Annotated in this window: 78 protein-coding genes; 26 read left to right on the forward strand and 52 right to left on the reverse strand. The window is 68.6% G+C overall.

From position 1 onward, the window contains the following. On the forward strand, positions 1–1,057 hold a 1,057-nt coding region (locus VFX14_20295), incomplete at its 5' end, for a right-handed parallel beta-helix repeat-containing protein (protein ID HEU5192036.1). A gap of 26 nt (positions 1,058–1,083) precedes the next feature. On the opposite strand, the gene prsR is transcribed toward VFX14_20295, so the two are convergent. From prsR to VFX14_20510, 43 genes are all read right to left on the reverse strand, one after another. Beyond that, positions 1,084–2,445: a PEP-CTERM-box response regulator transcription factor gene (prsR, locus tag VFX14_20300; protein HEU5192037.1), complete on the reverse strand. Its 1,362-nt coding sequence runs from the start codon at positions 2,443–2,445 to the stop codon at positions 1,084–1,086. A 26-nt stretch (positions 2,446–2,471) separates the two neighbouring features. Next, positions 2,472–3,116, reverse strand: coding sequence for an EpsI family protein (locus VFX14_20305; GenBank protein HEU5192038.1), 645 nt, complete (start codon positions 3,114–3,116; stop codon positions 2,472–2,474). Beyond that, positions 3,113–3,979: an exosortase gene (gene xrt / locus VFX14_20310; GenBank protein HEU5192039.1), complete on the reverse strand. Its 867-nt coding sequence runs from the start codon at positions 3,977–3,979 to the stop codon at positions 3,113–3,115. Before xrt ends, VFX14_20305 begins: the two co-directional genes overlap by 4 nt. After that, complete coding sequence (gene prsK, locus VFX14_20315; protein ID HEU5192040.1) at positions 3,976–6,078, reverse strand: XrtA/PEP-CTERM system histidine kinase PrsK; 2,103 nt, start codon at positions 6,076–6,078, stop codon at positions 3,976–3,978. Before prsK ends, xrt begins: the two co-directional genes overlap by 4 nt. Continuing rightward, positions 6,078–7,439, reverse strand: a complete 1,362-nt coding sequence (locus VFX14_20320) for a phenylacetate--CoA ligase family protein (protein HEU5192041.1) — start codon at positions 7,437–7,439, stop codon at positions 6,078–6,080. Before VFX14_20320 ends, prsK begins: the two co-directional genes overlap by 1 nt. Next, positions 7,439–8,665 (reverse strand): glycosyltransferase, encoded by a 1,227-nt coding sequence (locus VFX14_20325; GenBank protein HEU5192042.1) that lies wholly within the window; start codon positions 8,663–8,665, stop codon positions 7,439–7,441. Before VFX14_20325 ends, VFX14_20320 begins: the two co-directional genes overlap by 1 nt. Before the next feature lies 1 nt (position 8,666). Then, on the reverse strand, positions 8,667–9,875 hold the full coding sequence (locus VFX14_20330; protein HEU5192043.1) for a TIGR04063 family PEP-CTERM/XrtA system glycosyltransferase: 1,209 nt from the start codon (positions 9,873–9,875) through the stop codon (positions 8,667–8,669). After that, positions 9,872–11,734 carry an asparagine synthase-related protein gene (locus VFX14_20335; protein HEU5192044.1) on the reverse strand — a complete coding sequence of 621 codons (1,863 nt, stop codon included), beginning with the start codon at positions 11,732–11,734 and terminating at the stop codon, positions 9,872–9,874. Before VFX14_20335 ends, VFX14_20330 begins: the two co-directional genes overlap by 4 nt. A gap of 6 nt (positions 11,735–11,740) precedes the next feature. Beyond that, complete coding sequence (locus VFX14_20340; GenBank protein ID HEU5192045.1) at positions 11,741–12,511, reverse strand: class I SAM-dependent methyltransferase; 771 nt, start codon at positions 12,509–12,511, stop codon at positions 11,741–11,743. After that, a complete protein-coding gene (gene asnB, locus VFX14_20345) occupies positions 12,508–14,409 on the reverse strand; it encodes an asparagine synthase (glutamine-hydrolyzing) (GenBank protein HEU5192046.1) in 1,902 nt (633 codons plus the stop codon). The genes VFX14_20340 and asnB (VFX14_20345) overlap by 4 nt, the downstream gene beginning before the upstream one ends. A gap of 1 nt (position 14,410) precedes the next feature. Next, entirely contained in the window at positions 14,411–16,585 is a 2,175-nt protein-coding gene (locus VFX14_20350) for a glycosyltransferase (GenBank protein ID HEU5192047.1), read from the reverse strand. Further along, on the reverse strand, positions 16,582–17,838 hold the full coding sequence (locus tag VFX14_20355; GenBank protein ID HEU5192048.1) for a hypothetical protein: 1,257 nt from the start codon (positions 17,836–17,838) through the stop codon (positions 16,582–16,584). Before VFX14_20355 ends, VFX14_20350 begins: the two co-directional genes overlap by 4 nt. Further along, a complete protein-coding gene (gene asnB / locus VFX14_20360) occupies positions 17,835–19,709 on the reverse strand; it encodes an asparagine synthase (glutamine-hydrolyzing) (protein ID HEU5192049.1) in 1,875 nt (624 codons plus the stop codon). The genes VFX14_20355 and asnB (VFX14_20360) overlap by 4 nt, the downstream gene beginning before the upstream one ends. A gap of 2 nt (positions 19,710–19,711) precedes the next feature. Continuing rightward, the gene (locus VFX14_20365) at positions 19,712–21,142 is read right to left on the reverse strand and encodes a putative O-glycosylation ligase, exosortase A system-associated (GenBank protein ID HEU5192050.1); all 1,431 of its coding nucleotides are present in this window, start codon (positions 21,140–21,142) and stop codon (positions 19,712–19,714) included. Positions 21,143–21,217: 75 nt separating this feature from the next. Next, complete coding sequence (locus VFX14_20370; GenBank protein ID HEU5192051.1) at positions 21,218–21,706, reverse strand: hypothetical protein; 489 nt, start codon at positions 21,704–21,706, stop codon at positions 21,218–21,220. Then, the gene (locus VFX14_20375; GenBank protein ID HEU5192052.1) at positions 21,699–22,940 is read right to left on the reverse strand and encodes a glycosyltransferase; all 1,242 of its coding nucleotides are present in this window, start codon (positions 22,938–22,940) and stop codon (positions 21,699–21,701) included. Before VFX14_20375 ends, VFX14_20370 begins: the two co-directional genes overlap by 8 nt. Beyond that, positions 22,937–24,139 carry a glycosyltransferase gene (locus tag VFX14_20380; GenBank protein HEU5192053.1) on the reverse strand — a complete coding sequence of 401 codons (1,203 nt, stop codon included), beginning with the start codon at positions 24,137–24,139 and terminating at the stop codon, positions 22,937–22,939. The genes VFX14_20375 and VFX14_20380 overlap by 4 nt, the downstream gene beginning before the upstream one ends. Continuing rightward, the gene (locus VFX14_20385) at positions 24,136–26,043 is read right to left on the reverse strand and encodes an asparagine synthase-related protein (GenBank protein HEU5192054.1); all 1,908 of its coding nucleotides are present in this window, start codon (positions 26,041–26,043) and stop codon (positions 24,136–24,138) included. Before VFX14_20385 ends, VFX14_20380 begins: the two co-directional genes overlap by 4 nt. After that, positions 26,043–27,062 carry a glycosyltransferase gene (locus VFX14_20390; GenBank protein HEU5192055.1) on the reverse strand — a complete coding sequence of 340 codons (1,020 nt, stop codon included), beginning with the start codon at positions 27,060–27,062 and terminating at the stop codon, positions 26,043–26,045. The genes VFX14_20385 and VFX14_20390 overlap by 1 nt, the downstream gene beginning before the upstream one ends. A gap of 23 nt (positions 27,063–27,085) precedes the next feature. Further along, positions 27,086–28,321, reverse strand: coding sequence for an ABC transporter ATP-binding protein (locus VFX14_20395; protein ID HEU5192056.1), 1,236 nt, complete (start codon positions 28,319–28,321; stop codon positions 27,086–27,088). Positions 28,322–28,329: 8 nt separating this feature from the next. After that, positions 28,330–29,115, reverse strand: coding sequence for an ABC transporter permease (locus VFX14_20400; protein HEU5192057.1), 786 nt, complete (start codon positions 29,113–29,115; stop codon positions 28,330–28,332). Next, positions 29,112–30,104 carry a glycosyltransferase family 2 protein gene (locus VFX14_20405; protein ID HEU5192058.1) on the reverse strand — a complete coding sequence of 331 codons (993 nt, stop codon included), beginning with the start codon at positions 30,102–30,104 and terminating at the stop codon, positions 29,112–29,114. Before VFX14_20405 ends, VFX14_20400 begins: the two co-directional genes overlap by 4 nt. A gap of 11 nt (positions 30,105–30,115) precedes the next feature. Beyond that, positions 30,116–31,084, reverse strand: a complete 969-nt coding sequence (locus VFX14_20410; GenBank protein ID HEU5192059.1) for a glycosyltransferase family A protein — start codon at positions 31,082–31,084, stop codon at positions 30,116–30,118. Next, the gene (locus tag VFX14_20415; GenBank protein HEU5192060.1) at positions 31,081–32,010 is read right to left on the reverse strand and encodes a glycosyltransferase; all 930 of its coding nucleotides are present in this window, start codon (positions 32,008–32,010) and stop codon (positions 31,081–31,083) included. Before VFX14_20415 ends, VFX14_20410 begins: the two co-directional genes overlap by 4 nt. After that, positions 32,007–33,845, reverse strand: coding sequence for a glutamine--fructose-6-phosphate transaminase (isomerizing) (gene glmS, locus VFX14_20420; GenBank protein HEU5192061.1), 1,839 nt, complete (start codon positions 33,843–33,845; stop codon positions 32,007–32,009). The genes VFX14_20415 and glmS overlap by 4 nt, the downstream gene beginning before the upstream one ends. 21 nt (positions 33,846–33,866) lie before the next feature. Next, a complete protein-coding gene (locus VFX14_20425; GenBank protein HEU5192062.1) occupies positions 33,867–34,880 on the reverse strand; it encodes a polysaccharide deacetylase family protein in 1,014 nt (337 codons plus the stop codon). Further along, entirely contained in the window at positions 34,877–36,724 is a 1,848-nt protein-coding gene (locus VFX14_20430) for an asparagine synthase-related protein (GenBank protein HEU5192063.1), read from the reverse strand. Before VFX14_20430 ends, VFX14_20425 begins: the two co-directional genes overlap by 4 nt. Then, positions 36,721–37,821 carry a GNAT family N-acetyltransferase gene (locus tag VFX14_20435; protein ID HEU5192064.1) on the reverse strand — a complete coding sequence of 367 codons (1,101 nt, stop codon included), beginning with the start codon at positions 37,819–37,821 and terminating at the stop codon, positions 36,721–36,723. Before VFX14_20435 ends, VFX14_20430 begins: the two co-directional genes overlap by 4 nt. Continuing rightward, a complete protein-coding gene (locus VFX14_20440; GenBank protein HEU5192065.1) occupies positions 37,818–39,056 on the reverse strand; it encodes a TIGR03087 family PEP-CTERM/XrtA system glycosyltransferase in 1,239 nt (412 codons plus the stop codon). Before VFX14_20440 ends, VFX14_20435 begins: the two co-directional genes overlap by 4 nt. A gap of 3 nt (positions 39,057–39,059) precedes the next feature. Then, positions 39,060–40,292 carry a glycosyltransferase gene (locus tag VFX14_20445; GenBank protein ID HEU5192066.1) on the reverse strand — a complete coding sequence of 411 codons (1,233 nt, stop codon included), beginning with the start codon at positions 40,290–40,292 and terminating at the stop codon, positions 39,060–39,062. 98 nt (positions 40,293–40,390) lie between these two features. Next, positions 40,391–41,413: a FemAB family XrtA/PEP-CTERM system-associated protein gene (locus tag VFX14_20450; GenBank protein HEU5192067.1), complete on the reverse strand. Its 1,023-nt coding sequence runs from the start codon at positions 41,411–41,413 to the stop codon at positions 40,391–40,393. A gap of 23 nt (positions 41,414–41,436) precedes the next feature. Then, the gene (gene wecB, locus VFX14_20455) at positions 41,437–42,528 is read right to left on the reverse strand and encodes a UDP-N-acetylglucosamine 2-epimerase (non-hydrolyzing) (protein ID HEU5192068.1); all 1,092 of its coding nucleotides are present in this window, start codon (positions 42,526–42,528) and stop codon (positions 41,437–41,439) included. Continuing rightward, positions 42,525–43,382 (reverse strand): XrtA system polysaccharide deacetylase, encoded by an 858-nt coding sequence (locus VFX14_20460; protein ID HEU5192069.1) that lies wholly within the window; start codon positions 43,380–43,382, stop codon positions 42,525–42,527. Before VFX14_20460 ends, wecB begins: the two co-directional genes overlap by 4 nt. After that, positions 43,360–44,376, reverse strand: coding sequence for an NAD-dependent epimerase/dehydratase family protein (locus tag VFX14_20465; protein HEU5192070.1), 1,017 nt, complete (start codon positions 44,374–44,376; stop codon positions 43,360–43,362). Before VFX14_20465 ends, VFX14_20460 begins: the two co-directional genes overlap by 23 nt. A gap of 9 nt (positions 44,377–44,385) precedes the next feature. Next, complete coding sequence (locus VFX14_20470; GenBank protein ID HEU5192071.1) at positions 44,386–45,702, reverse strand: nucleotide sugar dehydrogenase; 1,317 nt, start codon at positions 45,700–45,702, stop codon at positions 44,386–44,388. 13 nt (positions 45,703–45,715) lie between these two features. After that, the gene (locus VFX14_20475; protein HEU5192072.1) at positions 45,716–45,964 is read right to left on the reverse strand and encodes a hypothetical protein; all 249 of its coding nucleotides are present in this window, start codon (positions 45,962–45,964) and stop codon (positions 45,716–45,718) included. A 3-nt stretch (positions 45,965–45,967) separates the two neighbouring features. Continuing rightward, the gene (locus VFX14_20480) at positions 45,968–47,950 is read right to left on the reverse strand and encodes a hypothetical protein (protein ID HEU5192073.1); all 1,983 of its coding nucleotides are present in this window, start codon (positions 47,948–47,950) and stop codon (positions 45,968–45,970) included. A gap of 45 nt (positions 47,951–47,995) precedes the next feature. Further along, positions 47,996–49,366, reverse strand: a complete 1,371-nt coding sequence (locus VFX14_20485) for a TIGR03013 family XrtA/PEP-CTERM system glycosyltransferase (GenBank protein HEU5192074.1) — start codon at positions 49,364–49,366, stop codon at positions 47,996–47,998. Between the two features lie 259 nt (positions 49,367–49,625). Then, entirely contained in the window at positions 49,626–50,933 is a 1,308-nt protein-coding gene (locus VFX14_20490; GenBank protein ID HEU5192075.1) for a hypothetical protein, read from the reverse strand. Between the two features lie 259 nt (positions 50,934–51,192). After that, positions 51,193–52,032, reverse strand: coding sequence for a polysaccharide biosynthesis/export family protein (locus VFX14_20495; protein HEU5192076.1), 840 nt, complete (start codon positions 52,030–52,032; stop codon positions 51,193–51,195). A gap of 4 nt (positions 52,033–52,036) precedes the next feature. After that, positions 52,037–53,431, reverse strand: a complete 1,395-nt coding sequence (locus VFX14_20500; protein ID HEU5192077.1) for a sigma-54 dependent transcriptional regulator — start codon at positions 53,429–53,431, stop codon at positions 52,037–52,039. A 7-nt stretch (positions 53,432–53,438) separates the two neighbouring features. Continuing rightward, entirely contained in the window at positions 53,439–53,930 is a 492-nt protein-coding gene (locus VFX14_20505) for a GGDEF domain-containing protein (protein ID HEU5192078.1), read from the reverse strand. 306 nt (positions 53,931–54,236) lie between these two features. After that, positions 54,237–55,694: a sigma-54 dependent transcriptional regulator gene (locus VFX14_20510; protein HEU5192079.1), complete on the reverse strand. Its 1,458-nt coding sequence runs from the start codon at positions 55,692–55,694 to the stop codon at positions 54,237–54,239. A 58-nt stretch (positions 55,695–55,752) separates the two neighbouring features. Between VFX14_20510 and VFX14_20515 the strand changes: the two genes are divergently transcribed. From VFX14_20515 to VFX14_20535, 5 genes are all read left to right on the forward strand, one after another. Then, positions 55,753–56,109 carry a response regulator gene (locus tag VFX14_20515; protein HEU5192080.1) on the forward strand — a complete coding sequence of 119 codons (357 nt, stop codon included), beginning with the start codon at positions 55,753–55,755 and terminating at the stop codon, positions 56,107–56,109. A gap of 129 nt (positions 56,110–56,238) precedes the next feature. Further along, on the forward strand, positions 56,239–57,615 hold the full coding sequence (locus VFX14_20520; GenBank protein ID HEU5192081.1) for an MmgE/PrpD family protein: 1,377 nt from the start codon (positions 56,239–56,241) through the stop codon (positions 57,613–57,615). Positions 57,616–57,655: 40 nt separating this feature from the next. Next, the gene (locus VFX14_20525; protein HEU5192082.1) at positions 57,656–58,024 is read left to right on the forward strand and encodes a hypothetical protein; all 369 of its coding nucleotides are present in this window, start codon (positions 57,656–57,658) and stop codon (positions 58,022–58,024) included. A gap of 13 nt (positions 58,025–58,037) precedes the next feature. Beyond that, positions 58,038–58,607, forward strand: a complete 570-nt coding sequence (locus VFX14_20530) for a PHP domain-containing protein (GenBank protein HEU5192083.1) — start codon at positions 58,038–58,040, stop codon at positions 58,605–58,607. Positions 58,608–58,632: 25 nt separating this feature from the next. Next, positions 58,633–59,460 carry an MqnA/MqnD/SBP family protein gene (locus VFX14_20535; GenBank protein HEU5192084.1) on the forward strand — a complete coding sequence of 276 codons (828 nt, stop codon included), beginning with the start codon at positions 58,633–58,635 and terminating at the stop codon, positions 59,458–59,460. 73 nt (positions 59,461–59,533) lie between these two features. On the opposite strand, the gene mqnC is transcribed toward VFX14_20535, so the two are convergent. The 5 genes from mqnC to VFX14_20560 all read right to left on the reverse strand — a co-directional run bounded on the left by mqnC (position 59,534) and on the right by VFX14_20560 (position 65,032). Then, a complete protein-coding gene (gene mqnC, locus VFX14_20540; GenBank protein HEU5192085.1) occupies positions 59,534–60,619 on the reverse strand; it encodes a cyclic dehypoxanthinyl futalosine synthase in 1,086 nt (361 codons plus the stop codon). Then, positions 60,610–61,713 (reverse strand): aminofutalosine synthase MqnE, encoded by a 1,104-nt coding sequence (gene mqnE, locus VFX14_20545; protein HEU5192086.1) that lies wholly within the window; start codon positions 61,711–61,713, stop codon positions 60,610–60,612. Before mqnE ends, mqnC begins: the two co-directional genes overlap by 10 nt. 26 nt (positions 61,714–61,739) lie before the next feature. Then, positions 61,740–62,576 carry a carbohydrate ABC transporter permease gene (locus tag VFX14_20550; protein HEU5192087.1) on the reverse strand — a complete coding sequence of 279 codons (837 nt, stop codon included), beginning with the start codon at positions 62,574–62,576 and terminating at the stop codon, positions 61,740–61,742. Between the two features lie 26 nt (positions 62,577–62,602). Further along, entirely contained in the window at positions 62,603–63,544 is a 942-nt protein-coding gene (locus VFX14_20555; GenBank protein HEU5192088.1) for a sugar ABC transporter permease, read from the reverse strand. Positions 63,545–63,619: 75 nt separating this feature from the next. After that, positions 63,620–65,032, reverse strand: a complete 1,413-nt coding sequence (locus VFX14_20560; GenBank protein ID HEU5192089.1) for an extracellular solute-binding protein — start codon at positions 65,030–65,032, stop codon at positions 63,620–63,622. A 149-nt stretch (positions 65,033–65,181) separates the two neighbouring features. Between VFX14_20560 and VFX14_20565 the strand changes: the two genes are divergently transcribed. Genes VFX14_20565 through ilvD form a run of 5 tightly spaced genes read left to right on the forward strand, consistent with a single transcriptional unit; the run spans position 65,182 to position 69,639 of the window. Beyond that, a complete protein-coding gene (locus VFX14_20565) occupies positions 65,182–65,634 on the forward strand; it encodes a MaoC/PaaZ C-terminal domain-containing protein (GenBank protein ID HEU5192090.1) in 453 nt (150 codons plus the stop codon). Beyond that, on the forward strand, positions 65,627–66,073 hold the full coding sequence (locus VFX14_20570; GenBank protein ID HEU5192091.1) for a hypothetical protein: 447 nt from the start codon (positions 65,627–65,629) through the stop codon (positions 66,071–66,073). The genes VFX14_20565 and VFX14_20570 overlap by 8 nt, the downstream gene beginning before the upstream one ends. Further along, positions 66,070–67,218, forward strand: a complete 1,149-nt coding sequence (locus VFX14_20575) for a glycosyltransferase (GenBank protein ID HEU5192092.1) — start codon at positions 66,070–66,072, stop codon at positions 67,216–67,218. Before VFX14_20570 ends, VFX14_20575 begins: the two co-directional genes overlap by 4 nt. A gap of 26 nt (positions 67,219–67,244) precedes the next feature. Beyond that, on the forward strand, positions 67,245–67,892 hold the full coding sequence (locus VFX14_20580; protein HEU5192093.1) for a polysaccharide deacetylase family protein: 648 nt from the start codon (positions 67,245–67,247) through the stop codon (positions 67,890–67,892). 46 nt (positions 67,893–67,938) lie between these two features. Beyond that, complete coding sequence (gene ilvD, locus VFX14_20585) at positions 67,939–69,639, forward strand: dihydroxy-acid dehydratase (GenBank protein HEU5192094.1); 1,701 nt, start codon at positions 67,939–67,941, stop codon at positions 69,637–69,639. A 14-nt stretch (positions 69,640–69,653) separates the two neighbouring features. On the opposite strand, the gene VFX14_20590 is transcribed toward ilvD, so the two are convergent. The 3 genes from VFX14_20590 to VFX14_20600 all read right to left on the reverse strand — a co-directional run bounded on the left by VFX14_20590 (position 69,654) and on the right by VFX14_20600 (position 74,566). After that, positions 69,654–70,694, reverse strand: coding sequence for a cupin-like domain-containing protein (locus VFX14_20590; GenBank protein HEU5192095.1), 1,041 nt, complete (start codon positions 70,692–70,694; stop codon positions 69,654–69,656). Between the two features lie 66 nt (positions 70,695–70,760). After that, positions 70,761–72,797 carry a hydantoinase/oxoprolinase family protein gene (locus VFX14_20595; protein HEU5192096.1) on the reverse strand — a complete coding sequence of 679 codons (2,037 nt, stop codon included), beginning with the start codon at positions 72,795–72,797 and terminating at the stop codon, positions 70,761–70,763. After that, entirely contained in the window at positions 72,797–74,566 is a 1,770-nt protein-coding gene (locus VFX14_20600) for a hydantoinase B/oxoprolinase family protein (GenBank protein ID HEU5192097.1), read from the reverse strand. The genes VFX14_20595 and VFX14_20600 overlap by 1 nt, the downstream gene beginning before the upstream one ends. 107 nt (positions 74,567–74,673) lie before the next feature. Between VFX14_20600 and VFX14_20605 the strand changes: the two genes are divergently transcribed. The 3 genes from VFX14_20605 to VFX14_20615 are packed head-to-tail and all read left to right on the forward strand — an operon-like array spanning position 74,674 to position 77,837. Next, positions 74,674–76,089, forward strand: coding sequence for a twin-arginine translocation signal domain-containing protein (locus tag VFX14_20605; protein HEU5192098.1), 1,416 nt, complete (start codon positions 74,674–74,676; stop codon positions 76,087–76,089). 15 nt (positions 76,090–76,104) lie between these two features. Next, on the forward strand, positions 76,105–76,995 hold the full coding sequence (locus tag VFX14_20610) for a sugar ABC transporter permease (protein HEU5192099.1): 891 nt from the start codon (positions 76,105–76,107) through the stop codon (positions 76,993–76,995). Further along, positions 76,992–77,837, forward strand: coding sequence for a carbohydrate ABC transporter permease (locus tag VFX14_20615; protein HEU5192100.1), 846 nt, complete (start codon positions 76,992–76,994; stop codon positions 77,835–77,837). Before VFX14_20610 ends, VFX14_20615 begins: the two co-directional genes overlap by 4 nt. Positions 77,838–77,841: 4 nt before the next feature. Here VFX14_20615 and VFX14_20620 read toward each other — a convergent pair whose 3' ends face one another. Next, positions 77,842–80,172: a xanthine dehydrogenase family protein molybdopterin-binding subunit gene (locus VFX14_20620; GenBank protein HEU5192101.1), complete on the reverse strand. Its 2,331-nt coding sequence runs from the start codon at positions 80,170–80,172 to the stop codon at positions 77,842–77,844. 43 nt (positions 80,173–80,215) lie between these two features. Here VFX14_20620 and metH point away from each other — a divergent pair, with 43 nt between their 5' ends. The 12 genes from metH to VFX14_20680 all read left to right on the forward strand — a co-directional run. Beyond that, complete coding sequence (gene metH, locus VFX14_20625) at positions 80,216–83,689, forward strand: methionine synthase (GenBank protein ID HEU5192102.1); 3,474 nt, start codon at positions 80,216–80,218, stop codon at positions 83,687–83,689. Then, positions 83,689–84,336 carry a methyltransferase domain-containing protein gene (locus tag VFX14_20630; protein ID HEU5192103.1) on the forward strand — a complete coding sequence of 216 codons (648 nt, stop codon included), beginning with the start codon at positions 83,689–83,691 and terminating at the stop codon, positions 84,334–84,336. The genes metH and VFX14_20630 overlap by 1 nt, the downstream gene beginning before the upstream one ends. Beyond that, positions 84,333–85,271, forward strand: coding sequence for a tRNA epoxyqueuosine(34) reductase QueG (gene queG, locus VFX14_20635; protein ID HEU5192104.1), 939 nt, complete (start codon positions 84,333–84,335; stop codon positions 85,269–85,271). Before VFX14_20630 ends, queG begins: the two co-directional genes overlap by 4 nt. Continuing rightward, positions 85,268–85,849, forward strand: coding sequence for a TIGR00730 family Rossman fold protein (locus tag VFX14_20640; protein HEU5192105.1), 582 nt, complete (start codon positions 85,268–85,270; stop codon positions 85,847–85,849). Before queG ends, VFX14_20640 begins: the two co-directional genes overlap by 4 nt. Positions 85,850–85,892: 43 nt before the next feature. After that, positions 85,893–86,441 carry a peptide deformylase gene (def, locus tag VFX14_20645; protein ID HEU5192106.1) on the forward strand — a complete coding sequence of 183 codons (549 nt, stop codon included), beginning with the start codon at positions 85,893–85,895 and terminating at the stop codon, positions 86,439–86,441. Positions 86,442–86,447: 6 nt separating this feature from the next. After that, positions 86,448–86,804 (forward strand): hypothetical protein, encoded by a 357-nt coding sequence (locus VFX14_20650; protein HEU5192107.1) that lies wholly within the window; start codon positions 86,448–86,450, stop codon positions 86,802–86,804. Next, entirely contained in the window at positions 86,801–87,460 is a 660-nt protein-coding gene (locus tag VFX14_20655) for a ferritin-like domain-containing protein (GenBank protein HEU5192108.1), read from the forward strand. The genes VFX14_20650 and VFX14_20655 overlap by 4 nt, the downstream gene beginning before the upstream one ends. After that, positions 87,460–88,293 (forward strand): tetratricopeptide repeat protein, encoded by an 834-nt coding sequence (locus VFX14_20660; protein HEU5192109.1) that lies wholly within the window; start codon positions 87,460–87,462, stop codon positions 88,291–88,293. Before VFX14_20655 ends, VFX14_20660 begins: the two co-directional genes overlap by 1 nt. A gap of 5 nt (positions 88,294–88,298) precedes the next feature. Further along, positions 88,299–89,027 (forward strand): aspartate/glutamate racemase family protein, encoded by a 729-nt coding sequence (locus VFX14_20665; GenBank protein HEU5192110.1) that lies wholly within the window; start codon positions 88,299–88,301, stop codon positions 89,025–89,027. Between the two features lie 44 nt (positions 89,028–89,071). Beyond that, on the forward strand, positions 89,072–90,097 hold the full coding sequence (locus tag VFX14_20670; GenBank protein HEU5192111.1) for a TAXI family TRAP transporter solute-binding subunit: 1,026 nt from the start codon (positions 89,072–89,074) through the stop codon (positions 90,095–90,097). 153 nt (positions 90,098–90,250) lie between these two features. Next, entirely contained in the window at positions 90,251–90,508 is a 258-nt protein-coding gene (locus VFX14_20675) for a hypothetical protein (GenBank protein ID HEU5192112.1), read from the forward strand. A 129-nt stretch (positions 90,509–90,637) separates the two neighbouring features. Continuing rightward, positions 90,638–91,927: TRAP transporter fused permease subunit (locus VFX14_20680; GenBank protein HEU5192113.1), on the forward strand; the 1,290-nt coding region annotated here is incomplete at its 3' end.

Consider the following 91,927-nt stretch of genomic DNA (forward strand, 5'->3'; position numbering starts at 1 on the left):
CATTCGATCCGGCGGCGAGCCGGGACTCCCCGTCGTGATCCGCGCCAAGGATCCCCTGCAGCCGCCCCGCATCGTCTACGGCGGCAATACGGCCAACGTGATCGACCTGCGGGCGGATCACGTGACCATCCGAGGGCTCGCCATCGGGCCCACCCAGCGGGAGGTCGACGGGATCAGGATATTCGCCCGGAGAGGAATCACGATCGAGGACTGCCAGTTCAGCGGGCTGGGCGGGATTGCCGTCGTCGCCGACCACAATTCCAGTCAGGGGCTCACCGTCCGCCGAAACGACATTCGCAACTCGGAGTCGACGGCGATGTATTTCGGCTGCCACGATGGCTTTACCTGCGTGGCGACCGACCTCACCATCGAGGGAAACTACGTTTATACCGTGCGGGCGCCCGACCCCGAGATCGGCTACGGCATCCAGGTGAAGCTCAACTCGAGCGGCGTCATCCGAGGCAACATGGTCCTCGATACCAAGGGGCCGGGGATCATGGTGTACGGCGCGTCGGACACCAGCCGCGGCTCATTGATTGAGGGCAACGTGGTGATGGGATCCGTTCGGTCTTCGGGTATCGTTGCCGGCGGCGGGCCGGCGGTGATCCGCAACAATGTCTCGGTTGGGAACGCGATGGCCGGCGTGAGCATCGAGGACTACGCTCGACGTGGGATGCTACGCGCCGTGGTGGTCGCGCACAACACTCTTTATCGAAACGAGCAGGGGGCGGTCACGGTCGCTCGAAGCGGACACATCGACGTCACCGTGATGAACAACGCCGTCCATAGCCGCCCGGGGAGTCCCATCTTGCCCGAGCCTCAACCTGGTCTCCGCATGACCGGGAACATCGACTGTCGAGCCGTCGTCTGCTTCCTGAATCCTGAGGCCGACGACTTCTCGCCGCTCCCCGGGGGACCTTTGATTGGGGCGGGGACCGTTCTGGCGACGTCTTGGACGCCCGCCCGGGATCTCTTCGGCGCCCCACGGCCCGTCCCACCCAGCACCGGTGCCATCGAAGGGCTCCACGGCTCCATCCGACTCGCACCCAGGCCCTGAACTCCGAGGGGACGCAAGGAATCCGTCTAGCGAAAATCCTTGGCGTTGATCCCGTGCTTGTCGAGCAGCCCGTGCAGGGTGGGCCGGCTGACCCTCAACTCGCGCGCGGCTTGGCTCACGTTGCCACGGTGTCGGCTGAGTACCTCCACGAGCGTCTGGCGCTCCACGCGCTCGCGCGTGTCGCGGAGCGAGCCGGTCTGGGCGGGCTCCGCTGGCATCAGGTCAAGATCCGACGGTACGATCACACGGCCCCGACTCATGATGACGGCACGACTCACTCGATTCTCCATCTCGCGCACATTACCGGGCCAGCCATGTGCCATTATGGCCTGGATCGCGTCCGGGCCAAATCGCACCCGGCGGCGATGCTCTTGCCCTGCGCGCTCGAGGAAGCGGTTCGCGATGAGCAGGACATCCTCACCGCGCTCGCGAAGGGGCGGCAGATCAATGGTCACCACGGAGAGGCGATAGTAGAGGTCCTCCCGGAAGAGACCCTGCTGCAGGTGGCTCTTGAGGTTCCGGTTGGTCGCCGCGATCACCCGAAGGTCCACTGCGATGGGCTGCCGTCCGCCCAACCGTTCGATCGTCCGCTCCTGGAGGAATCGAAGGATTTTCACCTGGAGATGTACCGGGAGCTCCCCAATCTCATCGAGGAACAGCGTGCCCCGATTGGCGAGCTCGAACTTGCCCTGGCGCTGAACGTGCGCGCCGGTATAGGCGCCTCGCTCGTGGCCAAATAGCTCTGACTCCAGAAGGGTCTCGGGAATCGCCCCGCAGTTGATGGCGACGAAGGGGCCATCCTTTCGCGCGCTCCGGCTGTGGATGGCGCGGGCAATCAACTCCTTGCCGGTGCCGCTCTCCCCCTCGATGAGGACGGTGGCGTCCGTCTTCGCCACGCGCAGAACCACGGCGAAGATCTCTCGCATTCGCGGAGTGCTCCCGATGAGCTCCTCGAAGCGGATCGTGCTCTCGCGGGCCTGCGCGGCTGCTTCTCCCTCGCGGCCCAGGTCAGCCAGATAGGCGGCGCGGCGCAGCACCACCTTGTATTCGTCGAGGTCGATGGGCTTCAGATAGTAGTCAAAGGCGCCCAGCTGCACAGCGCGGAGCGCGTTCTCCCGGTCGTTATTGCCGGTCACGACCACCACCTTGGTGGTGGAAGACGCGCGGAGGATCTCGTCGAGGGTCTTCAAGCCTTCCTCGGCTCCGTCGGCATCCGGCGGCAGGCCGAGGTCCAGGCTCACCACCTGCGGTTGCACCTCGTGGAAGAGGGCCACGGCCTGCGCGCGATCTTCCGCAAACCAAAGGGTGTAGTCGTCACGGAGGGCGTACTTCACTTGGGTACGGATGCTCTCGTCGTCGTCCACGACCAGAAGCTTCGGTTTGGTCATGCGCGTGGTCTCCCTCGTGCCCGCCGCTAGCGGGGCAGACTCCCGAGCAGGGTCGGGTAGAACACCCGAAGGAATTCGGCTTGGCGGGCGAGCACGGCCTGATCCTCCTCGCCGGCCTGGACAGGAGAGGCTATCCGGATCAACGCCCCCTCAGACCTGCCTCGCACCAGTCGATTGTACAAGAGGCGGGCCCGATACCCATGATCGCTGGCGACGGCCACGCCGCCGATCTCGTACCAGTACAGAAGGGCATATCGCTGGCCGCCCGTCTCGATGAGCACGAGATTTGCCCGAAGGCCCGCGCCGGCCGCGGCGCCCAAGGGTAGCGTGACCTCACGCTCGGAGATCTGGGACCACCCTCCCCCGGGGAAGACGAATTCCCGGGCGGCGGCACGCCGAGACTCGTCCTGAGAGGGGAAGTACTCCACGAGCACCCACTCGGTCTCCGTGCCCCGGGTGTAGCCGCGCGCCAACCGGAGTGGCGCCCGCCCGTCGGATCGCAAGACGCTTTCCGGCGCCTCGTGCGTTTCCGCCCATCCGACGGGCACGGGAAGGGCGTCGAGTCGACCCCGCAGCGGAGTCTCCGCGGCACCGTTGGGCATCCCGACCGCGATCCCGGTGGCCACCAGCAACGCCAGGGCACTCAACGAAAAGACCGTCTCCCGCCTCATGCCGAGCGCCCTCGGACGGCGCGCACCAGGATCGAGTCCAGGATCATCAGCAGAAAGAATGTGAAGAGAAAATTCACCGTGCCGTTGAACATATGGTAGCTGGTATGGAGCGTCCAAAGCCCGATCCAGTAGGCCGCCGCCGCCGTGCTGGTGATTCGCACGATGTTGGCGCCGATCGCCAGGGGCAGCGTGGCCACGATCAAGGTCAGACGGAGCCAGGTGGGCCGCTGAGCCACCGCCGCATACGCGACGCCCAGCGACAGGAGAGCGGCGATGGCTGGGATGCTGCTACAGGCGTCGGCAACCTCCAAGTTCACGTTCGGCAGATGCAGCAGGACGCCGTCGTGATAGACGGGAATGCCCATCAGTCGCAGGAGCGCGGCGGTGGCATCGGCATCGAAGAGGCGAGATCGATACGTCACCTGCTTAACCGTGCCCCACGGAAGCGGGATCATGAAAAGCAGGTACACGATACCGGGCCAGGTCTGACCGGTGATGCGACCGCCGGCGAGGAGGAGCGAAAGCCCCAGCAGCAGAGGGACGAGGGCGATCCTCGCCATGAAGGGCTCGTTCGCGCGCATGCCCAGCGTGAACACCAGCAGCCCGGCAATCAGCACCGGAAAACCCCATGCCGTCGGCGTCAGGGGAAGCGCGCGAATCCGCTCCCGCCGAGCCCAGATGAGATAGCCGGCAATGAACGGAATGGCGAACCCGTGAGAAAGGTTTGGGAACTTGGTCCACTCGTAGACGAGGGTGGGCACGAGAGGCACATAGAGGGCCAGTGCCGCGACCCACGGAGGCAGAAACCATATCCACGTGGCTCGATCGCGTAGCGCAGGGGCCGCGGTGGTCGCAGTCGTCATGGCTTGGCTTCACCCGCGCCATGCCGCGCGAGGGGCAGGCGCAGGCGGAACACGCTGCCCATACCTTCGCGGCTCGTGACCTCGATTCTCCCTCCATGGGCCTCCACGATGCCCTTGGCCTGATAGAGGCCGATGCCCCAGCCCCCACTCTTCGTGGACTTGAACGGCGCAAATAGCGACTTCTGGATGAACTCCGCCGACATGCCACACCCGGTGTCCGCCACTTCGCATACCACCGCCCCGGCCTCTTCGTAGCTTCGCACGGTCACCGTACCGCTGCCCTTCATGGACTCCACCGCGTTGGTCACGAGGTTTTGGATAACCTTGAGCAGCGCCTCGGCGTCGCCGGGTACGGTCGAGATCGCGCCGAACTCCTTCACGAGGCTCACGCGCCCGCCATCGAGCGGCCGCGTCGCCTCCAGGGCGAGCGCCGAGAGATCCACGGGGTCGGTACGCAAGCGCCCCGCTTCGGGCGCCGCGGTGAGGCGGGCGAGGAGCATCTTCTGGCGGTCCACCGTCCGGGAGAGGGTCTTGAGCGCGTCCTTCTGGAACTCGGGATCATCGAAGTGCTGCAGCGCGTTCTGGCTGAGCATCGAGAGCGCCGCCACCGCGTTCTTGAGGTCGTGGATCACGAACGAGGTGAGCCGATGGAACGCTTCGAACTCGCGCGCCTGGGCCAGCGTCTCGGACAGGCGCGCGGTGGTGATGGCGCCGGCGGCCTGCTCGCCCACCGTCATGAAGAACTCGAGGTCCTCCGCGGTGAAGGGATTGGCCGCGCGCTCCGGCCCCACCAGCATGAGCCCGACGAGGTGGTCTGACCAGCGTAGAGGCACCGCCACCGCCCCTTCTCCGAGCAGAGACCCCGGGGGCTCCTCTCGAAGCGCCCCTGACAGCAGCACCGGTTGCGTTTCGCCAGCGAGCCGGGCCGGGAGCGGCGCGCTGGGCTCGAGCACGGTAGGAATCCCCCCCAGCTCTACCTCGCCGGCGAGATGGAAGCGTCCGCCGTGGGCCTCCGCGAGGTACAGCGCGCCGCGTGCGGAGCCGGCGGCCTCGGTAACTCCGCTGATGAGCTCCGGCCCCAGCTCGTCGAGGGAGATTCGCGAGCCGAGGCGCTCGGTGAAGCGGAGCCACTGCTCCCGGTAGTCGTACTTCGTCCGATAGAAATGTCGCGCGATGAAGCGCTTGAGCCGCCAGCGCACGTTCTCGGACAGGAGCACCGAGCCCAGCGCCAGCGCAGAGACGAAGATCAGGACCGAGCTCCACAGGAGCTCTTCGGGAATGCCCAGGTAGTTCAAGAGCCAGCCGAGCGCCCCCACGACGAGCAGATAGCCGCCCAGCGCCACCACCACGAGCGAGCGATAGACGAGGTCGCGGGACACCGTGACCTCGGAGCGGAGGAACCGGGTCCGGATGAGCGAGGCACCGACCGCCAGATTCCCGAGCACCAGCGTAGCGGCGGCCGTGGTGAGGTACACCCCCAGCAGCACGTGGAACAGGAGCATCTGGCTGAGGAGGAAGAAGCGGACGAGGAAGACCCCGCCGAGGCCGACCACGAGGTACTTCATGCGCCAACGATCCTCGTGGCGTGATCCCCGGAGATAGGTGTCGAGCGCGCCGAGGAGCGCGACGGTGACGATGAGCTGAACAATGGTGGAAATCTGGCCGACCCGATCAAGCTGCGCGGCGTAGAAGGGAGCCGGGATATCCGGGAGCCTGAAGGCCGGCTGGGTCGCCACCGCCAACGCGACCCCCCCGAGCGCCAAACCCCCCGCGCCATGGCCGAGCCTCAGCGGCGTCGACCACCGCGCCGCGACAGGCGCGAAGAGGCTCACCACGAACACGCCCCACGGCACCAGGAGCCCCAGCGACGCGACCTGATGGGCGCGGAGCCAGAAGAGGCGATCCTCGACCTGCTCGGTCACTGTGACGAGGGCGAAGGCGGCGCCCGCCTCCGCCGCGAAGCCGACCATGCCGAGTACGAAGCTCCACTTCGTCACGGGGCGCGAGGCGCCGAAGGCCGCGCCCAGAGCCAGCAGCAGCGCGGAGAGCGCCGCCGCGGCCAGGGTCACGCCGTGGACGGAGGAGCCGAAGGTATCCATCAGGCGGCGCCCGCCAGCGCGCTCACGTGCGCGTCCGCCACGCGGGAGATCACGTAGCGATGCTTCCCCGACGGGCTCGCGACAGAGTCCGCCACCTCGACCTCGATGCGTGCGCTGCCCTCGAAGAGCCCGCCGATGCGGGCGGCGATGGCGACGCGTGCGGCAGCGGGCAGCTCCCCCGCCGGCACGACGCGCACCCGGACGTAATCAAGCGCCTCCTGCACCACCTGGAACTCGCGCACGCCGGGCGCGTCGCGCAGCACGTAGATCACGGCAAGCGCGTGCATCAGCTTCCCCGAGGGCGTCACGAGGAAATCGGTGCGGCGCCCCTCCACGCGCGCAAGCCGCGGGAGCCCTCGGCCGCACGCGCACGGTGTGGGCTCCAGCGCGCCGATGTCGCCGGTGCGGTAGCGGATGATCGGCAGCGCGTACGATTCCAGGTTGGTGAGCACAAGCTCGCCGGAGGTCTCGCCGGGCGCCGCGGGCAGCACCTCGACGTGCATGCCCTCGGCGGCGATGTGGAGGCCGCCGGCGGGGCATTCCAGCGCCACGAGTCCGCCGTCACGGCAACCATACTCGACGGCCACGGGACTGTGGAACGCTGCGGCGATGGCCGCGCGCTGGAAATCGTAGAGGGGCTCGGCAGTGGTGAAGACGGCGCGCGGCGCGTCGGCCGGGGGCAGGCCGCCGGTGCGATCGAGGTATCCCGCGAGCAGGGCGAGGGCGCTCGCGTAGCCGTAGAGCTTCCCGGGGCGATAGGCCCGCACCACGGCGGCGTAGCGGGCCAGGGCGGGCTCGCCCAGGTCGAACGCCGAGAGCAGTCGCGAATTCAAGAACCAGTCGCGCAGGGACCGGAGGCGGTCTTGCCGGCCCAGCTCGATGGGCGAGCCCCAGAGCGCGACCTCGCGGGTTCCCATGTCGGCGCCAAACCAGCGGTGGGCGCGCAGACGCGCGGCGTCGGTGAACGCCGAGCGCTCGCGGTCAACGAACACGGTCACGGGCGCCCCGGTGGAGCCGCCGGTGCTCAGCCGCTGGACACCGCGCAGAGGCGTCCGCGGCTGAAGGTCGACCAAGCGCTCGCGGAGAATGTCCTTGGTCAGGGCAGGCACACGCGCGAAGTCGTCGAACGACTGGACGCGCGCGGGGTCGATCCCATGCGCATCGAGCAGACGACCGTAGTAGGGCACTTCACGATGAGCCCAGGTCAGATGCCGGCGGAGGCGCTCGAGCTGCAGCGCACGCAAGGCGTCCGGCGTGAGCCACTGCGTGCGCTCGAGCTCGGCGAGCTTGGCATGCGTGGGCTTCCCCTTCAGGCGCTCGTGCAGCGGGAAGACCACACGGTTGACCAGGACCGGGTGCATCAGCGACGCGCCTCCGCCTCCGGCTCCGAAAGGCCCGTCAGCGCCCCCTCGGGACCGAGCACCCGCCGGAACTCGTCGAGGACTCCACGCACCGCGCTGTCCCAGGAATGGGCCTGGGCGTGGGCAACGAGGAGATGTGGGTCCCACCGCCGCTCCAGGCCCTCCCCGATCGCCGCGGCCAGCGCGCGATCGTCCTGCGCGGGCACGAGGATGCCCAGGCCCTCGTGGCTCACGATCTCGGCGTTGCCGCCGACGCGGGTGCTCACCACCGGTGTCCCACAGGCGAGCGACTCCAGCAGCACGTTCGCCCAGCCCTCCGAGCGGGTAGCGAGACAGAAGAGGTCGGCGGCAGCCAGCCACGCTGCGATCTCGTCGTGGGGCCGCTCGCCCACCAGGCGCACGCGGTCCGACACGCCGAGGCGCGCCGCCGTGCCTTCGATGAGCGGGCGCGCCGAGTCGCCGGCCCGGTCGCCGCCCACGATCACGTAGAGGAGATCCGGGAAGCGCTTCGCGAGCGTGGGAAGCTGGGCGACCACGCGATGGTGGCCCTTACCTTCGTTGAGCCCGCCCACCGAGAGGATGATGGTGCGGTCCAGCGGCAGGCCGAGCGCCCGCCGTGCGTCCGCGGGCTCGCGCGGGACGAACACTTCGGCGTCCACGCCGTTGGGGATCACACGGATATGCTCGGCGGGGACACCGAGTCCGGCCGCGACCTCCTTCAGCGACTGGCTCACCGCGAGGACGCGCGCCGCGCGGCGCATCGCCCAGCGAAGCTGGGGGCGGTGGAGGGGATAGTGGCGCAGTCGCACGATGCTCCCGCGCAGTGTGATCACCACCGGCACGCGGAGGAGCCCGCCCAGCAGCGCGGCGGCGACGCCGTCCGGATAGGCGAAGTGCGCGTCGATGAGGTCGAATGGGAAGCGCCTTCGGAGCCGCAGCAGGAAGGGAAGGAGGCACGCCGCGTAGAGCATGCCGTCGCTCCACTTGGCGTAACGCGGCACGCAGAGGACGCGGGGGTGATAGACGCGGAAGCCCTCCTGTCCCTCGGTGGAAGGCACGCCCGCCCAGTGCGGGCGAATCCAGCTGTTGCCGGGGAACCATGGCACCGGGGCCACGACGGACACGTCGCAGTGCCTGGCAACCCGGCGCATCCGCTCCGCGACGAACACCCCGAAGGCGGGCTGCTGAATGTTCGGGAACACCGTGCTCAGCGTGAGGACGCGCATGTCAGTGGGCCCCCGCGAGGGCAGCGCCGGTCAAGCTGCCGTAGAGGTCCACGTAGCGCTGGATGATGTGCGGCCAACGCCGCTCCTGGATCATCGCCTCGCGCGCGCGGTCGCCGATGCGGGCACGGGCGCCGGCATCGCGGGCCAGGCGCGTGAGCGCATCTACCAGGGCCTCGCGCGACTCCGCGGGGACCAGCACCCCGGTGACGTCATGCTCGATCAACTCGGAGAGCCCCCCCAGGTCGCTAGCCACGACCGGGCGCGCCATCGCCATTGCCTCGAGGGGTTTGAGCGGCGTGACGAGCTCGGTGAGGCGCATGCGGCGACGCGGGCACACGAACACGTCGGTAATCGAGTAGAAGTCGCGCACCTCGGAGAACGGCACCTGACCGGCGAAGATCACCGCGTCCCCCAAGGGGGCGGCGGCCGCCCGCAGCGCAGCGTCTTCCTCGCCCCCGCCCACGAGGAGGAGGCGCGCGCCGGGGACCCGCTCGCGGACCGCGGGCAGCGCGCCGAGCAAAAAGCGCAGGCCTTCGTAGTGGTAGAACGACCCGATGAAGCCCAGGACCGGGCCGCCGTTGAGCCCCAGTCGTTCGGCCAGCGCATGCGATCGCTCCACCGGCCGGAACCACTCGGTGTCCACGCCGTTGGGCGCAACCCGGATCCGCTCGGCAGCGACCCCGCGTTCGATCAGCTCCTGCCGCATCGCCTGCGCGATCGTGACCACCGCGTCGGCGCGCTTGAACATGAACGTCTCGAGGGCGCGAGTGACCCGGTAGCGCAGGGAACCCTCGCGCGTGGTCCCATGGTCCACGGCCGCGTCTTCCCAGAAAGCGCGGGCTTCGTAGACCACGGGGATGCCAAGCCGCCGACTCACCCACAGCGCGGGAAGACCGTTCAGCACCGGCGAGTGCGCATGAATCACCCGCACGCGCTCGATGCGGGCGACGTCGCGCACGCGCCGGGCGAGACGCCACATGAGGCCGATCTCACGCGCGAGCGGGACCCACCCGTTCCGGCGGCCCGGCGTGCGGTAGTGCGGGATCCCGTCGCGCTCCTCGCGAAGAGCGGGCGCCGGCCCGTGCTTGGGCGAGGTTACGACAACGGGCCGCAGCCCGGCCGCCTTCTGGAACACCACGATGTTGCGGCTGCGCGTGCTGTACCCGCTCATGACGGGCAGAGAGTGGTCCAAGACGTGCAGGACAGTCATGCCGAGCACCTCAGCGGTGACACGAGCTGCGCGACCGCACCGACGTGGAATAGGTCGCCGGATCCCTTCGCCTCCCCCGAACCGATCGGTTCGATCGCCGCCTGAAGCTTGGCCGGCCCAGATAGACCGAGATCCGCCAGAAGCCCGATCGCGCGACCCCGGAGGGCCGCACTCTCCCGTAGCCAGGCGTTCCACTCATCGTAGCGCTCTTCGATGACCGCCCGGGTCTTGAGGGGAAAGCGGATACCGTATGAACGAAAGCTCTTGGCCCAGCGATGCGCCAGCGGGGAGCGCCGCAGCGGCAGGAGGGACTCCGCATACGGTATGGCTGCGTAGGCGGGAAAGTGCTTCCGGAACAGCCGGACGTAGAGTTGCCGGAACGCGGTGTAGCGCGGCGCGATCGTCCAGGTCGCCCGCAAGAGCGCATTGTCGCAGAAGAGGGGGTAGGCCACCCGTACGAACCGTCGGCATAGAACGCCCTGGTTGATCGTACTGTGCAGGGCCTTCTGCATGAGCTTGAAATCCCGGACGGCGACCGCGACCGATCCGTCAGGAGGCGCCATCTCACGGAGAACCGTCCAGATGTCTTGCAGAATGGTCGGCCGCTGTGCGGTCAAGAGACGGACGACATCGCCATCCGCGTGGCGCGCAAGCCAATCCGCAGCCCCCCGGTCCACGAGGCTCTCGTACAGTTCCTCCACAAGAGCCTCGAAGCCCACCTCCCGGACTCGCCGATCACCCAAGCGGTTCGCCAGCTGCATCCAGCGCTCGGGCCGGGAGAGGAACCGCCCGACATCATAGAAGCTCCCTCCGAGCAGCACATCGCCGGCGTACCCGTCGAGAGCTGTGTCAAGGCCATCCTGGCCAATGCGCCGAGCGGCCAGGTATCGCGAGGGGAACGCCGGCGGGCCACTCAGACGGAGCATCTCGTCGATCGAGGCCGACACCTGGCTACCCGGAAGGGGAACGTGGGTGAAGGACGCCCCTCGCACCGACGCAACTTGCCGCGCCAACATCACGTCGGCGAACTCGCGGGGGCCATAGCTATAACAGGGCAGACGCGCGGCATCGGGCCAGGCGGCCAGTATCAGACGCGAATCCATCCCGCCGCTCAGGAGGAGGGCGTTCCCATCTGATAGTCCGGCGACGCGGCGACAGGCCGTCCGCGTCAGCTCAGCGATCTGGTCGATGTCGGGACGGCGATCGGCGGGCCCCAGACGAATCGGGCTCAGATCCGTCGCCGTGACGGAGAGCCGGGCACTCGGGTCATCCCACTCGAGGGTGCACGCTGGAGGCAGCCGCCGCATCGCCTTCGAGTAGTAGCGGTCGCCTACGGTGTGCCCCAAATATACCAGCTCGGCGATCGCGGTGAGATCCGGCTCTCCGGTGACCAGGCCACACGCTGTGGCAAGGTACGGGGCGGTGGCCACCACACATCCGCCTGGCACGGGCGCGTAATAGAGCGGTATGGAGCCGACGCGATCGTTGGCCACGGTAAAGACGGTTCGGTCGAGATCGAGGGTCGCCACGTTGAACGAGCCCGCCTCGAGCATCGCGAGCGCCCGGTCGAGCCCGACGGACTCGATCAGTCGCACCAGCTCTCCCCGCTGTACGGCGGACGCACCGGGTCTGTCCGTCACGACGTATCCGTCCAGGGCGCACCCGAGTCGACCGCCGCGGCTCCACTCGATCACGGCCGCCCCTTCGGGTCTCCGTGGAGACAGGAGCGCGAGGCTGACGGCCCGGCCGTCGGTGTAGAAGTCGACCTCGGCGGGGGCCACCTGCTCGATTGCCGCGAGCATGCGCTCCCGCGTCAGCTCGAGCGCGGCGGACCCAAACCCGGCGAAGAGACCGTACATGTTCCGCTACTCGCGTCCCGGCGCCATGGAGCGCCGCGCGACGAAGAGGAACGAGTGTGCGGCGGCATTCCCGAGCGGGGGAACCGTGTCCAGAATCGCTCGCACGGGTCGCGCCTCCAGCAGGTCCTCCATCCAGGGCGTCTGGCGCGGAGGCAGCCGAAGGGCGGGCTGGCAAACGAAGCTGAGGCCCGCTGCGGCCAGCCAGCCTCGCACGTCGCGCGGCGGATACGAGCGGACGCTGGTGGGCCAACCGCTCAGACGCGCCACCATTCGCCGCGCAATCGCGACAGCGCCGCGCCCGTTGAGCGCCTCCACCACCAGCACCCCCCCGGGGCGCAGTACGCGGGTCATCTCGGCGATGGCGCGCGCGGGGTCGGAGAGAGCCTGCAGCACGCCGATCGATACCACGAGGTCGAACATCGTCGACGAGAACGGAAGCCCGTAGGCCTCGCCCGCGAGATAGGTACCCTTGCGGCCAGGGTCGGCGGCCATGGCCCGCTGGAGGCTCGGCACCGAGTAATCGAGCCCCACCGTGCGATAACCAAGCCCCGCGAGGAGACGCACGTAGGTCCCGCCACCGCAGCCCAACTCGAGGGCCCGTGCGCGTTCGGGCAGGCCAAGTCGCGGCACCAAGGCGGCGAACGTCGCCACGCGCCGCCGCAGGCCCGCGTCGGACCAGCCCGAGATGCGCGGCTCGTCGTCGAAGGCCGTCGCGAAGCGCTCGAATCGCGCCCGCCATTGGGCCTCGAACCGTCCGTCGTCAGAGGGCGTCCTCATGGCGTGGACAACCCATCGATGAAGGTGCGATGCCACAGTTCCAGCATGAGAAGCGCCCAGAGTGAGGACGCGTGATTGCCCACACCGCGCTGATGGCGATCCCACAGGGCACGCACCTGCTCACCCCGTACATATCCCCGCCCCAGCGCTCTAGATGACAGGAGGAGATCCTGGGCCATCTCCCGCAGCTCGCCCCGCAGCCAGCCGGCCAGCGGAATCTCGAAGCCCTGTTTGGGCCGGTGCACGGCGGAGGCGGGTACCCGCTGGTCAAGGTGCCGCTTGAGCAGATACTTGGAGACACGCCCTCGGTACTTCCACTCCGACGACAGCGACGCCGCGAACTCCACCACCTTGTGATCGAGCAGCGGAGCGCGCACCTCGAGCGACGAGGCCATACTCATCCGGTCCACCTTGACCAGGATGTCGTTGACAAGCCATGTCTTGAAATCTACGTAGAGGAGCTGGCTGAGCGGGTCGAGATGCCACACCCGCTCGAAGTGCCTTGCGAAGCCGGTGAACGAGTCGTGGCCGCCCAATGCCCGCTGGAACTCCGGATGGAGCAGCGCGGCCTTGTCGGCTGGCCGCAGCAGGGAGAGGTCCGAGAAGTACGCGCGCTCGAAGCTGGTGCCGAGATTCTGGAGGAAATACCTGGCCCGCAGCGGCCGCGGCAGCCAGTCCGCCTTGGGATAGATGCGGCCGAGGGGCCCCAGCACGCCGGCACGCGCCCAGGCGGGCAGGAGACGGCGCAGCCGTGACTCCCAGCGATTGAGCCCGTAGCGGCGTTGATACCCTGCGAAGATCTCGTCGCCGCCGTCACCGGACAGCGCCACCGTGACCCGTTCGCGGGCCGCCTTGGCGACGTAGTACGTCGGCAGGGCCGACGAGTCTGCGAAAGGCTCGTCGAGGTGCCAGGCCAGGCGCGGGAGGATCTCCGCGGCCCGCGCCTCCACCAGCACCTCGTGGTGCTCGGTGCGGAGGGCCTCCGCCACCGCGCGGGCATGCGGCAGCTCGTTCCAGCGTTTTTCGGTGAAGCCGACGGCGGTGGTCCGCACCGGCTGGTCCGAGAGACGAGCCATCGCCTCCACCACCGCGGTGGAGTCCACACCGCCGGACAGGAAGGCACCCAGGGGAACATCGCTGATGAGCCGTACCCGCACCGCGTCCGTGAACACCGAGGCGAACTCTTCCAGGGCCTGCGACTCCGTCCGCTCACGATGCCCGTCACACGGCACGTCCCAGTACTCCGTGAGACGAATCTGGCCTCGCTCCCACACCAAGTAGTGGGCGGGCGGGATCTGCTGAACGCCCTGGAGAATCGTGGCGGGAGCGGGGACGCACCCGAACGAAAGATAGTCGTCAAGCGCCTCGGCGTTGATGCTGCGCTTGAGCCCGCCGTCCTGTAGGAGCCCCTTCAGCTCAGACGAGAAGGCCAGGTGCTCCGCGTCGTGCGTGTAATAGAGCGGCTTCTTGCCCGCCCGGTCCCGGGCCAAGAGAAGGCGACGATTCCGATCGTCCCAGAGGGCGATGGTGAACATACCACGGAGGCGCGCCACCCACGCCGGGCCGTACTCCTCGTACCCATGCACGATGGCCTCGGTGTCCGATTTCGTGGCGAACCGGTGCCCCTTGCTGACGAGCTCGTCTCGGAGCTCCTGGAAATTGTAGATCTCGCCGTTGAACACCACCGCAACCGTGCCATCCTCGTTGAACATGGGCTGGTCGCCGGTGGAGAGGTCGATGATCGACAGGCGCCGATGGCCCAGGCCCGCGCCCCGGCCGAAGTAGAACCCATCGGAGTCGGGCCCTCGGTGCACCATGGTGGTGGTCATCCGGCGCAGGAGCTCCTGCGACACGGGATGGCCCGGATCCGTGTGAACGATGCCGGCGATCCCGCACATGTCAGCGGTCTCCCCGCCCGGCGGCGTGCAGCGGCGTGAAGCGGCCCGCCAGCTCCGCGTCGAAGACATACCGGTCGAAGCCGCCTGCACGGCGCAGGTAGCCCGCGTCCAGGCGATTCAGGGCGAGAAGATCCGCGCCCGTTGCGTTGTCGCCCAGCTCGGTGGTGACGGCGGCGAGGACGCCGGCGTCGCGCAGGAGCGCCTGGATGGGCTCCGTGACTCGCCCGCGGGGATAGGCGAAAAGGCGTGCGGGCCGTCCCAGCTCGGAGGCCAGACGGTCGAGGCTCTCCACGATCTCACGGCGCGCGTCCGTGAGGGAGAGCTCGTCGAGGAACGCGTGCGAGACCGTGTGCGAGCCGAGCTCGACTCCGGCGCGCTGCATCTCCCGCGCCTGATCCCAGGTGAGCAGATCGTCCCCGCCGAGCGCCACACCCGGAGCCGCCGCGAGAAGTGAGGCCACCGTTCCCTCGCGCTCGGCCCGCCCGAGCGCGTTCAGGCTCCGCACGATGCCGCGAGCCACCAGACCCGCGGACGCACCCGCGCGCAAGGACGCGAGCTGGGCGGTGAGCCACTCCGGCAAGCGGTGCGCAGGGGCGGAGGTGGACTCGCTCAGGCGCGCTACCGCGTGAGCGACGGCGTCCCACCAAAAGGGGGCACGCCGGTCGAGGGCACCAGTCACCACGAAGACCGTCGCGGACACGTCGTGCTTCTTGAGGATCGGGAACGCGTGCCGATAATTATCCCCGTAGCCGTCGTCGAACGTCACCGCCACCGCGCGAGCGGGGAGCTCGCCTCGCGCGAGACGCTCCGCCGCCTCCGCCAGAGGGAGCGGGGTGTAGTGGCGCGCCAGGTGCGCCATCTGCGCGTCGAACTCGTCTCGCGGCATCGCCATGGGCGGTAGCGCGTAGTCTTGCGCGGCGCGCACGGGCAGGACGCGGTGGTACGTGAGCACGACGAGCCGCTGCGACCCCGCCCCAACGCGTCGCCCGACCACGCGGGCCACGGCGGACTTCGCGCGTTCGCGGCCGCGGAGGGTCGTCCGCAACCTCCGGCGGCCGATCAGATCCTCGTAGCAGTCCTCGTAGGCTGTCACCATGCGACCCATGGCGTGCTCTGATTCCACGAGGGCTCGGCCCGCCGCACCCTGCGCCTTCGCGAGGCTCGGGTCGGCGAGCAGGTCCACGAGCCGGCCAGCCAGCGCCGACGGGTCCCGCGGCGGCACCAGATAGCCGCTGATGCCGTCGCGTACCAGCTCGGGATTGCCGCCCACGTCGGTCGCCACCACCGGCCGGGAGGCAGCCATAGCCTCGAGGATGGTGTTCGACATGCCCTCGAACACCGAGCTGTTGACATAGACGTCCGAGAGAGCCAGGAGGTCATTGATGTCCTGACGGACGCCCGGGAAGAGGACCATCGGCCCCACGCCGAGCGACACCGCCAGGGCTTCCAGCTCCCTCTGGTTGCCGCCGCCCCGCTCCCCGCCCACGATGACCAGCCGCGCCTCCGGGCGCGCCGCGCGCACGCGCGCGAAGGCCCGGATGAGGGTGGGATAGTCCTTCACCGGTCGCAGTCCCCCGACGCTCATTATCACCCGATGCTCGGGCGCCAGGCCGAGCGTCTCGCGGAGGGCCTCCACCGGGCCCGGACGCGCGAAGCCGTCGAGATCCACGCCGTTGGCGATGACGGACACGCGCTCGGCGGGCACGTCCCATACTGTCACGAGCTCGCGTCCGAGATCGCCGGACACTGCGATCAGACGCGACACGTGCCGGGCCAGCCACCGGCTGAGCCGGATCTGGCGCGCGGACGGCGGCTCCGCCTCCCGCCCGTGGAGCCCGTGCACACGGAGCGGCACGCGCGCGAGCGCGGCGGCGGCCACCGTATAGAAGAATGTCTGCCAGTTGTGTGAGTGGACAATATCCACACGCTCCCGCCGGAAGCAGGCAGCCAGGCGCGGGACGAGGCCAAGGTTGCGCCCGGCCGCCTTTCGCAGTTCGCGGACGGGGACGCGGGGGTCGAGCACGGGGCGTGTCTCGTCCCGTTGGAAGGCGAGGCAGCAGATCGAGGGCGCGAAGCGGGCGGCGTCGAGCCGATTCACCTGCTTGATCACCCCATGCTCCATACCCGAGAGGGAGAGCACGTTGACCACGTGCATGACGCGGATCGGGGTCCTCACGCGACGCGCACCGAGCCCGAGCGCGGCCGGGCGCCCTCACCAGGGTGCCGACGCAGCTCGCCGAGCACGGTCCGCGCCATCCCGAGCATCACGGCTAGCGTCATGGCGGGATCGCGCCAGGAGAAGAAGTCTAGAGCCAGGCGATGGGTGCCACGCAGCACCCTCGCGTAGGACGCGAGGAACGCCCAGGCCGAGTACTGCCCACGCGCGATGGTGGCGGCCGCCGAGCTCAGGTCTCCGGGATACCGGAAGGGCTCGAAATAGAGGGTGCGCCGCGGGCGGGGTGGCTCAACGGGCAACCCTTCGAGATCGGCGTAGTAGTGCCATGCGAGGTCAAAGTTCGCCTTGGCCAGGACGGTCGAGAACCCGGGAAGCCGCGGATTGATCTCCGTGAGGTAGAAGCGTCCGTCGGCGGGGGAGCGCATCCAGTCTAGGTGCGCGAACCCCTGCCAGCCGAGGTGCGTCAGCAGCCGCTCGGCGAGCGCCTCGAGTGGAGGGTTGGACACCACCTCCCCAGCGTACATGCGGCTGCCGAAGGTGCCGTCCCGGTTCATGTTCGTGCGGACCTTGCGCAAGGAGAGAAAGCCCACCGGCCGCCCATCACGCCGGTAGAGCGTCTCGACGCACCAGATGTCGTCCACGGCGCAATCGATCCACGCCTGCAATAGGATGCGCGGCCGCCGGGCCTGATTCTCGGGGCGGGCCGCTAGCTCCCGCATACGAGTCACCGCGCTCGGAAGATCGTCGGGCCCCGCGACCCGCACGTATGCGCCGCCCGCCAGCGTCGTGGCTTTCACCACGAGGGGATACCCGACCGCGACGGCCACCCTATGCGGATCGGCCGACTCCTCGAGGAGCCGGGTGACGGGAGTCGGTATCCCCAACTCCGTGACAACCTGCGAGCATGTCAACTTGTCGAAGCCGCGCTCCAGTGTGTCGGGCGGCGAGATGCCAAGCCGGTAGCCGGCGGCCGCCAGCGTGTCCCGATTCCCGGCCAGCACACGGGCGGACACGTCGTCCGACGGGAAGAGCACGCCGCGCTCGGGAAGATTCAGCAGCGTCGTCATGATCCCCTCCGCGTCCCCGAGGGGCACCTCCGGGACGCGGCGCGTCACGTAGCGCGAGTGGAAAGTCGGGCAATCCGGCTCGCGGCTGAGCGCCACCAGCGGCACGCCGCGCCGACCCAGCGGCGTCACGATTCCCTCGATCGCGCGGATGTCGGCGTCGAGGAGGATAGCCGGAGTCAGGCTCATGTCGCGTCAAGCCACCGACGCGCCCACTCCTCCAGACACAGGAGGGCCCAGATCTGGGACGCGTGATCCCGAGTCGCGGTGCTGTGCTCGTCGAGCAGCCGCGCGATCTCGGTCGGCTCCAGCCAGCCGCGCTGCCGGGCGCTCGCGCTCAACAGGACATCGCGCGCATACCCCTGAAGTTCGCCTCGGAACCAGGACTCCAGAGGCACGCCGAAGCCCATCTTGGCGCGTCCGAGCAATTCGGGCGGGAGGTCGGGGGCCACCGTGTCGCGCAGGATGCGCTTGCCAACGCCGTCTCGCAGCTTGAAGCGTGTGGGCATGGTCGCCACGAACTCCATGAGGCGATGATCCAGGAGCGGGACCCGCGCCTCGAGCGAGACCAGCATACTGGTGCGGTCCACCTTGGTGAGGATGTCCTCGGGCAGATAGGTGCGCACGTCGAGATACTGGAGCGTGGAGACGTAGTCGGGCGGGTGCCCTTCGGCGGCCACTTCCCGAAACCACGCCATGCGGGAATCCGTGCCCAGCCGCGCACGCGTCTCGGTGGTGAGGAGACGGCCCACGGACCGGGTCCGGTGGGCGGTCATCATCCGAAAGTAGCGGTCCACCGGCGACTCGCCGCGAAGCTCGGCATAGCGCTGACCCCAGGCCCCCGTCGGGAGCAGGCGACCCGCCGCACGGAACACCGAGCGTGCGAGGAGACCGGGCATACGATCCAGCCGCTCGTGAAGGGCCTGGGCGCTGGCGTAGCGCCGGTACCCCGCAAAGTTCTCGTCGCCGCCGTCGCCGGACAGCGCCACGGTGACGTGCTCCCGTGTGATCTTGGCCACGTAGTAGGTCGGCAGCGCGGAGGAGTCCGCGAACGGCTCGTCGAACTGCCAGGCGAGCTGAGGCAGGATGTCGAGCGCCTCCGGCTTCACTACGAACTCGTAGTGATCGGTGCCGTAGCGCTGGGCCATCAGCCTCGCCCACTTGAGCTCGTCGTAGTCGCTCTCCCCGAAGCCGATGGAGAACGTGCGCAGCGGGGCCGCGCCTCCGCGCGCCATCATCGCCACCACCGTGCTCGAGTCGAGGCCGCCGGAGAGGAAAGCCCCGAGGGGGACGTCACTCACCAGGTGGCTCTGGACCGCGTCCTGGAGCTGCACGCGCAGCTCGGCTCCCCAGTCGGCCTCGCTGCGTCGCTCGTCGGGGACGAAGCGCAGATCCCAGTACCGCTCGACCCGCGGCTCGCCACCGTCGACGTCGAGCACGAGGACCGACGCGGGCGGGAGTTTACGAATCGCCCGGAAGATGGTGCGGGGACTCGGCACATAGTGAAACGCCAGATAGTCCCCGAAGGCTTCCCAGTCGAGGTCGCGGGGCACGGTGGGATCCTGGAGCAGGCTCTTCAGCTCGGATGCGAAGAGGAGCCGGCGCCCATCCCACGTGTAGACCATGGGCTTGATCCCGACGCGGTCACGGGCGAGCACCAGCCGGCGCCGGTGCCCGTCCCACAGCGCGAACGCGAACATCCCGCGCAGGTGCCCAACGCAATCGACGCCGTAGGCCTCATAGGCGCGCAGCAACACCTCGGTGTCCGACGTCGTGACAAACGTGTGGCCCAGGCCCTCCAGCTCGCGCCGCAGGTCGCGGAAGTTGTAGATCTCGCCGTTGAAGACCACGGCGATCTGCTCGTCGGCGTTGAACATCGGCTGGTCGCCCGTAGTGAGGTCGATGATGGCGAGCCGTCGGTGGCCCAGCCCCACGGGCCCGCGCACATAGACCCCCTGGCCGTCCGGCCCGCGGTGCGCGAGCACGCCGGTCATGGAGGCGAGGAGCGCCTCGTCGACGGGGGCACCGTCCGCGCGAAGGAGTCCCGCGATGCCGCACATGGTCAGGCCCTCGGCGGGGCAGGCCGCGGCCGCGAGAGCGGTAGCGCGCGCGACGGGGCGGAAGCGGGTGCAGGTAGCGCGGGGCCCCGAGGAGGTACCCGCACGGGGCCCCGAGGCGGCACGCGGCCCGGTACGACCACGGGCGCCGCCGGCGCCGCGTGCTCCTGAGCCAGCGCCTCCGCCACGAGGACCTTCAAGAGCGCGGTGATGGCGATGAGGTGGAAGAATAGGTCGAAGTACGACATGCTCAGGAACGCGCCCACGATCAGAAAGCCGAGAAGGCTGACCTCGATCATCTGCGCCATGTCGTGGTGCAGCTTGAGGGCGGGCCTCCGGCGGGTCTGGGACATGATGCGGCGAAGGGCGACGAGGCTGCTGACGATCACGCCCATGTAGAGAGCGAAGCCGAGGAATCCGTGCTCGGCCATGACCTGGAAGTAGATGCTGTGGGCGTCCTGCACGGTATTCCACTTCTCGTCCGGGGAGTAGGTGAGGTACACCGCCGGTGAGAACGGACGAAACCCTGCCCCGAAGATCGGATAGTCCTTGGCAAGGCGGTACGACACGAGCCAGGAGTTCAGCCGCATGTTGGCCGATTTGTCCCGCTCGTACGTCTGCACGGTGCCCATGCGGAGGAGCCACTGGTCCGGGAACACGGACTCGGCGATCGCCTGGCCGAACAGCGCGGCGACGATCGCAAGGGGTATGATGAGCAGCCGCATCTTGCTCTTGAGGAACATGAGGGGCATGATCACCGCCAGCCCGAGCACGGCGCCCCGGGAATACGTGAAGAGCACGGCGACAACGCTGAAGCCCATCACCACCCGTAGCCCCGTGCGTGCCCAGTAGCGGGGCTCATGGCGGCTCAGGAGCAGCAGGAGCGGGATCACCATGACGAGGGCCATGCCGATCTCGGTGTTGCCCGCGATGAAGCTCTCGGGCGGCCCGAGCACCTTGTTGGCCCCGCCCGTCCCGATGGCCCAGATGCCGCCCTTGAGACCGAAGAAGCCGATCGACAATGCGATCACGTAGAGGAGTATTCGGACGCGCTCCACGTCGCGGAAGAGCGTCATAGTCACAAACGTGATGAGCAAGATCTTGGAGACTTTATCGAGTTGATCCCAGGCGTCCGTCGGCTGGAGCGCGCCGAATGTCGAGAGCACGAAGATCGCCCACAGGGTGACGAGGAGGTAGACCGAAAGGGTACGGGGTAGGGGCCGGCGCTCCTTGCCCGCGAGCAGCACCAGCCCAGACAGGGTGGCGAGCGCGACCATCAAGGCCCAGGGCTGACTGTACGCAAAGTCCCAGGTGAGGCGATGGGGATTCATGTAGCCGATCCATGACCACACGAGCACGCCAATCCAGGGACGAAGGAAGCAAAATGGCAGCGAGCCCAAAATCGCCGCCGCAACGATGACATCCCGGTAGCTCACGCTGTTCCCCTAGCCTGGTCCATTCCTGTTAAGTGCCCATCAAAACTAGCAAACGCCGTGCCATGGATTGCCGCCTCAGGGCCACATGAGAAGCACCTGCTCGAGCCAGGCGATGACCTCATTCATCTGTCGAATCGAGGTGCTAAGGTATCCGGCGCGGAGGTTGCCCATCGGGGGCATGTGGTCGACGGGGCCGCGGGAGCGGTTCCAGGCGGCATTGGTCTTCTCGTACGCAAGGAGGAGTACAGGGTCCGCGAGCTTTTTGCGGCCCTTGAGGCCGAAGAGCCCATCCCGCGCGGCGCGAATGGCCACGTAGGCATTGCTGGCCGTCAGATGCGCCTCCGTCAGATCATCGGCGGGACCGGCTGCCTCGAATGCAGCGAGTGCTTTCTTCTCGAGCTCCAAGCCCATCTGGATCTGGCTCACGATGACCTTGGGGTCGGAGCTGACCTTGTTGTAGTACTCGGGCAGGGTGGTCTTCTGCGCTTCGCCAGGCGTCGACGCGAAGAAAAGCGCGGCGAGGGCGAGCGGCAGGGTCAGCGCGATCCAGTGACCTCTAGCCATGTTGGTCCCCTTTCGCGACAGCGGCCGACGGACTCGGCTCCTGCGCGGGCACGCCGGCGGCGGCCAGGACGCTGTCGTAGATCGATTGCACCATCTGCGCATGCTCGTCGGCCGAGAAGCGCCGCGTGGCCTCCCGCCGGGCCGCCTCCACGATGTCGGCGGCGAGCCGCGTGTCGTCGAGAAGTCGGTCGATGATCTCGGCCATGGCCGCGTCGTCGCGGGGAGGGACCAGGAACCCCGTGCGGCCGGACTCGATGATCTCGCGGGGCCCCCCGGCGTCGGTCGCGACGACCGGACGTCCTACCAGCATAGCCTCGACGATGACGCGGCCGAAGGGCTCAGGGTAAATGCTCGCGTGGACGACGACGTCGAGCTGCCGGAGCGCGTTCGGGACGTCCTGCACGAAACCGGTAAAGACGACACGGTCCGCAATGCCGAGCGATCGGGCCAGCGAGCGAAGCTCCTCGGCGTACGCTTCGCCACCGTGGGGCGCATCGCCGATGACCACGGCGCGGGCCGTCGGTCGTCGCTCGAGCACGCGGCGCGCTGCGCGGAGAAATACCGTCTGCCCCTTCCACTCCTGGAGCTGTCCGACGATACCGAAGTGGGGGACGCCGTCCGGCTTCTCAGGAAGCTCGTCGCCGGCGGGGCCGCCGAAATCACCGAGGTCCACCGGCGGGTAGATCACGCTCACCCGATCCGGCATGATGCCGAGCGCAAGGAGATCCTCGCGGGTCGCCTCGGAGTTGGCGACGTACCGTGAAGCCAGGGGTGCGAGGCGACGGACGAGCGCCGAGTGCCACTCCTTGCCGCGCTGATAAGCCACGAGCGGCAGCCCCAGCAGCCAGCAAATCAGCACCGTCGCGACGTCGAAGCCGTTGTTGTGATGGACGAGCCGTATTCCGCGGTGGCGGAAGACGCGCCGCAGTGCGAGCGCGTAGGGCAGCGTCACCCACGCGAGGTCGGCTAGCGCGGCCAGCCGCCGGAGCAGCCGCCCGCGGCCCGCCCACGCACCGTCCTTGATGCCTTTCCGGGGCACGATGCGGACGATGGGAATCGCGGGATCGAGTCGAGCGCGGAGATACGCCTCCTGCTCGGGCCGCGCCACGATCACGTGCGGGGCGAAGCGCTCGCGGTCGATTCGCTTGACGAGCGTGCAAAGACTCATCGTGGAGCCGGCGAGGCCGATGCTCGCCTCGACGAGGGCGAGTGGAACGGGTCGCGCAGCGGTCATGGCCCTCCTCGCAGAATCTCGGCCAGGCGTGGCTTCAGGCGCTCGACGTCGTGCTGCTGCTCGACGTGCGCGCGTCCCTCACGCCCCATGGCCGGCCATTCGGCCGCGCGGTCGAGCATCCCCTGAAGGGCCGCGGCAAGAGCGGCGACGTCGCCGGGCTGGACGAGAACGGCGGAGCGCCCTTCCCGCACCATCTCGGGCACCCCGCCAACCCGAGTGGCGACGACGGGGAGGCCCGTGGCCTGGGCCTCGAGCAGCACGTAACCCGCCTGCTCCATCAGACTGGGCAAGAGGAAGAGATCGGACTCGTCGAGCCAGTGCATCACCTCGGGCGTGGTCCGAGCGCCGAGCAACTCCACGGTATCGCCCACCTTCAGCTCGCGAATCAGCTCGGCGAGCCGCCCCGACAGGGGCCCATCGCCGATGATTCGGTACTCCACCCGCAAGTGCGGGTTCCGCCCCTGCAGACCGGCCACCGCGCGGATTCCGTGCTCGAGCCCCTTCTTCTCGACGAGGCGCGCCACCGTGACGATGCGCAGCCGCTCGGGATCGAAGCGGCGCTCGCGGAATGGGATATCACCCACCCCGATCACGTGCCGGTACGTGACAATCTTGGCGTCGTCGAAGCCATAGCGGCGGAGGGTTGCGCGGCCGTAGCAGTCCGTCTGCACGATGAACGCGTCCGCACGATTCCGCAGGAGGGCGAGGACGGCCACCCCAAGCTCGTCACCTAGGTCGTAATCGTCGCCGCCGAACCGGTTCACGAAGCGCGTGCCCGGAAAGAGATCCTTGAGCACGATGAAGTCCATCCCGTTACCGCCCCAGAAGCAGTAAATGACATCATAGCGCCGGTCGAGGAACGGGGCGGCGAACAGCACATTGTTGAGCACCGCGTAGGCGCTGCCGTACCGCGCCAGGTTGAGACAACGGAGCATGGCACCGGGATGCCGCGGAAAGGCGGCGGCGAAGACCCGGAGCGCGCGCCCGAGCCGCGCGAGCCGGCCCGCGGGCAGGTCGTAGTAGCGCGTACGCGCGAGGAACCCGTACCGGTGCACGTCGGGCTGCACCGATGCCTCGCGGGGATTGCGCCGTGCGTAGATGTCGATCTCGTGGCCAAGATCGGCCAACCCCGTCAACTGGCGGAGGATGAACGTTTCCGACAGCTTAGGAAACCCGCCGAGGATGACCGCGATCTTCACGCCGACGCTGCTTCCGGGGCGAAGCGGGGGTGGCGGCCGGAGAGGGTGTCGCGTAGCCAGGTCGACAACGTGGCCACCACCAGCAGCGGCCAGGTGGCGTTGACTCGGCGAGCGAGATGGTCGGCGAGCAGCCCCTGAAGATACGGCGCGTCAAAGAGGTCGCCCGGTACCGCGGCGTCGTCCGCGAAGGTTTCGGCGAGCCGCGTGCTGAGCGCGGGGCGTCGCCGGATCAACTCGCCCATGTTAGGCCAGGAGCCCTGCGTGTAGGCAGGGTCGGGCGGCGGGGACTCCCGCCGCAGTCCGAGACGACGCAACGCCCCCTCGGCGCGCTGGCCCAGGTACTCCACGAGGTAGTGGGTGCCGGGGGCGAACCCGGTATTCGCGTCCGGAATCCGGGCGAGCCGGGCATCCAGCCGCCCGAGCGCCCCTTTGTAGACCCGCGCGTCCAGGCGGAGCCGAGGCGGGATGCGAAGGTGCTGGTCGAGGATCTCGTTGTCGAGGGCCACCGTACAGTCACGATAGAAGTGGCGGATGCTGAGCACGTTGAGGAACGCGCCGAAGCGGGTCGCCATCATGTTCATGCGGAGGTACTCGCAGCGCTGAGCCGGGGTGGGGGCATGGTCGCGCGCTCGCTCGAGGAGCCCTCCCACGACGGCGCGCACGTCGTCGTCGAAGGCCTGTCGGCTACCCGCGGGCACGAGCCGGCGAGTGGCGGGGTGGCCCCACAGGCTGTTGCCCGTCGTCTGGAGGGCGATCTCCGTCAGCGCGTCGCGAGAGATCGCCGGGTCGATCTCGAGCAGAGCGTGGCGGTTGAGGGACCAGCCGCCCAGACGCAGGCGACGGGCGGGCAGCGTTTCACCCTTGAGGAGGAGGTCGAAGCCGTAGCCGCTCAGGAGCTCGGTGACATGCACGGGCAGCGCACCGCGCAGTGCCGCGAAGTGGGCGTTGTCGAATCGGTAGGCGCCGTCGCCCAGCGCGGTGCCCAGGTCCAGCAGATGCTCGTAGAAGTCCGGAGACCGGCGCACAAAGAGCTGGGGCAGTCCCCGCTCGCGGGCGATCGTCCGCGCCACGCCCAGCTCGGCGTTCTCCCAGTCGCCGAGTGTAACGGCCAGGTTGGGCCGCGCCACCGCGACGATCGCGCGCGAGTCCAGGCCGCCGCTGAGCAGCACCGCGGTGCCGCGTCCACCGTCGGTGCCCCGGCGAATCGCGCCACGCAGCGCGTCGGCCAGCGCTTCGACATGCTCCGCCTCGGACACGCCCGCGTCCTCCTGATAGCGGAGCTCCCAGTAGCGGCGCACGGACACCTGGCCGTCGTCGCAGCAGAGCGCCGCGGCGGGCGGCAGCGTCCGCACGCCCTCGAGGAAGGTGCCCTCCGTCAGGATCGTCTGGAAGACCAGGAACTGGCGGATCGACGAGACATCGAGGCGCGGCGACGCACCGCTCAGCTCTGCCACTGCGCGGACCTGGCTGCCGAACGCCACACGGCCTCCCCCCGCCCGATAGAAGAGGGGATGGGAGGCGCAGCGGTCATTCACGACGAGCAGACGATGCTCCCGCCCGTCGTGCACGATCGCGTTGAATCGACCGTTGAGCCGGGCGAAGGCGGCCAGGCCCTCACGCTCGTGGAGCGCAAGCGCGGCCTCGGCGGAAGCCGCGGCGCCCGTGTCGGGCGCAGGCAAGAGCCGGCCATGGAGCAAGAGGACGGTGGCACGCGCGGGGTGCAAGGTGGGCGCGGGAGGCGGATCGAAGGGGAGGTGCACGCGGGCCACGCAGAGCGGGCCTTCGCACCAGAGGTCGACCCGACCGTCGCCCGAGTAGTCGAGACCGCGGGCGGCCGACAGCACCGCCGCACGATCTTCCGCGCTCACCGGGCCAGACACGAACAAGCCGACGAGGCCCGCCATCAGGCCTTCTCCCCCCGCGAGTTCTCGGCCGCGGACTTCGGGTCCGGCTGGCGGCGGCGCCAGCCCGCCCTGAGCTCACCCCAGAACTGACCGAGCGCACTGTGCAGCGCCAGCTCGCGGGCGAAGGCGTCGCGCCGACGCAGGCCGGCCGCGCAGAGCCACGCGCCGAAGTTCCACGCTACCCGTCGATAGGTGTACCAGCGCACGCGCAGCAGAGCCCGCCGCGCGGGCGGCGCCACGCGGAGCCCCTCGCCCTCGGCGTCCTCGAAGCGTAGGCGCCGGAAATGGCGTCGGGTCATGCGTTCCGCGGGAATGCGATGCCAGACCGTCAAGCGCGGGTCGTAGAAGACTCGGAGCCCGCGCGCGACCGCCCGGCGTACGAGGTCGGTGTCCTCGCCGCCGTAGAGCTTGTCCTTGATACGCCCGAACCGCGTATCGAAGCCCCCGAGCTCGAGGAAGGCATGCCGAGCGATGGCGGCATTCGCGGTCCAGATCGGGGGATAACTCATGTCGCAGCGGATGCGCGCTGGCTCGCCGTGGGCGAGGATTCCGAGGTGCGTGTGGCGATACTGTCGCTCCTCGAGCCACCGCGTGACCCAGGGAGGGACCGGCGCCGCCCAGCGGGGCATCACCCGGCCGCCCAAGACGTCGGCCTCGTGCTCCTGGAAGAGGTCGACCAGCGTCTGGATCCAGTCCTCGGGGGGCACCACGTCGTCGTCGGTGAAGGCGACAAGCCGTCCACGGGCATGGTCGACGCCGGTGTTGCGCCCGAACGCCACCCCCTGCCGGCCCTCGAAGAGATACCGGACACGCGTCGACGTCCCCGCCGACGCCTTCGCCACCACCGCGGGCGTGCGGTCGCTGGAATTGTTGTCCACGACGATGACCTCCCATCGCGTGGTCTCGGCCACCCGCTGAGCGGCGAGCGCCTCGAGGCAGGTCGCGAGCAGGGAAGCCCGGTTGTACGTGCTGATCACCACACTCACGTCCATGGCGTCGATGTCGTCGCCTGCGGTCACGTCCCCCTCCGGTGAACCGCCACTCACGAGGGTCGACTCCCGTTCGACTCCCAGTGATGGGGGTAGACCACGTGGCCGCTCACCTCCCGGGTGGCGAGGCTGGGCCCGTCCACGCTGAACGACATCGCGTGCGACCGAAAATCGTAGAAGCGCTGGATCCGCTCGTCGAGGACGGACACCGTGACCTTGTACATGCCGCGCGTGAAAATCACCGGGTCGAGAACGAGGCGAACCACGCCGGTGCGATGCGTGAGGTCGAGCTTCACCCCGCCCAGTCGAGAGGTCAGGCCGCCGAGTGCATGCCCGTTGACGTTCTCGAAGGTGATCCCAATCACGGGATCGCTCACCGGAGCCATCACCTCGTACTCCACGTCGATGGTGGCTCGGGCGCCGTAGACGAGTGGCTCCCCCGGATCGCTCCGGTGGTTCCGTACCACGATCGCGCCGATACGGATCGGCGCGGTGGCATCGAGAGTCGGGGTTCCCCCGGTGCCAGCTCTCTGAGGCTGCACCGCCTGCAGGTACTGTTCGACGATGGCCTCGGGCTCACCCTGCGCCCGCACCGTGCCCCGGTCCATCCAGATGACGCGGTCGCAGTGCTGGACGATGTTGGTCATGTTGTGGCTGACCAGGATGATCGTCTTGTCCTGCTCGCGTAGCTCCGCGAGCTTGTTCAGGCATTTCGCCTGGAAGGCGGCGTCACCCACCGCGAGCACCTCGTCCACGAGCAGGATGTCCGGGTTGATATGCGCGGCCACGGCAAAGCCCAGCCGCACCGCCATGCCCGACGAGTAGTACTTGATCGGAGTGTCGATGAAGCGCTCGATCTCCGCGAAGGAGACGATACGCTCGAACTTCTCCTCGACCTCTGCCCGGGTCATTCCCATGATGGCGCCGTTGAGGAACACGTTCTCCCGACCCGTGAGATCGAAGTGGAATCCCGCGCCGACCTCGATGAGCGCACCGATCTTGCCCACCGCGGAGAATCCTCCCTTCGTGGGCACCGTCACCCGCGACAAGATCTTCAGCGTCGTGCTCTTGCCCGCTCCATTCGATCCAATGAGGCCCACCGATTCGCCCCGTCGGATCTGGAAGTTCACGTCTCGCAGAGCCCAGAAGAAGTCGGGCGACGTTTCTTCTGTATGACGCACGCGGCGGCGGACCCGGCCGATGGCCTCGCCAAGCGATAGAAAGTGCCAGCCCCGGCGGAGCCGATAGCGCTTGGAGACCTGGTCGAATCCGAGGACGATGTCACTCACGTCGGCTCCTAGATCACGTCCGCGAACGTGCGCTCGGCGTGCTTGAATGAGGTGTAGGTCACACCGAGGAGCGCGAGGACGAAGATGAGCACCATCCCGAGCCGCGCCAGGTCCGGGGTCCGACCGTAGAGGATCGCGCCCCGATAGCCATCGATGATGGTCGCCATGGGATTGAGCATGTACAGCTCCTGGAGGTTCTCCGGCACGACCGCCAGCGGGTAGGCCACCGGGGTCGCGAACATCCAGAGCTGGAGTCCCAGGGTGAGGGCGTGTCCGATGTCCCGGAAGTAGACGTGCACCGCGGAGGTGAGGCAGATCAGGGCGAAGGTGAACAGGACCTGCACTCCGAGAAGGACCGGCACCCACAGCAGCGTCCATGTCACCGTCGCCTTGTAGATGACCATGAGCGCGCCCAGCATGACGCAGGCGATGGCGAGGTCGAGACTCGCCGAGAGCATGACGGCGAGGAGCAGCGTCTCCCGGGGAAAGTAGATCTTGCGGACGAGGTTCGAGTTGGCCGTCATCGACAGGGAGCCCTGCGAGACGGTCGTCGAGAAGTAGGACCAGAAGATCAGCGCACTGTAGGAGAAGAGGGGATATGGCGTGCCGCCTGTGGGAATGCGCGCGACCCGATCGAAAACCAGCGTGAAGATCACCATGAGCGACAGCGGCTGGAGCACCGCCCACGCCGCGCCCAGGGCGGTCTGTTTGTAGCGCGCCCGGATGTCCCGCCGGGCGAAGCTCAAGATCAAGTAGGAGTACTGCGCGAGCTCCCGCAGGGGATTCGGCGTCATTTGGTCTCCAGGGTGAATCCCGGGTCGCCCGGTCGCCTGACGCCTCGGAAGCGGCGCGCGACCGTCGACACGAGGCGCTCAGGCAGGAGAAGGGCGGCGAGATAGGGCAGCACACGGTGCGCCCGGCGGCTTGCGGCGAGAAGGCGAAGCTGGTACCGGAGCGCCCACGCCAAGCGGCCGCGACGGCCTAGGTAGTACGCGTCGCGTGCGAAGTCGTTGGCATCGCCGGCCATGCGCGCCTCGAGCGCGGGGCGCATCGTCGGCGGCGCGATGCGCGCGTGCTTCCGCATGACCCCAAAGGTGTCCAGCGCCCAGGCGAACTGCCGCGAATGGTACGGCCCGGAGAGGCTCCCTTCCAGCAGCCGGTACCCTACGAGGTCGCCGCGCATGAAGGCCGCCGGATAGCGCGCGGCGATGCGCAGGGCCAGTTCCACATCCGCCACCATCTTGATTCGCTCATCCCATGCCCCCACTGCCCGGTACACCGACGCGGGAATCATCATCTGCGAGGGCGTGTTGAAACAGTGCCTCCGGATGAGGGCCCGGTAGGGTTCGAGGAGTATCGCAGGCTCGGACGTCGCCGCAAGCCGCCTGCCGATATCGCCCCAGATGAGGCCGGGGATCGTCGGCATGCCCTCGCCGAACATGTGCCCGTTGGCGACGATCATGCCGGCCTCCGGGAAGCGCCTGGCGACCTCCACCTGGCGGGCGATCTTGTCGGGATGCCACAGGTCGTCGCCATCCAGGTGGGCCACATATTCGCCGCGCGCCTCAGTGATTCCGGAGTTGCGGGCGGCGGAGGCGCCGCCGTTCGCGCGCGCGATCAGGCGGACGCGGTCACCGAAGGCCATGCAGCGCCGCCGTGTGTCATCGGTTGAGCCATCGTCGACCACGATGGTCTCCAGGTTCGGATAGCCTTGGCCGAGCACCGTTTCTATCGCGGGGGCCACGAAAGAGGCCTGATTGTGAAAGGTCACGACGACGCTCACGAGTGGATCCATCAGCGCGCCCCGGGGACCGGATCGGCCGGATCGCGCGCCGGGCTGAGCGGCGGGACCAGGGCGCGCGGATCGAAATTGCGTGGCAAGGTCCAGAACTCATATGCGAGCCCCAGATCGTACGCGAGGCGCCGGGCGATGGCGAAATCGAGGCCCCGACCGAACCGAAGCGTTGACAAGGCGACCTTGCCCGCGCCGCGGAGCAGGGTACCGTAGAGGTAGCGGGGCACCCCCGCGACCGTCGGCACCCCCCTAGGGCGGCCGGTCATCCGGGCGTTACTCCGGCCGACCCAGAAGGTCCAGCGCAGGGAGAATCGCCGCGACAGCCGCTCCTGGTGGACAGGGTTCTGCACCACGGCCTGAGCGACGTACCAGAGGCGCTCGCCCCCCAACCAGAGCCGGCGAACGAATTCGGTGTCCTCCGCGCGTTGCACCGCGCTCCCGGGCCCGAGATCCTCTCGGAAGAGGCCGTAGCGTTCGAAGGCTCGCCGACGGAACGCGAAGTTCACGCCGAGCGGCGGAGTCTGAAAGGGCTTGATCTCGAAGTCGGCGTCCCCGTGCTCGTAGTTCACGATACCGTGCCCGACCGGCGGGGAGTCCCCGAGGGCGGGCGCACGTCCCGCGAAACCGATGGCCTCGGGATGCTCGGCGGCGGCGCGCTGGAATGCGCGGAGCCATTGGGGCTGGACCACGGCGTCGTCGTCCGTGAAGGCCAGGAGCTCGCCGCGCGCCGCCAGCAGGCCGAGGTTCAGCGCCCGCGACTTGCCGCGGCGCGGCTCGCAGATAGGCCGGAGGGGTAGCCTCCCTTGGTCAGCCACGCGCCCGAGCAGGGTCGGCGTGGCATCGGACGAGCCGTTATCGATCACGATCAGCTCCCAGCCTCCCTCTGGCGCTTGCACGGCCTCGAGTGAGCGCAGCTGCGCCTCGAGCTCGGGCCCGCGGTTTCGGGTGGCAATGAGAACGGAGATCATCGGCCCGCGCTCCGCTTCGGGTAGCGCCGCCGGTACCACCCCATGAACAGCCCCAGCTCCCAAAAGAAGTCGATCTGGCGCCGCAGCGAGCGCGGCGCCATTGCGAACTGGAGACCGTGGTGCGCGAGCCGCGGATACATCCAGCGCGGCAGGCCGAACAGCCGCCGGCCCGTCGGCTCGGGGAGGAACGCCACTCGGCCCTGCGCGTATCCGTAGATCCAGCGCCAGAAGTACGACTGGCGCATGCGCTCGCGGGGCACGTAGTGACGCACGAAGATGGCGGGGTCATAGAAGACGACGCCGCCGGCCTCCAGGACACGCCGGATGAAGTCACTCTCGTCGCCGCTGAACAATCGCTCGGAGGTTCGCCCCACGTCCACGCTGAACGCGCCGACCCGATCCACCGTCGAGCGACGGAAGATCATGTTCCCGCCCCAGATCTTGGGACGGTCCCTGAACGGCAGGCTCAGCCGCTTCGATGTCTCTACCGCCATCAAGCCGAGGTAGTCGTAGAACTCGTGGTTGTCGAGGAGCCATGGCGGTGGCGGCACCTCCCAGCGGGGAAGGATGCGTCCCCCCACCATATCGGCCTTCTCGCGGTCAAGCGTGACCAGGGCCGTGGCCAACCACCCCTCGTCGGGCTCGATATCGTCGTCGATGCACGCGAACACCTCGCCCTTGGCCGCGCCGAGCGCCGCGTTGCGCGCGTAGTTCGCGCCCGGCCGGGTCTCGAGGACCTGGCGTACGCCTCGCGGGGCGGTCTGGGCGTGCCGGCGCACCACCTCGGGCGTGTCGTCGGTGCAGTTGTTGTTGGCGACGACGATCTCCCATTCCAGCCCGGACGGAAGGCGTTGCCGACCCAGCGCGGTCAGCGCGCGATCAAGAAGCCCGGCCCGCTGATGGGTGGGGATGAGAACGCTGATCATTCCACCGTGACGCTCTTGGCCAGGTTGCGGGGCTGATCGACGTCGAGCCCTCGCAGCGCGGCCACGTGGTAGGCGAGGAGTTGCAGCGGCACCGCGGAGACCATGGGAGCGATCAGATCGGGCGCGGCCGGCATCGTCACGGTTGCGGCTGCGATGCGGCCCACCTCGTGGTCGCCGGGATGGCAGATCGCGATCACGCGGCCGTCGCGGGCGCGCACCTCCTGGAGATTGCCCATCATCCGCTCGTACGTGGCGTCACGGGGCACCAGGGCCACCACCGGCATGTTCTCATCGATGAGGGCAATCGGCCCGTGCTTCATTTCACCGGCGGCGTAGCCCTCGGCGTGGATGTAGGAGATCTCCTTGAGCTTGAGCGCGCCCTCGAGCGCGAGGGGATAGTGCAGCCCGCGCCCGAGATAGAGGACATTTGGATAGCGGACCAGGTCCTGCGCCAGCGCCGCGACCTCACGATCAACCGTGAGCGCGTCCTCGATGAGGCGCGGCGCCTCCAGGATCTCCTCCGCGCGCTTGCGCGCGTCGGCGCCCGAAAGATACCCGCGCTGCTCACCGAGAGCCAGCGCGACCAGATAGCAGGCGGCGATGGTGGTCGTGAAGGTCTTGGTCGACGCGACCCCGATCTCCGGCCCGGCCTGGGTGTAGACCACGCCGCTGGACTCGCGGGCGATGGCGGAGCCCACGACGTTCGTGATGGCGAGCACCGGCGCCTGGCGAGCTCGCGCCGCCCTGACCGCGCCCAAGGTGTCCGCGGTCTCGCCCGACTGCGAGATGGCGATCACGAGCGTCCGATGATCGAGCACGAGGTCTCGATAGCGGAACTCGGAGGCGACATCCACCTCGGCGGGGAGCCCGGCCATGCGCTCTACCATGAAGCGACCCACCAATGCGGCATGGTACGAGGTGCCGCACGCGACGACGATGACGCGCTCGAGACGGTTGGAGACGCCCGCGTCCAGGCGGGCTTCGGGCAAGGACACCACCGAGCCGTCGACGAAGAGACGGCCCCGCAGCGAGTCGGCCACCGCCCGGGGTTGCTCGTGAATCTCCTTGAGCATGAAGTGGCGATAGCCGCCCTTCTGCGCCATCGCGGCGTCCCAGTCGATCCGCGTGGGCGCCCGCTCGACACGGCGGCCGTCCCGGGTCATGAGCTCGGCACCGGTGCGTGTGACGCGCGCGAGCTCGCCATCCTCGAGAATGACCACGTCCCTCGTGTACGGAAGGATGGCCGGGATGTCGGAGGCGAGATAGGCCTCGCCAGTGCCGAGCCCCACCACTACGCTGCCTGCCCCCAGCTTGGCCGCGACGATCTCGTGCGGATGCGCGCGCGAGAGGACCGCGACCGCGTAGGCTCCTCGGAGCTCGGCGAGGGCGGCCCGGCAGGCCTCCCGCAGGTCGAGGCCGGATCGGAGCCGACCCTCGAGAAGGTGTGCGATGACCTCGGTGTCGGTCTCGGAACGGAACGTGTGCCCGTCGGCGAGGAGCCGAGCCTTGATCTCGGCGTAGTTCTCGATGATGCCGTTGTGGACGACCACCAGCCCGCCCGTGCAGTCGGCGTGGGGATGCGCGTTCGCCTCGGACGGACGCCCATGGGTGGCCCAGCGGGTATGCCCCAGCCCGGTCGAGCCCGCGGCGGGCTCCTGTCGGAGACGCGCTTCGAGGTTTCCGATCTTGCCGGGGCTACGGCGGACCAGAATCCCGCTACCATCCAGCACGGCGAGCCCGGCAGAGTCATAGCCCCGGTACTCAAGGCGCTTGAGCCCGTCGAGGATGACCTCCGTGGCGTCCAACTCTCCGACGTATCCGATGATTCCGCACATGGGTTGGGGGGTCTCCGTGCCCTAGTCGCGTTGCGCCAATCGGTACCACGCGAGCTTGAGGGCGAACGTGGGCAGGTGGTGCTCCCACGGTCCGCCGCGGCGCAGCTCCCAGGGATTGGTCTTCGGGGTATTGAGGCCGAAGCGGGTCGTCACCGCGCAGGTGAACCCAGCCTCACGCACGAGTCGCTTGACCGTCTCGGTATAATCCTCGGCGCCTCCGTTGGGATACGCGAAGGCGCGAGGGGCGGTGCCGCAAGCGGACTCGATCATGGTCCGGGCGCCGAGGATCTCTGTCCACGCGCGCTGGGGGCTCACCCGCGACAGGATCGGGTGGTTGACGGTATGCGCTCCGACGGTGAAGCCGAGGCCGCGAAGCGCGTGCACGTCGTCCCAGGACAGCATCAGATTCTTGAACGAACGCTGGTCGGTGACACCGAGCGCCACGAGGAGGGCTTCCAGCTGCCGGTGCCGCTCCTCGTCGGGCACGCGCTTGAGATGCTCCAGCGCGCGGCCCATGGCGCAGAGGCGGGCCGGCACGTCCGCGAGGTCGAAATATTCGCCCCAAGGAGTGCCCACCGACGTCGCCACGCTCCTCTTGAGCCCATGGGCGAGTCGGTCAAACCACGGCACCTCGGCGGTTCCGACGAAGCCCGTGGCCAGAAAGATTGTGGCGGGCAGCCCGAGCCGCGACAAAATCGGTGCGGCGTGGGTGAGATTGTCGCGGTAGCCGTCGTCGAACGTGATGGCGAGCGCGTTGCGCGGCAGGCCGCCCCGCTCCAACCGCTCCACCAGCTCCTCGACGGGCAGCACGCGATAGTTGCGCGCGACGTGACGCATCTGGCGCTCGAACACCGCCGTGGGCAGCGCCCTGAAAAACGGGTCCGCGTCGTCGTTGACCCGGTGATAGCTGAGAATCGGGAACGCCGGCGTCCGGCGCACATGGCCCACGGCACGGGTGAGCGGCGCGAGCGCGCCCGAGTGGTGCAGGCCCGCCGCGGCCAGGCGCACGAGCGAGAGCCTGCGGGAAGGGGTCATAGCGCGCGCCCCTCGAGATGGTGGCGATGCCAGAGGTGCAGCATCAACACCGTCCAGACCTGATCGCCGTAGTACGGCGTCACATCGGCCTCGTGCAGCGCGAAAAGTCGTTCGATCGCTCCGGGCCGGAAGTAGCCGAGTCCGCGCGCCCACGGCGAGAGCAGGCTCTCGCGGGCCAGGTCACGAAAGCCTCCGTGCGACTTCAGCCAATCGCTTGTGGGGATGCCGAAGCCGTGCTTCCGCTTCCCCAGGATCTCCGCGGGCAGCAAGGAGCGGAAGGCCCGTTTGAACAGGTAACGCTTCTCCAGGCCTCGCACCTTGAAGTCGGCCGGAAGGGTGGCCGTGAACTCGACCAGCGGCCGGTCGAGGAACGGGAACCGGACGTCGATCCCGGCCCGCTCGGCGGTGCGCGTCACCTTGACGAGGTCGTTGTCGCCTAGGGTCACCTTGATGTCCATGTACATGATGCGGTTCAGCTCACTGGATGCCTGGGCCCCGTCGAAGTGCCCCTCGACGATGCGCCACGGACCCTCGGGATTCACCGCAGCGACGAGGTCCGGCGCGAGGAACTCCCGGCCTTCCTGCGCCATGAAGAAGGAGTAAGAGTAGAGCCGGCGGGGGGTGGAGAGACTGGCGCGGCGAACGTACCGGCGAGCCTTCCCAAAGACCCCGGCATCGGGCAGCGCGCGCAGGAGCGGCTCGATCAGACCTCGGCGGGCGAACGCGGGGAACCGCTGATAGCGGGAGAACACGCGATCGCTGGCATACCGCTCGTTGCCTCCGAAAATCTCGTCGCCACCGTCGCCTGCCAGCAGCCGGCGCACGCCATGATCGCTGGCAAGGCGGGCGCAGAGGTAGGTGCCGAGGGCGGAGTTGTTGCCGAACGGCTCATCGTAGGCGTCGACGATCGCGCCCATCGAGGCCAGTGCCTCGTCCGCGGTCACGATGTGCTTCTCGTGGCCGGCGTTGAAGTGCCGGGCCGCGACGTCCGCGTAATGAAGCTCGTCGAACCGTTCCTCCTGGAAGCCGATGGAAAACGCCGGCACCCGCTCGCCGGTGAGCTTCGCCATATAGCCGAGCACGGTGCTGCTGTCGGTGCCCCCGGACAGGAAGGCGCCCGTTTCCTTGGCGGGTCCACCCTCGAGCGCGGCGCCCACCGCCTCTTCGACGTGGCGGGCCGTCGCCGCCATCGCCTCGCGGAGCCCGATTCGCTGCTCGGGGTACGCGAGATCCCAGTACGGCTCGACCGCGACGGCGCCCGCGCGAACCGTCAAGACATGACCGGGCGGCAAGCGGCGCACGCCCTTCCAGATCGACGCCGGCGCGGCGACCACGCGGACGTTCAGGTAGTCATAGACCACCTGCGGATCCGCCTCCGCGGCCACTCCGGGCATCGCGAGGAGCGCGCTCGGACGCGAGGCGAAGGCCAGCCCGTCGGGCGTCGACGCGTAGTAGAGCTGTTTGATGCCGAAGTGATCCACGCCGAGCCAGAGCGTGTCCTGGCGGGGATCCCAGAGTGCAGCCGCAAAGGCTCCGCGGAGGTGACGGAGCAGCCTCTGCCAGCCTTCCAGCTCGTAGAGGCGCCCCAGCACCTCGCATCCCGGCGTCAGGCCGGTGAGCGCCCGCAGCTCGTCTAGGTTGACGAGATCCAGGTCGGCGGCGGCGATGGCGGTCTGATAGCGCTTTGGCGCCTTGCCGCCTGCGCCCGCAACGAAGCCGACGCTCCCCGACGTGAGCATGAGGGGAGCGGCCGTAACGCCGCCCCGCGTGGCGATCGCTTGGAGCAACGCGCCGGTCACGGGCTGGCCGTGATCGCGATGGATGACGCCGCCGAGGAAGCTCATGCGAAGCGGTCCCGGGCCCGGCGAACGGCGGGGCGAACACGGGTATCGAGAATGTGGAGCAACCGGCCGTAGGCGGTGGGTCGGTACATCATGAAGTGCGCGCCCTCGTGAGTCCCGGTAGCCCAGCGCATCTTGTACTCGTTGAGCCCGGGTCCCATGTCGTACTCGTGCACGCCGCCGCGTTCGAAGAGCGCCCGCGCGATGGCGAAGTTGAGCGCGCTTCCCGGCGACGCGTCGCGAAGCGCGGGATCGAAGTCGGCCCGGAGCGCGTTGACCCGGCCGGCATGGCGCAGCTGATACTCCATGGCCACGAGACGGCCGTCGAGCCGCAGTGTCCACAGGGCGAGCCAACCGCGCGCGGACGCTCGGCGCGTGAGGGCCACGAAGAAGCCGTGCATGTTCGGCATGGTCGCGATGGCCACGCCGCGTTCGCCCTTCCAGCTGCGGCGGCTCAACTCCAGCATCTCACCGAAGAGCGGGCCGTCGGCGTCGACCGTCACGTGCTCCTCGATGCGCACTTCGCCCGCGCGCTCCAGCCGGTTCTGGATGTTGCGGCATGTCTTCTTGAACCGCTGGCTCGTGCCCTTCCAGAATGCCTCCCAGTCGCCTGCGATGGCCACGTACGGCGACAGCGAGCGCTCCGCGCGCCGCCACGGGAAGTGACCCGGGAGCGCGGACTCCAGCTCCTTGACGATCGGCGACGCGGCGGGCAGCTTCTGCAGGCTCGTCACGTCCCAGTCCCGCCGGGCCGCGAGGTACTCGATGAGGGCGGCGGCGACCGGCCGGGCCGGCCCGTCGAGCAGCACGTCGATGTAGGGCGTGTCCGGGCACTCGAGGAGGGCCAGTCGCCGCACCGGGATGCCGCGCTGCCGCTCCTTCCACCGCATCAACGGCACCGCCGCCATAAGCTGGCCACCATTCTCCACCAGCAGCACCTCGGGCCGGCGGGCCGGGCCCACCGCGGGCCAGCAGCAGGCGAACCAGTCGTGGCTGAGGAACGGCGACGTCTGGCCGGTGCGCTCCGCGAGATCGGCCCACGCGCCTGCGAGCGATTGGAACTCCGCCTCAGTCTCCACTCGCCGGATCCGCAGACTCACGGCTGGGGCGCCTCAATGCCCGAGGCGCCGCCCGCTGCGGAGCACGCGGGCGACCCGGTGGCTCGATGGCCGGCAGCGTCGACCACGAGCGCCTCGACCCGCTCGAGCAGCGCGGGCCACGCGTGCTTGCGCTCGACGAAGTCGCGCGCACGCTCGGCCAGGCGACCGCGGCCCTCTCGATCTGCGAGAAGCCCGACCACGACGGCGGCGAAGCGTACCGGGTCGTCCTCCACGAGCAAATGCTCGTGCGGCCGGGCCTCGAGCCCCCGCGCAGCGGCGCTGGTCGCCACCACCGGCACCCCCTGCGCCATCGACTGGAGCACCTTGTTCTGGATCCCGCGCGCGATCCGCAGCGGCGCCACGCACACCGCGGACTGGCGATAGAACGGGCGGACATCAGGCACCGCGCCAGTGACGGTCACGCCGGGAAGCTCGGCGAGGCGACGGACGCCCGGGGACGGGTTGAGGCCCACGATGAGAAAGCGAGCGTCGGAGATGGCGCGGCGCACCGTCGGGAAGATGTCACGGCAGAAGTGCTCAACCGCGTCCACGTTCGGCAGATAGTCCATCGCCCCGGTGAAGATGACGGTCGGGCTATCCGCGGGCGCCGCGTAGCCGTCGAGGTCCACCCCGTTGGGAATAACCGCCGTGCGGGCCCAGGGCGCGAAGCTCCGCAAGAGGGCTTCCTCGGCGGCGGTGGCGAGAATGCAGCGGTGCCCCCACCGCACCGCCTCCCCCTCGAAAGCCTGCAGCCGCCGACCTTCCAACCGGTACGCCCACGAGCGCGGGGCGCGCTGGGCCGTCGCGTACTGCGTCCACTTATCCGAGTCCACGTCCACGAAGTCCATGATCACGGGGAGGCCGGCGCCACGCACGTACTCCACCATGGGCGAGGACGACACGTAGATCGCGTCGTAGCCGGCGCCGCCCAGCCGGCGCCGCACGCGGTGCGCCAGACGGCGGGAGTGGAAATACGCGATGCTGAGCGAGCGGCCGAACGCCAGCGCCGCGGCCCCACGCGCCAGCGCCGCGGGCTTCCAGAGCCCGCCCCACTCGAGATCCGCGACCGACTCGCGCAGGGCCTCTAGCCCCGACCGATCGCCCGCGTCGTCGATGACGAACCCGAGCGTCAGCTCGTGGCGCGTGGCGAGATGTCGAGCGACCCGATAGGCCCGCACCTTGTCCCCTGTGTGGGGGGGATAGGGGATGCGGTGCGCGAGCATGAGAATGCGCATGGGTCAGGCGAGGTCCGCCCTCGCGGTGCGGCCGGTCGCGCCGGCCGACGGCAGGAGGGGCGCCACCCTTTCCACCATCTCCACCAGCCGCGCCGTGGTGACGTCCCACGCGAACCGGGCGCGGACGAACGCCGCCGCGTGCCCACCCATCTCGGCGCGCAGCGTGGGATTGCCGAGGAGCTGGGCGATGGGCTCGCCGCACGCGTCCACGGCGGGCGCGACCAGGAGGTCGGCCCCGGGCCGGGCACCCAGATCGTCGGCCGTGTCGGCGGCCGTCACGACGGGCAGGCCCGCGCACATCGCCTCGAGAATTGCGGTGGGCGGGCTGACTTCCGATGGAAACGGCGCCACCGCCAGGGCGGCCCGGTGCAGGAGCGGACGAACGTCGGCGACGTGCTCGTGCACCTCCACGCCGTGGATCCGCCCGAGATCGCGCGCCGACAGCGGCAGGTTGCGGCCGACGACGGCGAAGCGCGTGCTGGGATAGCGCCGGCGCGTGGCCGGCACCGCCGCGCGGCAGAAGGCAGCCGTCGCCTGGACGTCCGCGGCGGACTCGAGCGGGCTCAGGAGCAGCACGATCGGCGTGCCGGGCATCCGGAGGGCCGGAATGAAGTGATCCACGTCCACCCCGCTCGGCACCACCACCGGGGGCGAGCCCGCCGGCGTGTCGACGCTCCGCGCGGCGCTGGCGCTCGACACGACGGAGCGGGCGGCGCGCCGGGCGATCGCGACCTCGGCGAGGCGAAGCCGTGCCGCTTCCGTGCGATAGAAGTTCGCCCCGGGGAAGGATCGCTCACCGGCCTGTCGTAGCCACCAGCGCGAGTCCACCTCGGCGAAATCCATCAGGATGGGGACGGCGGGATCGGCATCGAGCGCGTACTGGATCATGCTCGACGACGTCACGCAGATCGCGTCATAGGCATCGACGCGGAGGCGATCGCGAAGACGAGCCGCGAGGGCGGCCGAGCGAGCGTAGGCCATGCTCGCCGAGCTACCGGTGGCAAGACTCACCGCGCTGGAGAGCGTCTTCCAGCCGCGCGTCACCACCGCGAACTCCAGGTCCCCGAACTCGGCCCGCAGGGCCGAGATCGCACCGGCGGGATTGGGGTCATCGGTCACGAAGGCCAGGGTTAGCCGGTGACTGCGGGCGAGCTGCCGCGCGAGCCGCACCTCTCGCGTGGCATCCTCCCGTCGTCGCGACACCGGCAGCCAGCGGCCGAGCATCAGGATCTTCATATTTTGTCGAGGTCCCTGTCTCCGCTCCCCCAACTTTCGGAGCTTTTGTGCTAAGTACGCGTCAAATGAGCACTTCGAGCAGGTTCTGTGCCACCCCCTCAGGGCAAGAACCGGGTCAGGAACGGGCCGACCCGCTTCGCAACAGCCAGGGGAAGGCGCTTCCAGGCCTCCACGGCGAGATGCATCTTCGGGTTCGAAGGGCTCACGTTCGGCATGGTCGCGCCATCGAGCAGCGCGTACTGGTACGGGAGCGGGCGGGGCTCGAAGCCCCAGTGCCGCTTGAAGTTGTAGGCCCCCGTGCCCTCGCGGCTCCGACCGAAGTCGAAAACCCGGTACCCGGCCCCCGCCACGTGACACATGAGCTCCCAGTACATGAAGTCGTTGACCGCGTACTGGAGCCCCTCGCGCAGCGCCCCGCTGTAGTAGGGGAGGGCCTGGTCCTCGTAGAGCAGCGTCAGGACGCCGGAGACCATCTGATCGTTGCGCCACACGGTCAGGAGCTCACACTCCTTGCCGAACTCCGTAACCAGCGCGTGGAAGAGCCGCCGGGGAAACACCGGCGAGCCCAGGTTGTGGACGCTCGCGGCATAGATCTCGTAGAAGGCGTCGAGATGCTGCATCCCGAGCTCGACGCGCAAGCCGTATTTGGCCCCCTGTCGGGTCATCCGACGCTGCTTGCGCGGAATCGCTTCGAGGTTCTCCTCCTCGGACGCCGAGATCGGCCGCGAGAACGTGACATAGAGGGACTTGGTGGGAAGGTCCATCTCCTGGCCGCTCCGGTGCCGTAGCTCGACGTAGCCCGCGCCCACGCGACGCGCGCGCTCCGTCGCCGCGGCGAGCAGCGCGTCCCGGACCGCCGGCGCCTCCGCACAGATCCCGCCGTACACGGCGTACGGCACGGAGATCAGGGCGCGGCCGCCCAGGAGCCCACGAACCTCGAAGAGCGGGAGCACACCCTCGATCCCGCCGCCGCGGGTGGCCATGAGGTAGTGGGGCTTGAGCCCGAACGCAGTCTGCACCGCGCGCTTCCAGGCGAGCAGGTGAAACGGGCTCCCGGCAGCGCTGGTGCGGACGAACGCGTCCCACTCCGGCGTGTCCCCGACGAGGCCTTGGATCTCCATGTGAGCTCCCGTTGCGTGACTGGTCAGCGAGCCGGACCGTGGAGCAGGACGCGCACGATGCGCTCGGCCGCCTTGCCATCCCACAGCTCGGGAAGCTCCCCGGCCGGCCAGCGCCCGCCCGCCACGTCGCGCCACGCCGCAAAGATCGCGGCGGGGTCCACGCCGACGATCCGGTTGGTGCCGCGGAGGGTGGTGATCGGACGCTCGGTATTCTCGCGAAGGGTGATGCACGGCACGGAGAGGGCGGTCGTCTCTTCCTGAATACCGCCCGAGTCGGTGAGCACGCAGCGCGCGCTCGCCATCAGCTGCACGAAGTCGAGATAGGGCAGGGGCTCGATCAGCCGCAGGCCGGGGTGCGCGGGGAGGCCACCGCGCAGCGATTCGAGCCGCGCCCGTGTCCGCGGGTGCACGGGGAAGACGACGGGGATCTCCGCCTGCACACGGGCGATGGCCTCCATCACGCGACCGAGGGCGTCGGGCGTGTCGACATTGCTGGGCCGGTGGAGCGTGAGCGCGGCATAGCCGCCCGGGACGAGGCCCAGGGTGGTCAGCACGGCGGACGCACGTGCCTGCTCGCGGTAGCGGAACAGGGTGTCGATCATCACATTGCCCACGAAGTGCACGCGGCGGGGGTCCACGCCCTCACGCGCCAGGTTCTCGTTGCCCGCTGGCTCGGTGGTGAACAAAGCGTCCGAGATGGCGTCGGTGATGATCCGGTTGATCTCCTCCGGCATGGTGCGGTCGCCGCTGCGGAGGCCGGCCTCGACGTGCGCGATGGGGAAGCCGAGGCGCACCGCGGTCAGCGCCGCCGCCACGGTGGAGGTGACGTCCCCCACCACCACCACCCAGTCGGGCTTCCGCTCCAGCAGCACCGGCTCGAGCCTGCGCATGATCTCGGCGGTCTGGCCCACCGCGGTGTCCGCGCGCGCCTCCAGGTTCACGTCGGGCGCGGGAATCTCCAGGTTGGCAAAGAACGACGCCGACATCTGGAGATCGTAGTGCTGGCCGGTGTGCACCAGGGTGACCTCGGCCTCCGGATACAGGCGCAGCTCGGCGAGCAGCGGCGCGATCTTGACAAAGTTCGGCCGCGCTCCCACGACGGCGACGATCTTCACCGGATGTCTCCGATCGCGAGGAGCCCGGTCTCCGCGAGCACCTCGGAGGCCGGCGCGAACGAGACCTCGCCGAGCAGCCGGCGAAGCCGCGACTCCGTCTTCCCCACGTTCACCAAATGCCGGAAGCGGGTGAGCGGACCGACGGGGAGGCGGGGCTGGTCGGGGTCGAACTCCCACGGATGGAGATACACCATGGCCGGCTGACGCTCCTCGTTGATGCGGGCGATCGCCCGCCGGGTCACGCGATAGGGAAAGAGGCGGAAGTAGCCCCCACCCGCGACCGGCAGGCGCCGGCCCAGCACCGTCATCGTCGACATCGGGAACTCGGTGATCTCGCCTCCGCTGGGGGCCTTCCGCCGGTGCGGGAAGCGCGGAGCGTCGGGGATGCCGTACCGGTCGTGCACCACGGGAAAGATGCTCGAGTCGTAGCGGAAGCCCGCCTCGATCAGGACGTCGAGGCTCCAGAGCGTCGCGCGCATGATCGAGAACGTGGGCGCCCGGTAGCCGAGCACGGGACGGCCCACCGCGTCCTCGAGCGCCCGCTTCGCCCGGGTCACATCACGCTCGAAGTCGGGGCGCGAGAGGTGCTGGATCATCCGGTGTCCGTACCCGTGACAGGCGATCTCGTGGCCGAGCGAGGCGATTTCCCGTACGAGGCCGGGATGGCGCTCCGCCACCCAGCCCAGCACGAAGAAGGTGGCGCGGACCCGCTCGCGGTCGAGGATGTCGAGGAGGCGCTCGGTAGAGCGCGTCACCCGGCTTTCCAGCGTGGGCCATTCCTCGGGCCGCAGCACCCGGGCGAAGGCTTCCGCGTGGAAATACTCCTCGACGTCAAAAGTCAGCGCGTTCTTCATGCGTTCCGACTTCGGCGAGCAGTCCCTCCTCGTGCTGCTCCGCCTCGGCGAAGAACTGCACGGTGTGCGCCAGCCCACTGACCACCGAGACACGGGGCGACCAGCCGAGCAGATCGGCGGCCACGGAGATGTCGGCGCGAATGGGCGATGCGGGCTCCGGCCTCGGACGGCCCTGGCGAGGCACCGCGTCGGTCCGGAGGAGTCGGTTCACGATGCCGAGGACTTCCAGGGCGGTCACGAGCTGTCCCGAGCCCACGTTGACGGCGCGACCTGCCGCGCGGGCCTGCTGGCCCGCCGCCACGGTCGCCGAGACGGCGTCGTCGACGAAGAGAAAGTCCTGCGCGACGCGGCCGTCGCCGGCGAGCGTCGGGCGGCGGCCCCGCCGGAGCGTCTCGATGAGGGCGGGCACGAACGCGCCGTGGAGCACCGCGTTCTGCCGCGGCCCGTACACGTTGAAGTAGCGGATCAGGACGGTTTCGATGTGGCGCGAGGCATGATAGGCGCGGCAGTAGATCTCGGCGGCGAGCTTCGAGGCGCCGAAGACGGACACGGGAAGAGCGGGCCGATCCTCCGCGATCGGGGTGCTCTCGGTGCTGCCGTAGATCGAGGCGCACGACCCGAAGACGACGCGGCGCACCCCCTCGGTGGCCGCGGCCTGGAGCACGTTGAGGGTGCCCTGCACGTTCACGGTGTGGACCTCGCCGTGACCGCCCGCCACCGCGCCCGGCGGCAGCCCCGCGAGGTGATAGACGCAGTCCACGTGCCGCATCGCCTTGCGGGCGAGCTTGTCGTCGCGGACATCGCCGATGATCAGCTCGATCCGGCGGCCGGGACGTCCGGGAGCCGCCCCCCGCTCGGGACCCGCCTGGAGATTGCGAAGGGAGCCCGTAGAGAGATTATCGAGCACCCGGACATCGACACCCTGCTCCAGCAGGGAGTCGACGAGGTGAGAGCCAATGAACCCAGCACCGCCAGTCACGAGAGCGATTGCCATGGCGACCTCTCAGAGCGTGACGATTGACTTCTTCGAGCCGCGGTAACGCTTCAGCGCGTTGCGGGTGTCGACGACGAGGGAGGCCCGGTCGGCGATCGCCGCATAGTCGAAGCTCGAGTGGTTGGTGAGGATCAGCACGCAATCGGCGGCGGCGAGCGCCTCCGGGGTCGGCGTGACCGCGGCGAGCTTGTGTCCGTCGAGGGCGAGCTGGGGCGTGAACGGATCGGCGTAGGACACCCGCGCCCCCTTCTTCATGAGCATCTCGACGATCTCGAGGGCGGGCGACTCGCGGATATCGTTGACGTCCGCCTTGTACGTGATGCCCATGACGAGTACCGACGAGCCCCGGAGCGCCTTGGCGCGCTCGTTCAGGGCATCGCTGACGAGCGTCACCACGTGCTCGGGCATGTTGCGGTTGATCTGGTCGGCCAGGCCGATGAACTGCGCCTCGTACCCGGTCAGCCGGATCTTCCAGGACAGGTACAGGGGGTCGACCGGGATGCAGTGGCCGCCGATGCCGGGCCCCGGGTAGAAGGGCATGAAGCCGAACGGCTTGGTGGCGGCGGCGTCGATGACCTCCCAGGGATCCACGCCGATCTTGCGGCAGGCGAGGGCCAGCTCGTTGGCGAGCGCGATGTTGACGCTCCGGAACGTGTTCTCCAGGAGCTTGGCGGTCTCCGCCACTCGCGGACTGGTCGCCCGGAACACGCTCGACGTCACGTGGCTGTAGAGGGCGGCGGCCAGCTCCGTGCACTCGGCGGTCACGCCGCCCACCACCTTGGGAATGTTGGCGGTGGTGAAGCGCTTGTTGCCGGGATCGACGCGCTCGGGCGAGAAGGCGAGGAAGTAGTCGTCGCCGATCACCCGGCCGAGGGATTCGATGCGCGGCTGCACGACCTCCTCGGTCGTCCCGGGGAACGTCGTGCTCTCGAGCACCATGAGCTGACCTTGGCGGAGCCGGGGCAGCAGGTTCTCCACCGCAGAGAGGATGAACGAGATGTCCGGCTCCTTCCCCTTTCGGAGGGGCGTGGGCACGCAGATCACGATGGCGTCCGCGGACTCCGCGCCCTCGAAGCTCGTGGTGGCGGACACGGTGCCCGCGGCGACGAGGGGGGCGAGGGTGTCGGCGGACACGTCGACGAGGTAAGTCTCACCCCGGTTGAGGAGGTTGACTCGCTCGAGGTCGAGGTCGATGCCGCGCACGGTGAGGCCGGCCTTGGCCAGCTCGACCGCGAGCGAGAGCCCGACGTAGCCCATCCCGACGATCGACACGCGGGCCGTCCGCGTGTCGAGCTTCTCCTTGAGCTGCTTGCTCCAGTGGTTCACGAGCGATCTCCTCTCAGGCCTTGGTGTCGGCCTTGGCGTAGGCGCGGTAGTAGCTGTAGTACTGATTGACCTTCCGGACCGAGACCTGGTTCAGCACTACGCCCAGGATCGGCGTGCCGGACTTCTCGATGATGCTCTTGGCGCGCAGGAAGTCGCGCGGCCGCGTCAGGCCCGCCTGGCAGACGAGGATGACTCCGTCGGTGGCCGCGGCCATGTAGAGGTTGTCGGGGATCAGGAGGATCGGGGAGGAGTCGAGCAGCACGAACTACGCCTCCACCGACATGGAGTCGAGCACCTCGGGCAGCCGCGCCGACCCCAGGCCGGTGCGGGTGAGCGCGGTCGACGAGGCGCCGCGTGGGGTGAGCCAGACGCCCTCGGCCACGGGGCTCATCGCCTCGCGGAGATCGCCGGTGCCGGCGAGGAGGTCGGAGAAGCCCTTGGCGTTGGGAGTCTTGAGGGTGCGGTGCAGGGTGGGACGGTGGAAGTCCGCGTCCGCGATGATCACGTGCTTGCCCACCTCGCCGAACACCAGGCCGAGGTTCACCACTACGGTGGACTTGCCTTCGCCGGGCAGCGCGCTCGCAATCATGATGCGCCGCATCGGGGTCTCGCGGCCGAGCAGCTGAATCTCCACGCGGAGGCGCCGGAAGGCCTCCACGAAGAGGAAGTACTCCTCCTGGCTCACGTCGTCCGGCTGGCCGCCGCTCACCATGAACATCGAGCGGCGCGAGCGTACCCGTGGGATGCTGGCGAGCACGGGCAGGCCGGTGAGGTTGCGCACGTCCTCGTCGGTCTCGATGGGGCGGTTGAAGTACTCGACGGCGGCGGGTACGCCCAGCCCGATGAGAAGGGCGAGGCCGAGGGCCACGCCGAGGAAGCGGATGCGCTTCTGGTTCACCGCCGGCACGGGCACGCTCGGCGGATCAATGACCTTGACGACCTTCATCTCGCCCTGCTCGCGGATGCGCGCAGCGGACAGCTTCTCGGAGAGCATGGCATGCAGGCGGCGGTTGGACTCCACGTCGGTCGCGAGCCGGGTGTACTCGAGCTCGTCCCGCGAGAGGCCGGTGAGGCTCTTCTTGAGGCTATTGATCTGCTCGCGCAGGGCCTCTTCCTGGGCATTCAGCGACAGGCTGGACGTCTCCAGCGCGGCCATGGTCTCGGCGAACGCCGAGCGGTCCGGCGCCGGCACGGTGCTGCCGGCGGTGGGCACCGGCGTGCCCTCCTTGACGGCGTCCCCGAGTTCTTTCTGCACGTCGGCGATCTGGCGCTTCGCGGTCATCACCCGCGGGTGCTCGTCCGTGTACTGAGTCTGGTACTCGAGGAGCTGGGTCTCGAGCGTTTGGAGCTTGGCGCGGAGCCGCGCCACGCGCTGGGCGGAGGGGTTGGTGGCGGGATTCGTCCCCGCCGGCTTGGCCATAGCCACCGAGGCCGGCGGCAGGGCGTCGACCTTGGACTTGAGCGCGGCGAGGCGGCTCTGAGCCATGTTCTTGTTGGAGACAACCTCGGCGTAGGTGTTCTCAAGCTGGCCCAGGCGCTGCACCGCCTCGGCGTGCCGTGCGGGAATCCGGACGCCGCCCCGCGCGTTGGTGAACTGGCGCATGTTCTCTTCGGCGTTGTTGAGGGACTTGCTGATCTGGGATTGCTGCTGCTCGAGGAACTCACGCGTGGTCTTGGAGTCCTCGACGTTGAAGGACCGGGTGCGCGACACCAGGACCTCGATGTACGTGTTAGCGATGTCCATGGCGACCCGCGGCTGCGATGCTTCCGCGGTGATCTCGACAATGCCGGTTTCGCCGACCGGACGGAACTTCACCCGTGAGTTTCGGAGCTCGTTCAGTGCGCGCCGCTGCGGGCTCTCGACCACGATCTCCTCGCCGCGAAGCCGCCTGATCCAGTTCTGAAACTCGAGGTTGTAGTCGACGCTGTACGGGTTCTGCACCAGGTCGTCGACGGAGTTGCGGGGAAGCGATTCGACCACGGCCTCGGAGAGGCTGCGGCTCCTCAGGATGGCCAGCTGCACGTCGAGGGGTCGGAAGGGTGAGAACTCCTGGAAGAGCGGTGCCCGGTCCGGCCGCGTCTCCATCAGGATCGTAGAGACGGTGCGATGCCGGGGCGGCTCCTTGGAGGCCATATAGGCAATGGGCATGAACAGCACCACGCCCAGCAGTGACACTAGCAGTACCCATTTCTTTCGGCGCGTGAAGACCGAGAGGGCGATCTGCTTGAGGACTTGCACGTTATTCATCAGCGTCGATCTCCTCGTGCGGTTGTCCCGCGAGCCGTCATGGGCTCAGCGCCCCCGCGCAAACAGAACCACCTGGATGGTGTTGATGAGGATCAGGAGGTCCAGGAACAGGGACAGGTTCTTGATGTAGTAGAGGTCGTACTGCAGCTTCTCCAGCGCATCCTCCACGGAAGCGCCGTATCGGTATCTCACCTGGGCCCAGCCGGTGATGCCGGGCTTCACGGAGAGCCGCTCCATGTAGAACGGGATCTGCTTCTGGAGCTCGTACACGAACTCGGGTCGCTCGGGCCGCGGGCCAATGAAGCTCATGTCGCCGACGAGGACGTTGAACAGCTGCGGCAGCTCGTCCAGGCGCGTCTTTCTCAGGAACGCGCCCACCCGGGTGACACGAGGATCCTGCTGCAGGGCCCACACCGGGCCTGTGTCCTTCTCGGCGTCCTCGCGCATCGACCGGAACTTGTTGAGGATGAACACGCGCCCGTTCTGCCCCAACCGCGGCTGGCGGAACAGCGCCGAACCCCGGGATTCCATCTTGATCGCGGTCGCCACGAGGGCCATCACGGGCAGGGCGAGCATCAGACCGGTGAGCGACAGCGCCACGTCGACCAGGCGCTTGACGATCTCAGTCCGCGGCGTCTTGACGAAGCCGTCCGAGAAGATCAGCCAGCTCGGCCGGAGGTCGGTGACCAGGATCTTGCCCGTCTCCTTCTCGTAGAACGTCGGCCAGTCCTCGACCTGGATGCCCCGCATGCGGCAGTCGATCAGCGCTTTCGCGGGAAAGTTGCCGCGCCGGTTCATCTGGGCCACCACGACGAGGTCCGGACGCGTCTCCTCGACCAGGGCCGGCAGGTCCTGGATCTTGCCGAGCAGGGCATAGGGCTCGGGCACCGTCTCCGGAGCGTTCGGGTTGTCGTCGAGGAAGCCCACAATGGAAAATGGCCGGGCCCCGGTCTCCACCAGCCCCGCGATCACCTTGCCGATGGCCCCGGTGCCGAGCACGAGCACCCGGATCCGGATGCGGCGATGGGTGAAGGGGCCGATCCAGGCCGCGCGCCAGGCGATCAATCCGATCGTGGCAGCCGCCCCGATCTGGAGAAACGCCGCCCGGCCCAGGCGGAGGCTCGGTAAGGCGAAAGCCACGGCCGCCACCAGGAGGCCGGCGACCGTCTGGCAGGTGAGCAGCCGGGCCAGTAGCTCCCGGTGCCCCATCGCGAGGCGGACGTCGTAGAGACCTCCGAGGTTCAGGACGAACCCGACCAGCAGCACCACCAGTAGCAGCTTCGGGATCAGGGCACCTTCGGCGATCCAGGTCCCGGTCAGCGTGGGGACATGAAAGGCGGCGACCAGAACGACGAGATCCCCGAAGAAGAGGATCAGCGGCAGGTGCGGGATGTAGTGCCGAAAAACTCTGAGCATGGCCGGCGCGAAAAGGGAGCAATCGAGGTGCCAAGCCCTTTTGAACCAGTCAAAGGTAACTTCTTGAATTTACGCTAGTTGAGTGCTGTCCGAGAGAGCATTTTCCTTCCCGTATAGGGAATTATTCTACCCATCCTGCTGATTCTGCGTGGCAAAACAACTCGGGGGGAAATATTAGCTTGGAATCAATCGGTTACGCCGTTCAGGGCTCCACGCATGATTTGCGTGGTTCGACGACTATGCAGCAGGAGGAGGGCGGCTAGAACGTCGCGGTAATCGTCAGGGTGACGCGGTTCTCGGTCGAGTTCTGGAGGAAGATATTCCGGTTGATGTCTATCGGATTGGAGCCGATCCTAGTGTCGGTGTCCTCCTTACGATCGATGTAGAGGTAGGCGAGCGTCGCTGAGAGCCAGTTCGTGATGCGCCAGCCCAGGTTCGCGCCCGCGCTCAAGATGCTCGACGCGGGAATGTTTGAGCTGCTCTCGAGCGGCTCGCTCCGGGAGTACTCGGCGTGGATGGTGCCGTTGATGAACGGCGTGATCGGGTAGCTGAAGCTCCCGTGTGCGGCGCGAGTCGTGACGAGCCCGAAGTCCTGTCCCTCCTCCGCCGTCTGCCGCACGTCCTGAAAGGCGCCCACCGTGACGACCCCACGGGCGAACTGATAGCTCGCGTTGAGGCTGGCCGTGAAGAGGTGGGTCGGCCTGGACGCGGAGCTCGAATCGAAGAGGCCGTACCCGACCGAGCCCGAGACCGAGAACCCGCCGGGAATACCGTGGGACCCGATGACGGAGATATTGAAGAGCGTCGAATCGGCGGTGGAGTGGATCCATGAGAACGATGATGAGAGACCCACGTTCGTGAAGGTTCCGATCTGCCGGCTGAAGATTCCGTAGACCCGGTTCGAGAACGTGTCCGAGTTCTCGGAGGTGTCATGCCACGAGAACTCGTATCCGCCCGTGAGGGTATTGAGCGCGCCCACCGGCATCGACACGTTTCCGCCGATGATGTGGCTGATGGTGTCGCCGCTGTCCGAGAAAAACAGAAGGTTTCGGTAGTAGATCTGCGTCCGGAAGATGTCGACCAGCCAGTTGAGGCTCACGCTCAGCGTGTTCGTGACGAAGGTCTCACGATTCCGCCGAAGGCCATTCGGGTCCGCGAACAGGGGATCGTCGCCGCGGCGAAAGTCCTCCGAAACCACAAGATTCAGGCGCGGGGTGAAGGTATGGGTCACCGTCGCGTGAAATTCGGGAAAGAAGTTGAAGTTTTCGGTGTCCGGCGCGGTGTCGTAGGCTCCGGCGAGGCTGGTGGAGATGCTGCCCTGGGTGTTCGGCAGGTTGATCAAGAGCGCCAGCCCCAGCGCCAGGGTCGTCCGGAAGTTGTCAGTTTTCCCGACATTCTCCAGGAAGAAATTGTCCGTCCACTGCTCGGCCAGCGTCAGGCTGGGGGTGAAGGTGAAGCGGGGCGCCCCCGTGGGGATGATCGAGGTGTCGAACGCGCCCGGGATGCGTGTCTGCGAAGGCCCCGGCAGCGGAGGCCCGACATACGGCCTACCGTCGGGCCCCAGCACCGGGGTTATCGTCTGTTGCAGGCTCGGCGGCGCCGTCGACCGCGGCTCGGCCGGCAGGGGCGGCGAGGTCTGCTGCGGCGAGATCTGGGCCGGCGAGGTCTGGGCCGGCGGGGCCTGAGCGGGCGGAGCCTGAGCCGGCGTCGTTTGTTGGGCCGCGGCGATCAGGGGCGAGACGAAAGCGAGGACGGCGAAGAGAAGCGAGAACAAGAGCAGGGGGAGTCGCGCCGGGCGCGACTCCCCCTGCGTCGTCGATTCGATCCTAGAAGAGCCTCTGGGGCACAAAGATTATGTCTTCGGGTCTCAGTTTCACGTCCGGATTGTCTTCTGGCGACCGGAGGATCTTATCAAGGTCAATCCGCATTCGCACCTTTTTATCACCCTCCGACCGCAGTAGCTCGACCCGCCCGGGGGCGGCCAGGGGGGTCGTCCCCCCCACCTGGGTGATGGCCTTGGCCAGGGTCAGGTCGGTCGTGTACTTGACCGACCCCGGGGCCTTCACCTCGCCCTGCACATAGACGAGCTCGGCGAGCGGGACCACGATCTTGTCGAAGGGCTCCAGCTTGAGGTCCTGGGAGACGTCCCCCTTCTGGAGCTTGTCGAAGTTGAGCGGGATCTTCTTGCCCGCACGGAGAATGAAGCCCTTCTCGGCGTCGGCCTGGGGGGCCACCCCGCCGATCATGGCGGTGGCTTCGAGGAGAGTCATGTCATTCCGCGTGAGCTGCATCGGGCCCGGCCGGCCGAAGCCGCCGATAAAGTAGACTGGGCGACTCTTGATCTCCTTGATGATGACGGTGACCGAAGGGACCTTCACCGTCCGGCTATAGGCCTTGACGAGGTCGTCCTGGAACTGCTGCACCGTCCGGCCGCCCGCCTGGATCTCCCCGATCAGGGGCAGCGAGGTCTTGCCGTCGGGGCGGACGAAGACGACCTGGTTCAGGTCCTTGTTGTCCCAGACTTGCACCTCGACCACGTCCTCGGGACCGATAACGTAGGAGGCATCCGTCGTCTGCTGCGCCCTCACGAGGGCGGCGGGGACGACGAGCACTGCCAGGGCGGCGGCCATCAGGCCGAGCGTGAGCCAGCGGCGACGGCTGTTCATCGTGTCAAACTCCCAGGAGGTGCTCGGGCTCGCTGGCCCGATTGGGTTGAGCGGCCGCCTCGATGCCCGCCTCCGCGTAGGCCTTCAGCTTGTACTGGAGGCAGCGCAGGCTGATGCCGAGCACGCGCGCCGCGCGGGTCCGGTTTCCGCCCGTCTCCTGCAGCGTACGCAGGATGTACTGCTGCTCCACGTCGCGAAGGGTGAGGCCGGCGCGGATGCGGATCGACGAATCCGTCGCGCGGGGCGCGGCGGTGTCGCCCAGCCACAGGGCGCCCACGTCCACCTGGTCCCCCTCGCAGAGCACCACCGCCTGCTCGAGGCAGTTCTCGAGCTGACGGATGTTGCCGGGCCACTGATAGCTCGTGAGGAGCTCCATGGCCGCCGGCGTGACCGAGCGGATGCCTTTGCGGTGGGCCGCGCTGAACTTCGCGAGGAAGTGGTCCACGAGGAGCGCGACGTCACCCTTGCGCTCGCGCAGCGGCGGGGTCTGGATCATGACGACGGCGATCCGATAGTAGAGGTCCTCACGGAACGTCCCGCCCGCGACCGCTCGGCGGAGGTCCTTGTTGCTCGCGGTGATCAGGCGGATGTCGGTGCGGATCGGCTTACTCCCGCCCACCTTCACGAACTCGCGCATCTGGATGACCCGGAGCAGCTTGGCCTGGAGGGGGAGCGAGAGCTCGCTGATCTCGTCGATGAAGAGCGTGCCGGTATGCGCCAGGGAGAAGACGCCGTCGCGGTTCTCGACCGCGCCCGTGAAGGAGCCGCGGACATGGCCGAAGAGGTGGCTCTCCATGAGCCCCTCCGGAACGGCGGTGCAGTCCAGCGTGATGAGGGGACGGTCGCGGCGCTCGCTGTTGTAGTGGATGGCCCGCGCGATCAGCTCCTTGCCGGTGCCGCTCTCGCCCACGATGCAGACGTTGGCGCTGCCCGCGGCCACCTTCTCGATCTTCGCGAACACCTCCCGGATCTGGGGCGACTGACCAATGATGTCCGACACGACCGAGTTACCCCGCTGACCGGCGGGCGAAGCCGTCTTCACACCCGGCTCCGCGCGCCCGAACGCCCGCTCCAGCACCTGGGTGAGCGCCTCGGCGCCCCGGGGCCGCTCCAGGCACTGCACACCGGGCAGGGACGCCAGCGGCTCGAGCCCCTGCACGGTCCCGTCGAAGAACACGAGGGTCGTGCCGGGCGCGCCCTTGAGGTGGCGGGCCACCTCGTGGGGAGTGACCGCGGGTGAGAGATTGATCACCCGGAGATCGGCCGGCCCCTGGCTCGTCTCGACCAGCTCGAGCTCCTGCGCGGAGCAGACGAAGACCCCTTCGGCGCCGCGCGCGGCCAGGAAGTGGTGGATGCTCGGCGAGATGTCGAGCGTTTCGTCCAGTACCAGTGTTTTCATTGAGTCCTCATCCTCTGCTCTCGGCGGCCGCGTGTACCACGCGGTTGCCGCCCTGGCGCATCGCTTCGTTTACGTGCGCCTGGGCGCGCGAGAGCAAGACTTTGTCGTTGTATCCGTCGCGGGGGAACGACACACCCCCCACGCTGAGCGTGACCTGCCGCGGACTGCCGGTGTCGGCCAGGAACGCGACCTGCTCGATGTGAGCGCGTACGCGCTCGGCCACGCGCGCGGCGTCCCCGCCCTCGGTGTGGAGCAGCAGGATCGCGATGACGTCGTCCAACCGACCTACCACGTCGGTCGAGCGAAGGAACTGAGCGATCTTTCGGGATACCGCCTGTTGCAGGTCCTCGCCGAACCCCTCCGCGCGCGGATCGGGTCTCACGAGACAGACGGAGAAGAAGTCCTGATAGCGCGTGGCGCGGTCGGCTTCCCGCGACAGCAGATGCCGGAACGCATCCTCGACGAAGGTGCCCGTCGCGGGATCTACGAAGTCGGCCACGGCGCTCCTCTCCTCTTGGTATCGAGAAGTCTGTACGGTCCGGCGTCACCCCGCCATCGCCATCGTGAAACAAATGTGCGACGTCGCGATGACCCTTCATGGGGCAGCAAGCGAGATGCCACGGTGCACCGCCTGACCAATCGGTGCTGTCTAGTTGAGGCTAAATCCCTTTCATAGTAAGTTTTTCGTATAGTGATCGGATCTGCCTTTGGCTTTGGAATCGGGGTCGAGCCCTGCAATTTTGAGGGCCCGTGAAGGGAATGCACGGGACGCGAGAGGGAGGAAGCCGCTCATGTCCTGAGCGAGCTATTTCTTCCGGCTGCGACGATCGACCTTCCCATCGAGGCCGGCCGCCGTGATCTTGTAAAGTAGTGCCTTGTAACTGATTTTCAGGAGCCGGGCCGCCTCGGCGCGATTCCATCTGACGCGGTCCAGGACCTCCTTGAGCACGGCCTTCTCCGCCTCCATGGCCGCCCGCTTCGCGATCTCCTTGAGTCCCATGTCTCCTTCGCGAATTGGAGGCAGCGACATCAATTGTGGGGGGGCGGGTGAGGGGGCGGTGACGGGAATGGTCTCTCGGGGTGCCCAGGGGCGGTTGCGGCGCATCGCGATTTCTTCCTGCAACAGGCCCTCGTTCTGGAGCACGACGAGGCGCTTCACCATGTTCTCCAGCTCTCGCACGTTGCCGGGCCAAGCATAGTCCTGCATCTGCTGCAGGGTCTCGGGCGCGATCCGCGGCGCCTCCCGATCATACTGCCGGCAGAACTTCCGCAAGAAATGCTCGACGAGCAGCGGGATCTCCTCGCGGCGCTCGCGCAACGGCGGGATCGCGATCGTGACCACGTTCAGCCGATAGTAGAGATCCTCTCGGAAGTGGCCGGTGGCCATGACCGCGGCGAGATCGCGGTTCGTGGCCGCGATGAGCCGCACGTCGGTCTCGATCATCTCGCTGCCGCCGACGCGGAAGAAGCGCCCGTCCTGGAGCACGTGCAGCAGCTTGGCCTGCAGGCCCAGCGGCATCTCCCCGATCTCGTCGAGCAGGAAGGTCCCGCGGTGGGCGAGCTCGAACTTGCCGGGCTTTCGCCGATGCGCCCCCGTGAACGCGCCCTTCTCGTGGCCGAAGAGCTCCGACTCGAGCAGGTCTCCGGGCAGGGAGGCACAGTTGACCTTGAGGAACGGGCGGTCGCGGCGCTGCGAGATGTAGTGGACGGACTTCGCCACCATCTCCTTGCCGGTCCCGCTCTCGCCCTGCAGCAGGATGGTCGCGTTCGTGTCGGCGGCCCGCCGTACGATGTCCTCCACCCCGCGCATCCGCTCGCTGTTGCGGTAGAGGAGGTCGAGGTCGGGCCAGAAGCGGTCGGCCTCGCCGCCCCCGGCCAGGTCGGTTCCCGACGCCTCGCTCCGGGAGAGCGCGGCGCGGACCGCGGTCTGCACCGTGGTGGCGGAGGCGGGCTTGGCGAGGAAGTCGGACGCGCCCGCGCGCATCGTGCGCACGACGTGCGCGGTGTCCTGGATGGAGGACAGCGCGAGAAGCACGACGTCCGTCACCTCGAGCCGCATCTGATGGATCAGGTCGCACGCGTCGATCCCCGGTAGATCCATGTCCACGATCACCACCTGGGGCCGGAGGGTGGTGAGCAGAGCCAGCCCTTCCGACCCGCTCCCCGCCGTGAGCACCGGAAAGCCGGCCTCCTTGATGATCCGAGACAAACCCTCGCGGCTGTCGGGGTTCGCGTCGACGACAAGGGTGGCGGCGTTGGCCATGCGGCGAGATTACTTGACGGGCCGAAGAGGGGCCGGGATACTCGGGGCGGAGCACACGATGCGCATCCTGGTCGTGGACGATGATCCTGCCGTCGCGGAGGTCATTGCCGAGGCGATTCGCGCCCGCGGCGACGCCGCGCTCGTTTCACTCGATGGCACCGAGGCCCTCGACATTCTGGGAACCACTCCGGTTGACGGCGTCTTTCTCGATCTGGTCATGCCCGGGCTCGGTGGCCTCGCCACGCTGAGCCGGATCCGCAACCAGCATCCCGGTATTCCTGTCGTCATCCTCTCTGGTCACGCCGATGAGGACCAGGCGCGCGAAGCGCTGGCCCTGGGGGCGGTGGAGGTCGTCAAGAAGCCGGCCGCCCTCGCCCACCTGAGTGAAGCCCTGGCCCGACTCAAGGGCGAGTGATTCGATCGCCTATCCCTCGAATCGGGGCTCGACTAGGTTATGTGACCCAGGATGGGAAAAGCAATACCCATTTTCCCTGAAAGGGCTCGCAATCGAAAGGATGTCAGTTCGCATAGCTGAAGGGGAATGATGTCGCACTCCGCACACACGCTGGCCGGCTTTGCCCGCAGCCTGACACCCTCTCGCATCCCTGCCACCGTACGGGACGGCGTGGCCCTTCGCGTCCTCGACACGCTGGGGTGCGCGCTCGCGGCCTCGGACTTCGACTGGGCGGACACCGTCCTTGCGCCCGTGAGCGCCTGGGGGTACGGCGGCCGCAGCAGCGTCGCGGGCCGCTCGCCGCGCGTGGCCGCGCCCATGGCGGCGCTCGCCAACGGCACGCTCGCCCACGGTCTGGACTTCGACGATACGCACGCGCCCTCGATCACGCATGCCTCGGCGGTGGTCCTGCCGGCCGTGCTCGCGCTCGGCGAGGAGCGGAGACTGCCTGGGCCGGAGATCATCGCGGCCGCGGTGGCGGGTTACGAGACCATCACGCGGCTTGGGATGGCGGCGCCGGGTGCGTTTCACGCGCGCGGCTGGCACGCCACGCCCGCCTGCGGCGCGTTTGCCGCCGCGCTCGCCGCCGGCCGTTGCCTCGCTCTCGAGGAGGATGCGCTCGCGTCCGCCGTGGGCGTCGCCGCGAGCTGCGCGTCCGGGCTGCTCGAGTTCCTCGAGGACGGCTCGAGCGTCAAGCGACTGCATCCCGGGTGGGCGGCTCATGCGGGCGTGCTCGCGGCGGCCCTGGCGGGGGGAGGCATGACCGGTCCCCGCACCGCGCTCGAGGGGCGGTTCGGCTTCTTCCGGGCTGCCCTCGGCGAGGCGCCCGACCTGGCGCCCCTCCTCGACACGCTCGGCACACGCTGGGAAACGCTCGAGATCGGATTCAAGCCGTATCCGTGCTGTCACTACAACCACGCCTACGTGGACGCGGCTCGGCAGCTGCGCGAGGCGCACCGTCTGGACGTGGCGACGATCGCCTCGATCGAGTGCCGGGTGCCCGCGGGCGAAGTCCCGATCGTATGCGAGCCCGCCGCCGCCAAGGCGGCGCCCCGAACCGACTACGACGCGAAATTCAGCCTCCCGTTCTCCGTGGCGGCGGCGCTGATCGACGGGCACGTAGGCGTGAGCACCTTCAGCGCGGCGCGCCTGGCCGACCCCGCTCTGCTGCGCCTTGCCGCCCGCGTCACTTATTCGGTCGATCCCGAGTCACCGTTCCCGCGAACCTTCCCCGGTCACGTCATCGTGCGGCTCGACGATGGGCGGACGTTTGAGGCGCGCGAAGCGAGCAATCGGGGCGGTCCGGACGCGCCGCTCCCGGTAGAGGCCCTCGTGGAGAAGTTCCGCGACAACGCCTCCCGGGCGCTTCCCGAGGCACAGGTGCGCGCACTCGAGGAGAGCGCGCTCGGTCTCGAAGGCCTGGACGACGTGGGCGCGCTCATGGCGCTTGCCCGGCCGGGCGATTGAATCGCTTGCCTCACCCCAGTTGATCTGCCATCATTTCTTCATGAAGCGCGCCGTCGGGTCCGCCCTCGTGACCCTGGCTCTGCTGAGCGGGACGGGCGCCCCCGCGGTCGCCCAGCAGCAGCCCGAGCCCGGCAACTCCCCGTCGAATCAGAACGAGTTCGCGATCATCGCGCCGCATACCACTCGTGAGGCGACCCGCGCCCGCGAGTCGGAGTTCTACCCGGGCGAGGACATCCGGGTGCGGCACGAGCCGGCGTTCGTCAGTGGCCTCAGCAAGGCCCCCGCTTCCGGCCCGATCAAACGCTTGGGCGTCTCGGGCTGGACCTCGCCCCCGGGTCGTGGGGACGGCATTCTGTCGCACGAGACGAGCGGCTGGTTCGGATTCGGCTTCAGCATCATCTGGGAATAGACGCTCCCGCGCAGTGCCACTCCTCAAGGGCAATCTCCACGCGCATACCACGTTCTCCGACGGCCACTATGCCGTCGAAGATGTGATCGCCCGGTATCGCGAGCTGGGATACGACTTCCTCGCCATCACCGACCACGACGATCGCGTCACCGAGAACTACTGGCTCCACATCCCGCTGAGCGATGGGGGGCTCGTCGTGCTGCCCGGTCTCGAGCTCGACTACCGGCCCCTGTCCCAGCACGTCGGCAAGGTGACCGGGGACCGCGAGACGCTCTTCATCCTCAATCATCCCGCCCGGTACGGGCTCGGCGTCGCGGAGATCCTGGCCCGCATCGCCGCCATCCGGACGGCGGGCTGGCCCATCGAGGCGGTGGAAGTCACCGACGCCGGCATCTATCAGCCCGAGCACGACGTCCCCGCCATCCCGCTGCCGCGCGTCGCCACCGACGATTCTCACTGGGAGTCGCAGTTCGGCCGCGCGTGGGTCGAGGTGGAAGCCGCCCGGAGCCCGGACGCCATACTCCGCGCCGTCAAGGCGGGCGACTTCCGGCTGGGCTTCGCCCCGGAGGCGGCGTCCTCGTGATACGCTTGCCCGCCGAGGTGCTCTCATGACGCTCGTACGCATCGGCCACAGCCCGGATCCCGACGACGCCTTCATGTTCCACGCACTCACCGCCGGGAAGATTCGCGTGCCGGGGATCGAGATCGAGCACGTGCTGGAGGACATCGAGTCCCTGAACCGACGCGCCCGGACGGGAGATCTCGAGGTGACCGCGGTGTCCGCCGCGACCTACGTGATGGTCCATCACCAGTACCGGATGATGGATCCGGGCGCATCGATGGGAAAGGGATACGGCCCCATTCTCGTCGCGAAGGAGCCCATGGATCCGAAGCTCGTCGTGGACAAGGTGGTGGCCATTCCCGGCAGCCACACCACCGCCGCGCTCCTCCTCCGGATCTTCGTCGGCGATCCGCCCATCATCGAGGTCGCCTTCGACAAGATCCCCACCGTGGTCGCCGAAGGCCAGGCGGACCTCGGCTTGCTCATCCACGAGGGCCAGATCACCCATCGCCAGATGGGCCTGCACAAGGTGATGGATCTCGGGGAGGAGTGGCAGAAGGATTCCGGGCTGCCGCTCCCCCTCGGCATCAACGTGATGCGGCGCGACCTAGGTGAGGACGTGCACCGTCGCCTCTCGCAGGCCCTCCGCGATTCCATCGACTACGCCTACGCCCACGTGGACGAGGCGCTCGAGTACGCCATGCGCTACGGGCGGGGGATCGACAAGGAGACGTGCCGGCGCTTCGTGCTGATGTACGTCAACGACTACACGAAGCGGCTGGGACCCGACGGCGAGGCCGCGCTGCGCCGCCTCTACGACCTCGCCCACGCCAAGGGCCTCATCCGCGACAAGCCCCCCGTCGACCCGATCTGACCATCAGCGGGCGCCTAGAAATGGCCCCCGCTCTCCCCCAACTGGCGGGCGATCCTTCCAACTCGCCGGCTGTTCAGTACTCGCGGAGTATCTGATACTCCGTGGTTCTCTGCGCCGGCGTGTAGCCGGCGTCGCGGATCAAGCTGATGATCTCGTCCACGGTGGTCTTGTTGACGTAGTCCGCGGCGGCGTGGACGTTCTCTTCAAAGAGCGTGCCCCCGAAGTCGTCCGCCCCCCACGACAGCGCCACCTGGCCGGCCCGCTTGCCCTCGGAGAACCACGAGGCCTGCACGTGGTCGAAGTTGTCAAGGTAGAGGCGCGAGGCAGCCAGCATGCGGAGGTAGGTGCTCGGCCCCTTGTAGGTCTTGATCCACTTCTCGAGCAGGGTATTGCCCGGCTTGAACGACCACGGCACGAAGGCGGTGAAGCCGCGGTGCTCGTCCTGGAGATCGCGGACGGCCTCCCAGTGGTCGATGATGTCGTCGGGCTGCTCCACGTGGCCGTACATCATGGTGGCGGTGGACCGAAACCCCTGGCGATGTGCTTCGCGGTGCACGTCGAGCCAGGCCTTCGGCCCGCCCTTTTTGGGCTCGATGCGCTTGCGCACGCGCTCCGAGAGCACCTCGGCGCCCCCGCCGGGAAGGGTGTCCTGGCCGGCCTCGCGCAGGCGCCGCAGCACGTCGGGCATGGAAAGCCCGCTCACCTGGGCCATGGTCTGGATCTCAGACGCGGTGAAGAAGTGCGGCGTGACCTGGGGGAAGCGCCGCCGGGTCTCGCGGACGATGTCGAGGTAGTAGTCGAGGGGTAGCGCCGGGTTGTGGCCGCCCTGCAGCAGCACCGTGGTGGCGCCTTTTGCCGCCGCGAACTCGACCTTCTCCAGCACCTGCTCCACCGTCAAGGTCCAGGCCTCGGGATCGCCGGGCTTGCGGTAGAAGGCGCAGAACTGACAGTCGGTGATGCACACGTTGGTGTAGTTCGGGTTGCTGTCGATCACGAAGGTCACGCGACGCTCCGGGATGCGCTGGAAGCGCACTTCCTGCGCGAGCGCGCCGACCTCCACGAGGGGCGCCTCGGTGAGGAGCCAGCGGCCGTCTATCCGATCGAGACGCTTGCCTGTTTCGACCTTGGTCCGGATCTCCTCGAGGCGGCTCAGCTCCACACCTTCACCACGTTGTAGAGGGCATCGCGCTCCACCGGGATCTTGCCGGCGTCACGGATCATGCGGAGGATCTGCTCGCGGGCGAGCCCGGCCGGGCTCTCCGCCTGCGCCATGTGAGCGATCTTCTCGTCCTCGAGGGTGCCGTTGACGTCGGAGGCACCGAAGTGGAGCGCGAGCGAGGCCGTCTCCTCGCCGATCATCACCCAGTACGCTTCGATATGGGGAAAGTTGTCGAGGAGCAGGCGCGAGATCGCGATTGTGCGCAGGTCGTCGGTGGGGGGCGTCTGCCGCGGCACCAGCTTGGTGGTGCCGACCTGGTAGGCAAGGGGAATGAATGTGAAAAATCCCCCCGAGCGGTCCTGCTGCTCGCGGAGCCGGAGCAGGTGATCGAGCCGCTCCTCTAGCGTCTCCACGTGACCATAGAGCATCGTGGCATTGGTGTGGATGCCGAGCCCGTGGGCGATCCCGTGGATCTCCAGCCATCGGTCCGCGTCGGCCTTGCCGCTGTAGCGAAGCTGCTTGGCGAGCCGCTTCGAGAAGATCTCGGCGCCGCCGCCCGGCATCGAATGCAGGCCCGCGGCCTTGAGCCGGCCGAGGGACTCGCGCGGCTCGATTTTCCACCGGCGCCACCAGTAGTCGACCTCGGCGGCGGTGAAGGCCTTGATCTGGGTCTCCGGGCGCGCGGCGTGGACGGCCGCGATCATCCGCTCGAAGTACTCAAACGGCCAGTCCGGATGGTGCCCGCCCACGATGTGCGCCTCGCGGGTGCCGGGCTTGATCATCTCCAGCACATCCTCGATGGAGTTCTCGAACGCGCCTTCCTCCCCGGGCTTGCGCGCGAAGTCGCAGAAGCTGCAGGAGAGCACGCAGACGTTGGTGGGGTTCACGTAGCGGTTCAGCACGAAGAAGACGCGGTCGCCGTGGCGGGCGCTCTTGACGTGATCGGCCATGCGGCCGAGCCCGTGGAGATCGTCGGAGGCAAACAGGGTGAGGCCGTCCTCGCGGGAGAGGCGTTCCCCCGCGCGCACCTTGTCCCACAGGGGCGCCAGGCTCCTGTCGCGGAACCGGGCGGGCGCACTCGTCGTCGCAGGCATCCAGGCCTCCTCCGGCGCCGATTCTACTACTTGATGGCGCCCACGGTGAAACCGGCGATGAAGCGGTCGAGGAAGAAATTGTAGAGGATGGCCAGCGGCACGCTCGTGATGAGGCAGGCGGCCATGAGCGAGCCCCAGTAGTAGACGTCGCCCCGCACCAGGGCCACCGGAATCCCCACGCTCACCGTCATCTTCTGCACCGACGAGATGAACGTCAGGCTGTAGACGAACTCCTGGATAACCAGGGTCATGGCGAAGATCACCACGGTAAGGATGCCGGGCACGGCCAGGGGAAGAACCATGCGCCAGATCGCCCCCACGCGGCTACAGCCGTCGACCATCGCCGACTCCTCCACCTCCTTGGGCAGGGTCTTGAAGAAGCCCATGAGGAGCCAGGTACAGAACGGCACCGTGAACGTCGGGTAGATCACGACCAGGGACCAGATGCTGTTCTGGAGCCCGATCAGCGACACCAGCCGGGAGAACGGGATGAAGAGCAGGGTGGAGGGCACGAGGTAGGTCAGGAAGATGCCGATACTGAGCCGCTCGCCCCAGCGCCCGGTGAGGCGAGCCAGGCTGTAGGCGGCGGGCACGGCGAGGAGCAACGTGATGGCGACCACCACGACTCCCACGAAGAGCGTGTTGAAAAGCCACGTGGGATAGAGGGTTTGGCCGAATAGCGTGCGGAGATGGTCGAGGGTCGGCGGCTGATTGAAGATGAAGGGATTGTGCTGGATATTGCTCGCTCCCACGTAGAGATCGCTGTTCTGCTTGAAGCTCGTGACCACCATCCAGTAGAAGGGGAAGATCGCGAAGAGCGTGAAGAACAGGATGATGGCGCGGTGGCCGACGGCCAGCGCCACGCGGCGGGGTCGGACGCGGGCCACGGCTAGACCACCTCGGCGCGCCGCGAGACGCGCAGCATGAACACTGCCAGGACCACCAGCACGGGCAAGAGGAAGAGCGCGATGGCGGCGCCCCGTCCCACGTCGCCCCCGAGCACCCCGTCCTGGAAGGCCAAGCTCGCGAGCACGTGGGTGCTGTTGTAGGGACCGCCGCGCGTGAGCAGGTACACCACGCTCATGTCGGTGAACGTGAATACCACCCCGAAGAGCACGGCCACGCTCAGGATCGGCAGCATCATGGGCAGGGTGATCTGAAGGGCCTTGGCGAGGGGGCCGGCGCCGTCGATGTCGGCCGCCTCGTGCACCTCGGACGGGATCGAGCTGAGCCCGGCGAGCAGGATGACGGTGGAGAAGGGCAGCATCCGCCACACGTGGATGGTGATGATCGCGATCATGCCGAGGGTCGTGTCGCCGAGCCAGAAGTACCACTGACCCGGCCCGAAGTAGCCCACCACCTTGAGCAGCCAGTTGATCACGCTGAACGTTGAGTCGAAGATCCAGAGCCACCCCAGCGTGGCCAGCGAGATGGGCGCCGCCCAGGGCAAGAGGATGAGGAAGCGCACGAAGGACTTGCCCAGGAACTTCTTCATGAGGGCGCGCGCGAGGATGTTCCCCATTACGATGACGAGGAGCTGCGACACGAAGGTGAAGACGAAGGTATTCCGGAGGGCGCGGAGGAAGACCGGGCTCTTCACCACCGCCCGGAAGTTCTGCAGACCCACGAACGACACGTCCAGGCTGCCCGCGGAGGAGTTGGTCACGCTCAGCACCAGCGCGAGCACGAAGGGCACCCCCACGAGCAGGAGGATATAGAGCAGCGCGGGGGCCAGCATCAGCATCCCGAGCGCACGCTCGCGACGGCGGAGGGTATCGCGGGGCGCGAGCGGGCGGGCGGCGACCGCGGGCGCAGCGGGTACGGCGCTCATGGAGTCCCTCTCAAACCGAAACCGGCAGCGGGGCAGGGGCTCCCGCTGCCGGCTCGAAACGCGGGCCGGAGGAGGCTAGGCGTCCTTGCCGCCGCCGACCATGCCCTTCTTGCGCCACTTGCCGAAGATCTCCTTGACGCGGTTGCTGGCCTCCATCATGGAATCCTTCGGCGACAGGGCACCGGTGGCGGCCTTGGCGAACATGTCCGTGATCACGTAGGTGTCGAAGATCTCACCCTCGGCGGGATTGGCGAAGCCGGGGTGCCCGAGATTGGTCGACCAGGGCAGGGCCTTGGCGAGCAGTGAGAGCTTGTCGCCGGGCACCGAGCCGAACGGATCGGCGTTGCACTGCTTGGTGATCCACGCCGCGCCGCTCTCCGCCTTCTTGTTCATCGCGGTGCCGGGCTCCGCGGCGGCCCCGTAGAACGAGGGGAAGTTGTAGAGCTTGCTCGCGAGCATGGACTCGCGGGAGGCGTCAACGAGGGCCACCAAGAACTCCTTGGCCGCTTCCTGGTTCTTCGAGAACTTCCAGACGACGTAGCCGCTCATGACGTGCTCCGAGGCGAGCTGCACGCCCTTGGGCCCCTTGAGGGCGGGCGTGAAGTAATAGTGCTCGATCACCGGCAGCTTGTTGTCCTGGGCGGTGCGGTAGGCGGAGATCGAGTTGAGGATGTACGACGTCTCCTGGGCGTTGAACGCCTGGTTGTTCGACGCCGCGTTCCACGAGAGCACCGCCTGGTTCATCCCCACCGCGTAGAGCCGCTTGGTGTACTCGAGGGCGGCGAGCGTCTCCGGGGAGTTGAGGACGACATTGCCGTCCTTGTCCTGGATGGAGCCGCCGTGGCACCAGAGGATGTTGCGCACCGCCATGTTCGAATCGATGTCCTGGGAGAGTCCGATACCGATGGGAATCTGCATCTGCGGCGCGACCTTCTTCACCTCGGGCGCCGCCTTGACCAGATCCTCGTAGGTCACCGGGCCGTTCGGCATCCCGATGTCGCTCCAGACCTTCTTGTGGAAGTTGCCGGGATCCGGCACCCACATGTCGGACAGCGCGAACTGCTTCTTGGTGAACGGGTTGTAGGTGCTCCGGTGGGCGAGGTCGACCGGCGTCCCGTACTTCTTCTCGAGGGTCCGCGCGACGTCCGCGAGGTCGACCACGTGCTCCTCGAACGCGCTCGCGAGGCCCAGGAACATGTGCACGTCGTGGCCCGACTGGGCCGCGACCTCCGCGGTGGCGCGCGGCACCACGTCGGCGAACGAGACGTGGTCCACCGTGACCTCGATCCCCTTGGACTGGCCCCACGCCTTCGCCCACGGATCGAACCACTTGTCGTAGGCGGGCACGAAGTGGCTCCACTGCAGGATCTTGAGGGTCTTGTCGGCGGCGCGGGCGGAGCGGACGAGGATGGCCGGCGTGACGGACGCGGCCGCCCCGGCCGCGACGAGGGCGCCGCTTCTCAGCAGGAATTGCCGGCGAGTGGACATCTTGGCACCTCCATTGGTCTACTGGATCTGCCCCGTCCAGCGGGACAGCGAGCAATTCGAACGCCGGTTAAAAGAATACCATGGGGGGTCGCCGGCACCGGGCGAGGTCCCGCCCGTCGTGCCTGCCGAGCGTGCTATCCTATGCCGCCGTGACCGTGCCGATCCGCGCGACCTTCGACGACATCAAGGTGGGCGAAGAGTTCATCTCGCCCGGCCGCACCGTGAGCGAGACGGACATCGTCGTCTTCGCCGGCCTGTCGGGCGACTACAACATCCTCCATACCGACGCCGAGCACATGAAGTCGTCTCAGTTCGGGGAGCGGATCGCTCACGGTCTCCTCGGCCTCGCCATCCAGCAGGGGCTGGCCTCGCGCATCGCCCCCGAGCTGGTCGAGCAGCCCGTCGCTGGCCTTGCGTGGAAGTTCAGAGGGCCCATCAAGATCGGCGACACCATTCACGTGGAGGCCAAGGTCACCGGCAAGCGCGACGGGGACCGCCCGGGCTGGGGGGTCGTGACCATCGAGCGGCGCGTGCTGAATCAACGCGGCGAGCTGGTGCAGGAAGGGGAGACGCAGCACCTCGTCGAGCGGCGCCGTGGCTAGTCCACCGGCCTCGAGCGCAGCGCCGCGGGTCGAGCGGCGCTGCTACTTCGAGGACGTGGTGGTGGGCGCGCCGCTCGAGACGCCCGGGCTCACCCTCACCGAGGCCCACGTGGCGCTCTACGAGGGCCTCACCGGCGGCCAGCCGGGCGCGAGACCCGGTCGCGTGCCCGATCTCCTTCCCCTCTGCATCTCTTCAGGACTCGGCTGGCGCGTGCCCCAGCCACCCCTCGCCGTGCTCGCCTTCATGGGGTTCGAGTGGAGCTTTCACCTGCCGCTCCACGTGGGCGACACCATCCGCAGCCGCTCGCGCACGGCGGCCAAGCGGTCCATGAAGGAAGGCGGCGTCATCTTCGAAGAGCGCGACATCCTGAATCAGCGCGGCGAGGTCGTGCAATCGGGGCGGCTCACCCTCCTGGTGGCGAAGCGAGGCGCGGCATGACGGGGCGCCCCAAGCACGTCCTCATCCTCACCGCGTCCTACGGCTCGGGGCACAATCGCGTGGCCCAGACCCTCGCGACGGAGTTCGAGGCGGCGGGCGCGACGGCGCGGGTGGTCGATCACTTCCGCGAGCTCGTGCATCCCGTCTTCGACGACGCCAGCCGCTCGCTCTACTACGCGATGCTTCGCCGCACCCCGCTCGTCTGGGGAGCCGCGTACTGGCTGGGCGATCAGCTCAGCGTGTCGTCGCCGCTGCTCGTGGGACTGAACCGCCTCGGCATGCGGAAGCTCCGCCGACTCATCCTGGCCGAGCGGCCCGACCACGTCGTGTCCGTGCACCCGACCCCGGTGGCCGCCCTGTCCGAGCTGCGGGCCCGCGGCGTCGTCATCCCGCCGCACACGACCATCTTCACGGACTTCGTCGCGCACACCCAGTGGATCTACCCCAGCGTGGACCGCTACTGCGTCCCCGCCGAGGAAATCGCCCACGATCTCCTCGCCCGCGGCGTGCCGAGGGAGCGGGTGGTCGTCACCGGCATTCCCGTCGGCACCGAGTTCTCGCTGCCCGCCGACCGCGCCGCCGCCCGCCTGGCCCTCGGACTGTCGCCGCGCCTGCCCGTGCTGCTCTTCATGGACGGATCGGGCGGGGGATTCGGCCGGCTGGAGGACGCCACGCGGAAGATCCTCGAGATGGAGGAGCCGCTGCAGGCGCTCGTGGTGACCGGTCGTGAGGAGCGGCTCGAGGCGCGGTTGCGCCAGCTGGCGACGGCTCGGGAATCGCGCGTGAAGGTCTTCGGCTTCGTCGACAATATCCGCCAGCTCATGGCCGCCGCCGACTTTCTCGTGACCAAGGCAGGCGGGCTCACCCTCGGCGAGGCGCTCGCCGCCGACCTGCCCGTCATCTCCTTCGGCTCGCTGCCGGGGCAGGAGGCACGGAACGAGCGCTTCGCCACCATGGCGGGAGTGGCCCTGGTCGCGCGCTCCAACGCCCAGCTCCACCGCGTTATCGTCGCCGCGCTCCGCGACCCAGTGCTGCTGAAGAACATCCGCGACCGCGTCCGCCTCTATCGCCGGCCGCAGGCCTCCCGGACCATCGTCGACATGGTGCTGTCCACCGCCACGCTGGCGAAGGAGCGCGCCTCCTGAATCCGGTCTGGCTCGCCACCGCGCCGCTGGCGTGGGCGGGCTATGCCTGGGGCTCCCATCTCCTCACCCTTGGGAGCGTATGGCGCGGCTCCCGCCACCGCCCGCTCGCGACGCTCACCTTCGACGACGGGCCCGACCCCGAGACCACGCCGAGGGTGCTCGACGCGCTCGCCGAGCACGGCGTGCGGGGCGCCTTCTTTCTCATCGGCCGGCGCGCCGCCGCCTCCCCGGCGGTCGTCAGGCGGATCATTGCCGAGGGCCACGATCTCGGCAATCACACGTGGAGCCATCGGAGCCTCTGGCTCTGCGGGCCGCGCGCCACGCGCCGCGCGGTGCTGGACGGGCACGACGCGATCGCGCAGGCCGCGGGGCAGCCGCCACGCTACTTCCGCGCGCCCTGGGGCATGACCAATCTCGCCCTGTTCCCGCTACTTCGCCGCCTGACCACCCCGTGCGTGTTCTGGAGCGTGCAGCCGGAGCGGCGCCGGGCCGTCGAGCCCGCTCGGCAGATCGCCCGCTGCGCCCGGCGGGCCGCGCCCGGCGCCATCCTCGACCTCCACGACGCCGATGGCGTTCCCGGCGCCGGCGCACGTCTGGCCGGCGCGCTGCCCGGCATCGTCGGTGCCCTGCGCGCGCAGGGGCTCGCGTTGGTGCCGCTCCGCGATCTGCTGTAATATCGCGGCGACGCCCACCGAGCATCCCCGACAAAGGAGTCATGTGATGGCTGTCGACCCGCGACACAAGAGCCGGACCCTCCTCGAAGGCACCGACCGCGCGGCCGCGCGCGCGATGATGAAGGCCGTGGGCTTCACCGACGAGGACCTCGGGCGGCCGCAGATCGGCGTGGCCCACTCCTGGATCGGCACCATGCCGTGCAACTGGAATCACCGGAAGCTCGCCGAGAAGGTCATGCAGGGCATTCGTGCGGCCGGCGGCACCCCCATCGAGGTGAACACCGTCGCCATCACCGACGGCATCACCATGGGCACCGAGGGGATGAAGGCCTCCCTGATCAGTCGGGAGATCGTGGCCGACTCCGTGGAGCTGGTGGCCCGCGGCCACATGTTCGACGGCATCGTGACGATCTCGGGCTGCGACAAGACCATCCCGGCGATGGCGATGGTGGTGGGCCGGCTCGACTTGCCCGGGCTCATGCTGTACTGCGGCTCCATCATGTTCGGGCGCTGCACGGGCGCCGGGCAGGACACGAGCTTCGGCGGGCGCAACCTCACCATCCAGGACGTGTTCGAGGCGGTCGGGGCCTATAACGCGGGCAAGATCAGCCTCGAGGCCTTCCGCGACGTGGAGGATCACGCCTGCCCCGGCGCGGGCGCATGCGGCGGTCAGTTCACGGCGAACACCATGGCCACCGCCTACGAGATGCTCGGCGTCTCCCCCATGGGCTGGAATGGAATTCCTGCGGTCGATCCGCGTAAGGAGGAGATCGCCTTCGAGTGCGGGAAGCTCGTCATGGACCTGGTGCGGAAGGGCGTCACCCCCCGCTCGCTCGTCAGCCGGAAGAGCTTCGAGAACGCCATCGCGGGCGTGATGGCCACCGGCGGCTCGACCAATGCGGTGCTGCACCTCATCGCCACCGCGCGGGATTTCGGCGTCAAGCTCGGGATCGACGATTTCGACCGCATCGCGAAGAAGACCCCGGTGCTCGCCGACCTCAAGCCGTGGGGACACTTCACCGCGCCCGAGATGTACGAGGCGGGCGGAATGCCGGTGGTGGGCAAACGCCTGCTCGAGGCGGGCCTCCTGCACGCGGGCGAGAAGACCGTCACCGGCAAGACCATTGGCGACGAGGTGAAGCACGCGTCCGAGCCGGCCGGCCAGAAGGTCATCCGGCAGCTGACCGAGGCCATCAAGCCCACCGGCGGCATCGCGATCCTGCGGGGCAACGTCGCCCCCGAGGGCTGCGTGATCAAGCTCTCGGGCCAGTCGAAGTACCTCCACCGCGGGCCGGCGCGCGTGTTCGAGCGCGAAGAAGATTCGTTCAAGGCCGTGAAGGAGGGAAAGATCAAGCCGAACGACGTGATCGTCATCCGCTACGAGGGTCCCAAGGGCGGCCCGGGCATGCGCGAGATGCTCCACGTGACGGGCGCGCTGCAGGGGGCGGGGCTCGGCGACTCCGTGGCGCTGATGACCGACGGACGGTTCTCGGGCGCCACCCACGGCTTCATGATCGCCCACATCGTGCCGGAGGCGGCTGAGCGCGGCCCCATCGCGGCGGTCCGAAACGGCGACATCATCACGATCGACGTGAAGAAGCGCCGCCTCGACGTGCAGATCTCCGCGGCGGAGATGAAGAAGCGTCTGGCGAAGTGGAAGGCGCCCAAACCTGGCTACACGAGCGGCGTCTTCCACAAGTACGCGGAAAGCGTCCGGAACGCGTCCGAGGGTGCTGTCACCAGCTAGCGCCGCGGGGGGGGCTACGACGACTTGACGCCGGTCAGCCGGAGAGCGCCCGACGTCAGGGCCCGGCCCAGCCGCCCGGAGCAGACGCGCCGCGTGACGCTGCTCTGGAGCGCGCGCCGCATTCCCTTCGACCCCAGGAGCACGCGCGCCGTCATCGCGCCGGTACGGCTGACGCCGCGGAGGAAGTCCAGGTAGGCCTCGTAGTTCTCCCGCGCGACGTAGTAGCGGCTCATTGCGATGGACACCGTCACGTTGTGCACCTGGTGGAAGAAGCGCCAGGGGACGTAGATCACGTCACCGGCCGGCACGTCTGCCCAGTAGAACTTGATGCCGTGGGGAAGCTCACCCAGCTTGCCGGCGAGATAGCGCTCGATGCCGTCCACGGTGACGAAGCCGGTCGACTTGTCCGTGCGATTGCTCGCCGTCGCGATCCCGGAGCGGACGAGCCGCATGGCCGCGTTCTTCCGCTGCCAGGTCGGCTCGGGAAACTCGCGGCCCGAGAACAGCAGCCAGCGCTTCGTGCCCCGGAGGCAGGCGTTCCAGGTCACGGTGTTGGAGTTGTCGAAGTGGCAATCGGTGGCGCTGCCCGCCGCGCCCCAGTAGATGGGCATGTGACCTCGCGTGCTGAAGTCCGGGTCGGGGAGCGCGGCGAGCCAGTCCTCGTCCAGAAAGTCGGGAACCGGCCCGATGTCGGCGAGGAGCTCGGGTCGGTGAGAATTCGGATACCATTCGGCCAGGTAGAGGCCCGGCACTGACTGGACCTCCGAGGCAAACACGCCCATGGGCACCCGCGCGGACCATTGCTGCTGGGTGCCCCCCAGCGCGATGGGCTGGCGCACCTCGACGTTCGTCCCCGCTCCGATGGTCTGGACGAGGAACTCCGGCGTCCACTTCCGGAATGCGGGCCACTGAGTCGCCAGCCCCTGAAAGATCACCGGCTGGTCGGCATAGGTCCCCGCGAAATCGTCGGACGTCAGCCCGGACCAGTCCTTCAAGACGGGAACCGGAGTCAGTTCCGAGAGGCGGGCGTAGTCGGGAAGTTTCTCATCAAGCATAGGGGCTTCTGCTCGTCCACCGTAGCATCGGCCCTCGCGAAGTGTCAAACCACGCGCCTGTGACGGCTAGCCGATGGCGATGTCCAGCCATCCCTCCGGGCTGACGACGGCGCGCTCGTCCTGGCGAATCACCACCGTGGTGGTGGCCGACTCGAAGAGCGCCGGCCCCTTTACCTCCTGGCCCGGCGCCAGCGCGTCCATGTCGTGCACCGGCACCTCCATCCAGCGCCCGAGGTACGCACGGCGCAGCCGGGGCGCGGTCACCGGCGGCCGGAGGGGCCGGGCCTCGTCCGAAGGCAGGGCGGGCAGGCGCCCGATCACGGCGAGGCGCGCGTTCACCAGCACCACCTCCTGGCCGGGCGCGCTGTAGGTGTAGAGCGCCTCGTGCCGGGCGTGGAAGCGCGCTACCACCTGCTCCATGAGATCGGGCGCATCGATGTCGACGCCGTCCAGGGGCACGCCGATCTCGAAGGTCTGCTCGCCGTAGCGCATGTCCACCGACCGGCGCACGGAGATCTCACCGGCGAAGTCGCCCAGGCGCTTGCGTCCCTCCGCCTCCATCTCCGAAAAACGCCGCCGAAGGCGAACCGTCCCGATCTCGCGCGCCTCGCCCACGTGGGTACGCACCATCTCGTAGCGGAGGTCGGTGGCGAGCATGCCCCAGGCGGAGAGCACGGAGGCGACCCGCGGGACGAAGACCCGGTTGATCTCGAGCATGCGCGCCACCTGCGTGATGTGCAGGCCCGCCGCGCCGCCGAAGGCGAGGAGGGCGAAGCGCCGGGGATCCGCGCCCCGCCGCACCGACACGAGGCGAATCCCCTCCGCCATGTTGGTGTTGACCACGCGGCAGATCCCCTCCGCGGCCGCCACCGGGCTCATGCCGAGCCCGCGCGCGACGCGCGCGACCGCCTTCTCGGCCGCGCCGGCGTCGAGACGGGTACGCCCGCCGAGGAAGTTGGCGGGATCGAGGAGACCCAGCACGACGTTGGCGTCGGTCACCGTGGCCTCGACGCCCCCACCCCCGTAGCAGGCGGGGCCGGGCACGGCGCCCGCGCTCTCGGGCCCCACGTGGAGGATGCCGCCCGCGTCGACGCGCGCGATGGAGCCTCCGCCGGCGCCGAGGGTGTGGATGTCGATGCTGGGCAGGGCCACCTTGTTGCCGCCGACGGCCTTGTCGCCGGTCAGATGCGGCTCGCCGCGCTCGAGGAGCGCGATGTCGGTGCTGGTCCCGCCCATGTCGAAGGTGATCAGATCGCCCTCGCCCACCACGCGCGCGCAGTGAGCGCTCCCGGCGATGCCGCCGGCCGGGCCCGAGAGCACCGCGCCCGCCGCGAGCCGCACGGAGTCCGCGATGGTGGCCACGCCGCCATGGGACTGCATGATCAAGACGCGGCCCCGATAGCCCGCGTCGCCCAGCCGCCGCTCGAGCCGGCCGAGATAGCCGGCGAGCACGGGGCCCACATAGGCGTTCACCACGGTGGTGCCGAAGCGCTCGTACTCCTTGATCTGCGGGAGAACCTCGGAGGAGAGCGACACGTAGGCGTCGGGGAGGAGCCTCGCCACCAGCGCGCGTGTCTCGCGCTCGTGGCGGCCGTCGCGGTACGCGTGGAGGTAGCATACCGCCACCGACTGCACGCCATCTCTTGCCAATCGACGGATGGCGGCGGTAGCCGACCCGCGGTCCAGCGGCGTCTCGACCTTGCCGTCGAAGCGCATCCGCTCGCGCACGTCGAGCCGCCGCGCCCGGGGCACGAGCGGCACCGGCGGCGGCATCCGCAGGTTGTAGCGATCGTCCTTCAGGCCCTCGCGCATCTCCACGATGTCGCGGTGCCCGGCGGTGGTGAGCATGCCCACCGTGGCCCCCTTGCGCTCGAGGAGGGCGTTGGTCGCGACCGTGGTCCCGTGCACGATCACCTCGGTGCGGGCCAACAGGGCCGCCGTGCCGAGCGAGAGCTCCTGGGCGAGCAGCCCGATGCCGTCCAGCACACCAATGGATGGGTCCGCTGGCGTGGACGCCGACTTCGCCAGCGTGACACGGCCCGACTCGTCCACCGCGACCAGATCGGTGAACGTCCCTCCGACGTCGATGCCGACGCGAAGCATCAGGCTTTCCCTCCACGTCGATTCTTCGCGGCTGATTTGCTCGACGGTCGCCGCGAGCGGCGACCTCTGTATGGAGGCTGCGCATCTTTGGAGTTGGCGCGCCCGTTCTTGGAGTAGCCGCGCCCGTTCTTGGAGGTCACGAGCCCGTTCTCTCGGTCGCGGGCGCGGGCGGCGGTGTCGCGACGACGAGGATCGCCATAGCCGCCCCCGCCCGCGGACTCCACGACAAACGTGGCGCCCGGCAGCACCGGCACCCCGACCTCCTTGGTCTTGAGGAAGCGCGTCTTGCCCTTCGCGACCACCCGATAGCGATGGGGCAGGCCGTCCTTGCCGCCGAGGATCCCGTACGATGGGTGCCGCACCCCGTCGCCGGCGGTGTTCGCGCGGCCCTCGGCACTGGTCTCGACGCGCAGGGTGAGGAGGGAGCCCACGCCGCCGCGGTGCTGTCCATCGCCCGCCGAGTCCGGCCGGAACTCATGCCGCGCGAAGAAGAGCGGGAAGCGCGTCTCGGCCACCTCGACGCTGCCGAACTTGATCCCGCCCGCGGCCTGGCCCTCGCCCGCGGTCTCCCAGCCATCGCCCACCGCGCAGGCGCCACCGCCGCCCCGCGCGTGGAAGAGGTGCCAGATGAAGGGCCGCCGCGTCCGCGGGTTCACCCCGGAGATGGCGATGCGGAAGCGCCGCGACCAGCCCGCGAGGACGCGGTCGGGGCAGCTCTTGGCCAGCGCCTTGATCACGGCCTCCGCGATCTCCTGCGCGCAGTGGTTGGTGGCCAGGGTGACCGGGGCGGGGGGGTACGGCCACACCACGGAGCCCTGTCGCGCCTTGACCGTCACCGGCCGGAACGTGCCCTCGTTCTTCGGCGTGCGCGGGTCGATGAGGTACGCGAGCGCCATGTGCACGGCGGAGATGGTGTTGGGGTAGGACGAGTTCACGAAGCCAATCACCTGGTCGTGACTGTCGCTCAGATCGACCACCAGCGAGTCGCCCTTCTTGGTGACGGTGGCGCGGAGGGCGATGTCCTCGATCCCGTGGCCATCGTCGTCGAGCACCGACTCACCCTTGAACACGCCGTCCTTCCATTCGCGGATGCAGGCGCGGGCCTGACGCTCCGCCCCGTCCAGCACCTCGCCGACCGCGGCAAGCACGGTGGGAAGCCCATACTCCTCGATCAGGCGCAGGATGCGCCGCTCGCCCATCCGCGTGGAGCCGATCATGGCGTTGAGGTCGCCCTTGAAGTCGCGCGGGTGGCGCACGTTGAGGGCGACCGTCTCCAGCACGTCGTCCCGCAGCGTCCCCGCGTCGTAGAGCTTCAGCGGAGGAATGCGCACGCCCTCGTGCCAGATCTCGGTGGCGCCCGGGTTGTAGCCGCCGTGGGTGGCCCCGCCGATGTCGTGCTGATGCGCGCGGTTGATGGACCAGAAGACGAGCTGGCCCTCCGCGAACACGGGAAGCAAGACGGTGAGATCGGGAAGGTGATTGTTGCCGTGGTACGGGTCATTCAGGAGAAAGAGGTCTCCGGGACGGATGCGCCCCGCGAAGTACTCCGCCACCGACTGCACCGCCCACGGCAGCGCGCCCACGTGGATGGGCACGTGCTCGGCCTGGGCGGCGAGACGGCCGAGGCCATCGAAGACCGCGGTGGAGAAGTCGCGGCTCGAGTTCAGGATCTGCGAATAGGCGGTACGGAGCATGGCCTCGCCCATCTCCTGGACGATGGCCTCGAGCCGGTGCTGGATGACGGAGACGGTGATGCGGTCGGGTGTCATGCCCGCTAATTTACATCGTCGAGAGGCCCGCGGTATACTGCCGCCGCCCGAGGCCTCGATCGCGCGCCCGGCGCGCCCTCTCAATCCTGCCAAAGGAGGTAGGAAGCATGTCCCAGAGTCGCCGCGAGTTCCTCAAGACTTCGGCCGTCGGCGCCGGCGCCGCCGCGGGCTCCCTCGCGTTTCCCATGGTGTCGCGCGCCCAGCAGAAAAAGCTCACGGTGTGGTGGAACCGGGGTTACTACAAGGAAGAGGACGAGGCGATGCTCAAGATCGCCGAGGACTTCCGCAAGGCGAAGAACGTCGACCTCGACATCTCGTTCACCATCCAGGAAGACCTCCTGAAGAAAATCATCAGCGCGATGACGGCGCGCCGCTGCCCCGACGTGGCCTTCTGCTTCTACAATGACTGGGAGGTCATCCCGAAGTACGCGTGGGAAGGCAAGCTCGTCGAGACCACCGACCTCATCAACGAGCTCAAGCCGCGCTACATCGAGAAGTTCCTGCCGGTGGCCAACGTGTACGACAACGTGGCCAAGAAGCGCGCGTACTACGGCGTCCCCATCGAGTGCCAGACCATGCACATCCACTACTGGAAGGATCTCGTGAAGGAGGCGGGGCTGAACGACGACCCCGCCAAGATCCCCATGGACTGGAACGGCTACTGGGACTTCTGGAAGAAGGCGCAGGACAACCTCCGCAAGAAGGATCCCGCGAAGTACGGGAAGGTGTACGGCCTCGGCGTCACCGAGTCCTCCAGCGCCTCCGACACCATCTACAACTTCGAGATGGCGCTGCTCTCGTTCGGGGGCACGGTGTTCTCGGAGGACGGCAAGGTGGTCGCCGACGACCCGAAGAACCGCGAGGCCATCGTGAAGACGCTCAAGTTCTTCGCCGAAATGTTCAACTCCGGCTACGTGCCGCCGGACACCCTGAACTGGTCGGACGGGGACAACAACGCCAACTTCCACTCCAAGTCCATCGTGATGACGCCGAACCCGTCCGTCTCGATCCCGGCGCATCACTTCTTCAACAACCCCGACAACTACTTCAACAAGTCGGCGACGATCGAGTGGCCGGACGGGCCGGACGGCCGGAAGCCCACCTACATGGTGGCGGTGAAGACCATCATCATTCCCAAGGACTCCACCAACAAGGACGTGCCGCTCGCCAAGGAGTTCATCAAGTTCGTACTGGAGCCCCAGCGCTTCACCGAGTACATCAAGGGCGCCAACGGCCGCTGGTTCCCCGCCTTCAAGGACGTCGCCTCCGACCCCTTCTTCTCCAAGGGCCAGGCGGGCAAGGGGGGCGCGGTGGATCCGCACCTGCCCACCGTGACCAAGATCTATCTCGAGCGGCCCACCCGGGTCTTCGAGCACTACAAGAATCCGGCGAACTCGCAGATCTACGCGGAGAACGTCTGGGGCAAGGCTATGGCGCGCACCAACGTCGACAAGTGGACCCCGGAGAAAGCGGCCGACGAGGCGATCGGCCGGGTCAAGACCATCGTCGCCCAGTGGCGGTAGGAGTCCCGATTCACCGTGGCTAACGGCCTGGCGTCCGCCAAGACTCCGGGCATGTTCTCGCGGGGCGTGACCGCGGCGGCCGGTGTCCTGTCGCCGCGGTCACACAACCTCCAGGGGCTCCTCTTCTCGCTGCCCCTGATCCTGCTGTTCCTCGCCTTCGTGGTCTATCCGCTCTACTTCGAGGTCACCCAGGCGCTCGATCGGTACACCTACGAGGTCCTGTTCAACGACCCGATCTACGTGCAGACGGTGATCAACACCCTCGTGTACGTAGGGGTGGCGGTGAACGTGAAGCTCTTCCTCGCCCTGCTCCTCTCCGGGCTTCTCGAGTCCGATGGGCGTGCCACCCGTTTCCTGTCCGCGATCTTCCTCCTCCCGTGGGCGATCCCCGTGCTCCCCGGCATCCTGTCGGTGCGGTGGATGATGTCCTCCCAGTGGGGCATCCTGAATCTCATCAGCGAGGACCTGGGCTTGGGCACCCATCACTGGCTCGCCTCGCGCTGGACGGCGATCGGCGCCCTCATCCTCTTCCACATCTGGAAGTACCTGCCGTTCTGGACCGTGATCATCCTCGCCGCCCGCCGCGGCATCCCGCGGCAGCTCTACGAGGCGGCCTCCATCGACGGGGCGGGCGTGTTCCAGACCTTCCGCCACATCTCGTTCCCGCTGCTCGCCGGCATCTACCTCATCTGCTCCTTGCTTTCGATGGTGTTCACCCTGGGCGACTTCACCAATGTCCAGCTGATGACGGGGGGAGCGCCGGGCGACTCCACCCACGTACTGGCCACCCTGGCCTACCGGTACACGTTCCGCCTCGGCAAGATCGACTGGGGCGTGGGCGTCTTCGCCACCGCGCTCCCCGTAACCCTCCTCTTCATCTTCATCCTCATAAAGAAGATCAAGTGATACGGGAACGGCTCGGGGTCACGGTGGTGCGAGGGGTCCTGCTGGCCATCGTGGCGGGGTGGACGCTCTTCCCCATCTATTACATGGTGTCGCTGGCGATCACCCCCTGGAGCGACCTCTTCCGGCCCGTCTACTTCGTCAAGCATCCCACCCTGGACAACTTCAAGTTCGTGCTCTTCCAGGAGAGCCCGTTCGTGAAGTACTTCTGGCGCTGGCTCGCCAACAGCCTCCTGGTTTCCGGCGCGGTGATGGTGGCGGTGCTCGCGGTGGCGGCCATGGGAAGCTACGCGCTGGGCCGGATCCGTTTCGGGCTCGGACGGCTCGTCTCGGGGATGACGCTCTTCACCTACATCATTCCGGCGTCGTTCCTGTCCATTCCCTTCTTCAAGATCATGGGCGACTACGATCTCCTCGATACCTACTGGGCACTGATCTTCGCCATGACGACGTTCGCGGCGCCCTATGCCCTCTGGGTGCTCTGGGACTACGCCAAGACCATCCCCGCCGAGATCGACGAGTCGGCGGCCATCGACGGCGCGGGGTCGCTCTCCATCTTCTTCCGGATCTATCTGCCCCTCATCACGCCGACCCTGATCGCGGTGGGCACGTATGCCTTCTTCTTCGCGTGGAACGAGTACCTCTACGCGGTGCTGCTGCTGCAGGGGGAGAGCATGATCACCCTGCCAGTGGGCATGGGGAACTTCCTGACGTCGGACGACGCGCCGTGGAATCTCCTGATGGCGCTGTCGGTGATCTACTCGATCCCGCCCGTGATCTTCTACTACATCTTCCGCCGCTACCTCACCCACGGCCTCGTGTCGGGGGCGGTGCAGGGCACCTAGCCGCCTAGCCGGCGAGACCCGATCCCCGCGCCTTCGCCAGGGCCTCCCACAGCCGCGCGCGCGTCACCGGCACTCGCGTGATCTCCACCCCGAGGTCGGCGAGGGCATCCTCCACCGCGTTGGCGATGGCGGCGGGCGGCGCGATGATGCCGCTCTCCCCCACGCCCTTGATCCCGAGCTCGTTGCGGGTCGATGGAAAGGCCACCGTCATGGTCTCGAGCGCGGGGAGATCGGCGGCGGCGGGCAGCGCGTAGTCCATGAAGCTCCCGGTGAGAAGCTGCCCCGACTCGTCGTGCACCAGCTCTTCCATGAGCGCGGTCCCGATGCCCTGCGCGACCGCGCCCTGGAGCTGGCCCTCCACGACCAGCGGATTGATGGCCCGCCCGCAGTCGTGGAGCGCGAGGTAGCGGAGCACGCGCACCGCACCGGTGTCCGTGTCGACATCCACCGCGCAGGCGTGGGCGCCGAAGGCGAACGTGACGGACTCGGGCGCGAAGTAGCCGCAGACCTGTAGCCCGGGCTGCCCCTCGCGCACGAGCGTCTTGCTCCGGGCCGCCGCGCGCGCCACCTCGCCCAGGCCGAGGCTGCGCGCCGGCATGCCCGTCACGTGCACGCGCCCGCCCGCAAGCACGATGTCGGCCGGCGCGCACTCCAGCAGCTCCGCGGCGACGCGGCGCGCCCGGGCCGCCACCTCGCGGGATGACTTGGCCACCGCGGGACCGGCGTTCGCGGCCACGCGGCTGCCTCCCGTCCCGTTGCCGAAGGGCAGGCTCGCGGTGTCGCCCGCCACCACCGAGACGCGCGCGAGGTCCACGCCCAGCTCGGCGGCGGCGATCTGCGCCATCGTCGTCTCGTGCGCCTGCCCCTGCGACGATACGCCAATGGTCACCTGGACGTTGCCCGCGGTGTCCACGCGCACGTCGGCACCCTCGTAGGGGCCCACGCCCGTGCCCTGCACGTAGCAGCCGAGCCCGATACCGAGGCGCGAGGGGCCCGCCCGCCGCTCCGCCTGGCGCTTGCGCCAGCCGGCATAGTCGAAGGCCTCGAGCAGGCGCTCGAAGGACGCCGGGTAGTCGGCCGGATCGTAGGACACGGGCGTGCCGTCGCGATAGATGAGACCGGTGCGATAGGGCATCGCGTCCGGAGGCACGAAGTTGCGACGGCGGATCTCCGCGGGATCGAGGCCGAGCCGGCGCGCGGCGCGGTCGAGCAGGCGCTCCATCACGAAGGCCGCCTCCGGACGACCCGAGCCGCGATACGCGCCGCCGAAGAGCGAGTGGGAGACGACGTTCTGCCCCGACGCGGCGAGGTGCGGCACGCGGTAGGGGCCGGGCAGGTGATTGATCGTGTTGCGCGTGATCACCTCGCCGAGGGGGAGGTAGGCGCCGTGGTCGCGGGCGAAGCGCGTCTCGATCGCCGCGATTCGCCCCTCGCGGTCCACGCCGAGCCGCGCGCGGTGGCGCTGGCCGCGATCGGGCGAGCCCGACAGGAAATGCTCGCGCCGTGTCTCCATCCAGCGTACGGGCCGGGCGAGCCGCCACGCCGTCGCGGCGAGGATCAGATCCTCGGCGTAGGCGTGCCCCTTGATGCCGAAGCCGCCGCCGGAATCGGTGCAGATGATCCGCACGCGCTCTTCGGGAAGCGCCAGCGCCGCCGCGACCGCGGCACGCAGGCCATACGGCCCCTGGCTGGGAATCCACACCGTGAAACGCCCGTCGGGCCCCTCCGGCACGATGAGGATGCCGCGCGGCTCGATCGGCGCGCCGACCACCCGTGCCAGCTCGAGCTCGGCCTCGACCACGACCGCCGCGGTGTCGAGGGCGGGCCCCGGCTCGCCGACCTGGGCGGTGGACGCGCCCGCCTGATTGTCCGACCAGTCCTCGAAGACGCGCGGCGCCCCGGGGGCGGAGGCGCTCGCGAGATCGGGCGCCGCCGGCAACGGGATCCATTCGACCATCACCGCTTCCGCGGCGTCCACTGCCTGGACCGCGGTGTCGGCCAGCACCACCGCGACGACCTCGCCGGGGTGCCGGGCGATGGGCTCGCCGAACACCGACTGGGGCGCGCTCCGGAAGGACGCCGGGGAAGGGGTGGCGGCGGGGATGGGCGCCTTGCACTCGGGCAAATCCGCCGCCGTGTACACCGCGACGACGCCGGGCATGGCGCGCGCGGCGGCGAGGTCGATGCGCTCCACCCGGGCATGGGCGTGGGGGCTCCGGACGAAGGCCGCGTGGAGACATCCGGGAAGGTTCATGTCATCGACGTAGCGGCCCCGTCCGGTGATGAAGCGCTGATCTTCCTTGCGAAGGGCGGCGTGACCGAAGGCGGGCGGCATCGCGGTGAGCGAGTATACCGCAGCCGGATGCTAAGATACTGACATGTCACGAATTCCGGAGCGCAGCGCGCGCTTCATGGCCGCGTTCCGCGAGCGCATCCTCGTGCTCGACGGCGCCATGGGCACGATGATCCAGGCGCGTAATCTCTCGGCCGACGACTTCGGCGGCGCCGCGCTCGAGGGCTGCAACGAGCACCTGACCCTCACGCGCCCCGACGTCATCCGCGAGATCCACGAGGCCTATCTCGACGCCGGCGCCGATCTGATCTCGACCAATTCGTTCGGCTGTGCCCCCTATGTACTGGCCGAATATGGACTCTCGGACCGGTGCGAAGAGATCTGTCGAGCCGCCGCGCGCATCGCCCGGGAGGCCGCGGACACCCGATCGACGCTGGAGCGGTCGCGCTTCGTCATCGGCGCCATGGGGCCGGGCACGCGCACGATCACGGTCACCGGCGGCGTCACGTTCGATGAGGTGCGCGAGGGCTATCGCGCCCAGGCGCGCGGCCTGATTGCGGGAGGCGTGGACGCCCTCCTCCTCGAGACCAGCCAGGACACGCTGAACGTCAAGGCCGCCGCCATGGGTGTGCGCGAAGCGATGGCCGAGGCCGGCGTTGGCCTGCCCCTGATGGTCAGCGGGACGATCGAGCCGATGGGGACCATGCTCGCAGGGCAGGGCGTGGATGCCTTCCACGCCTCGCTGGAGCACCTCGGCCTCTTCTCGATCGGGCTCAACTGCGCCACGGGTCCCGAGTTCATGACCGACCACCTGCGCTCGCTGGCGGGGCTCGCCACATGCCTGGTGACCGTGTACCCGAACGCCGGACTGCCCGATGAGCGCGGTCACTACGAGGAGACGCCCGAGAGCCTGGCCCTGAAGATGCGGCGCTTCGTCGACGAGGGCTGGGTCAACATGGTGGGCGGCTGCTGCGGCACCACCCCCGCGCACACGCGCGCGCTCGCGCGCCTGGTGGAGGGCCATCCGCCGCGCCGTCCCGCCGAGCGCCTCGCCCCCGCGGTCAGCGGCATCGAGGTCGTCTACCCCGCCGACGACAACCGGCCCTTGCTGGTGGGCGAGCGCACCAACGTGATCGGCTCGCGCAAGTTCAAGGATCTGGTCGTGGAGGAGCGCTTCGAGGAAGCCGCGGAGGTGGGCCGCGCCCAGGTGCGCGGCGGCGGCCAGGTGCTGGACGTGTGCCTGGCCAATCCCGACCGCGACGAGCACGCCGACATGCTGCGCTTCCTCGACCGCCTCACCCGCAAGGTGAAGGCCCCGCTCATGATCGACTCCACCGATGCCGCCGTCATCGAGGCGGCGCTTCGTCTCTGCCAGGGCAAGGCAATCGTCAACTCGATCAACCTCGAGGACGGCGAGGAGCGCTTCGAGAAGGTGGTGCCGCTGCTCCGCGCCTACGGCGCCGCGGTGGTCGTCGGCTGCATCGACGAGAACAAGCAGCAGGGCATGGCGGTCTCCCGCGAGCGCAAGCTCGAGATCGCCCAGCGGTCGTTCGACCTCCTCACGGGGAAGTACGGCCTGCCCGCGCGCGACCTGATCTTCGACCCGCTGGTGTTCCCGGTGGGCACCGGCGACGCGAACTACCTCGGGTCGGCGGTGGAGACCATCGAGGGGCTGCGCGCGATCAAGGAGCGCTTCCCCGAGTCCCGGACCATCCTCGGCATCTCCAACGTCTCGTTCGGGCTGCCCCCCGCGGGCCGTGAGGTGCTGAACGCGGTGTTCCTCTACCACTGCACCAAAGCCGGGCTCGACTACGCCATCGTCAACACCGAGCGGCTCGAGCGCTACGCCTCGATCCCCGAAGAGGAGCGGCGGCTCGCCGAGGACCTCATCTGGATGCGGGGCGAGGATCCGGTCGCCGCCTTCGCCGCCCACTTCCGGGGCCGGACCAAGCAGGCGCGGGCGGGCGGCGGCACGCTGCCCCTCGACGAGCGCCTCGCCCGGTACATCGTGGAGGGCTCGCGTGACGGCCTCATCGCCGATCTGGAGGAGAAGCGGGCGAGCGCCGCGCCGCTCGACATCATCAACGGGCCCCTGATGAAGGGCATGGAGGAGGTCGGTCGGCTCTTCAACGACAATCAGCTCATCGTGGCCGAGGTGCTGCAGTCCGCCGAGGCCATGAAGACGGCGGTCGCCCACCTCGAGCAGTTCATGGAGAAGGCGGAGAGCGCCACCCGGGGCAGCATCGTGCTCGCCACCGTCAAGGGCGACGTGCACGACATCGGCAAGAACCTCGTCGAGATCATCTGGAAGAACAACGGCTACCGCGTGATCAACCTCGGGATCAAGGTCCCGCCCGAGGACCTCATCGCCGCGTATCACGCCCACAAGCCGGACGCCTTCGGCCTCTCCGGCCTCCTCGTGAAGTCGGCGCAGCAGATGGTGGTGACGGCGCAGGATCTCCGCGCCGCCGGCATCGACATCCCCCTCTTCGTGGGGGGCGCGGCGCTCACGCGGAAGTTCACCGCGACCCGGATCGCCCCCGAGTACCCCGGCGCCACGCTCTATGCCAAGGACGCGATGGACGGGCTCGACCTCGCCAACCGTCTGTTCAGCGCCACCAGCCGTGACACCTTGCTGGCCGAGATCTCGGCGCAGCAGGAGACCCTCCGCGCGGGCCGCGATGCGGGCGCGGTGGCGCCGGCGGCGCCCGCCTCGAGCGCCGCGCGCTCCGCCGTCTCCATCACCGTGCCGGTGCCCGCCCCGCCCGACCTCGAGCTCCACGTCCTGCGCGACGTGCCGCTCAGCCACATCTACCCGTATGTGAATCTCCAGATGCTGCTCGGCAAGCATCTCGGCCTCAAGGGCGCGGTGGGGCGACTGCTCGAAGACGGCGATCCCAAGGCGCTGGAGCTGCGCGACATGGTCGCCGACCTACAGCGCGAGGCGGCCGCGCGGACCTGGCTGCGGGCCGACGGCCTCTACCGCTTCTACGAGGCCCGCGGGGAGGGCAACGATCTCGTGCTCCACGAAGGCGGCCGTGAGGTGGCCCGCTTCCGCTTCCCCCGTCAACCCGCGGGCGAGCGCCTGTGCCTGGCCGACTACGTCCGTCCCGCGGCCAGCGGGGAGCGCGACTACGTGGCGCTGCTCGCCGTGACCTGCGGCGCGGGGGTGCGGCGGCTCTCCGAGCAGTGGAAGGAGGCGGGGCAGTATCTCCGCTCGCACGCGCTCCAGGCCCTCGCGATCGAGAGCGCGGAGGCCTTCGCGGAGATGCTCCATGCTCGGCTGCGCACCCAGTGGGGCTTCCCCGATCCGCCCGACACCACGATGGCCGACCGCTTCAAGGCGCGCTATCGCGGGCTGCGCGTGTCGCCCGGCTACCCCGCCTGCCCCGAGCTCAGCGATCAGCGCATCATCTTCGATCTGCTCGGCCCTGAGCGCATCGGCCTTGGACTCACCGAGACGTTCATGATGGATCCGGAAGCCTCCGTGTCGGCCATCGTCTTCCATCATCCAGAGGCGAAGTACTTCAAGGCCGACGGCTCGCCCTCGGCCGACTGATGCTGCAGGCGCCAGCTTCGGGCCTGAGCCCGCGCTTTCTCGCCTTCTTCTCGGAAGCCGAGCTCCGTGGCCGGCGCCTGCTCGACGTCGGGTGCGGGGCGGGGCGCGTGACGCTCGCCTTGGCGCCCGCCTGCCGCTGGGCGGTGGGGCTCGACCGCGAGCCGTCGCTCATCGCGGAGGCGCGGGAGCGCGCGGCGCAGGCCGGCCTGGACCACGTCGAGTTCGACGTCGCCGACGTGGAAGCCGACGAGTATCACCCCTGGAAGCCGGACGTGGTCACCGCGCATCTCTGCGCATCGGACGCGATCATCGAGCGCGCCTCCCGCGCGCTGCCGCCTAGCGGCTTCCTCGCCATGGCGGCATTTCACGTGGATCAGTGGAAGGAGACCGGCAAGGTCTCGCGCTTCGCCTACGACGAGACGCGCCTGCGGGCCTCGCTGGAGCGGGCGGGCCTCGCCGTCGAGGCGCTCGAGGTGGACGCGGACGTGCGCCGCTTCGCCTCGGTGGAGGAGGCCCTGGCCGCGGCGGTGGGCCTCGAGGAGCGCTGGCGGGCGGACGGACGCTGGTTCCGCTACGTCGAGTTCCTGGAGAAGGGTGGCCGCACGCTCACCCGCAGCCATCTTCTCGCCAAGGCGCGCCGGCCATGATCGTGGACGCGGCGCTGACCGGGGCGTTGAAGGCCCGAGCCCTCGAGCTCGGCTTCGACCTCGTGGCCATCGGACCGGCGGCGCCGCCCGAGCACGGTGAGTCGTTCGCGCGCTGGGTGGAGGCGGGCCACGCCGGCACCATGGGCTATCTCGCGCGCCGGCTCCCCGAGCGGCTGGATCCCGCGCGCGTGCTGCCCGAGGCCCGCTCGGTCGTGTGCGTCGCGCTCAACTACTACCAGGGCGCGTCCGTCGATGCCTCCTGGTCGCCGGTGGCCCGGTACGCTTGGGGTCGCGACTACCACGACGTCATGACGCCGCGGCTGGACGCCCTCGCCCGCTTCATCGAGGAGGCCGCGGGTGGCCGCGGGAAGTGCTACGTGGACACGGGCCCCATTCTCGAGCGCGATCTCGCCGCGCGGGCGGGCCTCGGCTGGGTGGGCAAGAACACGATGCTGATCAATCCCGCGCTCGGCTCCTGGTTCTTCATCGGCGTCTTGCTGACCACGGCCGCGCTCGCCCACGGCGAGGCGCTGCCGGATCGCTGCGGCAGCTGTCGCGCCTGTCTCGACGCCTGCCCGACCGACGCCTTCGTGGCCCCGTACGTGCTCGACGCCCGGCGCTGCATCGCCTATCTCACCATCGAGCACCGCGGCCCGGTGGAGCCGGCGCTGGCCGCCCGGATGGGCGGCTGGCAGTTCGGCTGCGACGTGTGCCAGGACGTCTGCCCCTGGAATCGCAAGGCGCCCCTGACGCGGGAGCCGGCCTTCCTGCCCGCGGGGCCGTTTCCCTCCGCGGCGGAGATCGCGGCGATGGACGACGCTGACTTCGCGCGCCGCTTCGCCGGCACGCCCATCACGCGACCGAAGGCGGCGGGCATGCGGCGCAACGCGGCCATCGCGCTCGACAACGCGGCTCGGGCCGGAGAGCCGGCGTGATCGCGGCGGTCACGGTCTTCTGCGGCTCGAGCAATCACGTCGACGCGAAGTACTTCGACGCCGCCCGGGAGCTGGGCGAGAAGCTGGCCCGCCGTCGCTGGCGCCTCGTCTACGGAGGCGGCAGCGTCGGGCTCATGGGAGAGCTTGCGCGCACGGTGCTGGCCCACGGCGGCGAGGTGACCGGCGTCATCCCCAAGGCGCTGCTCGACCTCGGCGTGGGCGAGACCACGCTCACCGAGCTGGTGGTGACGGAGGGGCTGCGCGACCGCAAGGCCATCATGGACTCACGGGGCGACGCCTTCGTGGCCCTTCCCGGCGGCATGGGCACCTTCGAGGAGATCCTCGAGGTGATGACGCTCAAGCAGCTCGGTTATCACCGGAAGCCGGTGGCGGTGCTCGACCTCGACGGCTACTACGAGCCGCTCTGGACCCAGATCCAGCGGGGCATCGATCTGGGCTTCATCAAGGCCGAGTACCTCGACGTCTGGTACCCCGCCCCCGATGTGGACGCCCTCCTCCGCTATCTCGACGCCTACCGGCCCCACGACTACGGGCTCAAGTGGGACTCGGCGAGGTGAACGGGCCGCGCGTGCTACAATTCGGGCGTTCAGGAGGAAAGACATGGCCATATTGAAGGTCGCGCGCCTCGGACATCCGGTGCTTCGTCAGGTCGCCGAGCCCATTCCCGTCGACCAGATCCGCGGCGCCGAGATTCAGCGCCTGATCGACGACATGATCGAGACGATGAGGGAATACAACGGCGCTGGTCTCGCCGCCAACCAGGTGCACACCCTCAAGCAGGTCTGCGTCATCGAGGTCAAGGACAACCCCCGCTATCCGGACGCCGAGTCCATCCCGCTCACCGTCCTCATCAATCCCGTGGTGACGCCACTCACCACCGAGATGGAAGACGGCTGGGAGGGTTGCCTGTCGATCCCGGACATGCGCGGGGTGGTTCCGCGCTACGGCGCGGTGCGCCTGGAAGCCCTCGACCGCGAGGGCAACCGGATCGACGTGGTCGCCAAGGAGTTCTTCGCCCGCGTCATCCAGCACGAGACCGATCACCTGCGCGGCGTCGTCTACGTCGACCGCATGAAGGATCTCTCGACCCTCACTCATCTTGCGGAGTGGAACAAGTACTGGCTGGGGATCGACGAGCAGGATGACTGACCCGCTTTGAACCGCGTGATCGCGGTGGTGAAAGACCTCTTCTTCGTGGCGCGCATCCGCGAGACTGCCCGCCTGGTGGGCACGCCGCTCGACTTCGCGCGTGCCCCCGAGGAGATCGCGCCCGCCCTGGCCGCGGGCCCCGCCGACCTCATCATCCTCGACCTCACCACGAACGGCTGGGACTACGACGCGGTGCTCGGCGCCATCGAGCGCGCGACGCCGCGCGTGCCGGTGCTGGGCTTCACCACCCACGCCCTCGCGCGGCTGACCCAGCCGCTGCACGGGCGGTGCGAGCGCGTGGTCACCAAGGAAACGCTGACCCAGGAGCTGCCGCGCATCCTGCGCGAGGGCGTTCCCGCATGACCGCGGACGCGTTCGTCGCCGAGCTCGACGCCGCCAACCAGAAGATCCTCGCCCGTCTCGCCCCGGACGCGACCCTCCGGCCCGAGGTGGAGGGGGCGATGAACGTGGTCAATCTCCTGAAGGTCGCGCTGAAGAACGAGATCGAGGCCACTGAGATCGCCGCGCGCTGGCTCGTCAAGACGGACGACGTGCAGGTGAAGATGGCCTTCGCGCGCCAGGCCGGCGACGAGGCCAAGCACTACCGCATGATCGCCGATCGCCTCCGCGAGCTGGGCTTCGACGCCCGTGGCTTCGATCCGCTCGGCAAGGGCTTCGGCCCACTGTTCCAGTACCTGGACGCGCTCGAGACCACGGTGGAGCGGGTGGCTGCCGGCCAGTTCACGCGCGAGGCCATCGCGGTGGTGAAGAATCGCCAGTTCATCGAGTTCTGCGAGCGGGCGGGGGACCGCGCCACTGCCACCCTCTACAAGGACGTGATCGAGCCCGACGAGCGCTTCCACCACGAGCTCGGCCGCTCGATCCTCCTGCGCCTGGCCACCACCTCGGAGGCGCAGGCGGCCGCCCGTCGCGCCGCCGCGCGCACCCTCGAGCTCGCCGAGGAGCTGCAAGCGGCGGCTCTGCGTACCGCCGGCATCCACCACGTCCCGGGCTGCTGATGAGCGCCGACGCCTCGCTCGAGGCATGGACCGCGGAGGTCGATCGCCCCGACCGCGACATCAGCCTGGCCGGCGCCGCCCTCGCGCTCAGCCGCATCGAGCATCCGGAGCTGGACGCCGCGCGCTACCTCGGGCGCCTCGATGACCTCGCCCGCTCGACCGCGCGTGTCCGGAGCGCGGCGAGCCCGGTGGAGCGCCTCCACGGCCTCCGCGAGTACCTGTTCGAGGAGCAGGGCTTCAAGGGGAACCGCTCCGACTACTTCGATCCCCGGAACAGCTTCCTTTCGGACGTGCTCGACCGCCGTATGGGCATCCCGATCTCGCTGTCCCTGGTCCTGATCGAGGTGGGACGGCGGCTCGATCTTCCGATGGAAGGCATCGGGCTGCCCGGCCACTTCATCACCGGGGTGCGCCTGGACGATGCGCCCATCCTCCTCGACCCGTTCCACGGCGGCGCCATCCTCACCCCCGAGGCCTGCCGCGAGCTCGTGGCCAAGGCGCTGGGCAAGCGCGTGCGCCTCACCGAGGCGTCCTTCACCCCCGTGGGCAATCGCCAATTCCTCGCGCGCATGCTCGCCAATCTCAAGGGGATCTACTGGCGGGCCGAGCAGTGGGGGAAAGCGGTGCAGGTGAGCGATCGCTTGCTCGTGCTCGATCCCAAGGCCGGCACGGAGCGGCGCGATCGCGGTGTCGCCCTCGCCAAGGCCGGACAGTACCAGCAGGGCTTGGCGGACTGGGAGCGCTACCTGACGGAGTTCCCCGATGCGCCCGACAATGCCGAGATGCGCGGCCATCTTCGGCGCGTGCGCCAGAAGCTGGCGGAGCTGAACTAGCGCGCATGCGAGTTCGCGGCGGCCAGAACCTCTACGGCTTCTCCGTCGGCATCCTGATGCTCGACACACAGTTCCCCCGCATCCCGGGCGAGATGGGCAACGCGACGACGTTCGACTTCCCGGTGCGCTATCACCGGGTCGAGGGCGCCTCCCCCGACAAGGTCGTGCGCCAGGGTCAGCGGGCCCTGTTGCCCGCGTTCCTCGAGGGCGCGCGCTTCCTCGAGCGGGAGGGCGTGCGGGCCATCACTACCAACTGCGGCTTCCTCGCCAAGTTCCAGGCCGAGATGGCGGCGGCGGTGTCCATCCCCGTCTTCACCTCGGCCCTCATGCTCGTGCCGCTCGTGCACCGCATGCTGGCTCCCGGGCGCGCCGTCGGCATCCTCACCGTGGACGCCTCGTCCCTCAGCCCCGATCACTTCGCGGGGGCGGGGATCGGCCCCGATATCCCCACCGTGGTCGCGGGGCTCGAGACCGAGAAGGAATTCACGCGGGTGATGCTCGACAACTTGCTCGAGCTCGACGTGGAGGCCGCGCGGGCCGAGCACCTGGCCGTGGTGGGCCGCATGGTGGAGAGCCATCCGGAGATCGGCGCCATCGTCCTCGAGTGCACCAACATGCCGCCCTATCGCGCGGATATCCAGAACCTCACGGGGTTGCCCGTCTTCGACATCGTCTCGTTGGTACGTATGATTCACGTGGCCGTGCAGCACGGTCTGCCGCCGCGCCCGGCATGAGGCGCGAGCCCTTGCCGCTCACCCCAACCAGGAGGCCGTCTTCGATGCGGACCCGGATGCTGTCGCAGAGACTTCTCGTCCTGCTCGGTGCGGTCGCGCTGATCGGCGCCGCCAGCGCTCCCGTGGGCGCTCAGCAGTCGCTCACGTGGACCGCGGGCGCGGTGGGCGGCGGCTGGTACACGATCTCCGGCGGCATGGCCGAGCTCATGCGCGAGAAGGCGGGCCTCAACATCAAGGTCATTCCGGGGGGCGGGACGCAGAATCCGGTGCTCGTCCAGACCGGCGAGGCCGAGATCGGCATGGGCCTGCCGCCCCTGCTCGGCGCCGCCTTCCGCGGCGAGGATCCGTACATGGGCAAGCCGATGCCGGATCTCCGCGCCATCGCCGGCAACATGAGCCTCAATACCTTCCACTTCTACGTCGCCAACGACTCGCCCTACGCAAAGATGACGATGGACGAGATCATCAAGGGCAAGAAGCCCATCCGCCTCGCGATCTCCAAGCCCGGCTCGTCCGACGTGTGGGTGTTCGAGAAGGTCATGGTGCACTACGGCCTCTGCTCGGGCGCCAAGATCGAGGACTGCTACAAGGCCTGGGAGGCGGCCGGCGCCAAGTTCTTCCGGGGCTCCTACTCGGAGCAGGCGGGCGCCTTCAAGGACCGGAACGTGGACGGCACCTTCACCTTCCTCGCGCTGCCCGGCGCGTCGATCACGGAAGCCTCGGTGGGCCGTGACCTCAAGATCCTGGCCTTCCCCAAGCCGCTCCTCGAGTATCTCGGCAAGTTCGGCATGGGCGAGGGCGTGATCCCGGCCGGCACGTATCCCAAGGCGGTCAACGGCAACGAACCGGTGGTGTCCGCCACCATGGGCACGACCATCACGGTGTCGTCCAAGATGTCCAACGACACCGCCTACACGCTGGCCAAGACGCTCAACGACAACGCCGACCGCGTGCGCAAGATCCACGGCAGCCTCTCCGACTACGAGCCCTCCAAGGGCCATCTCTTCCTGGGCGTGGCGCTGCACCCGGGCGCGGAGAAGTACTACAGGGAGAAGGGCTGGCTGAAGTAGGCGCCGCCGCGCCGGGAACGACCGGGCCCCCGGGAGGCTGACCCTCCCGGGGGGTCTTGCTTTCGGGCCCCGAGCCTGCCGGGGCACCCTTGGTATGGTAGGTCTTGATTCCTCGCACCCCCAGGGGTAGAGTTCCCCGCGAGGGGGGCCTTCATGAGCGAGATGAGTCGGACCTACGAGTTCATGACCGCCGACTTCAAGAATCTGCTCGCCGACGAGTCGCCTGAGACCGTCCACGAGCTCGAGTGGCTTCTGCCCACCGCCGCCCGCCTCGTGGAGCGCGAGGCCATGCGGCGCGGAGTCACCGAGTGGCAGCTCCTGCAGGACCGGCATCACATCGAGGACCCGCTGGTCCAGCACGCCCTGGACATCCTCGAAGCGGGAGGATTCATCGTGCCCGACACGGAGTGAGCCGGCCACGATCCCGGGCAGAGGGCGGGGGACTGATGCTATCCTCGCCGCCCGGGAGATAGCGAGATCAGAAAGCTCACCGGCATCGTCGCGATCGGCGCCGGCGCCTACGGCGCCCTGGCCTCGCTCCTGCACCTCTATACCGCTGGCTACGGCGTGTTCGAGCCGCGCATCCAGCGGTCGCTCCACCTGCTTTTCCTGGTCCCGCTGGTCTTCTTGACCTTCCCGTTCAACCGTCGCTCACCGCAGCACCGCCCCAGCGCCTTCGACTGGGCATGGGCCACGATCTCGTGGCTGGCCAGCGCGTACCTCATCTGGGATCACGCGCGGCTCGACCATCGCTGGGAGGGCGCCTCCCCGGTGCTGCCGGTGGAGGTGGTGCTGGGGTCCATCATGGCTGTCCTGGTCATCGAGGCCTGCCGCCGTTCGCTCTCGCCGTGGATGGCGGTGACGATCTCGCTGTCGCTCGTCTATCTCGCGACCAGCCAGTGGATCCCCGGCCTCTTCAACTTCAAGGGCTATTCGTTCCCGCGGATGGTCGAGTTCGTCTACCTCGCCGGCGACGAGGGCATGTACGGCTTCCTCACCGGCATCTCCGCCAACATCCTTTACATCTACGTGCTCTTCGCCTCGGTGATGATGCGCGCCGGGGTCGGCGAGTGGGTGATCGACGTGGCGGTGAAGCTCGCGGGCTGGGCCCGGGGTGGCCCCGCCAAGATCGCGGTGGTGGGCTCCGCCCTCTTCGGCACGATTTCGGGCTCCACCGTGGCCAACGTCTATGCCACGGGCTCATTCACGATCCCCCTCATGAAGAAGGGCGGCTACTCGGCGAAGAGCGCCGCCGCCATCGAGGCCATCGCGGGCACCGGCGGGCAGATCATGCCGCCGGTCATGGGCGCCGGCGTCTTCATCATGGCGGAGATCACGGGGATCTCGTACTTCGACATCATCAAGGCGGCGGCCATCCCGGCCATCCTCTACTACGTCGGGCTCTCCGCCATGGTGCATTTCCTCGCGCTCCGCTACGGGATGCAGCCGGTGCCGAAGGCCGAACTGCCCTCGTGGAAGCCCGTCCTGAGACGCGCGTACTTCGCGATCCCCTTCGGCCTCATCGTGTATCTCCTCGCCCACGGGTACTCGCCGACTGGCGCAGCGTTCTACACCATCCTGACGACCTTCGCCCTGTCCTTCCTTGACCGGAGGACCTGGATGACGCCCCGGAAGTGTTGGGGCGCGCTGGTGGAGGCGGCGTTCAGCGCCGGGACCATCGCGGTGGCGCTGGCGGGCTCGGGGATGATCGTGGGCGTGCTCACTCGCACCGGCGCCGCCCTCGCCTTCAGCGGCGTGGTGGTTCAGGCCGCCCATGGCGTCCTGATCGTGGCCATGATCCTGATCTTCGCGGTGGTGTCCATCCTAGGC

Source organism: Candidatus Methylomirabilota bacterium (genome assembly GCA_035764725.1).
GTDB lineage: Bacteria > Methylomirabilota > Methylomirabilia > Rokubacteriales > CSP1-6 > DASRWT01.

Coding starts and splice junctions, on each gene's coding strand:
- prsR (HEU5192037.1), bottom strand. CDS start 2,445: ATGACCAAACCGAAGCTTCTGGTCGTGGACGACGACGAGAGCATCCGT.
- VFX14_20305 (HEU5192038.1), bottom strand. CDS start 3,116: ATGAGGCGGGAGACGGTCTTTTCGTTGAGTGCCCTGGCGTTGCTGGTG.
- xrt (HEU5192039.1), bottom strand. CDS start 3,979: ATGACGACTGCGACCACCGCGGCCCCTGCGCTACGCGATCGAGCCACG.
- prsK (HEU5192040.1), bottom strand. CDS start 6,078: ATGGATACCTTCGGCTCCTCCGTCCACGGCGTGACCCTGGCCGCGGCG.
- VFX14_20320 (HEU5192041.1), bottom strand. CDS start 7,439: ATGCACCCGGTCCTGGTCAACCGTGTGGTCTTCCCGCTGCACGAGCGC.
- VFX14_20325 (HEU5192042.1), bottom strand. CDS start 8,665: ATGCGCGTCCTCACGCTGAGCACGGTGTTCCCGAACATTCAGCAGCCC.
- VFX14_20330 (HEU5192043.1), bottom strand. CDS start 9,875: ATGACTGTCCTGCACGTCTTGGACCACTCTCTGCCCGTCATGAGCGGG.
- VFX14_20335 (HEU5192044.1), bottom strand. CDS start 11,734: ATGTACGGTCTCTTCGCCGGGTTTGGGTCCGCCGCGCTCGAGCTGACG.
- VFX14_20340 (HEU5192045.1), bottom strand. CDS start 12,511: ATGAGGACGCCCTCTGACGACGGACGGTTCGAGGCCCAATGGCGGGCG.
- asnB (HEU5192046.1), bottom strand. CDS start 14,409: ATGTGCGGGATCGCCGGCATCGTTCACACGGATCCGGGCCATCCCGTG.
- VFX14_20355 (HEU5192048.1), bottom strand. CDS start 17,838: ATGAGCCTGACTCCGGCTATCCTCCTCGACGCCGACATCCGCGCGATC.
- asnB (HEU5192049.1), bottom strand. CDS start 19,709: ATGTGCGGCATCGCGGGACTCCTTCGCGCGGACGGTGCCCCCGTCGAC.
- VFX14_20370 (HEU5192051.1), bottom strand. CDS start 21,706: ATGGCTAGAGGTCACTGGATCGCGCTGACCCTGCCGCTCGCCCTCGCC.
- VFX14_20375 (HEU5192052.1), bottom strand. CDS start 22,940: ATGACCGCTGCGCGACCCGTTCCACTCGCCCTCGTCGAGGCGAGCATC.
- VFX14_20385 (HEU5192054.1), bottom strand. CDS start 26,043: ATGGCGGGCCTCGTCGGCTTGTTCGTGTCTGGCCCGGTGAGCGCGGAA.
- VFX14_20400 (HEU5192057.1), bottom strand. CDS start 29,115: ATGACGCCGAATCCCCTGCGGGAGCTCGCGCAGTACTCCTACTTGATC.
- VFX14_20410 (HEU5192059.1), bottom strand. CDS start 31,084: ATGATCTCCGTTCTCATTGCCACCCGAAACCGCGGGCCCGAGCTCGAG.
- VFX14_20415 (HEU5192060.1), bottom strand. CDS start 32,010: ATGATCAGCGTTCTCATCCCCACCCATCAGCGGGCCGGGCTTCTTGAT.
- glmS (HEU5192061.1), bottom strand. CDS start 33,845: ATGTGCGGAATCATCGGATACGTCGGAGAGTTGGACGCCACGGAGGTC.
- VFX14_20425 (HEU5192062.1), bottom strand. CDS start 34,880: ATGACCCCTTCCCGCAGGCTCTCGCTCGTGCGCCTGGCCGCGGCGGGC.
- VFX14_20430 (HEU5192063.1), bottom strand. CDS start 36,724: ATGAGCTTCCTCGGCGGCGTCATCCATCGCGATCACGGCCAGCCCGTG.
- VFX14_20440 (HEU5192065.1), bottom strand. CDS start 39,056: ATGCGCATTCTCATGCTCGCGCACCGCATCCCCTATCCCCCCCACACA.
- VFX14_20445 (HEU5192066.1), bottom strand. CDS start 40,292: ATGAAGATCCTGATGCTCGGCCGCTGGCTGCCGGTGTCGCGACGACGG.
- VFX14_20450 (HEU5192067.1), bottom strand. CDS start 41,413: ATGGAGATCCAAGGCCTCGTCGGGGACACGCCGGAGTGGGACGCGTTC.
- VFX14_20460 (HEU5192069.1), bottom strand. CDS start 43,382: ATGAAGAACGCGCTGACTTTTGACGTCGAGGAGTATTTCCACGCGGAA.
- VFX14_20465 (HEU5192070.1), bottom strand. CDS start 44,376: ATGGCAATCGCTCTCGTGACTGGCGGTGCTGGGTTCATTGGCTCTCAC.
- VFX14_20480 (HEU5192073.1), bottom strand. CDS start 47,950: ATGAATAACGTGCAAGTCCTCAAGCAGATCGCCCTCTCGGTCTTCACG.
- VFX14_20485 (HEU5192074.1), bottom strand. CDS start 49,366: ATGCTCAGAGTTTTTCGGCACTACATCCCGCACCTGCCGCTGATCCTC.
- VFX14_20495 (HEU5192076.1), bottom strand. CDS start 52,032: ATGAACAGCCGTCGCCGCTGGCTCACGCTCGGCCTGATGGCCGCCGCC.
- VFX14_20500 (HEU5192077.1), bottom strand. CDS start 53,431: ATGAAAACACTGGTACTGGACGAAACGCTCGACATCTCGCCGAGCATC.
- VFX14_20510 (HEU5192079.1), bottom strand. CDS start 55,694: ATGGCCAACGCCGCCACCCTTGTCGTCGACGCGAACCCCGACAGCCGC.
- VFX14_20515 (HEU5192080.1), top strand. CDS start 55,753: ATGCGCATCCTGGTCGTGGACGATGATCCTGCCGTCGCGGAGGTCATT.
- VFX14_20520 (HEU5192081.1), top strand. CDS start 56,239: ATGTCGCACTCCGCACACACGCTGGCCGGCTTTGCCCGCAGCCTGACA.
- VFX14_20525 (HEU5192082.1), top strand. CDS start 57,656: ATGAAGCGCGCCGTCGGGTCCGCCCTCGTGACCCTGGCTCTGCTGAGC.
- VFX14_20535 (HEU5192084.1), top strand. CDS start 58,633: ATGACGCTCGTACGCATCGGCCACAGCCCGGATCCCGACGACGCCTTC.
- mqnE (HEU5192086.1), bottom strand. CDS start 61,713: ATGCCTGCGACGACGAGTGCGCCCGCCCGGTTCCGCGACAGGAGCCTG.
- VFX14_20555 (HEU5192088.1), bottom strand. CDS start 63,544: ATGAGCGCCGTACCCGCTGCGCCCGCGGTCGCCGCCCGCCCGCTCGCG.
- VFX14_20560 (HEU5192089.1), bottom strand. CDS start 65,032: ATGTCCACTCGCCGGCAATTCCTGCTGAGAAGCGGCGCCCTCGTCGCG.
- VFX14_20575 (HEU5192092.1), top strand. CDS start 66,070: ATGACGGGGCGCCCCAAGCACGTCCTCATCCTCACCGCGTCCTACGGC.
- ilvD (HEU5192094.1), top strand. CDS start 67,939: ATGGCTGTCGACCCGCGACACAAGAGCCGGACCCTCCTCGAAGGCACC.
- VFX14_20590 (HEU5192095.1), bottom strand. CDS start 70,694: ATGCTTGATGAGAAACTTCCCGACTACGCCCGCCTCTCGGAACTGACT.
- VFX14_20595 (HEU5192096.1), bottom strand. CDS start 72,797: ATGCTTCGCGTCGGCATCGACGTCGGAGGGACGTTCACCGATCTGGTC.
- VFX14_20600 (HEU5192097.1), bottom strand. CDS start 74,566: ATGACACCCGACCGCATCACCGTCTCCGTCATCCAGCACCGGCTCGAG.
- VFX14_20605 (HEU5192098.1), top strand. CDS start 74,674: ATGTCCCAGAGTCGCCGCGAGTTCCTCAAGACTTCGGCCGTCGGCGCC.
- VFX14_20620 (HEU5192101.1), bottom strand. CDS start 80,172: ATGCCGCCCGCCTTCGGTCACGCCGCCCTTCGCAAGGAAGATCAGCGC.
- metH (HEU5192102.1), top strand. CDS start 80,216: ATGTCACGAATTCCGGAGCGCAGCGCGCGCTTCATGGCCGCGTTCCGC.
- VFX14_20630 (HEU5192103.1), top strand. CDS start 83,689: ATGCTGCAGGCGCCAGCTTCGGGCCTGAGCCCGCGCTTTCTCGCCTTC.
- queG (HEU5192104.1), top strand. CDS start 84,333: ATGATCGTGGACGCGGCGCTGACCGGGGCGTTGAAGGCCCGAGCCCTC.
- def (HEU5192106.1), top strand. CDS start 85,893: ATGGCCATATTGAAGGTCGCGCGCCTCGGACATCCGGTGCTTCGTCAG.
- VFX14_20655 (HEU5192108.1), top strand. CDS start 86,801: ATGACCGCGGACGCGTTCGTCGCCGAGCTCGACGCCGCCAACCAGAAG.
- VFX14_20660 (HEU5192109.1), top strand. CDS start 87,460: ATGAGCGCCGACGCCTCGCTCGAGGCATGGACCGCGGAGGTCGATCGC.
- VFX14_20665 (HEU5192110.1), top strand. CDS start 88,299: ATGCGAGTTCGCGGCGGCCAGAACCTCTACGGCTTCTCCGTCGGCATC.
- VFX14_20670 (HEU5192111.1), top strand. CDS start 89,072: ATGCGGACCCGGATGCTGTCGCAGAGACTTCTCGTCCTGCTCGGTGCG.
- VFX14_20675 (HEU5192112.1), top strand. CDS start 90,251: ATGAGCGAGATGAGTCGGACCTACGAGTTCATGACCGCCGACTTCAAG.